The sequence below is a fragment of the Aeromicrobium changchenzhani genome (assembly GCF_057586615.1).
On the sequence record NZ_CM172480.1, the window covers coordinates 1 to 110977 of the forward strand.

General features: G+C 61.3%; 119 protein-coding genes, 3 tRNA genes and 3 pseudogenes (1 of these 125 cut by a window edge). 71 read left to right on the forward strand and 54 right to left on the reverse strand.

Annotated features, from left to right (window positions below; translation table 11 throughout):
* Window positions 1-100 precede the first annotated feature (100 nt).
* From dnaA to AC2YB9_RS00025, 5 genes are all read left to right on the forward strand, one after another.
* Complete coding sequence (gene dnaA / locus AC2YB9_RS00005; RefSeq protein ID WP_487266720.1) at window positions 101-1537, forward strand: chromosomal replication initiator protein DnaA; 1437 nt, start codon at window positions 101-103, stop codon at window positions 1535-1537.
* A 373-nt stretch (window positions 1538-1910) separates the two neighbouring features.
* The gene (gene dnaN / locus AC2YB9_RS00010; RefSeq protein ID WP_487266721.1) at window positions 1911-3053 is read left to right on the forward strand and encodes a DNA polymerase III subunit beta; all 1143 of its coding nucleotides are present in this window, start codon (window positions 1911-1913) and stop codon (window positions 3051-3053) included.
* 23 nt (window positions 3054-3076) lie between these two features.
* The gene (gene gnd / locus AC2YB9_RS00015; protein ID WP_487266722.1) at window positions 3077-3955 is read left to right on the forward strand and encodes a phosphogluconate dehydrogenase (NAD(+)-dependent, decarboxylating); all 879 of its coding nucleotides are present in this window, start codon (window positions 3077-3079) and stop codon (window positions 3953-3955) included.
* A 6-nt stretch (window positions 3956-3961) separates the two neighbouring features.
* Complete coding sequence (recF, locus tag AC2YB9_RS00020; RefSeq protein ID WP_487266723.1) at window positions 3962-5086, forward strand: DNA replication/repair protein RecF; 1125 nt, start codon at window positions 3962-3964, stop codon at window positions 5084-5086.
* Entirely contained in the window at window positions 5079-5597 is a 519-nt protein-coding gene (locus AC2YB9_RS00025) for a DciA family protein (protein WP_487266724.1), read from the forward strand. Before recF ends, AC2YB9_RS00025 begins: the two co-directional genes overlap by 8 nt.
* Here AC2YB9_RS00025 and AC2YB9_RS00030 read toward each other — a convergent pair.
* Window positions 5594-6397: a phosphatase PAP2 family protein gene (locus tag AC2YB9_RS00030; RefSeq protein WP_487266725.1), complete on the reverse strand. Its 804-nt coding sequence runs from the start codon at window positions 6395-6397 to the stop codon at window positions 5594-5596. The genes AC2YB9_RS00025 and AC2YB9_RS00030 overlap by 4 nt on opposite strands.
* A 226-nt stretch (window positions 6398-6623) precedes the next feature.
* Here AC2YB9_RS00030 and gyrB point away from each other — a divergent pair, with 226 nt between their 5' ends.
* From gyrB to AC2YB9_RS00060, 6 genes are all read left to right on the forward strand, one after another.
* Window positions 6624-8588 carry a DNA topoisomerase (ATP-hydrolyzing) subunit B gene (gene gyrB / locus AC2YB9_RS00035; protein ID WP_487266726.1) on the forward strand — a complete coding sequence of 655 codons (1965 nt, stop codon included), beginning with the start codon at window positions 6624-6626 and terminating at the stop codon, window positions 8586-8588.
* 123 nt (window positions 8589-8711) lie between these two features.
* On the forward strand, window positions 8712-11225 hold the full coding sequence (gene gyrA / locus AC2YB9_RS00040) for a DNA gyrase subunit A (RefSeq protein WP_487268644.1): 2514 nt from the start codon (window positions 8712-8714) through the stop codon (window positions 11223-11225).
* Entirely contained in the window at window positions 11222-11944 is a 723-nt protein-coding gene (locus tag AC2YB9_RS00045; protein ID WP_487266727.1) for a DUF3566 domain-containing protein, read from the forward strand. The genes gyrA and AC2YB9_RS00045 overlap by 4 nt, the downstream gene beginning before the upstream one ends.
* A gap of 8 nt (window positions 11945-11952) precedes the next feature.
* Window positions 11953-12729: an SGNH/GDSL hydrolase family protein gene (locus tag AC2YB9_RS00050; protein ID WP_487266728.1), complete on the forward strand. Its 777-nt coding sequence runs from the start codon at window positions 11953-11955 to the stop codon at window positions 12727-12729.
* Window positions 12730-12813: 84 nt separating this feature from the next.
* Window positions 12814-12888, forward strand: a tRNA-Ile gene (locus AC2YB9_RS00055).
* A 161-nt stretch (window positions 12889-13049) separates the two neighbouring features.
* A tRNA-Ala gene (locus AC2YB9_RS00060) sits at window positions 13050-13122 on the forward strand.
* Between the two features lie 246 nt (window positions 13123-13368).
* Here AC2YB9_RS00060 and AC2YB9_RS00065 read toward each other — a convergent pair.
* Window positions 13369-13566, reverse strand: a complete 198-nt coding sequence (locus AC2YB9_RS00065) for a hypothetical protein (protein WP_487266729.1) — start codon at window positions 13564-13566, stop codon at window positions 13369-13371.
* Window positions 13567-13802: 236 nt separating this feature from the next.
* On the opposite strand from AC2YB9_RS00065, the gene AC2YB9_RS00070 reads away from it, so the two are divergent.
* The 6 genes from AC2YB9_RS00070 (at window position 13803) to AC2YB9_RS00095 (ending at window position 19173) form a co-directional block, all read left to right on the forward strand.
* Entirely contained in the window at window positions 13803-15377 is a 1575-nt protein-coding gene (locus AC2YB9_RS00070; RefSeq protein WP_487266730.1) for a glutamate synthase-related protein, read from the forward strand.
* 671 nt (window positions 15378-16048) lie between these two features.
* Window positions 16049-16465 (forward strand): hypothetical protein, encoded by a 417-nt coding sequence (locus tag AC2YB9_RS00075; protein WP_487266731.1) that lies wholly within the window; start codon window positions 16049-16051, stop codon window positions 16463-16465.
* Window positions 16466-16530: 65 nt separating this feature from the next.
* Window positions 16531-16656: a hypothetical protein gene (locus AC2YB9_RS00080; RefSeq protein WP_487266732.1), complete on the forward strand. Its 126-nt coding sequence runs from the start codon at window positions 16531-16533 to the stop codon at window positions 16654-16656.
* A 99-nt stretch (window positions 16657-16755) separates the two neighbouring features.
* On the forward strand, window positions 16756-17550 hold the full coding sequence (locus tag AC2YB9_RS00085; protein WP_487266733.1) for a ceramidase domain-containing protein: 795 nt from the start codon (window positions 16756-16758) through the stop codon (window positions 17548-17550).
* Window positions 17551-17669: 119 nt separating this feature from the next.
* Window positions 17670-18680 carry a Rossmann-fold NAD(P)-binding domain-containing protein gene (locus AC2YB9_RS00090; RefSeq protein WP_487266734.1) on the forward strand — a complete coding sequence of 337 codons (1011 nt, stop codon included), beginning with the start codon at window positions 17670-17672 and terminating at the stop codon, window positions 18678-18680.
* Between the two features lie 73 nt (window positions 18681-18753).
* A complete protein-coding gene (locus tag AC2YB9_RS00095) occupies window positions 18754-19173 on the forward strand; it encodes a VOC family protein (RefSeq protein WP_487266735.1) in 420 nt (139 codons plus the stop codon).
* Between the two features lie 58 nt (window positions 19174-19231).
* Here the strand turns inward: AC2YB9_RS00095 and AC2YB9_RS00100 are convergent, their stop codons facing one another.
* A complete protein-coding gene (locus AC2YB9_RS00100) occupies window positions 19232-21580 on the reverse strand; it encodes a heavy metal translocating P-type ATPase (protein ID WP_487266736.1) in 2349 nt (782 codons plus the stop codon).
* A 284-nt stretch (window positions 21581-21864) separates the two neighbouring features.
* Between AC2YB9_RS00100 and AC2YB9_RS00105 the strand changes: the two genes are divergently transcribed.
* Window positions 21865-22110, forward strand: coding sequence for an SHOCT domain-containing protein (locus AC2YB9_RS00105; RefSeq protein ID WP_487268645.1), 246 nt, complete (start codon window positions 21865-21867; stop codon window positions 22108-22110).
* Between the two features lie 78 nt (window positions 22111-22188).
* Here the strand turns inward: AC2YB9_RS00105 and eno are convergent, their stop codons facing one another.
* Entirely contained in the window at window positions 22189-23484 is a 1296-nt protein-coding gene (gene eno / locus AC2YB9_RS00110; protein ID WP_487266737.1) for a phosphopyruvate hydratase, read from the reverse strand.
* A gap of 313 nt (window positions 23485-23797) precedes the next feature.
* On the opposite strand from eno, the gene AC2YB9_RS00115 reads away from it, so the two are divergent.
* Together AC2YB9_RS00115 and AC2YB9_RS00120 are read left to right on the forward strand one after the other, a co-directional pair.
* Window positions 23798-24301: a universal stress protein gene (locus AC2YB9_RS00115; RefSeq protein WP_487266738.1), complete on the forward strand. Its 504-nt coding sequence runs from the start codon at window positions 23798-23800 to the stop codon at window positions 24299-24301.
* A 65-nt stretch (window positions 24302-24366) separates the two neighbouring features.
* On the forward strand, window positions 24367-24591 hold the full coding sequence (locus AC2YB9_RS00120; RefSeq protein ID WP_487266739.1) for a hypothetical protein: 225 nt from the start codon (window positions 24367-24369) through the stop codon (window positions 24589-24591).
* Window positions 24592-24652: 61 nt separating this feature from the next.
* On the opposite strand, the gene AC2YB9_RS00125 is transcribed toward AC2YB9_RS00120, so the two are convergent.
* Entirely contained in the window at window positions 24653-25114 is a 462-nt protein-coding gene (locus AC2YB9_RS00125; RefSeq protein WP_487266740.1) for a hypothetical protein, read from the reverse strand.
* Between the two features lie 122 nt (window positions 25115-25236).
* On the reverse strand, window positions 25237-25779 hold the full coding sequence (locus AC2YB9_RS00130) for a GNAT family N-acetyltransferase (protein ID WP_487266741.1): 543 nt from the start codon (window positions 25777-25779) through the stop codon (window positions 25237-25239).
* A gap of 238 nt (window positions 25780-26017) precedes the next feature.
* Here AC2YB9_RS00130 and AC2YB9_RS00135 point away from each other — a divergent pair, with 238 nt between their 5' ends.
* Window positions 26018-26212, forward strand: coding sequence for a GNAT family N-acetyltransferase (locus AC2YB9_RS00135; protein ID WP_487268646.1), 195 nt, complete (start codon window positions 26018-26020; stop codon window positions 26210-26212).
* A 22-nt stretch (window positions 26213-26234) separates the two neighbouring features.
* Here AC2YB9_RS00135 and AC2YB9_RS00140 read toward each other — a convergent pair.
* Window positions 26235-26909: pseudogene (locus tag AC2YB9_RS00140) on the reverse strand (GyrI-like domain-containing protein); the annotation flags it as partial.
* Here AC2YB9_RS00140 and AC2YB9_RS00145 point away from each other — a divergent pair.
* Entirely contained in the window at window positions 26908-27450 is a 543-nt protein-coding gene (locus AC2YB9_RS00145) for a TIGR03086 family metal-binding protein (protein WP_487266742.1), read from the forward strand. The pseudogene AC2YB9_RS00140 and the gene AC2YB9_RS00145 sit on opposite strands and share 2 nt — an antisense overlap.
* 381 nt (window positions 27451-27831) lie before the next feature.
* Here the strand turns inward: AC2YB9_RS00145 and AC2YB9_RS00150 are convergent, their stop codons facing one another.
* Window positions 27832-28119 carry a hypothetical protein gene (locus tag AC2YB9_RS00150; RefSeq protein WP_487266743.1) on the reverse strand — a complete coding sequence of 96 codons (288 nt, stop codon included), beginning with the start codon at window positions 28117-28119 and terminating at the stop codon, window positions 27832-27834.
* A 140-nt stretch (window positions 28120-28259) separates the two neighbouring features.
* On the opposite strand from AC2YB9_RS00150, the gene AC2YB9_RS00155 reads away from it, so the two are divergent.
* Window positions 28260-29048: a hypothetical protein gene (locus AC2YB9_RS00155; protein WP_487266744.1), complete on the forward strand. Its 789-nt coding sequence runs from the start codon at window positions 28260-28262 to the stop codon at window positions 29046-29048.
* Window positions 29049-29088: 40 nt separating this feature from the next.
* Here the strand turns inward: AC2YB9_RS00155 and AC2YB9_RS00160 are convergent, their stop codons facing one another.
* Together AC2YB9_RS00160 and AC2YB9_RS00165 are read right to left on the reverse strand one after the other, a co-directional pair.
* The gene (locus AC2YB9_RS00160; protein WP_487266745.1) at window positions 29089-29523 is read right to left on the reverse strand and encodes a hypothetical protein; all 435 of its coding nucleotides are present in this window, start codon (window positions 29521-29523) and stop codon (window positions 29089-29091) included.
* Window positions 29524-29963: 440 nt separating this feature from the next.
* Complete coding sequence (locus tag AC2YB9_RS00165) at window positions 29964-30944, reverse strand: EamA family transporter (RefSeq protein WP_487266746.1); 981 nt, start codon at window positions 30942-30944, stop codon at window positions 29964-29966.
* 71 nt (window positions 30945-31015) lie between these two features.
* Here AC2YB9_RS00165 and AC2YB9_RS00170 point away from each other — a divergent pair, with 71 nt between their 5' ends.
* Window positions 31016-31921 carry a LysR family transcriptional regulator gene (locus AC2YB9_RS00170; RefSeq protein WP_487266747.1) on the forward strand — a complete coding sequence of 302 codons (906 nt, stop codon included), beginning with the start codon at window positions 31016-31018 and terminating at the stop codon, window positions 31919-31921.
* Between the two features lie 123 nt (window positions 31922-32044).
* Here AC2YB9_RS00170 and AC2YB9_RS00175 read toward each other — a convergent pair whose 3' ends face one another.
* The 4 genes from AC2YB9_RS00175 to AC2YB9_RS00190 form a co-directional block, all read right to left on the reverse strand.
* Window positions 32045-32533: a GNAT family N-acetyltransferase gene (locus AC2YB9_RS00175; RefSeq protein WP_487266748.1), complete on the reverse strand. Its 489-nt coding sequence runs from the start codon at window positions 32531-32533 to the stop codon at window positions 32045-32047.
* Window positions 32534-32682: 149 nt separating this feature from the next.
* Window positions 32683-33294 carry a hypothetical protein gene (locus AC2YB9_RS00180; RefSeq protein WP_487266749.1) on the reverse strand — a complete coding sequence of 204 codons (612 nt, stop codon included), beginning with the start codon at window positions 33292-33294 and terminating at the stop codon, window positions 32683-32685.
* Window positions 33295-33883: 589 nt separating this feature from the next.
* Window positions 33884-34438 carry a DUF7010 family protein gene (locus tag AC2YB9_RS00185; RefSeq protein WP_487266750.1) on the reverse strand — a complete coding sequence of 185 codons (555 nt, stop codon included), beginning with the start codon at window positions 34436-34438 and terminating at the stop codon, window positions 33884-33886.
* 262 nt (window positions 34439-34700) lie between these two features.
* Window positions 34701-34808 carry a ribbon-helix-helix protein, CopG family gene (locus tag AC2YB9_RS00190; RefSeq protein ID WP_487268647.1) on the reverse strand — a complete coding sequence of 36 codons (108 nt, stop codon included), beginning with the start codon at window positions 34806-34808 and terminating at the stop codon, window positions 34701-34703.
* A gap of 344 nt (window positions 34809-35152) precedes the next feature.
* On the opposite strand from AC2YB9_RS00190, the gene AC2YB9_RS00195 reads away from it, so the two are divergent.
* From AC2YB9_RS00195 to AC2YB9_RS00215, 5 genes are all read left to right on the forward strand, one after another.
* Window positions 35153-35527, forward strand: a complete 375-nt coding sequence (locus AC2YB9_RS00195) for a hypothetical protein (RefSeq protein ID WP_487266751.1) — start codon at window positions 35153-35155, stop codon at window positions 35525-35527.
* A 94-nt stretch (window positions 35528-35621) separates the two neighbouring features.
* Window positions 35622-36395, forward strand: a complete 774-nt coding sequence (locus tag AC2YB9_RS00200) for a class I SAM-dependent methyltransferase (protein WP_487266752.1) — start codon at window positions 35622-35624, stop codon at window positions 36393-36395.
* A 1462-nt stretch (window positions 36396-37857) separates the two neighbouring features.
* On the forward strand, window positions 37858-38175 hold the full coding sequence (locus AC2YB9_RS00205; RefSeq protein ID WP_487266753.1) for a hypothetical protein: 318 nt from the start codon (window positions 37858-37860) through the stop codon (window positions 38173-38175).
* A 900-nt stretch (window positions 38176-39075) separates the two neighbouring features.
* Window positions 39076-39537, forward strand: coding sequence for a hypothetical protein (locus AC2YB9_RS00210; protein ID WP_487266754.1), 462 nt, complete (start codon window positions 39076-39078; stop codon window positions 39535-39537).
* Window positions 39538-39574: 37 nt separating this feature from the next.
* A complete protein-coding gene (locus tag AC2YB9_RS00215; RefSeq protein WP_487266755.1) occupies window positions 39575-41446 on the forward strand; it encodes a hypothetical protein in 1872 nt (623 codons plus the stop codon).
* Between the two features lie 38 nt (window positions 41447-41484).
* Here the strand turns inward: AC2YB9_RS00215 and AC2YB9_RS00220 are convergent, their stop codons facing one another.
* Window positions 41485-42036: a methyltransferase family protein gene (locus tag AC2YB9_RS00220; protein WP_487266756.1), complete on the reverse strand. Its 552-nt coding sequence runs from the start codon at window positions 42034-42036 to the stop codon at window positions 41485-41487.
* Between the two features lie 84 nt (window positions 42037-42120).
* Here AC2YB9_RS00220 and AC2YB9_RS00225 point away from each other — a divergent pair, with 84 nt between their 5' ends.
* The 3 genes from AC2YB9_RS00225 to AC2YB9_RS00235 all read left to right on the forward strand — a co-directional run bounded on the left by AC2YB9_RS00225 (window position 42121) and on the right by AC2YB9_RS00235 (window position 43674).
* Entirely contained in the window at window positions 42121-42558 is a 438-nt protein-coding gene (locus tag AC2YB9_RS00225; RefSeq protein ID WP_487266757.1) for a hypothetical protein, read from the forward strand.
* Window positions 42551-42886, forward strand: a complete 336-nt coding sequence (locus tag AC2YB9_RS00230; RefSeq protein ID WP_487266758.1) for a helix-turn-helix transcriptional regulator — start codon at window positions 42551-42553, stop codon at window positions 42884-42886. The genes AC2YB9_RS00225 and AC2YB9_RS00230 overlap by 8 nt, the downstream gene beginning before the upstream one ends.
* A gap of 215 nt (window positions 42887-43101) precedes the next feature.
* The gene (locus AC2YB9_RS00235) at window positions 43102-43674 is read left to right on the forward strand and encodes a GNAT family N-acetyltransferase (RefSeq protein ID WP_487266759.1); all 573 of its coding nucleotides are present in this window, start codon (window positions 43102-43104) and stop codon (window positions 43672-43674) included.
* Here the strand turns inward: AC2YB9_RS00235 and AC2YB9_RS00240 are convergent.
* The 6 genes from AC2YB9_RS00240 to AC2YB9_RS00265 form a co-directional block, all read right to left on the reverse strand.
* Complete coding sequence (locus AC2YB9_RS00240; RefSeq protein ID WP_487266760.1) at window positions 43621-44196, reverse strand: hypothetical protein; 576 nt, start codon at window positions 44194-44196, stop codon at window positions 43621-43623. The genes AC2YB9_RS00235 and AC2YB9_RS00240 overlap by 54 nt on opposite strands.
* 271 nt (window positions 44197-44467) lie before the next feature.
* The gene (locus tag AC2YB9_RS00245) at window positions 44468-44773 is read right to left on the reverse strand and encodes a hypothetical protein (protein WP_487266761.1); all 306 of its coding nucleotides are present in this window, start codon (window positions 44771-44773) and stop codon (window positions 44468-44470) included.
* Window positions 44774-45106: 333 nt separating this feature from the next.
* Window positions 45107-46231, reverse strand: coding sequence for a hypothetical protein (locus AC2YB9_RS00250; protein WP_487266762.1), 1125 nt, complete (start codon window positions 46229-46231; stop codon window positions 45107-45109).
* Window positions 46228-46635, reverse strand: a complete 408-nt coding sequence (locus tag AC2YB9_RS00255; protein WP_487268649.1) for a PadR family transcriptional regulator — start codon at window positions 46633-46635, stop codon at window positions 46228-46230. Before AC2YB9_RS00255 ends, AC2YB9_RS00250 begins: the two co-directional genes overlap by 4 nt.
* Before the next feature lie 536 nt (window positions 46636-47171).
* Complete coding sequence (locus AC2YB9_RS00260; RefSeq protein ID WP_487266763.1) at window positions 47172-47549, reverse strand: transposase; 378 nt, start codon at window positions 47547-47549, stop codon at window positions 47172-47174.
* A 102-nt stretch (window positions 47550-47651) separates the two neighbouring features.
* Window positions 47652-48167, reverse strand: coding sequence for an IS110 family transposase (locus AC2YB9_RS00265; RefSeq protein WP_487266764.1), 516 nt, complete (start codon window positions 48165-48167; stop codon window positions 47652-47654).
* Here AC2YB9_RS00265 and AC2YB9_RS00270 point away from each other — a divergent pair.
* The 6 genes from AC2YB9_RS00270 (at window position 48089) to AC2YB9_RS00295 (ending at window position 53558) form a co-directional block, all read left to right on the forward strand.
* A complete protein-coding gene (locus AC2YB9_RS00270) occupies window positions 48089-48421 on the forward strand; it encodes a hypothetical protein (protein WP_487268665.1) in 333 nt (110 codons plus the stop codon). The two genes, AC2YB9_RS00265 and AC2YB9_RS00270, sit on opposite strands and share 79 nt — an antisense overlap.
* A gap of 308 nt (window positions 48422-48729) precedes the next feature.
* The gene (locus tag AC2YB9_RS00275; RefSeq protein WP_487266765.1) at window positions 48730-49002 is read left to right on the forward strand and encodes a hypothetical protein; all 273 of its coding nucleotides are present in this window, start codon (window positions 48730-48732) and stop codon (window positions 49000-49002) included.
* Between the two features lie 181 nt (window positions 49003-49183).
* Window positions 49184-49531 (forward strand): PadR family transcriptional regulator, encoded by a 348-nt coding sequence (locus AC2YB9_RS00280; RefSeq protein WP_487266766.1) that lies wholly within the window; start codon window positions 49184-49186, stop codon window positions 49529-49531.
* Window positions 49528-50589: a hypothetical protein gene (locus AC2YB9_RS00285; RefSeq protein WP_487266767.1), complete on the forward strand. Its 1062-nt coding sequence runs from the start codon at window positions 49528-49530 to the stop codon at window positions 50587-50589. Before AC2YB9_RS00280 ends, AC2YB9_RS00285 begins: the two co-directional genes overlap by 4 nt.
* 351 nt (window positions 50590-50940) lie before the next feature.
* Window positions 50941-53124 carry an alpha/beta hydrolase gene (locus tag AC2YB9_RS00290; RefSeq protein ID WP_487266768.1) on the forward strand — a complete coding sequence of 728 codons (2184 nt, stop codon included), beginning with the start codon at window positions 50941-50943 and terminating at the stop codon, window positions 53122-53124.
* Window positions 53121-53558 (forward strand): hypothetical protein, encoded by a 438-nt coding sequence (locus AC2YB9_RS00295; RefSeq protein WP_487266769.1) that lies wholly within the window; start codon window positions 53121-53123, stop codon window positions 53556-53558. The genes AC2YB9_RS00290 and AC2YB9_RS00295 overlap by 4 nt, the downstream gene beginning before the upstream one ends.
* A 258-nt stretch (window positions 53559-53816) precedes the next feature.
* Here the strand turns inward: AC2YB9_RS00295 and AC2YB9_RS00300 are convergent, their stop codons facing one another.
* The 4 genes and pseudogenes from AC2YB9_RS00300 to AC2YB9_RS00315 all read right to left on the reverse strand — a co-directional run bounded on the left by AC2YB9_RS00300 (window position 53817) and on the right by AC2YB9_RS00315 (window position 57021).
* Window positions 53817-53993: a hypothetical protein gene (locus AC2YB9_RS00300; RefSeq protein ID WP_487266770.1), complete on the reverse strand. Its 177-nt coding sequence runs from the start codon at window positions 53991-53993 to the stop codon at window positions 53817-53819.
* Window positions 53994-54153: 160 nt separating this feature from the next.
* Window positions 54154-54339 (reverse strand): hypothetical protein, encoded by a 186-nt coding sequence (locus tag AC2YB9_RS00305; RefSeq protein ID WP_487266771.1) that lies wholly within the window; start codon window positions 54337-54339, stop codon window positions 54154-54156.
* An 8-nt stretch (window positions 54340-54347) separates the two neighbouring features.
* Entirely contained in the window at window positions 54348-55295 is a 948-nt protein-coding gene (locus AC2YB9_RS00310) for a hypothetical protein (RefSeq protein WP_487266772.1), read from the reverse strand.
* Between the two features lie 437 nt (window positions 55296-55732).
* Window positions 55733-57021, reverse strand: a pseudogene (locus AC2YB9_RS00315) (IS110 family RNA-guided transposase).
* A 273-nt stretch (window positions 57022-57294) separates the two neighbouring features.
* Here AC2YB9_RS00315 and AC2YB9_RS00320 point away from each other — a divergent pair.
* Window positions 57295-57441 (forward strand): hypothetical protein, encoded by a 147-nt coding sequence (locus AC2YB9_RS00320; RefSeq protein WP_487268651.1) that lies wholly within the window; start codon window positions 57295-57297, stop codon window positions 57439-57441.
* 15 nt (window positions 57442-57456) lie between these two features.
* Here AC2YB9_RS00320 and AC2YB9_RS00325 read toward each other — a convergent pair whose 3' ends face one another.
* Window positions 57457-58128: a maleylpyruvate isomerase N-terminal domain-containing protein gene (locus AC2YB9_RS00325; protein WP_487266773.1), complete on the reverse strand. Its 672-nt coding sequence runs from the start codon at window positions 58126-58128 to the stop codon at window positions 57457-57459.
* Between the two features lie 211 nt (window positions 58129-58339).
* Here AC2YB9_RS00325 and AC2YB9_RS00330 point away from each other — a divergent pair, with 211 nt between their 5' ends.
* From AC2YB9_RS00330 to AC2YB9_RS00340, 3 genes are all read left to right on the forward strand, one after another.
* The gene (locus AC2YB9_RS00330) at window positions 58340-59365 is read left to right on the forward strand and encodes a low temperature requirement protein A (protein WP_487266774.1); all 1026 of its coding nucleotides are present in this window, start codon (window positions 58340-58342) and stop codon (window positions 59363-59365) included.
* 98 nt (window positions 59366-59463) lie between these two features.
* Window positions 59464-60279 (forward strand): GNAT family N-acetyltransferase, encoded by an 816-nt coding sequence (locus AC2YB9_RS00335; protein ID WP_487266775.1) that lies wholly within the window; start codon window positions 59464-59466, stop codon window positions 60277-60279.
* A 117-nt stretch (window positions 60280-60396) separates the two neighbouring features.
* Window positions 60397-61062, forward strand: a complete 666-nt coding sequence (locus AC2YB9_RS00340; protein WP_487266776.1) for a leucine-rich repeat protein — start codon at window positions 60397-60399, stop codon at window positions 61060-61062.
* 180 nt (window positions 61063-61242) lie between these two features.
* Here the strand turns inward: AC2YB9_RS00340 and AC2YB9_RS00345 are convergent, their stop codons facing one another.
* Together AC2YB9_RS00345 and AC2YB9_RS00350 are read right to left on the reverse strand one after the other, a co-directional pair.
* Complete coding sequence (locus tag AC2YB9_RS00345; protein ID WP_487266777.1) at window positions 61243-62193, reverse strand: carbon-nitrogen hydrolase family protein; 951 nt, start codon at window positions 62191-62193, stop codon at window positions 61243-61245.
* Window positions 62194-62271: 78 nt separating this feature from the next.
* Window positions 62272-63798, reverse strand: coding sequence for a PucR family transcriptional regulator (locus tag AC2YB9_RS00350; RefSeq protein WP_487266778.1), 1527 nt, complete (start codon window positions 63796-63798; stop codon window positions 62272-62274).
* A gap of 142 nt (window positions 63799-63940) precedes the next feature.
* On the opposite strand from AC2YB9_RS00350, the gene AC2YB9_RS00355 reads away from it, so the two are divergent.
* From AC2YB9_RS00355 to AC2YB9_RS00375, 5 genes are read left to right on the forward strand one after another with little or no spacing between them, the layout of a single operon-like run.
* Window positions 63941-65017 carry a BMP family protein gene (locus tag AC2YB9_RS00355; RefSeq protein WP_487266779.1) on the forward strand — a complete coding sequence of 359 codons (1077 nt, stop codon included), beginning with the start codon at window positions 63941-63943 and terminating at the stop codon, window positions 65015-65017.
* Window positions 65014-66579: an ABC transporter ATP-binding protein gene (locus AC2YB9_RS00360; RefSeq protein ID WP_487266780.1), complete on the forward strand. Its 1566-nt coding sequence runs from the start codon at window positions 65014-65016 to the stop codon at window positions 66577-66579. The genes AC2YB9_RS00355 and AC2YB9_RS00360 overlap by 4 nt, the downstream gene beginning before the upstream one ends.
* Complete coding sequence (locus tag AC2YB9_RS00365; RefSeq protein WP_487266781.1) at window positions 66576-67631, forward strand: ABC transporter permease; 1056 nt, start codon at window positions 66576-66578, stop codon at window positions 67629-67631. The genes AC2YB9_RS00360 and AC2YB9_RS00365 overlap by 4 nt, the downstream gene beginning before the upstream one ends.
* The gene (locus AC2YB9_RS00370; RefSeq protein ID WP_487266782.1) at window positions 67628-68527 is read left to right on the forward strand and encodes an ABC transporter permease; all 900 of its coding nucleotides are present in this window, start codon (window positions 67628-67630) and stop codon (window positions 68525-68527) included. The genes AC2YB9_RS00365 and AC2YB9_RS00370 overlap by 4 nt, the downstream gene beginning before the upstream one ends.
* A gap of 35 nt (window positions 68528-68562) precedes the next feature.
* A complete protein-coding gene (locus AC2YB9_RS00375; RefSeq protein WP_487266783.1) occupies window positions 68563-69009 on the forward strand; it encodes a nucleoside deaminase in 447 nt (148 codons plus the stop codon).
* A 60-nt stretch (window positions 69010-69069) separates the two neighbouring features.
* Here AC2YB9_RS00375 and AC2YB9_RS00380 read toward each other — a convergent pair whose 3' ends face one another.
* From AC2YB9_RS00380 to AC2YB9_RS00395, 4 genes are read right to left on the reverse strand one after another with little or no spacing between them, the layout of a single operon-like run.
* Window positions 69070-69864, reverse strand: coding sequence for an isocitrate lyase/PEP mutase family protein (locus AC2YB9_RS00380; protein WP_487266784.1), 795 nt, complete (start codon window positions 69862-69864; stop codon window positions 69070-69072).
* 32 nt (window positions 69865-69896) lie between these two features.
* Window positions 69897-70946 carry a lipoate-protein ligase LplAB gene (gene lplAB, locus AC2YB9_RS00385; protein ID WP_487266785.1) on the reverse strand — a complete coding sequence of 350 codons (1050 nt, stop codon included), beginning with the start codon at window positions 70944-70946 and terminating at the stop codon, window positions 69897-69899.
* A gap of 9 nt (window positions 70947-70955) precedes the next feature.
* Window positions 70956-73064 carry a chloride channel protein gene (locus tag AC2YB9_RS00390; RefSeq protein ID WP_487266786.1) on the reverse strand — a complete coding sequence of 703 codons (2109 nt, stop codon included), beginning with the start codon at window positions 73062-73064 and terminating at the stop codon, window positions 70956-70958.
* Entirely contained in the window at window positions 73052-73567 is a 516-nt protein-coding gene (locus AC2YB9_RS00395) for a MarR family winged helix-turn-helix transcriptional regulator (protein ID WP_487266787.1), read from the reverse strand. The genes AC2YB9_RS00390 and AC2YB9_RS00395 overlap by 13 nt, the downstream gene beginning before the upstream one ends.
* A gap of 186 nt (window positions 73568-73753) precedes the next feature.
* On the opposite strand from AC2YB9_RS00395, the gene AC2YB9_RS00400 reads away from it, so the two are divergent.
* Window positions 73754-74242, forward strand: a complete 489-nt coding sequence (locus AC2YB9_RS00400) for an OsmC family protein (protein WP_487266788.1) — start codon at window positions 73754-73756, stop codon at window positions 74240-74242.
* A gap of 14 nt (window positions 74243-74256) precedes the next feature.
* Here AC2YB9_RS00400 and AC2YB9_RS00405 read toward each other — a convergent pair whose 3' ends face one another.
* Both AC2YB9_RS00405 and AC2YB9_RS00410 read right to left on the reverse strand, forming a co-directional pair.
* Window positions 74257-75897, reverse strand: a complete 1641-nt coding sequence (locus tag AC2YB9_RS00405; protein ID WP_487266789.1) for a fatty acid--CoA ligase — start codon at window positions 75895-75897, stop codon at window positions 74257-74259.
* A gap of 302 nt (window positions 75898-76199) precedes the next feature.
* Entirely contained in the window at window positions 76200-77042 is an 843-nt protein-coding gene (locus AC2YB9_RS00410; protein WP_487266790.1) for an SDR family NAD(P)-dependent oxidoreductase, read from the reverse strand.
* 100 nt (window positions 77043-77142) lie between these two features.
* Here AC2YB9_RS00410 and AC2YB9_RS00415 point away from each other — a divergent pair, with 100 nt between their 5' ends.
* The 3 genes from AC2YB9_RS00415 (at window position 77143) to AC2YB9_RS00425 (ending at window position 79514) form a co-directional block, all read left to right on the forward strand.
* Window positions 77143-78042 (forward strand): SMP-30/gluconolactonase/LRE family protein, encoded by a 900-nt coding sequence (locus AC2YB9_RS00415; RefSeq protein WP_487266791.1) that lies wholly within the window; start codon window positions 77143-77145, stop codon window positions 78040-78042.
* Between the two features lie 25 nt (window positions 78043-78067).
* The gene (locus AC2YB9_RS00420; protein ID WP_487266792.1) at window positions 78068-78547 is read left to right on the forward strand and encodes an SRPBCC domain-containing protein; all 480 of its coding nucleotides are present in this window, start codon (window positions 78068-78070) and stop codon (window positions 78545-78547) included.
* A 508-nt stretch (window positions 78548-79055) separates the two neighbouring features.
* Window positions 79056-79514: a hypothetical protein gene (locus AC2YB9_RS00425; RefSeq protein ID WP_487266793.1), complete on the forward strand. Its 459-nt coding sequence runs from the start codon at window positions 79056-79058 to the stop codon at window positions 79512-79514.
* Between the two features lie 93 nt (window positions 79515-79607).
* Here AC2YB9_RS00425 and AC2YB9_RS00430 read toward each other — a convergent pair whose 3' ends face one another.
* On the reverse strand, window positions 79608-80468 hold the full coding sequence (locus AC2YB9_RS00430) for an alpha/beta fold hydrolase (RefSeq protein WP_487266794.1): 861 nt from the start codon (window positions 80466-80468) through the stop codon (window positions 79608-79610).
* Window positions 80469-80675: 207 nt separating this feature from the next.
* Between AC2YB9_RS00430 and AC2YB9_RS00435 the strand changes: the two genes are divergently transcribed.
* A complete protein-coding gene (locus AC2YB9_RS00435) occupies window positions 80676-81728 on the forward strand; it encodes a tocopherol cyclase family protein (RefSeq protein WP_487266795.1) in 1053 nt (350 codons plus the stop codon).
* 66 nt (window positions 81729-81794) lie between these two features.
* Here the strand turns inward: AC2YB9_RS00435 and AC2YB9_RS00440 are convergent, their stop codons facing one another.
* The 3 genes from AC2YB9_RS00440 to AC2YB9_RS00450 all read right to left on the reverse strand — a co-directional run bounded on the left by AC2YB9_RS00440 (window position 81795) and on the right by AC2YB9_RS00450 (window position 83898).
* On the reverse strand, window positions 81795-82061 hold the full coding sequence (locus AC2YB9_RS00440; protein WP_487266796.1) for a hypothetical protein: 267 nt from the start codon (window positions 82059-82061) through the stop codon (window positions 81795-81797).
* Between the two features lie 17 nt (window positions 82062-82078).
* Window positions 82079-82714 (reverse strand): oxidoreductase, encoded by a 636-nt coding sequence (locus AC2YB9_RS00445; RefSeq protein ID WP_487266797.1) that lies wholly within the window; start codon window positions 82712-82714, stop codon window positions 82079-82081.
* Window positions 82715-83574: 860 nt separating this feature from the next.
* Window positions 83575-83898 carry a putative quinol monooxygenase gene (locus AC2YB9_RS00450; RefSeq protein ID WP_487266798.1) on the reverse strand — a complete coding sequence of 108 codons (324 nt, stop codon included), beginning with the start codon at window positions 83896-83898 and terminating at the stop codon, window positions 83575-83577.
* 422 nt (window positions 83899-84320) lie between these two features.
* Here AC2YB9_RS00450 and AC2YB9_RS00455 point away from each other — a divergent pair, with 422 nt between their 5' ends.
* A complete protein-coding gene (locus AC2YB9_RS00455; RefSeq protein WP_487266799.1) occupies window positions 84321-84770 on the forward strand; it encodes a PaaI family thioesterase in 450 nt (149 codons plus the stop codon).
* A gap of 857 nt (window positions 84771-85627) precedes the next feature.
* On the opposite strand, the gene AC2YB9_RS00460 is transcribed toward AC2YB9_RS00455, so the two are convergent.
* Window positions 85628-86101, reverse strand: a complete 474-nt coding sequence (locus AC2YB9_RS00460; RefSeq protein WP_487266800.1) for an SAM-dependent methyltransferase — start codon at window positions 86099-86101, stop codon at window positions 85628-85630.
* A 1100-nt stretch (window positions 86102-87201) separates the two neighbouring features.
* On the opposite strand from AC2YB9_RS00460, the gene AC2YB9_RS00465 reads away from it, so the two are divergent.
* Complete coding sequence (locus AC2YB9_RS00465) at window positions 87202-87504, forward strand: hypothetical protein (RefSeq protein WP_487266801.1); 303 nt, start codon at window positions 87202-87204, stop codon at window positions 87502-87504.
* 530 nt (window positions 87505-88034) lie between these two features.
* On the opposite strand, the gene AC2YB9_RS00470 is transcribed toward AC2YB9_RS00465, so the two are convergent.
* Entirely contained in the window at window positions 88035-88565 is a 531-nt protein-coding gene (locus AC2YB9_RS00470; protein WP_487266802.1) for a hypothetical protein, read from the reverse strand.
* A gap of 167 nt (window positions 88566-88732) precedes the next feature.
* On the opposite strand from AC2YB9_RS00470, the gene AC2YB9_RS00475 reads away from it, so the two are divergent.
* The 4 genes and pseudogenes from AC2YB9_RS00475 (at window position 88733) to AC2YB9_RS00490 (ending at window position 90722) form a co-directional block, all read left to right on the forward strand.
* Window positions 88733-88906, forward strand: a complete 174-nt coding sequence (locus AC2YB9_RS00475) for a hypothetical protein (RefSeq protein WP_487266803.1) — start codon at window positions 88733-88735, stop codon at window positions 88904-88906.
* 371 nt (window positions 88907-89277) lie between these two features.
* Window positions 89278-89388, forward strand: a pseudogene (locus AC2YB9_RS00480) (helix-turn-helix domain-containing protein); the annotation flags it as partial.
* A gap of 399 nt (window positions 89389-89787) precedes the next feature.
* The gene (locus AC2YB9_RS00485; protein WP_487266804.1) at window positions 89788-90435 is read left to right on the forward strand and encodes a MerR family transcriptional regulator; all 648 of its coding nucleotides are present in this window, start codon (window positions 89788-89790) and stop codon (window positions 90433-90435) included.
* Between the two features lie 116 nt (window positions 90436-90551).
* Window positions 90552-90722: a hypothetical protein gene (locus AC2YB9_RS00490; RefSeq protein WP_487266805.1), complete on the forward strand. Its 171-nt coding sequence runs from the start codon at window positions 90552-90554 to the stop codon at window positions 90720-90722.
* An 821-nt stretch (window positions 90723-91543) separates the two neighbouring features.
* Here AC2YB9_RS00490 and ykgO read toward each other — a convergent pair.
* From ykgO to AC2YB9_RS00510, 4 genes are read right to left on the reverse strand one after another with little or no spacing between them, the layout of a single operon-like run.
* Window positions 91544-91666, reverse strand: coding sequence for a type B 50S ribosomal protein L36 (ykgO, locus tag AC2YB9_RS00495; protein WP_487266806.1), 123 nt, complete (start codon window positions 91664-91666; stop codon window positions 91544-91546).
* Complete coding sequence (gene rpmF / locus AC2YB9_RS00500) at window positions 91663-91848, reverse strand: 50S ribosomal protein L32 (RefSeq protein ID WP_487266807.1); 186 nt, start codon at window positions 91846-91848, stop codon at window positions 91663-91665. The genes ykgO and rpmF overlap by 4 nt, the downstream gene beginning before the upstream one ends.
* A 25-nt stretch (window positions 91849-91873) precedes the next feature.
* Complete coding sequence (locus AC2YB9_RS00505) at window positions 91874-92950, reverse strand: CobW family GTP-binding protein (RefSeq protein WP_487266808.1); 1077 nt, start codon at window positions 92948-92950, stop codon at window positions 91874-91876.
* On the reverse strand, window positions 92947-93192 hold the full coding sequence (locus AC2YB9_RS00510) for a type B 50S ribosomal protein L31 (RefSeq protein ID WP_487266809.1): 246 nt from the start codon (window positions 93190-93192) through the stop codon (window positions 92947-92949). Before AC2YB9_RS00510 ends, AC2YB9_RS00505 begins: the two co-directional genes overlap by 4 nt.
* Window positions 93193-93255: 63 nt before the next feature.
* Here AC2YB9_RS00510 and rpmB point away from each other — a divergent pair, with 63 nt between their 5' ends.
* The 4 genes from rpmB to AC2YB9_RS00530 all read left to right on the forward strand — a co-directional run bounded on the left by rpmB (window position 93256) and on the right by AC2YB9_RS00530 (window position 94653).
* Complete coding sequence (gene rpmB / locus AC2YB9_RS00515) at window positions 93256-93492, forward strand: 50S ribosomal protein L28 (protein WP_487266810.1); 237 nt, start codon at window positions 93256-93258, stop codon at window positions 93490-93492.
* The gene (rpmG, locus tag AC2YB9_RS00520; protein WP_487266811.1) at window positions 93492-93662 is read left to right on the forward strand and encodes a 50S ribosomal protein L33; all 171 of its coding nucleotides are present in this window, start codon (window positions 93492-93494) and stop codon (window positions 93660-93662) included. Before rpmB ends, rpmG begins: the two co-directional genes overlap by 1 nt.
* 1 nt (window position 93663) lies before the next feature.
* Window positions 93664-93969, forward strand: a complete 306-nt coding sequence (gene rpsN, locus AC2YB9_RS00525) for a 30S ribosomal protein S14 (protein WP_487266812.1) — start codon at window positions 93664-93666, stop codon at window positions 93967-93969.
* Between the two features lie 255 nt (window positions 93970-94224).
* A complete protein-coding gene (locus AC2YB9_RS00530) occupies window positions 94225-94653 on the forward strand; it encodes a Fur family transcriptional regulator (RefSeq protein WP_487266813.1) in 429 nt (142 codons plus the stop codon).
* A 221-nt stretch (window positions 94654-94874) separates the two neighbouring features.
* Here AC2YB9_RS00530 and AC2YB9_RS00535 read toward each other — a convergent pair whose 3' ends face one another.
* From AC2YB9_RS00535 to AC2YB9_RS00550, 4 genes are read right to left on the reverse strand one after another with little or no spacing between them, the layout of a single operon-like run.
* Window positions 94875-96110, reverse strand: coding sequence for an MFS transporter (locus AC2YB9_RS00535; RefSeq protein WP_487266814.1), 1236 nt, complete (start codon window positions 96108-96110; stop codon window positions 94875-94877).
* Window positions 96107-97108 (reverse strand): ABC transporter substrate-binding protein, encoded by a 1002-nt coding sequence (locus tag AC2YB9_RS00540; RefSeq protein WP_487266815.1) that lies wholly within the window; start codon window positions 97106-97108, stop codon window positions 96107-96109. Before AC2YB9_RS00540 ends, AC2YB9_RS00535 begins: the two co-directional genes overlap by 4 nt.
* Window positions 97105-97917, reverse strand: a complete 813-nt coding sequence (locus AC2YB9_RS00545) for an ABC transporter ATP-binding protein (RefSeq protein ID WP_487268652.1) — start codon at window positions 97915-97917, stop codon at window positions 97105-97107. Before AC2YB9_RS00545 ends, AC2YB9_RS00540 begins: the two co-directional genes overlap by 4 nt.
* Entirely contained in the window at window positions 97914-98990 is a 1077-nt protein-coding gene (locus AC2YB9_RS00550; RefSeq protein WP_487266816.1) for a FecCD family ABC transporter permease, read from the reverse strand. Before AC2YB9_RS00550 ends, AC2YB9_RS00545 begins: the two co-directional genes overlap by 4 nt.
* Before the next feature lie 144 nt (window positions 98991-99134).
* Here AC2YB9_RS00550 and AC2YB9_RS00555 point away from each other — a divergent pair, with 144 nt between their 5' ends.
* Window positions 99135-99563: a transposase gene (locus AC2YB9_RS00555; RefSeq protein ID WP_487266817.1), complete on the forward strand. Its 429-nt coding sequence runs from the start codon at window positions 99135-99137 to the stop codon at window positions 99561-99563.
* A 163-nt stretch (window positions 99564-99726) separates the two neighbouring features.
* Here AC2YB9_RS00555 and AC2YB9_RS00560 read toward each other — a convergent pair whose 3' ends face one another.
* A complete protein-coding gene (locus tag AC2YB9_RS00560) occupies window positions 99727-99933 on the reverse strand; it encodes a hypothetical protein (RefSeq protein ID WP_487266818.1) in 207 nt (68 codons plus the stop codon).
* Window positions 99934-100042: 109 nt separating this feature from the next.
* Window positions 100043-100261, reverse strand: coding sequence for a hypothetical protein (locus AC2YB9_RS00565; RefSeq protein WP_487266819.1), 219 nt, complete (start codon window positions 100259-100261; stop codon window positions 100043-100045).
* 759 nt (window positions 100262-101020) lie between these two features.
* Here AC2YB9_RS00565 and AC2YB9_RS00570 point away from each other — a divergent pair.
* The 3 genes from AC2YB9_RS00570 (at window position 101021) to AC2YB9_RS00580 (ending at window position 103334) form a co-directional block, all read left to right on the forward strand.
* Window positions 101021-101410, forward strand: a complete 390-nt coding sequence (locus AC2YB9_RS00570; protein ID WP_487266820.1) for a hypothetical protein — start codon at window positions 101021-101023, stop codon at window positions 101408-101410.
* 953 nt (window positions 101411-102363) lie between these two features.
* The gene (locus AC2YB9_RS00575) at window positions 102364-103104 is read left to right on the forward strand and encodes a DUF2975 domain-containing protein (RefSeq protein ID WP_487266821.1); all 741 of its coding nucleotides are present in this window, start codon (window positions 102364-102366) and stop codon (window positions 103102-103104) included.
* Complete coding sequence (locus AC2YB9_RS00580) at window positions 103104-103334, forward strand: helix-turn-helix domain-containing protein (RefSeq protein WP_487266822.1); 231 nt, start codon at window positions 103104-103106, stop codon at window positions 103332-103334. Before AC2YB9_RS00575 ends, AC2YB9_RS00580 begins: the two co-directional genes overlap by 1 nt.
* Before the next feature lie 671 nt (window positions 103335-104005).
* Here the strand turns inward: AC2YB9_RS00580 and AC2YB9_RS00585 are convergent.
* From AC2YB9_RS00585 to AC2YB9_RS00600, 4 genes are all read right to left on the reverse strand, one after another.
* Window positions 104006-104076: transfer RNA gene (locus AC2YB9_RS00585), tRNA-Gly, on the reverse strand.
* A 53-nt stretch (window positions 104077-104129) separates the two neighbouring features.
* Window positions 104130-104390, reverse strand: a complete 261-nt coding sequence (locus AC2YB9_RS00590; protein ID WP_487266823.1) for a hypothetical protein — start codon at window positions 104388-104390, stop codon at window positions 104130-104132.
* Window positions 104391-104550: 160 nt separating this feature from the next.
* On the reverse strand, window positions 104551-105219 hold the full coding sequence (locus AC2YB9_RS00595) for an ABC transporter ATP-binding protein (RefSeq protein WP_487266824.1): 669 nt from the start codon (window positions 105217-105219) through the stop codon (window positions 104551-104553).
* On the reverse strand, window positions 105216-106265 hold the full coding sequence (locus tag AC2YB9_RS00600) for an ABC transporter permease (RefSeq protein WP_487266825.1): 1050 nt from the start codon (window positions 106263-106265) through the stop codon (window positions 105216-105218). The genes AC2YB9_RS00595 and AC2YB9_RS00600 overlap by 4 nt, the downstream gene beginning before the upstream one ends.
* 161 nt (window positions 106266-106426) lie before the next feature.
* Here AC2YB9_RS00600 and AC2YB9_RS00605 point away from each other — a divergent pair, with 161 nt between their 5' ends.
* The 5 genes from AC2YB9_RS00605 to AC2YB9_RS00625 all read left to right on the forward strand — a co-directional run.
* On the forward strand, window positions 106427-107575 hold the full coding sequence (locus AC2YB9_RS00605; protein WP_487268654.1) for a sensor histidine kinase: 1149 nt from the start codon (window positions 106427-106429) through the stop codon (window positions 107573-107575).
* Window positions 107572-108198: a response regulator gene (locus AC2YB9_RS00610; protein WP_487266826.1), complete on the forward strand. Its 627-nt coding sequence runs from the start codon at window positions 107572-107574 to the stop codon at window positions 108196-108198. The genes AC2YB9_RS00605 and AC2YB9_RS00610 overlap by 4 nt, the downstream gene beginning before the upstream one ends.
* A gap of 55 nt (window positions 108199-108253) precedes the next feature.
* Complete coding sequence (locus AC2YB9_RS00615) at window positions 108254-109345, forward strand: DUF2855 family protein (RefSeq protein WP_487266827.1); 1092 nt, start codon at window positions 108254-108256, stop codon at window positions 109343-109345.
* A 102-nt stretch (window positions 109346-109447) separates the two neighbouring features.
* The gene (locus tag AC2YB9_RS00620; protein ID WP_487266828.1) at window positions 109448-110545 is read left to right on the forward strand and encodes an S-(hydroxymethyl)mycothiol dehydrogenase; all 1098 of its coding nucleotides are present in this window, start codon (window positions 109448-109450) and stop codon (window positions 110543-110545) included.
* Window positions 110542-110977, forward strand: partial view of an MBL fold metallo-hydrolase gene (locus tag AC2YB9_RS00625; protein WP_487266829.1) — the 5' portion only. 170 nt of this gene lie beyond the right edge of the window; 436 of the gene's 606 nt are visible here — the first part of the coding sequence; its start codon is at window positions 110542-110544; its stop codon lies beyond the right edge, outside the window. Before AC2YB9_RS00620 ends, AC2YB9_RS00625 begins: the two co-directional genes overlap by 4 nt.

Genomic DNA, 110977 nt, shown 5'->3' on the forward strand with positions numbered 1-110977 from the left:
GCGTCAGCGCCGTAATCGACTTTTCCACAAGCACTCCGCATTTTCAACGGAATGATTCACAGTATGTGGAAAACCATGTGGATGGCTTGGGAGGCTTTGGATGACTGACGGTGCGGATTCGGCCCAAGCGATCGATTTATCCACAGCTTGGAAGTCCTCGGTCGATTCATTGTCACCCGGTATGCGGGTCTGGACCCATTCGGCACATCCGCTGACCCTTCACGGCACAACCTTGATCGTTGCGGTACCCGATGACCTCACCCGCACCCAGCTTGAGTCACGCGTTCGGCCCCGACTTGAGGAAGCGCTGAGTGAGGCCTATGGCACCGAGATCCGCCTGGGCGTCACCGTTGACCCGACACTACCTACCGGAATAAATAAACAAGACGATTTGTCGACAATTGATGATGTTGATGAGGATGAAGACGACGACGACGAGTTCGTCCCCAGCTGGGCCGCTAAACGCAACACCGAAGCGCCCCGTCGCGGCAGCGTTGCCGAGGCCCGACTCAATCCGCGCTACCTGTTCGAAAACTTCGTCATCGGCCAATCAAACCGCTTCGCCCATGCCGCGTCGGTCGCGGTAGCCGAAGCGCCGGGCAAGGCCTACAACCCACTGGTGATTCACGGCGAGTCCGGCCTAGGCAAGACGCACCTGCTGCACGCTATCGGTCACTACGTCTTGAATCTATATCCCAGCTCACGCGTTCGCTACGTCAACAGCGAGGAATTCACCAACGACGTCATCAACTCGATTCGGGAGAATCGCACCGCAGCGCTCAAGCGCAAATATCGCGAGATTGATGTCCTGCTTGTCGACGATATTCAGTTCCTTGAGGGCAAGGAATCAACTCAAACTGAGTTCTTTCACACTTTTAATGCGCTACACAACGAGAACAAGCAGATCGTGATGACCTCCGATCGCTCACCGAAATTGCTCAAGACGCTGGAGGAACGACTACGCAACCGGTTCGAGTGGGGTCTGCAGACCGAAATGCTGCCCCCTGATCTTGAGACCCGCATTGCGATCCTGCGCCGGAAAGCCATGACCGAGAAACTCACCGCGCCAGCCGATGTTCTTGAGTTCATTGCCAGCAAGGTGCAGACCAACATCCGTGAACTCGAGGGCGCCCTCATCCGTGCCACCGCATTCGCCAATCTCAACAACCAGACCGTCGATCTCCAACTCGCACAGATTGTGTTGAAGGATCTAGTCGCCGAAGGTGGCGAGCCGGACATCTCGGTCGGCTTGATCATGGCGCAGACCGCGGCCTATTCCGAGCTCACTCTCGACGATCTGTGCAGTACCAACCGAAGCCGAAATCTGGTACTTGCCCGGCAGATCGCGATGTATCTGTGTCGCGAACTCACCGAAATGTCACTGCCAAAGATTGGTCAAGAGTTCGGCGGTCGCGACCATACGACCGTTATGCACGCTGATCGCAAGATCCGCAAACTCATGGCCGAAAGGCACTCGGTCTACAACCAAGTCACCGAACTCACCAACCGCATCAAGCAGCAGGCACGTCAGTCCTGACTGGGCAGTCATCGGTTGCACATCTGGGGATGAACCTGTGGGTAACAGCAAAATACTCGTGGACACATCGCCTTAAAATGTGAACAGCCTGTGGCCAACAGGAAGATACCCACAGGTTCCTGTAGTTTGACCGGCGTTCAACCCACAGGTTATGCACAGCACGAATTACGAGGAACTCAGTGGGAATTCAGGTTGTCCACGGTTTCCACAGTGGCTACTACGACTACTACAGGGATATACATACAAAGACTTCGAAGTAGTTACCGAGCACTCAAAGTGTGCATAACCGCACGCCAAATCACCTCACTACCGCTGACCTACTCAGCCGTGGCAGGATTACCGACACGTACAAAAGTCTATGGAGGACACCGACGTGAAGTTCCGCATCGAACGCGACACCTTGGCCGACGCTGTCGCGTGGACCGCACGCAGCCTCCCAAACCGTCCGAGCGTTCCGGTCCTGGCAGGGCTCCTCATCGAAGCCGGCGACGAGGGCCTCACACTTTCGGGCTTCGATTATGAAACGTCGACGCGCGCAACATTGCCTGCGGACGTGTCGAATGACGGTAGTGCTTTGGTATCAGGCCGGTTGCTAGCCGAGATCGTTAAGTCGCTGCCCAATAAGCCCGTCGACATTGAACTCGTCGGCAGCAAAGTTTCAGTCGTATGCGGCAGTGCGCGCTTCAGCCTGCAGACGATGCCGGTTGAGGAATATCCACAACTTCCACAGATGCCATCGGCTTCCGGTTCAATCAAAGCCGACGCATTCGCCGGCGCCGTCAGCCAGGCTGCAGCTGCTGCTGGCCGTGATGAAATGTTGCCACTGCTGACCGGCGTTCGTCTCGAAATGGACGGCTCGACCATCTCGCTGATGGCAACCGACCGCTTCCGTGCGAGTCTTCGCGACCTCGAATGGGTTCCCGAACAGTCCAACAACACCGCTCAAGCGTTGGTTCCAGCGCGGGTTCTATCTGAGACCGCACGTTCGCTGGTTTCAGGTGGCGACATCACGGTCGCAATCGCCAGCGGTGACAGCGGCGAGGGTCTCATCGGCTTCGAGGGGACAGTCGGCAGTGGAACGCGTCGCACGACAACCCGCTTACTCGAAGGCGATTTCCCCCGCGTACGCCAGTTGTTTCAAACCCAGGCCGAGACCGTTGCCTATGTCGACACCCATGCTTTCGTGGACTCGGTCAAGCGTGTCGCCTTAGTTGCCGAACGCAATACGCCAGTGCGCCTCACCTTCGCTGATGGCCAGCTTCTCCTCGAAGCTGGCAGCGGCGACGAAGCACAGGCATCCGAATCGATCGAAGCTGCCATCAATGGGCCGGACATCTCGATTGGCTTCAATCCGAGTTACCTACTTGAGGGTCTTGCAGTCATGACCGATCCGGTCGTGCACCTGTCATTCACCCAGCACACTAAGCCCGCGGCACTCGCCGGCGTCCAGGAAGTGGGCGCCGAACCTGACTTCGCGTTCCGCTACCTGATCATGCCGGTGAGGTTGCATAGTTAGAACAGAAGAAGGAGCGCAACACGATGCATATCGGACTCGTCGGCCTCGGTAAAATGGGTGGCAATATGCGCGAACGGATGCGCAATGCGGATATCACGGTTATTGGTTATGACCGCAACGCTGAGGTCAGCGACGTGGCCTCCCTCGAGGAACTTGTCGCTCAACTTCCCGCACCGAAGGTCGTCTGGGTCATGGTCCCCGCTGGTGATCCCACCACCTCGACCGTCACCGAACTCGGTGATTTGCTTGACGCTGGGGATGTCGTTGTTGACGGCGGCAATTCCCGCTGGACCGACGATCTCAAACACGCCGCACTGCTGGCGGAGAAGAGGGTTGGCTTTGTCGATGCGGGCGTCAGCGGCGGCGTCTGGGGACTAGAAAACGGCTACGCGCTCATGGTCGGCGGATCGACTGAGGATGTTGCCAAAGTTCAGCCTGCCTTTGATGCGCTCAAGCCCCCAGGACCATCGGGTTTCGTCCATGCCGGCAAGGTCAGCTCGGGCCATTTCTCCAAGATGGTGCACAACGGCATCGAATACGCCGTGATGCAGGCATACGCCGAAGGCTATGAACTGCTCGACAAAGTGGACATGGTGGAGAACGTCACCGAAGTGTTTGACTCTTGGCGTGAAGGCACCGTGATTCGGTCTTGGTTGCTAGACCTATTGGTCAAGGCGTTACAAGATGATCCAGGCTTGGCCAAAATTGCCGGCTACGCCGATGATTCGGGTGAGGGTCGCTGGACTGTTGAGGCAGCGATTGACAACGCGGTGCCAGTGCCAGCAATTGCGGCCTCCTTGTTCGCACGTTTCTCGTCCCGCCAGGATGACTCGCCGTCGATGAAGGCCATTGCCGCGATGCGCAATCAATTCGGCGGCCACGCGGTCAAGTCCGAAAAATAGGACGGTATGCACGTCGCGCACCTTTCGCTGCACAACTTCCGGTCGTACGAGACCGTCGAATTCGATCTTGAACCCGGATCGACAGCGTTTATCGGTGCTAACGGGCAGGGTAAGACTAATCTGATCGAGGCGATCGACTACATCGCTACCCTCGGCTCGCATCGGGTCGCTCAGGACGCGCCGCTCGTACGCGCTGGCACCGACCATGCGGTCGCCCGCGCCACCGTCGTGCGTGGCGATCGAACCGCGTTGCTCGAAGTCGAGATCACGCCGGGCAAAGCCAATCGTGCTCGCATCAACAAATCACCGTTGCCGCGTAATCGGGACATTGTCGGCATTCTGCGGACCGTGTTGTTCTCACCCGAAGACTTGAAATTGATCAAAGGGGATCCGAGCGATCGACGACATTTCCTTGATGCGCTGCTGAGTCTTCAGATTCCGCGACTGGCTGGCGTGAAGGCCGACTATGACCGCATTCTTCGCCAGCGCAACACCCTCCTGAAGACCGCGGGTCGGCGCCGCGATGTCGAACTTCCAACGCTCGACATTTGGGACGAAAATTTGGCGCGGGTTGGTGGCGAATTGATGGCCGCGCGTTATGCCCTACTCAATGCACTCGCACCACACTTGGCGGCCGCGTATGTCCAGGTCGCCGCCGACGCTGCCGAGAACCGGCGTAGCGCCACCGCGATCTACAAACCTTCGTTTCACGTGGAACCAGACGCGCACGACATCGAATCCCTGCGCCAAGCACTACTCGACGAAGTTGCCCGGCGCCGACGCGACGAACTCGATCGTGGCATCAGTCTGGTCGGCCCGCATCGCGATGAAGTGACGCTCACGCTCGGCGATCTGCCGGCCAAGGGTTATGCGAGCCATGGCGAATCTTGGTCATTTGCGCTCGCGCTCAAGCTTGCATCCTTCGAACTGCTACGCGAGGACGGCGACGACCCGGTGTTGATTCTCGACGATGTGTTTGCGGAGCTCGATGTTGGGCGGCGCGATCAATTGGCAGCGATGGTCGCTGGTGCGGAACAGGTTCTGGTCACGGCGGCCGTCGACACCGATGTGCCCGAGGGTCTCAACGGTCACCGGTTTCGCGTTAAGGACGGCATGGTGACCCGTGACTGAAACACCGAATGAACCGACTGATTCGCCGGTGCCCAAAGATGGCCTCGAACTCGCCCGTGACATCGCCGATGGTTATCGCGGCGGCGTACCATCGCGCAGACGTCCCACCCAACGCCGCGGGGAACAGGACATCACCACCAAGCGTGCGCATCGTGATGACGCGGAGCCGTTATCACGATTTGTTGGCAAACTGATCGAGCAGCAGGGCTGGGAGGACAGCCTTTCCGCGCAGCGGGTGTTCTCCGACTGGCCAGCAATCGTCGGCACGGAAGTTGCCCAACACTGTCACGTAGTTGGTCATGTTGATGGTCAGGTCGAGGTGGAGGCCGATTCAACGGCATGGGCAACTCAACTCCGGTTGCTGGCGCCACGCATTGTGGCCAAACTCAATGCCGAACTCGGCCAAGGATCGGTCGTGCGCTTGCAGATCCATGGACCACAGAAGCCGAGTTGGACAAAAGGCAAGCGGACGATTCGCGGCGCGCGCGGACCGCGCGATACCTACGGTTAGCGCGGGACCAAACGCGCAAAGACGCCAATCGTTAGTGCGGTCGCGACACCAACCAGACCGAGGATTCCAGCGGCCTCAAGCAACCCCGCAATGCCATTGGCTGGGCGTACGCCGATGGCAATCAAGAGGATTCCTGCCGCGGCGGCACCGAATAGTGCTAGCACGATTGATCGAATTAGTCCGTCGCTCTGGGGTCGGTGGATCGTGCCGACCACGATCGCAACGGCCGTTCCCCAGGCGAGTGCTACGGCAAGCGCACCAACAACATCACTGGGGCGATGCCAGCCGCCGACGATAGTTGACGTTCCGACGAGCGTTGCCGCGAACGAACCAAGAGCAACGACCAGCGGGCGAACCAACGGCGGGGCGACCAGCACGGCAGCAAGTACGGCCGAGATCGCCACCGTTGTGTGCCCACTGGGAAAACTGTTGATCGTTGCTAGGTCGAAGTCAGGTCGATCGAAATAGACTTTCTTTAGAAACTGGGTGGTGATGTTGGCGCCGGCAACGATGGCGATGGCCCCCGCCGCGATTGCGAAGCGCCGGCGCAACAGCGCGAAGACCACACAGGCCGCCAACACGACAGCCGTGGTCCCGACGGTGATGTTGCCCAGATAACTGTGCAGCTGTTGCAGCGCCACTGATCCGGCCGACACCGTATGCATTGCCGAGTCATCGACCCGCTGACCATATGCGGTCGCGACGAAGAACCGCTCGAGTACAAATACCGCGACCACCGCTAGGAAGAAGAGTGCGACAGCGGAGAGTAAACTTCCGCGGCGCTCGATGGTCTGATTCACGACTCAACGATGCCTGAACGCTCCAACTGGGCGCTGACCGACCCAATCGGAAACGCCGCTCAGAGCGGTTTTGAGCGCCTCAACCCATACTGGGCACCAAACACGTGCCTCTCAAGCGTTCCAAGAGTGTCTCCTGTGGCTCTCTGAGGTACTTCCTGAACGATTAAGCGCCCGATCAACAGTGGATATCTCGTGTAAGGCCCCTAACAGCCGCTATAATCGATTTGTGAGCCAAACTCCAGATTCTTCGCATACGTACGATGCAAGTGACATTCAAGTTCTCGAAGGACTGGAGGCAGTACGCAAACGCCCCGGTATGTATATCGGTTCGACCGGCGAACGTGGACTCCACCATTTGGTTTACGAAGTTGTCGACAACTCAGTCGATGAAGCGCTGGCCGGATACGCAAGCCACATCGATGTGACGATCCTCGCCGATGGTGGCGTTCGGGTGATTGACGACGGCCGCGGCATCCCAGTCGATGAGCATCCGATCGAGAAGGTCCCGGCCGTGACTCTCGTACTCACGTCGCTCCATGCGGGCGGCAAGTTTGGCGGTGGCGGCTACAAAGTTTCCGGCGGCTTGCACGGCGTCGGCGTTTCGGTGGTCAATGCGTTGTCGACCAAGTTGTATGTCGACGTCAAACGCGATGGCTATCGGTGGACGCAATCATTCACTTACGGTGATCCGGACGCTCCGCTCAAGCGTGAAGAGGAATCGGATGCGACCGGCACCACGACGACGTTCTATGCCAGCAAGGACATTTTCGAAACTACGGTCTACACCTACGACACGCTGCGCACTCGGTTCCGCGAGATGGCGTTCCTCAACAAGGGTCTTGAGATTCGGCTCCACGACGAGCGGGTGCTGGAAGGCGATGATGAGGAGACCAAACGTGAGGACACGTTCCGCTTCGACGGTGGTCTGATCGATTACGTCAACCACATCAACGTCGGTGGGAAGGCACCCATTCACCGCGACATCATCGCCTTCGACCGCGAGGACGAGAAAGCGGGCATGTCGCTCGAGCTCGCGATGCAGTGGAACACGAGCTACACCGAATCGGTTCACACCTTCGCCAACACGATCAACACTCATGAGGGTGGCACCCACGAAGAAGGCTTCCGCGCTGCGCTCACCAACACGGTTAAGCGCTTCGCCGAGGCGCAGAATCTGATGAAGGGCAAGGACGAACTCTCAGGGGATGACATCCGCGAGGGTTTGACCGCGATTATTTCGATCAAGCTCGAAGAGCCACAGTTCGAGGGTCAGACCAAAACCAAACTCGGCAACACTGAGGCTAAGGGCTTCGTCCAAAAAATTCTTAACGATGAACTCGGCGCCTGGTTCGAACAGAATCCAAGTGAGGGCAAGGTCATTGTCCGCAAGAGCATCGATGCCGCGACCGCCCGTATGGCGGCGCGCAAGGCGCGTGACCTCACCCGTCGCAAGGGTCTGCTTGGCGGCGGTGGGTTGCCCGGCAAGCTCTCGGATTGCCAGTCGACCAATCCTGAAGAATGTGAAGTTTTCATCGTCGAGGGCAACTCCGCCGGTGGCTCAGCAAAGGGCGGGCGCGATCCGCGCACCCAGGCGATCTTGCCGTTGCGCGGCAAGATCCTCAATGTCGAGAAGGCTCGGATCGACCGCATCCTGCAAAACACTGAAGTGCAGGCGATCATTTCGGCGCTCGGCACCGGCGTCCACGATGAGTTCAACATTGATAAGTTGCGCTATCACAAAGTCGTCCTGATGGCCGATGCTGACGTAGACGGTCAGCACATCTCGACCCTGCTGTTGACGTTGCTGTTCCGCTTTATGCGACCCCTGATTGATGCCGGCCACGTCTATCTCGCCCAGCCGCCGCTGTTCAAGATCAAGTGGACCAACGCTCCGCACGAGCTCGCCTACTCCGAACGTGAGCGCGATGTTCTGCTTGAAGCCGGTGCGGCCGCCGGCCGCCGACTTGCCAAGGATGCGCCGATCCAGCGCTACAAGGGTCTTGGCGAAATGAATGACAGCGAACTGTGGGACACGACGATGGATCCGGCGTCCAGAATCCTGCGCCAGGTGACGTTGGATGATGCCGCGAACGCCGATGAGATCTTCACGATTCTCATGGGTGAGGACGTCGAACAACGTCGCACCTTCATCCAGCAGAATGCCAAAGATGTCCGGTTCCTCGACATCTAGTCCGAGCCCGCCCCCGACCGTCTCGCCCACGTACCTATAGCCCCTGCACCTGAGGACAACACCGTGACTGAAATACAACCGCCGCAGCACGACCGGATCGAACACGTCGAGTTGCAGGACGAGATGAAACGCTCCTACATCGATTACGCGATGAGCGTCATCGTGTCGCGCGCGCTCCCCGACGTACGTGACGGGCTCAAGCCCGTACACCGTCGCGTTTTGTATGCGATGTATGACGGCGGCTACCGCCCGGACAAGGGTTTCTCCAAGTGCAGCCGCATCGTCGGTGACGTCATGGGTCAGTACCACCCACATGGCGACACCGCGATCTATGACACTTTGGTTCGACTGGCTCAGCCGTGGGTCATGCGCGCACCGATGGTCTCGGGGCAAGGCAACTTTGGCTCGCCGGGCAATGATGGCGCTGCTGCGATGCGTTATACCGAGTGCCGGCTCGCGCCGATCGCGATGGAAATGGTTCGTGACATCGATGAGGACACTGTCGACTTCCGGCCCAATTACGATGGTCGTTCGATGGAACCGACGGTCTTGCCGGCGCGTTTCCCCAATCTTTTAGTCAACGGTTCGGCCGGTATCGCGGTCGGCATGGCGACCAACATTCCGCCGCACAATCTGCGCGAAGTTGTCGCCGGCGTCCAGTGGGCGTTGGAAAATCCCGAAGCCAGCAAGGAAGAACTACTCGAAGCATTGATGCAGCGCATCAAGGGTCCCGACTTCCCGACCAATGGTCTGATCGTCGGCACCAAGGGCATCGAGGACATGTATCGCACCGGTCGCGGCTCGGTCCCGATGCGCGCGGTCGTCTCGATCGAAGAAGACAACAAGGGCCGTATGTGCTTGGTCGTCACCGAGTTGCCCTATCAGGTCAACCCGGATAACTTGGCGCAAAAGATTGCTGAGCTGCATAACTCCGGCAAGGTCCAAGGCATAGCTGATCTGCGCGATGACTCGTCATCGCGCACCGGCCGCCGCCTCGTCATCGTGCTCAAGCGCGATGCCGTCGCCCGGGTTGTGCTCAACAATCTCTACAAACACACTGAGCTCCAGTCGAACTTCTCCGCCAACATGTTGGCGTTGGTCGATGAGGTGCCGCGCACCCTTACCCTCGACGCCTTCATCTCCAACTGGGTCACCCATCAGATTGAAGTCATCCAGCGACGTACGGCATACCGGCTGCGTCGGGCTGAAGAACGCGCGCATATTCTGCGCGGTCTGTCCAAGGCTCTTGACGCGCTCGATGAAGTCATTGCACTGATCCGCCGGAGCCCATCGGCCGAAGAAGCGCGTGGCGGCCTGATCACGTTGCTCGGCATCGATGAGTTGCAGGCAAACGCGATCCTCGACATGCAGCTGCGCAAGCTGGCTGCGTTGGAGCGCCAGAAGATTCTTGACGATCTTGCTGAATTTGAACGGCTGATCGCCGACTACCAGGACATCCTCGCCCGACCCGAACGCCAGCGCTCGATCGTGTCCGAGGAAGTTGCTGCGATCGCAGAGAAGTTCGGCGATGATCGCCGCAGCCAGATTGTCGCCGCCGATGGCGACATTTCGATGGAGGATCTGATCCCCGACGAAGAAGTCGTCGTGACGATCACCCGCGGCGGTTATGCGAAGCGCACCAAGACTGACCTTTATCGTGTACAAAATCGCGGCGGCAAGGGCGTACGCGGTGCGCACCTCCGCATGGATGACGTCGTCGAGCACATGTTCCCGACTACGAGTCACCACTGGATTTTGTTCTTCACAACCGCCGGCCGCGTCTATCGGTCAAAGGCTTATCACCTGCCCGAGGCCGGGCGCGATGCTAAGGGCGGACATGTCGCCGGGCTGTTGTCATTCCAGCCCGATGAGGAAATCGCGCAGGTTTTGGCGATCCGCGACTATGACGAATACCCCTATCTGGTGCTTGCCACCAAGAAGGGCCTGATCAAGAAGACCAAGCTCGCCGACTACAACAGCCCACGTCAGTCCGGCATCATCGCCATCAACTTCCGCGATGAGGACGATGAGTTGATCGGCGCAAAGGCCATCACCTCCGACGATGACCTGATGTTGATTTCGCGCAAGGCTCAGGCGATCCGTTTCCGTGCCGATGACGAGCAGCTTCGACCAATGGGACGTGCCACTTCGGGCGTCACCGGCATGAAGTTCCGCGGTGATGACCAAGTGTTGTCGCTGTCGGTCATACGCGAGAGTGAACGTGGTGAAGGGGCGGGCCAGCAGTATGTCTTCACCGTCACTAACGGTGGTTTCGCCAAGAAGACTCGCGTCGAAGAATATCGACTTCAGGGACGTGGCGGTATCGGCATCAAGGCCATGCAGATCACTGATGCGCGCGGCGAACTTGTTGGCGGGTTGGTTTTGCACGACTCCGATGACGTCATCTCGGTCACCGCAAAAGGTCAGGTGACTCGCAGCCTCGTTTCTGGGGTCAATGCCACTGGTCGTGGCACGATGGGTGTGAGCTTTGTGAAGTTCAAAGGCAAGGACCACGTCGTGACGATTGCTCGTAATGCCGAACACCTCGATGACGAAGGCGTGACCGAGGACGAAGGCGTGACCGAGGACGCGACAGCCACAATTGACGGCCAGAACGACGAGAGTGGAGAGCAGTGACCGACAAGACTCCTGAGACGAAGGGTGCGGGACCGGCCAAACCCCCGGGCAAACCTTCGGGCAACCCTTCGAACAAGCCGCAAGGCAAGTCGCAGAGCAACCCTTCGAACAAGCCGAAATCCACGCCTGCCACCGCATCGAATGCTGGCCCGCCGGTCCAGCCACGCAAGCCGGTGGTCAAGACCGAACCGGTCAAACGGCCTGGTGGACCGAATGCCGCAGATGCGACCAAAGCTAAGTCGCCGGTGACCGCGGGCGACTATGCCCGTACGACCTCGAATTCGCCAGACAACACTGCGGTGATCCCGGTGGTCAGGGATGAGCCAGCGCAGAAGTCCAAATCAGGAACAACGACTCGGCAGGCAAGTCTCAAGGTCACTCACGTCGATCCTTGGTCGGTGTCCAAAGTCGTGTTCGCGCTGACCGTCGCGATGATGATCGTGGCCGTAGTTGCCGTGACGATTCTTTGGGTCGTGCTGTCCTTTGCCGGCGTCTGGGACCAGATCAACTCGAGTGTCACGACCGTGTTGAGCGATGATTCGAGCAGTTTCGACATCACTCATTATCTCGGCTTCGGGCGGGTCGTCGGACTGACGCTGATCCTGTCGGCGATCAATGTCGTCATCACCACGGCGGTCGCCACGATTGGCGCTTACCTCTACAATCTTGCAGCCCAGCTCGTCGGCGGACTCGACGTCACGTTGGCTGAGGAGGACTGACCCGGCGGATGCCTGTCTCGCGTTTCGTGGCCATCGGCGACAGCATGACCGAGGGCCTCAACGACGGGGACGACAGCGGCGGTTATCGCGGCTGGGCCGACCGCTTGGCGGTCGATCTCGCAGTAGCCAATCCCGAGGTTCGTTATGCCAACCTGGCGCTGCGTGGGTTGTGCGCCGGCGATATCCGTGCCGCCCAACTCGCCCGGGCCCTCGAGCTCAAGCCGGATCTGGTGACCGTCGTCGCCGGGGTCAACGATTTGATTCGGATCAAGTTCGACGCAGATATTGTCGGTCGTGAGATCGAGGCGATGTTCGAAGCACTCAATGCCAGTGGCGCTCATGTCGTGACGCTGTTGTTGCCCGATGTGAGTCGGCTGATTCCGCTTGCTCGGCCGTTGCGTAAGCGCATCATGAGCTTCAATCGCCGGATCGAACAGGCCGCTCTGCGTCATGACGTCACGATCGTGGACGGGTCGACATACCCCTTCATGTATGACCCGCAGACTTGGAGTGCGGATCGGTTGCACGCCACGCCGCTGGGCCACCGGCGTATCGCAGCTGCCGTTGCCGAGACGCTGGGCGTGGCGCATGTGGGCGATGAATTGTCGTCCCTGTTGCCCGCGCCACCGCATCAGGGTGTTCCGCGTCGGGCGGCTGTTGAGACTCGTTGGTTGGTGTCATTCTTCGTTCCGTGGTTGCGCCGTCGGTTCACCGGGCGTTCATCGGGCGACGGTAGAACCGCAAAACATTGGGACCTTGTGCCGGTTGAGGTGCGATCGGATTGAACTCCGCGACGTCGATCTACGGGGCTAGTACCTACCCGTTTTGGGGTCACACGGGTTGATGCGGTAATCTTCAACGCTGGTGAGGGGCGTATAGCTCAGCTTGGTTAGAGCGCTTCCCTGATAAGGAAGAGGTCCGAGGTTCAAGTCCTCGTACGCCCACTGAAATTACCCTTGGGAGGGTCGTATGAAGAAGCTCATCGCACTAGCCGTAGCCGCCGCAGTGGCAGTTTGGTCAGTGAAAAAGGCTGGTTCAAAACCTTCCACCGATGAATGGGCTGCAGGCACCGACAAGCTCTGATTCACAAGAGAAAATTTCATCTGGGGCCATGGCGCAATTGGTAGCGCACCTGCTTTGCAAGCAGGGGGTTCGGGGTTCGAGTCCCCGTGGCTCCACAAATGGGTTATCTACGAAACTGTGGGTACCTAGACTACGAAACTCCGCGAAGTGCTGTTCGCGTTGATGTTTCTGGTGGTTTGAGACGCGTGATCGGTGCGGCCGGTCTGTCGATCGGCCGTTCTGGGTGCGGTTTGATCGGTTGATCGTGTTTTGAGCTGTTTTTGGGCGCGACGATTCCTGGGGTCGTGCCTGTGCGGGTGTGGTGGCGCTGGCTACCTGGCCGGCCAATTCAAGGTATTGGGCTAAGTAGGCTTTTCCTCATAAAACCGTTCATGCTTGGTGCCGGCATATCGTTTGATTCGTTTGCGCTCTATTGCCGCTGACTCGGCGGGGGTTCGTTGCAGGAACGCTTTGATAGTGCGCAGGTTCGTCGAAACGATTTTCATAGCGACCGCGATATCATCGCCGTTGGCGTAGAACGCATCCTCGGCGGTCTTCAACTTCGTCTCGCGGAGTGGTGGAACACCATGGGTCGTATAACTCTGACTTTCGGTGTTCTCACGGTGGATGCTGTTGCCGGCGTGACCTGCCGCCGCCGGTTAGGCTGTGGCTACAGGTAACAGGCCCGCGGAGCGTAAGGGACAACAAAATGATCGATCAACCGGTTGCACAAGACGACGCGTGGAGTGCTGCGGGGGGCCTGTCTATATCCGGTGAGCCGTCGGGGTGGCAGGACGTGTGCCAGGTTGAGGACATCGTTGACGGGCGGGGGCGGGCGTTGATGCTCAAGGGCACACAGATCGCGTTGATGCGCAACGATCAAGACGTCTACGCTTTAGGCGGAGTCTGTCCGCACCTAGGCGGTCCGATCGCAGACGGGACAATCGTCGGGCACACAGCCGTATGTCCGCTGCACATGTGGGACTTCGACCTGCGCTCAGGGATCTCGCCGTTCAACCCAGCCGACTCACTGCCGACCTACCAGTCCCGAGTGGTCGACCAGATAGTCCAGATTGATGCAGACTCAGTACCTTGGGGACCCGGCCGGCCGGAGATGTATTTGGGTCCGTGGCTTCGCCTCGGCGCCACCGACCGGGGAATGGAACTGATCCAGCAGCTCTCCACCAGCGGAAAAGCGCCAGTTGAGGCCATGGGCTCGCAACGTTTAGAAGCCGACCAGGACCGCGGGCGCAGATACGCCTCGCTGGACGATCTGGTCTTCATTCCCGCCCAACTTGACCGCCTGCCGTTGCTCGGCGACAAACCAATAGATACCGGCGTTGTGCTGGGATCCCGGGTGGCTAGCCCACTTCGACTTGAGATTCCCTTGCTAGTCAGCCACATGAGTTTCGGTGCGTTGTCGGTTGAGGCGAAAGTGGCACTGGCTGCGGGGGCACGCCGGGCGGGAACGGCGATCGGCAGCGGCGAGGGCGGCATGCATCCGCGCGAACGTGCCGAGGCCGGTGCCTATATTTTGGAAATGGCGTCGGGATACTTCGGTTGGACCGAAGAAGCCATCGCGCAGGCTGATGCTGTCGAGGTTAAAATCAGCCAGGGCGCCAAGCCCGGGCAAGGCGGACTGCTGCCCGGGGCCAAAGTGACCGAAGACATCGCCGCCGTGCGAGGTATCGAAGCGGGCACAGCAGCGCACTCCCCTTCCCGGTTCCCTGACCTCAATTCAATCGGTGACCTAGCACGCAGGATCGACTGGATCCGCTCGATCAAGCCGGGCATCCCGATCGGAATCAAATTTGCCACTGGGAACGTTGAGGCCGATGTTGCTGCGGCCGTGGAGGCCGGGGCCGATTGGATCACGATCGACGGGTTTGGCGGCGGGACCGGTGCCGCTGCGGTACATGTCAAGGATCACGTGGGGTTGCCTGGATTTATCGGGTTGCGCCGCGCCCGAGTATGGCTGGACAACCATGGCATCCATGACATTCAGCTAGTCGCTACCGGCGGCTATCGCACTCCCGCCGAGATGGCCAAGGTTTTGGCGCTGGGTGCCGACGCGGTTGCCCTGGCCACCGCTTCAATGATTGCGATCGGCTGCCAGCAATATCGTGCCTGCCATCGCGGTACCTGCCCAGTCGGGATCGCGACCCAGAACGCAGAGCTGCGAGCACGACTCGATCCCGATGTCTCCGCGCAGCGGCTGTTTACCTTCTTGACCGCCGCCACGACCATGATCACTGACTACAGCCGGATCACCGGCCGGTCCCGGATCGCCGACATGTCAAGCGTCGACCTGGCTGCGCTTCACTCCGACACCGCCAGCTGTCTAGGCCTGCAAACCCAGTCATTTAGTTAGGTGCGATTGGAACACCGTCGGATCTTTATTAGTTGAGCACGCCTTGGGTAGCGGTATCGAACAATGATAGGGCCTGTTCAGGGGTCAACCCGTGCTCGGGCGCCACGGGGGTCACGAGTGCGAATGCTTCCTCGCAGCCGGTGGAGCGGGTCAGGCTATCCACTAAACCGTGCAGTACATCCGCGCAACATTGCTTTGCTTTCATGGCTTGGCTCCATCGTGGGGAGGTCAAGGGTGTCGATCGCCGGCCACGTTCGAGGTTAGCGAGCGCCCCAGGCATGGATTCAGTTCAGACCACGGGTCGCAGCGTGAGGCGGCATGAAATATGAAGATTTGCCCGGAACCGTATGAAAGCCTGAAGCTACATTGAAAGGAGGCCTCTAACGGCGGGCGAAATCGAGTTTCGTAGTCAACCCACAAATAATGTTGGCCCGGACCGTGCGTTGGTCCGGGCCAACAACATTTTTAAGACAAGGCATGAGAACTCCCTCGGGTCCCCTGCACGGTGCAGAACGGACCCGGCTACCTTTTCGATCAAAACGTGCAAAGCCGACTAGGGATACCCCGGTGGGCTTGGCGGCGCTGGGCGCGCGGTTGTGCATTGAGGGGAGGCCGACGAAATATCGGCGGGCCGCAGTCGAGCAGCATTCGAGTGGTGGCAACATCAGGTCATGCGCAGACGGCACGCACTCGGATCCCTACTTATCGTCAGTGTCACCGGCGTCCCTGCGTATTTCGTCGCTTTCCTGTTCGCGTACGGCTTCCAAGATTCGGTGGACGTCGCTGATCACGCCGTGTTCTTGATCCTGATCGGACTTTTCGCGTCGGTCGCTGGCTGCATGTCACTCGCAGTACCGCTCACGCACTCGCCCTATCCACCTCGCCGCCGTCGCCTCGCTTTCGGCGTCCTCGCGTCGCTATCGCTCAATGCCGCCGTTGTTGGAGTCGGGAGCATCGTGAGCGCGACCCACAAAGATGAGGGCTCGGTGTCACAAAACTTCTCGACACTGACTGACATCTTGGTTGCCGTGGGTTTGTTCGTCGTCGCTTCGGCATTAGCACTTGCGACTCGGCGCATTAAATTCTGAGATGGGCGGGCGAACGACCAAGTTGTTGACATTCAGTCGACAAGATGTATCGGGAATGTGCGGGCTTGGCAATAACAGAGGCCGGCCTAGCTTGGTTCCGTGGCATCGATGCGACTGCGGAAGACCTACGAAGTCTTGCGTACGAAGTGAACCTCTCCAACGATCTGATCCGCTGGCTCGCACCGACTTGAGATGTTGAAGAACAACGTCTGCTCGGTCGCTGCCCTGCAACTCGAGTTGATCAGCAACGAACCAAGAGTATGACCGCCGAACTCCGCTAGATTAACGACGTGCCCACTGTCCGCGACCTTCGTCCCGTCGTCGCGACGGTCGTGACGGCGACTGTGTCGATCGGCCTGCTGGCCTTGGCCGTGCGCTTCGGCTGGCTCGGCGCCGACACCGGCCGCGGGGCCAATTTTTGCGAGGCCGCTCGCGCCGGCTGGGTCAAGCAGCCGGCCAACGCGTTCTCCAACCTGGGGTTCGTCGTCGCCGGACTGACGATCGGTTGGCGGGCTCGCTTCCCGGAGCGCCTGGGCGACACGTTGCCGCGGTTCCCCGGACTCGCGACCGGCTACGCGTGCCTCGTGGTGATCCTGGGCCCGGCGAGTGCTGCCATGCACGCAACCCAGTCGTCGCTGGGCGGGCTGTTGGACCTGACCTCGATGTACCTCGTCGCAAGCTTCGCGGCGGCATACGCCGTGACCCGCTGGCGGCGTCGAAATTCGAGGTTCTTCTGGTCGGTGTTCTTGCTGCTCGTTGCCGCATGCGAGCTGATCGGTATCTGGGGGCCGGTCCTCCCGGTGGTGCACTTCGCCGGCAACGTGGCGTTCGCGTTTTTGCTCGTGGTCGCCGTGGTCGTGGAGACGATGCTGTGGCGGGGTGGTCGCGCGCGGGCCGATCTGAGGTACGGCGCCGCCGCACTGACGTCGATGCTCGTCGCATTCACGATCTGGAACCTGTCCCAGCACGGCTGGTGCGACCCGGACTCACTCATCCAGGGCCACGCGGCCTGGCATCTTTTGGGGGCCGTCGCGGCATACCTGTTGTTCCGTTTGTACGCGAGCGAGCGAACCGTCACCAGTTGAGGGATCAGGCCTTGGGAAATACGAGTTCAATCGGTTGTTGCAACGTCGCTGGGAGAGCTGCACCTACGCCGTGAGCGAAATCCCTTTCTTGTCGGCTGGGCGTCGTGATGTCATGCGGCATGGATCTTCTTGTTCTGGGCGGTACGGCATGGCTGGGTCGCGAAATAGCCGCGGTAGCGGTCGCGCGGGGTCACGCGGTGACGTGCCTGGCTCGCGGGCAGTCCGGGCAGTTCGCTGAAGGGTGCCGATCGGTGATCGGCAACCGCGACAACCCGGATGCCTATGACGCCGTAACCGGCCAATCGTGGGACGCTGTGGTTGATGTTGGGCGTCAGCCCGGCCACGTGCGTCGAGCGGTCACCGCATTGCAACCGATGGCCCGGCGGTTTCTGTTCGTCTCCAGCGGAAACGTCTACGCCAGCCAACGCGAGCTCGGTCAAGACGAGGATGCCCCATTGCTGCCGCCACTGTCCTCGGACGTGATGGAGTCGATGGAGTTCTACGGCGAGGCCAAGTCCGCTTGCGAGGAGGCTGTGCTCAACGGATTCGGGCCGGACCGCGCCTTGATTGCCCGGGCTGGGCTCATCGGTGGGCCCGGCGATGAATTCGGGCGGTCGAGCTACTGGCCGTGGCGCTTCGCCCACCCCTCGAATCACAATCAAGAGGTACTTGTGCCCGACGGTCCCGATCTACCGACCAGCGTGATCGACGCCCGTGATCTGGCGCTGTGGCTGGTGGCCTGTGCTGAGGCTGGCACATCGGGGACGTACAACGCAGCCGGGGAGCTGTGTCGATTGGCGGATCACCTGATCGTCGCCCGTACCGTCGCCGGTCACTCCGGCCCGCTGGTCGCAGCCACACCGGGCTGGCTCAGCGAGCACGAGGTCCAAATGTGGATGGGTCCGCGATCGCTGCCACTGTGGATCGATGACCCGGACTGGTACGGCTTCAACGCCCGAAGCACCGACCGCGCCCGGGCCGCCGGTTTGACGACTCGGCCGCTCGAGGACACGCTGGCCGACACCCTCGCCTGGGAAGAAAGCCGCCGGGACCAAGGGCCGCACGGTGCCGGCCTCACCGACAACGAAGAGAAGGAATTGCTGCGAATCCTCTCCGCGATCACCAGATAGAGGACCGTGTCCGGTGATCGATCGCGGGCCGAGACGGTGAACCGCGTCGTGACGGGGATGGAAGACTCATCGCATGAAAGTTCTTTTTGTCGCTGGGTTTGCCGTCATCAGCAGTAAACCGGTGCAGGACATCAGTCTCCTCGTCGACACGTTGGGCCTTGCGCTCCGGCCGCCAGCCAGTGTTCCAAATTCGGAGTATCGGTATTCCGAACACATCGAAGGCGTCAAGCACTTCGGGATTTGGCCGCTGTCGGAGGCGGCAAGCGCCTGTTTCGGTACGCCGGAGTGGCCCGCGACGCATCCAGTGCCGCAGGCCACGATCGAGTTCGAGGTGGACGACGTAGAGGCGGCGGCGGCAGAGTTGCGCGGCAAGGGCTACCGTCTCGTCCACCCGGTCCGCACTGAGCCGTGGGGGCAAGTCATCACGCGCTTTCAGTCACCCGACGGTGTCTTGCTGGGTGTCTGCTCCACGCCCCATCTGGCAGCTACCTGAGTTCTTCCCGCTCCCCAGTGCACATCGTGGTGATAGCCGACGCGCAGTCGCCGTATCGTCAGAGTTTTTGTGTGCGCAGTCTTAGGGCGTTGCCGATGACGCTGACCGAGGAAAAGGACATCGCGGCGGCCGCGATGATCGGGGAAAGCAGCAACCCGAAGAACGGATACAAGACGCCCGCGGCGATGGGAATTCCGGCGGTGTTGTAGGCGAAGGCGAAGACGAGGTTTTGCCGGATGTTGGACATCGTCGCTTCCGACAGTTTGCGGGCGCGGACGATGCCGGTGAGGTCGCCCTTGAGGAGGGTGATTCCGGCGCTCTCGATGGCCACGTCGGTGCCCGTTCCCATCGCGATACCGACGTCGGCCGCGGCGAGGGCGGGTGCGTCGTTAACGCCGTCGCCGGCCATGGCGATGATTCTTCCTTCACCGCGAAGCCGTTCTACCACCGCGCTTTTCTGGTCGGGAAGAACTTCGGCCTCGACCTCGTCAATGCCGAGCTGACGTGCGACGGCTTCTGCGGACGTGCGATTGTCACCGGTCAGCATGATGACGCGAATGCCATCCTCGTGCAGAGCAGCGATGGCGTCGGCGGTTGTCGGCTTAATCGGATCAGCGATGGCGAACACCGCGGCCAAGTGGCCGTCGATACCCGTGAAGATGGCGGTAGCACCTTCGCGGCGAAGTTCATCGGCTCGAGCTGCCAATTCGGTGGTGTCGACGCCAGCGTCGTTCAGGAAGTCGGCGTTGCCGATGACGATGTGTTCGCCTGCAACAGTTCCTATTACGCCCTTGCCGACGGGTGAGTCGAAATCGGTGACGTCAGCGATATCTAGGCCAGCTGTTTCTGCTGCTTCGACAATCGCTCGACCCAACGGATGTTCGGAGGCACGTTCGACGCTCGCTGCCACGGCGAGCACGTGATCGTTGTCGAAACCGCTCATTGTCTCAATGTGGGTGACCGAGGGGCGGCCTTCGGTTAGTGTTCCGGTCTTGTCGACCACGAGTGTGTCGACCTTTTCCATACGCTCCAGGGCTTCGGCGTTCTTGATTAGGACGCCGAGTCCTGCGCCGCGGCCGACGCCGACCATGATCGACATCGGTGTTGCCAGGCCGAGAGCACAGGGGCAGGCGATGATCAGGACAGCGACCGCCACGATCAGAGCGTGAGCGAGCCGCGGGTCGGGTCCGACCAGTGACCAGATGACAAAGGCAATGACGGCGATGCTGATGACGGTGGGGACGAACAGCGCCGCGACCCGGTCGGCAAGACCCTGGATGGGAGCCCGTGATCGCTGGGCGTCGGCCACCATGGACACGATCTGAGCCAGCATCGTCTCGCGGCCCACCTTCTGGGCAACGATGATCAGGCTGCCGGTCTGGTTCACCGTTCCCGCGATGACCGCGTCACCGCTGGTCCTGGTGACCGGCATCGACTCGCCAGTGACGAGCGACTCGTCGATCGAGGAACGGCCCTCTTCGACCTGGCCGTCGACGGGGATCTTTTCACCGGGTCGTACGCGGATCCGGTCGCCCAGCCGCACCTCATCCAGCGGCACTTCGTTCTCGCTGCCGTCAGCGTCGATCCTGCGAGCAGTCTTCGGCGTCAAATCCAGCAGCGCTTTGATCGCGCCAGAGGTTTGTTCGTGGGCACGCAACTCCAACACCTGGCCGAGCAGCACCAAGACGGTGATGACGGCTGCGGCCTCGAAGTAGACGTCGACCGTCCCATCCATCGACCTGAAGGAAGCGGGGAAGATGCCCGGCGCCAGCGTGGCGACCACGCTGAAAAGCCAGGCCACGCCAGTGCCCATCGCGATCAGCGTGAACATGTTGAGCTTCATCGTGCGTAGCGAGATCCAGCCGCGCACGAAGAACGGCCAGCCAGCCCACAGGACGACCGGAGTTGCCAACACGAACTGGATCCAAATGGACGTCTTCGGAGAAATCACATCATGCATTGCGGGGAACAGGTGGCCGCCCATCTCCAGCACGAACACCGGCAGTGCGAACACCAGCCCAATCCAGAAACGCCGGCTCATGTCCGCGAGCTCCGCATTGGGTCCGCTGTCGGCTGATACCTCCACAGGTTCCAACGCCATACCGCAGATCGGGCAAGCGCCGGGCCCTGACTGACGGATCTCAGGGTGCATCGGACAGGTGTACTCGGCCGTCTCGCTCGCAGCAGTCGCTGTAGGCGTCGAGGCGGCGGCAGCGCTGGTGTACTTTTCAGGGTTCGCGTCGAAACTCGCCTTGCAGTGCTCAGAGCAGAAGTAGTAGGGATGCTCGCCATGCTCGGAATGAAAAGCAGTATTGTGCGGATCGACGTCCATGCCGCAGACCGGATCCTTCACGGTGCCTACGGCACTGTCGGTCGTCTTCTGGCCGGTCCCTGCATTGTTTGTCATGGTTGAGCCTTCTTTGTTGTCCACATAGCCGGGCGTGTCCATCGGGTGTTCTCTGTCCGGATCATTTCCTGCGCCACCTACATTACCCCCTAGGGGTATACTCAACGCAAGGGCCAGCTGGCTTTTCCGGTCAGGACCTCGGCCCCGACAGGAGGGGCCCTTTGCTACTGAATCGGAGAAGCAACACCGGTGAGAATGATTGCTACCCCACATTCACGAGCTTTCCGCTCGCAACGGGTTGTTTGGTCAGAGATGTGGACGACAACAAAAGGAGTTGAGTGGCCATGATGTGGTGGCACGACGGGATGGGTTGGGGCGGCTGGGCCGCTATGGCTGTGATGATGGTGGCCTTCTGGGCGCTGGTGATCTTCGGACTGATCGCCGTCGTCGGCAGAACAGGTGAAGGCAAACAAGAGGCCAGAACTCCTCACCTAGATCCCCAGGACATTCTCCGTGAACGCTTCGCTCGCGGAGAAATCGACGCCGATGAGTATCACGCCCGCCAAGCGACACTCCGCATGAACGAATGACACCCACTTCCAACAGCTGAGCAGTCCGCCCTTTTCTGCCCACTAGGACGGACGCCTTCGACGACGCGCCGTTGGCGACTAGTGAGACGGGTCGGCGGGTCGGGTCGGCGCAGCTTTGATTGAGGCCATCGCCAAGTCCGGATGGGCATCGGCCACTTCGAGGATCCGGTTGTACTTTGCGATTCGCTCGCCGCGTGCGGGAGCGCCCGACTTGAGTTGGCCACAGCCCGACCCGATTGCGAGGTCAGCGATGAATGGGTCGTCGGTCTCGCCGGAGCGGTGGGAAATCATGGCAGCGTATCCGGCCTCTCGACACACCTGCAGTGCCTCGAGGGTCTCGGTGACCGTCCCGATCTGGTTGACCTTGATCAGCGCGGCGTTGCCGACCTTGCGTGTAATGGCATCGCGGATAATCGCGGGGTTCGTGACGAAGATGTCGTCCCCGACAACCTGCGTCGTCGCACCGATGCGCGCCGTGAGCTGCACCCAGCCGTCCCAGTCCGCCTCTGCCAGCCCGTCCTCGATACTCCAGATCGGAAAGCGGCCTAGGAGGTCCACGTAGTAGTCAATCAGCGCGGATGTGCTGAGCGTTTCCCCTGCCACGACGTAGTGGCCATCGTGATGAAACTCGTTAGCAGCGGGGTCCAACGCGATTGCTACTCCATCAGGTCCAGGGGTGTTCCCCGCATCCTTGATCGCTGCGACGATCGTCGCAAGCACGTTCTCGGGCTCGGCGATGTCTGGGGCGAATCCTCCCTCGTCGCCCAGGCCCGTCGCGAAACCTTCCGCTGTCAGGCGCGCCTTCAAGGCGGCATACACCTCGGCTCCAGCACGCACGGCCTCGGCAAAACTAGGCGCACCGACCGGCGCGATCATGAACTCTTGGAAGTCGAGCGAGTTCGGTGCGTGCGCGCCGCCGTTAAGAACGTTGAAGTGTGGCACTGGCAGCATTGCCTGAACGCCGGGAGGTGTGAGGTACTGCCATAACGCAAGGCCTTCGGAGTCTGCGAAGGCGCGCGCGGCAGCCATCGAGACCCCGACGAGCGCGTTAGCTCCAAGACGGTGTTTGTTCGCCGTCCCGTCCAGTTCGATCAGGTGACGATCCAGCGCGGCCAGGTCCGAAAAGTCGCGACCACTGAGCGCCGCGCTGATGTCGACGTTGACGTGGCCGACTGCCGTCAGGGTGCCTTTTCCCTTGAATCGCGCCAGGTCGTCGTCGCGTAGCTCGACTGCCTCGCCGCTCCCTGTGGATGCACCGGAAGGGACGCCGGCGCGGGTGATCCCGTTGGGAGTCTTGAGGCATACCGAGAGGGTTGGTCGACCTCGCGAGTCGAGGATCTCGACGGCGTGCACGGACTCGATGCGAATACTCATGGGACTCCAAGGACGGTTGGCGGGATACGTCCAGTCTGCCCCCGGTCGCATAAGACTAAGAAGGGACCTGAGTCCTCGTACCCCACCGGTGGAGTGGTTTCAGGAGCGGCGGGTCGGCGGCGCTACTCTGAAACAGACGGTGGTGGGGCTCGACGGCAACTGCAGTAATGACTGCCAACGGTTCCTATCTGATGCGAGATCGGAGCACGCCGTGACGTACGTGGTGCTGATCTTGGCCCGCGCCGGTTCGGCATCGTCGTCCACCTCGCCGGGTGACCGACGACCGAACCGCAACCTCTAGGAGGAACGAATCATGAACCACGCAGAGCCGCTTCATGTCACCGTCAGAGATGACACCTCAGCAACACCAGAATGTCGACTTGTGGTCGGCTACGACCGTCACGACGCGGCGCCGTCGGCGCTGGCTTTCGCCGCGGACCTTGCTGTACGTCTTGGCGGCGATCTTCACGTTGTCCATGCAATCAACCTCAGCGACTATCCGTTAGACCCGGACGCTGACAACTGGGAGGGGGAGGCGCGCGAGACTCTGCGTGGTGAGGAACGAGCCATCGGCGAACTGTTGGCCGGTTTCTCGGGGCACTGGTCGTTCCACGCGACCCACGGAGACCCGGTGCGTCTGTTGAGCGATGTCGCTGAGCAAACCGACGCGCTGATGGTCGTCATCGGGGCGCACGGCCACGGGTTCGGCGCCACCGTGGCCCGAATGCTCGGTGGCTCCACCGAATACCACCTCCTCGCGGGCAACACCACCCGACCCGTTGTGGTCGTGCCCGATGGGACAGCCGACTCCGCCTGACGGGACGGCTGCGGGACCGCGGTCTGGATGGGCGCTTGGAAATCGAGACGTGGCATGCTGAACCTATGGGAAATCGACCCAGCGGCTTTGCCTTCAAGAGGGTTGGCAATGATGTGGAGATCAGTCACAACGGTCGCCGTGCAACAACGCTCCGCGGCGCCGCTGCTGACTGGTTCTTGGCCGCCGTGGAGGTCGGCGATTCACAGGCGCTGATGGCTCGGGTGACGGGCAACTATAAGCGCGGGAACAAGCGCGTCGCCAAGAACCATCCGCGCAACCAAAGACCATGACCCGACAGGCCGGCTATCGGCATAGGGCCGTCGTATAACCGATTGGCAGATTGGTCGTGCGTCAGTCGATGCGATGGGCAGTTCGGTTGCATAGTGGAAGCCATTGTTGGCCGGGTTTCCATTCCCATGAAATGTCTTGGGTGCATCCGTCTTCGCTGAACGTGTGGGTGGCGCGCTCGTGCTCGCCGGTGAGCGTCCAGCTGCGGTCATCAACGGTCATCGTGTAGTCGCGGGCGAAGCCGTGGTTCTCGATCGTACGAGCGAAGTAACGCCCGGCTTCGGCGTCCCAACCCATCAGGCTCAGAGTGTCGAACGGGCCTTTTGCCCGCTCGTCTTGCACCACGAAGTAATTGCCCGAGTGCCAACGCGCCGAGTGGATGCTGCTCCAGGGTGTGGGATCGGCGTGCGGATTGTCTGGTGACTGGTGATCTCCACCGTACGAAGTCCCTTGTGCGTGCCAGTCGCCCAGAAATGCTGCCAACTTCTCATGGGGCGCGGGGTCGAACGCAGTCGCTTCGCTCATAGTCGCTCCTTCGTCAATGGATGACTCCTAGATGTAGACCGTGTCACGCCGCAGCCCCATCGACAACCGACGCTCGGCCGTGACCGTCCCGCAGCGGATGGTTACCCGGTCGTCGGCCAGCGTTACGCGCCGGTCTCGATCCAGTAGCGGCGCTTGGGCACCGACCCGTCAAGGCCCGCCGTGACGTTCTCGAAGACGCCACCGCAGTTCTCGATTACCTTGGCGGAGCCCATGTTGTCGGCATCGCAGGTCACCAGCACACGCTCAAGACCAATCGACGACGCGATCACAAGGGCCTGGCGCAGTATCGCGGTGGCATAACCCCGGCGACGAAAGCCGGGACGAACCCCGAAACCGATGTGACCCCCAACCTCGGCGAGATAGGTGTTGAGCGCGTGCCGGATCGAAACCCGGCCAATGATCTGCCCTTCAACCTCAGCCACAAGAAACGTCGCTGGCACCAGGCCATCAGGTAGGTCTACGTCGAAGCGTTGGTTCTCCAGCCGCGCACAGTACGTCGACCATGGTGCTTCCGGGTCCAGATCGAACAGGAACTCGAAGCCATCGTGGGCGAGTTCCTCATGTGCCTGCAAGGCCTGCTTCTCGTCCGCGAGCCCCAGGGGTCTCATCAGTATCGAGGGTCGTCCACTGGTCTTGTCGTCCACTCAGGCACCTTCCCTTGTCGCACGCCACGTCGCCCAGTCTGATGACGCAAGGTTATCGACGACGGCAATGAGATCACGTAAGTGCGCCGAGTATCAATGGTTGCGTAACGGCTGCCAGCGGTCCGGTGGCTGATTAGTGTCGAAGCGTTCCTGCATTGCCCCTTGGCATTTGGCTACAGTGGCGGCGCACCCTCGTGACTCCGACCAGCTAGTCGGCGATGTGGCCGTGCACACCTGGATGGACCAGCCCGACACTTACGAACTCGGCGTCACGATTGCTCCGGCTTGGCAGCGACAGGGAATCGGGCGGGAAGCCGTCGTCGGCGTTGTCGACTGGCTGTTCGGCGTCCACGGAGCGGATCAGTATCGGTTGAAGCAGACGCGTCAACATTTAGGAAACTGCGGTGACCGGTTGGCGAAGGATTGTTCGTAGCTTCGTAGCTTCGTAGCTTCGCAGGCTCGGTGCGGCGTGGATCGGACAGGTAAATCTCGTGGTGTTTACCGTTGAACCTGAGGCCGTTGTCGGGGAGGTACTCGTCGTGGAGCCGAGCGAGCACCGGCGCTTCGGAGTCATATGAGCCGACGTGCAGTATCTGGACACTGCTGCCTTCGGTGTACGGCTCAAAGCGCATCCGTTCCAGCGCCGAGAGTTGCTTCTTCTTCTGCTTCTTCTTCTGCGTCTTCGTGATCGCTTCGGCGACGATGCCCGGGGTGATCCAGGCCGGTTGGGAGATCATCATCGTCCAGTCCCACGCACTTTTGTCTCGAGCCACGAACACGGCGGGGTCGTCGGCGCTCCACAACCCCTCGAGTGGCCCGACGGTATGGACCCGTTCGAGATCGGTCTTCGCGATCGCACGAACGCCATATGAGAGGGAAAACAGCGCTTCGACTGCCGCGGCGTAGGCAGGTGAGTCGTTTGGGTCGCCGTGTCCATCAATCATCAGGAATGACAGCTGGGGAACCTCGACAACTTGGAAGTCTCCCGAGTTGGGGGCGTACAGCGCTGGGAACGCCTTCTTAATGCCGTAACTTTCCATGGTCTCCTCCACGGGAGTGCATGTGCTGCAGGTGACATCGATGAGGTATTCCAAGGATACGTGAATCGGGCGTGCGAGACTTGACGTCATGGATGTGACCGAGATGCATGAGCGTGCCCAAATTGTGTTCGCTGACGTATTACGACAGGTCAGCGACGAAGACCTCGACAAGACCACACCGTGCAGCGATTGGACCGTGGCTGACCTGATCGACCATGTCGTTCAGGGCAACCAGACCACCGCAGCACGAATCGGTAGGACGACACCCAAGTTCCCCAGCGGTGACCGCAACGCCGTTCACGCGGCCATGGCTGAGCAGGCGAATGCTGCGCTGCGTGAGCCAAGCTGGCGCGAACAACTGGTGGAACTTCCGTTCGGAACAGTGCCCGCCCCGGTGTTCGTGAGTATTCGCTCTGGCGACGTCTACACCCACGCCTGGGATCTGGCGAGAGCGATCGATGGTGACAGCGACCTCGATCACGAACTCGGCGAGGAGATCTTTGCCGCAACCGCTCCCGTGCTGACTCCGGCATTGCGTGGCGAAGGGCGCCCGTTCGGTCACGAGCAACCGTGTGATCCAACTCGTCCAGTCGCCGACCGGCTCGCGGCTTTTCTCGGTCGGCAGGTCTAAGAGCAACTCCGAGGCTGGAGCCCACCGACGCAGGACTTATTGTCACCGAGATCTTCGATTGCCCGCAGGACGTGAGGTCTGCGGGCAATCCCATAAGCCGAACCCCAGCTCCGGACGCCCCAACGGGTGAAACCAAATCGACTGCTTTATCGCTCATGTTCCTGCAAGTCGGGTCTTGACCGGAAGTTCCGTTAGGGGATCCACTTATCTCGACAGTGCGTCCGGCGAAGCCCCACTCGAGCCACCGCAGCTCGACGAAGGTGAGGTGCTTGATCAGTTCCAGCGGACGACCCGAACTCCGTGTAACTCGAGCGCGTGAAACCACAGAGAGTGCTGTTTGGGCGCAGCCTCAACAGTCAGCAGTCGAACTTCGTACGTTCCCTAGTCCAGCTCGAACGGCAACGTCGAGCGGTCGAAGTATTTGTCGATCGAGTACCCGTGCGGCCCTGGCGGGGTGATGCTCACGAACGCTGCAACCGATCCATCTCGCGTCGCGACGATGTATCGGTTTACGTCGTCAAGCCGATCGGTCAGTCGGCGTTCCACGTTCGGCTGATGCTGACCCAACTCCACCGCGTACACCCCGTGCCGGGCGCGGTAGATCTCCTCCCGCTGGTCCGCACTCGCCTCGGAGATCACGGTCGACAGCGGAAAGAGTCTGGAGGTCACGCGATCATCATGCCTCAAACGGCTGCCTAGGTTTGTGGCACGGACGGTTGCCTGCCGGGATGATCGCCGTGACCTGCGAAGCAACGGTAAGGCCGTGCGAGGGTTCGCGCGACACATCATCCCGCTCCTGCCGATATAGAATGCAGTCAAATTTCCTGGACGGAAAGAGCCCATACGCAATTAAAAGAATCGTCACCACTGCCGCCGTCATTTTATTCGGCGTCCTGCCTATTGTCGGCTGCGCGAGCAGCGGCACCTCATCAGAGCCCACCACGACCTCTGCGGCCGGGCCGCGTGATGATCTTGCGGACCTTAAGGCATTCATCGCGGACTATAAACCTTCTGGCGATGAGGAGTTGCGAGGCGACACTATCTCCGATGCGAAGGATTTCGCTACAGGGCTTAAGTCCCATGCCGCCGATTATCACGGGGATTACCCCACCGACCTAGACGGCGCGATCACCGCTGCGAGGGACAGTCTGGGCGTGCTGTCAAACAGCGTGAAGGTCGTCCAGTACACCCTGGCTAAGGACGGGAAGGGCAACCCGTCCTACACGTTCACCCTGACCAACACCAAGGCGATCCCCGGCAACAAGGTCACCTACGACAGCAAGACCGGCAAAACCGCCGCCGTCGGATTCGCTGTCCCTAACATTAAGGTAACGACCCACGACGCCCTCATCTACGAGTCCCAAGTCAAAGTCAACAAGACCCGTCGTGACGCGCTCCTTCAGGATTTCCTCTCGGAAACGAACGGCAAACCGATCACCCTTTCGCCTGCCGGGTTTGAGATCGTCAGCCTCATCGGGCGCGACGACGGCACCTATACGTTCACCCTCCGTGCCCCCGCAGTGAAAGACGACAGCGAATTCACCTTTGATTCCAAAACGGCACCCAGACTGATCTTCTTCGACGATGCAGATCAGTAATTCGGCAGAACCCGCCGAGCAGAAGGCTGTCTGCTCATCTTCACTCTGCGTACGAAAGCGACCAAGCGACTTTGGAACCTGCAGGCGCTGGCTTAAAACGGTCCTTGTCGTCCGCGTCAACTTTCGGTTGCAGGTCCAGTTGCTTACCGAGCATCGTTAGCGACATCTCTACGTGGCCCTTTTTGTCACCTGGAAGGTCGCTGCCGGGTTCCTCATTATCTTTGTTGTTCTGCTGGTCGATATTGATCTTGGTGGCGCCCTCGGCCCGACAGTTGATGCTCCACGAGGTGGAGTCGAAGCGGATATCCACCCACTTGACTCCGGCGGAAAGACAGTCGATACGAAGAACTCGTTTCGAGTCCTTCTTGAAGCCAAAGATGACCGTTTTGTCGGTGAAGTTTCCGGTTTCCTCGCGTACGACCAAGGTCTCGTTGATCGTTGTGCCGAACTCAGACGTCTTAGGAACGTGCTTCACGATGGACGCTGGTGGCGTTGGTTCGTCAGCTGACGAACACCCGACCAGAGACATACTGACTGCGATAGCGCCCGTCATGGCGAGAATAGCCGAAGAATTCTTCATACGATCGCTATGCGGCAGTGAACAGTTTGAACTGAAGCTCATGCTCGGAATTCTGCCAGAGAAGGAGCAGTTGGACGACGTACACCCTCGTTGCACAGCTGGCCTACACCCAATTTTGTCGTTACGTACGTAACCTACGGCCGGTACTCAGCCGGCTTTGGTTTGTAAGGGTTCTCCCGGGCGTGGGGCATCGAAAGATTTTCGCCACTCTGCTTAGTTACGCTGCACCGGTTGCAGCTCTTCGTGCTTGCACGCATGCAACGGTGGTCACCCGATGCCGTCGCCCAATCATCCGCCTTCTATCGAAGAACTACGACCGACGGGTCGCCATCGGCTTACCTGCCGACGGCCACGTCATCACTGCTGGCCGTGGTGTCGTGGTCGTTCTGATTCAGTGTCGGGACTGGTGTTGGAAAGACGTCCGGAGGGCCTGCCTGAGCAAAGGTTGTCGATCGTCGTTTGGAGCTGCCGAGGAGGACGCCGGCAACGACGATCCCGGCTCCGATGAGGTCATAGCTGGTGAGTTGTTCGTCGAGGAGTAGCCAGGAGGCTGACATACCTACTACTGGCACTAGGAGCGAGAACGGCGCGACGACTCCGGCGGGATGACGGGCCATCAGCCAGACCCAAATCCCGGAGCCGGCGACCGTGCCGATGAGGATCGTGTATGCCAGACCGAGCAGTGCCGGCAGAGCCTGGATCGTGAACGTGGTGGTGAGGCTATGACTAATACGTGCTGGACCTTCGATCGCCAAAGACAGTAGGAGCATGGGGATCGGCGGGACGACGGACATCCACAGCGTCAGGTGCAGCGGCCTGGCCGGCGCAGCCTGCCGGACGCACAGATTGCCGATTGCCCACCCCATTGCCCCGGCGAGGGTGAGCATGAACGGGACCACGCTGGCGACCTCCGCGCGGTGCACACCGACCAAAGACAGACCGCCGACGGCGAGAAGGATCCCGACGATCTGGGCGCCGGAGACGCGCTCGCGCAACAAGGTGGCACCGAGGATGAGAGTGAACGGGGCCGAAGACTGCAGTACCAGTGAAGCCAGCCCGGTGGGCATCCCCGCAGACATCCCCCAGTAGAGAAACAGAAACTGAAACGTCCCAAAGCCCAGTCCGTAGCCGATCAGCCATCGCAACGCCACGTCTGGGCGGGGTACGAGTGCGATGGTCGGGATGGCGATGAGCGCGAAACGGAGCGCAGCGAGGAAGAAGGGCGGATAGTGCTCCAGCGACAGGTGGATTGCCAAAAAGTTCAGCCCCCACATTACGGCAACACTCGCAGCAAGAAGGCGGTGTCTGATCGGCATAGGTTCAGCGTGCCCGATGGAACAGTGAAGGACTAGCGAAATTTAATGCAATGAGAATGTAGGGTGCCTACATGGATGTGCGTCACCTTGAGATTTTGCGTGAGTTCGCCGAACGGGGAAGCGTGAGTGCGGTCGCGACCGCCACGCACCGCACCCCGTCAGCGGTGTCCCAGCAACTCAAGACCGCAGCACGAGCGTTCGGGATCCCGTTGACCGAAGCCGACGGGCGAGGCTTGCGTCTGACGCCGGCCGGCCATCTGCTGGCGAATGGCGGCATTGAGGTGGCCGTGGCCATCGAGAAGGTCCAGGCAGGTCTGGACGCCTTCCGCTCAGCGCCCACCGGCACGGTCACCATCGCGGCGCTCCCTAGCGCTGCGGCCTACCTCCTGCCGCAGGCAATCACTGAACTTGCCCTGAGCTCCATCGACATCCACTGTGACGACGTCGACATTTCCGAGGATGAGTTCCCGGCACTGACCGCCGACTACGACATCGTCCTCGCCCACAGCCTCACCAAAACGGCACCGTCAACGGCATGGGGTTTGCGCACCGCACGGCTGGTACGCGAGCCACTCGATATCGCCTTGCCAGTTGGCCATCGGCTGGCTGCTCAGTCGACCCTGAACCCCGAACAACTCGTCGAGGAGAACTGGATAGGGGTACCACCGGGCTTCCCGTTCGACACCGTGCTCCGGGAGATCGAGCGCCACACCAATCACCCCCTGAACGTGGTCCAGCGCCTGCGCGACAACCGTCTCGTCGAGGCATTCGTCGCCGCCGGTCACGGGATCGCCGTCCTGCCTCGATTCACCACCGGGACGAACTCACAAATTCTTTTGCGACCACTCACACAGATCCCCACCGGTCGGTTCGTCTTCGCCACCATGCGACCAGATCGTGCCGAACGACTGGCCACACGCCGCGTGATCCAGGCCCTCAAACGAGCCGGCCAAGCAGTAGAAAACCAAACACCCTAAGGACGTTTCACGGTTGGCGCATGGTGGCTAGGGCGGTGATGTGCAGGAGTCGTGCGGCGGCACGCCAGCTACGAAAGTTCGACCCGCAAGTCCGTCGCCGGATACAGGCAGCGCTCGAACTGCTCAGCTCCAATCCGCGACCACCCGCCGCATGAGTTCCATGCGAAGGTCCGAACCGTCGCGCAACGGCTCCCACTCTCCGGTTGAGACGAAGCCGCTCGCTTCGTAGAGGCTGCGAGCAGCATTGTCTTCTGAGACGTGGAGGACCGCATCGCGCCGGAGTCCGTCTACGTACGCGACAAGTTCGCGAACTATCCGAGACCCGAGCCCCTTGCCACGCGATTCGGGTTCGACCCACATACCCCAAATGAAAGCGTCGGCAGTGTCGTCCGGCGCATAGACACCGCCCATTGCAATCGCTCGATCGCCGCTGAAGGCAAGGACTACGGGGTGCGGCCCGCTCGATCGTTCGCGCCAGAACGCTTCGGACTCCTGATCCGCCTCCGCCCTTGTGACGGCGAAAGCATCCGGTGAGTCGGCTAGCGCACGCAGCCTCAGCGACCGAAAGACTGCCCAGTCGTCCTCAGTAATGACACGCAATTGGACGCTCATGATCGAAGACTAGTGGTCAGCCGGTAGCCACGGTGTGGCGCATTGTGCAGCAAGTAGACGACACGCCGTTCGTGCGGCAGCAGACCAAGCAGGTAACGCCCGCTCCCCCGCATGTCCGGATGTTCCGTGCGATGTTGCGACTGTCAAGACTACTTTCCACCGGCGGATTCGCTAATTTTGAGCGTCTGGAGCACTTCGCGTATGTGCTCTGATCGGAACTCCTTCTTTAACGCACTCACCGTCACCTGCGTCTGTCCGCCGCCCGCCAGGTCCGCCACGATAACTTGGGAGGGGTGCGGGGCCGTTTTTTTATCTTTGTTCGGAGGGTAGGCCACATAACTCAGATACCAGGCGTCTTTGGCTCCGGGCCACACGATATGCGTTGTCTTGCTGTTCTTGGCACCGACGACCGCTCTGACCTGATTGGCGATCGTTTTGACTAATTCTTTGGCAGGCGTCTTGAGTTTCGGCAACACCGTCACCTGGGCGAATCCGCGAGTACCGAAATCGTTGACCGCCGTTTGGAATTGGTAACCGACAGCATCGTCAACCAGCGGCGATGGGCCTGTCGTCTCCCATTCCGACGGAACCGAAATCTTCACGCCATTCACGTCCGTGGTCTCCCAGGACTTGTTCCCCGAGGCAGGCTTGATTATTTGACCGTCGGGCACCGCATTCTCATTCGTACCCGATGATCCGCACGCCACGACGGTGAACAGGGCAAGAGCGACAATCACCGCCTTGAGGTTTGCTTTGAGCATATTTCTCACTTTCGCTTCCGAGGGACATGTTCACCATTGATGCGTGCGCCGCTCCGACGTACTGCCAACCCCAAGACGAACAAGAAAGGAATGGCAATCGGCAAAAAATATGCCACGCATCGGAACTGGACTCGAGATGTGGCTCGAGAGACAGCCAGCGTTTCAAGTCTAGAGTCAGTACATTTGGCGGACCACACACCGTCATCCATGGATGACGTCGAGTAGACGAAGATGCCGTGTTCATCGCTTGCCGTGGAAGGACTCGATTGTGCTTTCTCAACCATCACAAGTCGGACAGTTGCTGGGGTCGAAGAAGTTGCGTGGCACCGTCTCGCGCCGTGCGCTGGTCGAACGTAACCGTGTGGTCGCAGCCGGCAGCTCGGCCCAGTTCAGCGATGATCGCCTCCGCGAAGTCAAGGCCACTGCGGTTGGCGGTGAGCGCGCTCGTATGACGGCGTCTTGGTCCACTCGAAGTTCCCGCGAGTCTAGGAGGCCTTCCAACAGTTTGGCGCACCGGTCGACACCCACCTTGCAGGAGCGACGCAGAACCCAGTACAGCGTCGATGGGCGTTGCTCTCATCGATGGTGGCTAGATCGCCCAGGCGATGCCGGCGCTGAGGAGCATGATGACTCCGGTCGACAGGCACACACGGCCCGCACCTTCGGTCTCGCGAGCTGCGGTTGTGGTCGCTTCGCGAGGTGATGTGGCATGAGCGATGAGTGCAGCGATGGAAATTGCGCCTCCCGCTATGAAATACAACGGCGTCGCGTAGAGCCAGGAATAGGGGGCGAAGTGCACCACCACCAGCATGACCATGGCTAAGGGAACTTGGGTGAATTGGTGTCGCATCACGAGGTAGATGACGATGGGCAAGCCGAGGAGTTGGCCGAGAGACAATAAGACGGCCACGTTGTCCATGCCTGCCATCGTCGGTCGCTCGGGTCCAGGCGTAACGGCCGTGAATAGCAGCGCCAACGGCAACGCCACCATGCCTTGAAACAAGGTGCAGTATGCGCCCACTCTGGCAGACCAACGGCGCCAGATCCCGGCGCAGATGAGCCAAGTGAGCCCGTATGCCGCTAGGAAACCCCATCCGTGCCGGGTTGCCTCGGCCAACATTTGGCGGTACTCATCGATGCTCATCGGGTCACAGTCCCTAGAAATTGTCGGCAAGCCACGACGGCAAGGCTACGTGCCACAACGCCAAAACGATCGATCGAAAGTCCTGGGTCGATCGCGCCGACACTGCTGGTTTTCACTGTCGTCAATGACGATCGCGATTGATTGCAGGAGGTTGAGGTAATGCGGGCGGGCTTTCATAGCGTGGATGAGGAGTTGGTTGCCGCTGTCGAAGCGCAGGACGACGATTTCTAGGAGCCGTGTTTGAGTGCGGTTTTGTGGACTTTCACGCGACGTGCGACCAAGCACGTACGGCTTCTCGGATCGCCTCGGACCGGGAAACATGTGCTTCTTGGGCGCGGTTAGTCAATGCTGCCAGCAGTTCGGCGTCCATTCGCACGGGTATGACGGTGCTGGGTCCGTTGCCGATGGTGGGGCGCCCGCGGGTGCGTAGCTTTTCGACGTCACCGACACCGTGGCTGTGCCGGCAAGTGTTGTCGCGTTTGGCTCATTTGCATGGCGGTCCAGGTCAACAGGTCAACCGGACTTTCGATCCAGCTGCGCAGGATCGGTATGTCACTGACCGAAAACTCGCGAAGCACAATCATGACTCAGAGTAACCGCTGGTTGACGCCCACAGCGCCTCCAAATGAGCGACGAAAGAACGTGCAAGGCGATCGGCTCAACGGACGTGTTTTCGCCCCGGGTCTTTGTGCGGACGAGTGTTAACTTGGTGCCGTGCAGCAGCAGACGGCGGAAAGACATTCACTCGCGGATGTGATTACCGGCGTTGCGTGCGGGCAATATCCGCAGGTGGACGGAAGTTGGTCGCGGGCCGCGCCTTGGATCGCGGGCTTGGAAGCCGTCGTGGCGTTCGCCGGGATGGTTGAGGCCAGCTTCGAGCTGGAGCCTGAACGGCGCGGAATCGGATCCGGGAGGGCGCTGCTAGAAGCCGCGCTAACCGCTGTGCCCTCAGACCGGGTGCTACTGGCCGCGGTGGCACCTGGGAATGCCGCCAGTCTGCGACTGCTGCTGGCGGCAAGTTTCGTTCCACTCGGATCGGTCCAACTATTCCGCCGAGAACCCAAAACGACCTCACGTGCCCAGCATTAACCGGCCGAGGCAAACCGTCTCGGATCAGGGGTCACTTCCAGAGGCCCCGTGCGCTCCGGGACGGCGGCGCGTGCTCTTCGGATGCGGTGAAATTGTGAACGTAGACCCTCGTGCCGTACCCGGTTTCGCGGCGGTGGCCGATGTCTATCAGCGAGGTCGCCCGAGCTATCCAGCGGAGATGATCGATCAGATCATGACGTCGCTGAACCTTGATGACACCAGCAGCGTTCTGGACCTTGCTGCGGGAACCGGCCAGCTCTCGCGGCTTCTGCATCGGCGGGCCGGACAAATGATCGCGGTCGAACCGGTGGCAACAATGCGCGCGAAAATTGTCGCTGATCTCCCCAACGTGCAGGTGGTAGACGGCACGGCCGAAGCCATCCCCATTGAAGACGCTGCCGTTGATGCGGTCGTGGTTGGCGAGGCTTTTCATTGGTTCTCCACGGTCACGGCTGCTGCAGAGATCGCTCGTGTGTTGGCCCCCTTCGGCGGCGTGGCGTTGCTCTGGAACACGCCGACTTGGACTGCCGAAAAGACCCCGTGGCTCGATGAATTTCGCCGCATCGTCGCCCACCACAGAGCCGCCGCGGGCAGCTATCCAGCCGGCGAACGCTCATGGCAAGAACCGCTCGAAAAGACCGGACTATTCGAACGACCGACACACATCGAAGCGACCCACACCCAGACGCTGGACCGTGACGGTTTCCTAGCGCAGGTGGCGTCCTGGAGCTGGATCGCAAACCTCGACGACCGTCAACGCACGACCGTCCTCGATGAGGTCAGAGTGGCGGTACACAACGTGGACAACATTGTGATCCCATACCGCACCGACCTGTACCTCATGCGCCGGCGATCAACACCCTACTGATCCACGCGGGTCTATGCTCGTGCGCCGAACCCCAGCTACGGACGCACCAACGCGTGAAACCAAATCGACTGCATTGCCGCTCACATTCCGCTAAGTGGTGCGTTGACCGGGCGTTCCGTAAGCGGGGCGGTCACCGGAGCACGTTTGTTGGTACTGCGCGACCTGCAAGGCCGCGGGTGCCGACTCATCAAGTATGGGCAGGGAAGGCTTTGTCGATCGGCTGGTTAGTTGTCTTGCCAACGCACATACGTCCGTTGAGACTTGTCGGGTTGGCGAGCCTTTTTACGGGTGTGTCAAAGAAGCCCATGATCGCGTAGGCGGCCATATACCCGACGGTCCGAGAGCACCAATAGTGAGCGCCGCTCCCAGATGCTTGCCAAAATCGTCAACTGCCAGCTGCGTGAAGAGCACACCCATCCAGAAGGCGGTGAGAACTTGAACAAGCACGTGCGGTTTGGTCATCAGCATTTCACCGTCTTCCAATGAATAAATGCCATGACCGGGTTGGTCGAAAAATGCAACTCAACGCAGCTTCCATTCTTTGTCGCCGACATGAAACTCTTTCCAAGCGAATAGGCACAAGTTGCGACCAGTGCGGCACACACGGCCTTTCCAAAAGGACGAGCTTCTTCGACTTCTACTTCGCGGAGGGGTTATGCGGAGACCATAGGTTTCTTTTACGAGCCGCCGATCGCTTGTACAAAAACTCCGAAACGACGCCGCCGCCACCAACAATCGCGAATAGCGCTGAGTACAGCCCGAACCACGACCCTGTCTCGCTTCGTTGAATAACGCAGCCGATAGCGAAGCCAAGAGCGGCAAACAAGACAATCTTGAGCCAGATTGGAGTATTGGTTAGCACTTTTCTTCCTTCGTTGACACGAGTACCACGTATTCGACTATTTCATTTCTCTTTGCTGGCGGTTGGTTTTGTTAATGGGTCGCTTTTTGGTTGTGTTTGTATTGAACAAGAAAGGCGCCGCTCCACGCTCCGAACATGATGAGGAACGCCCAGTATCCCAGTCTGTCGGAGAGTAGTAGCCCGCCAAGCACAGCGGTTCCGCCAGCCAGTCCGGACATGGCGCTTGCCTGCCGGGAAGGTCGCGGTGGCCTGCGAAGTAACGGTAGGGCCGTGTGAGGGTTCGCGCGGCACAACATCACGGCACCGCGCGTTGCCGATGCGGCACACACCAAAAGCAGGACCACCCCGAATAACACCATGACCCTATTGTGGGCTTCCTGCTCAGCAACCGACAAGTGTCCGAAACTGGTTCCTCTGCCCGATACCGGGGAGCCGGCTTCCCGGGCGCCGCTGTCACGGCGACATGATTGACAGTCACGATCGGGACGGACTTGAACTTGCGAAATGACCGCGCGCGTTTGCGCGTGCCAACGAACTCAGAACAATATGACTCTCATGGGCAGGAACATGCGGAACTTGACGTGGCGCCGGATTGGATACGTGCTTTGGGCACTAGCGCTGGGCGTCGTGATGATCAGCGAGGTCGAGGATCTTATTGACGCGTCCGCTGAGGGCTTTTCCGCTTGGGACTGGGTGCTGACGTTGTGTGTCGCCGTGGTGTTGTTTTACATCGGTGGCTTGGCGGTCCACTGGGTCCGGGCACGGCGGGCAGTCGCGATCGAACGAGGTTCCGTCGATTTAAATCGAGTACGTGAGGTCCGTGAGCGCGACGGCCGGGTCGCAGCAGTGCGCGAACTTCGCCGTAAGGATCCAGCGTTGTCGCTGGTTGAGGCAACTCGCACGGTAGAAACGCTCTAACAGGTGCTGCATTAAAAAGGTCCACACGCGCAAGGCGTCGCAGATGATGCGCGAGGTCATCCAAAGCTTCGAGCCGGTTCGTCGCGCAAGCCGAACCGTGATCGGGCACCGGCTGGCGGGTGTCGGTGAGTTGGTTCGGTGGCGTTCTCGCTGAACCGTGCCTGAGTTTCGGGGACCGGTAAGACCGTAACGGCGGCCCTCAGTTGGCCGTGTTGGGTACTACTGTGCACGGTTGCACCGGGCTGGCAGTCACGTCGAAGTCCGTCCAGCCGCTGGCCCGAAAGAACACCTCAATCTGAGCTGGCATCGGAATCCTTTTGAACCTAGTTCAGCATGCAAACATCTTCGTTGTAGGCCTGCTCGTCCAGCCTGCACCAATTCACTCTTCCGCGCTGGCGTTCCTGCCTCAGGACCTTATAGTCTGCACATCGCCACATTTTCAGTCCGAATGTCACCAGCTAGCCGTCGTCGTAGGAGGAACCCCAGCTCCGGGCACATCAGCGCGTGAAACCAATTCGACGGCTTTACCGCTCATATCCCGCAGCCGGATCGTCTTGTGAAACCACATCGCTCGGCAGCCTGGTCCCGAGATCCACACCGCGGTCACAGTTTCGCGAAACGTCCCACGATGGCCTCAACGACATGCCCGCCGGCCGCTCGGACTAGGCGACACCGTCGGGCATCACCCTGAACCAGGTGAGCCGTCATATAGCGGCGACAGAAGACCGCCTCGTAGCCAAGCACTGCCACGGGCGACCCACGGCAGATAGGCGCGTAGGGATCTGGTGGGCCAGCCTTTGGCTGGGCTGTGGTTGCACCTTCGACGTCCTTGCCTAGCGCCATAGCGGGCAGGCTGCAAAGCAACCCCCGGCCCACACGGACACCGAGAAGGGCACGATCATGAGCCCGCAGCAGAACAACAGCCGACAGGCCGCGGTCTCGATTGCCCGGGCCGCAATCTTGCTCGCCGACCTCGCGCCGCGATCGGGATACAGCTACGCTCGCCGCCATTTTCCCGGCCGGGATCATGAGAACGCGATGACAGCGTTGATCGAACTCGTCGGCACACAAAGACTTTCGGTTTTGGATCTTCGTGCCGCTAGCGATTTTTGCGGGCAGGCGTCCTTCACGATGGGAAATCTTCGCATCACCGTGTGTGATCGTGACGCGGCCGAAGCGGTGGCCACAGCGCTCACCGAGGCCTATGGCGAGGTGCGCCGCGCGTTCCCCCGATCACGCCAGCCGGCAATGAATCCGACACGGCCGGAGGAAGCGAAAAGCCGAAGCGTTCTAGGCCTAACTGCCCAAGCATGTCGACGCACTCGCGGCAGTAGCGATGGTCTCGCCTTGAGATTCGAGTGACGTTCGAATCTCATCGCGCAACAGCAGCAAATGCCCTATGTTTGTCCTCACACGTTTCTACGACTGGAATAGGCCTGCCTTGTCACCTCATCCGCTACGAACACTCGCCGGCCTCACCGCCACCATTTCGATGATCACCGCGGGCATCGCCGTCACTGCGCTTCCAGTGTCTGCCGCACCCACATCTGTACAGAGCCCTGTCGACACGAACCTTTGCCCGGGAACCCCGGTCTGGACCGGTGGATTCACCTCCGCCGATGAGGGCAAGCAATTCCACGGGAAGACCACGGTCAAGGGCAGCACCATCGACGATTTCCAGGGCGCGTACGTCGACACGATCCGGGATAACTACGGGAACGACATCTACTTGTTCGACCTCAGTGGGAGCCGCATCACCAACGGCAGCGGCGGCCAAGGTCCAGCTGGCATCTGGGCGGGAATCTCGGGCTCGCCGGTGTATGACTCGGAAGACAACCTTGTCGGTTCGGTTTCTTACAGTTTCACTGGCAATGAGGGAAGCACGCTTGCGGGCATCACACCTGCCGAGAACGTCATCAACGCGGACCCGACCGCGGCGTCGCCGATCATCCGATTGAACAAGGCGGACCGGTTGTCGCTCAAGGCGGCCGGCGTTGAAGGAGCGGCCCGTCTGCAAACGGCCGAGCACCTGCGGCTGCCGCGCGTCGTCGTGGGCAGCGCGAAGGATGCCGCACGTGCCACCGCGGCGGCCAAGAAGTCGCGCCAACTTGCACGCAAGTCCGGCCATAAGAACGTGACTCTGGGGAGCGCCGGGCTGACCAACATCTCTGCGCCAATCGAAGCAGGCAGCAACATCGCTACGTCCTATTCCTGGGGCCAAATCACGATCGCCTCGGTGGGCACGGTGACTGCTGTCTGCGGCGACAAGGTCTACGCCTTTGGCCACCCGGATGATAACAACGGTCGTTCGACCAAGACGATTCTCAAAGCAGAGACAACCAGCATCGTCAGCGACGGTCCCGGCTCCTACAAGATGGTCAATCTCGATACCACCCCGGCGGGATCGCTGAAGTCAGACAACGCCAACGGAATCAGCGGCACGCTCGGCACAGTTCCGCAGTCGATCGAAGTGATTACCCACACAAAGGCCAATGGCGCCACCGCAGATCGTGTGTCGCACGTCAGCACACCTTATGCTCTGCCCATGGTTGCCTACTCTCAGCTTGGCAACGATGCTTACAATGCCTTCAAAAAGGACGGCGCTGGCGATGCGCTCGTCTCCTGGAAGATCAGTTTCACGCGCGAAAGCGGTCAGCAGGAGACGTTGAACCGGACCCAACGCTACTCGACGGACTCCTTCTTCCCTAACGAAGTTGGCGACGCAGTCGCGAGTGATGTCGAAAGGCTGCAGACCAACTCATTCGAGAACATCACAGTCCAGAAGGTTGACGTCACAGCGGTATTGCAGCCCGATTATCGGCTGTTCAAAATTGCCGGTGTGCAATACAAGTCGGGCAAGACCTACAAGAACGTGAAACACAGCGGCTCGATCAAAGTCAAGCCGGGCTCGACCGTCAAACTCCGGCTCAAGCTTACCGCCGCCGCGGGCAGCCATGTGAAACCGGCGACCATCGACGTGCCATGGAAGACATCCAAGTACGCCCGAGGCAGCGCCCGCTTGCGTTTCGATGGTCTCGCCTCAGTCTCCACTGACGATTTCTTCTTCGACGACGAGGGCACGTTCGAAGGGAACGAGCCGGAGTCGTTCGACGCACTGATTCAGGCCATCAAATCCGAACCTCGCGAAGACTACATGTACGGCCAACTGAGTTACCGAACCAAGAACCACAAACGGGTCACGTCCAAAAAGGTGAAGGCCACAGGTCTCGTCACCGACTCGTTCCCGGTAAAATTTTCGTTCAAGAAGTAGCTGCAACCGAGATCAAGCACCGCCACGTCACGCCGAAATTAGGCGTGGCGTGGCGGTGCTCGGGCGCGGTGAGGTTGGCGCGTTTTAGTGACGTGACTGTCACCGCCGTCTCGCGCACCGAAGAAAAACATCATTGAGTGTTGGTCCGACCAGCGCGGCGCTGACCTGCGGTAGCGCTCGATGTCATCTCCGAACATCGAACTCAACGCATCCTGGTTCACAGGGATCTGAGCGTCGTCGATCACCAGGACGAATGCGGTCACCGGCAGCAGTGCGACGGCAGAACGCCGCAGGATCGCATGCGCGATCAGCAATCCGGCCATCCGGACGTACATCGGATTCCTTGTCAGCGTGTTCGATCCCCGAATGTCGAGAGACTTGGCCGAATCGATAGGGAACACCCCGGTTGTGTTCCCGTCTTTTGCCGTGTTTGCTGCCTCTTCGGTGCTTTCGAGTTCATCGATGGTGCGGGCGACGGTTCGAGCTACCACGTCGAGAAGGTCGCGTTCGTGTAGCAACATCTCGTAGTGGTTACGTAGTGCTTGCACCCGGTCGCGCTGCTGATTCAAGATCTCGCCAATTTCGCTCAAGCCCAGATCCAGTTACCCCAACACGGCCAATCTCTATCGATTGGTGCTGTACCTTTGGTACACTGCCATCCAGAAGGGTTGATTATGTCTGAAATAGAGCTCAACAGCCGGCGGGTGATTCTGCCCTACCTCGCGACAATGGTGGTGTTGAACGTCATCCTTCAGATCGGGATCGCCTTCGCCGGAAACAAGATTGGCATCACCTCATACCTGCTCACTGCCGCTGTCGCCGTCGTCTACGCGGCGTACCACTGGACCCATCGGGCATCGTTGTCTCAGATCCGCTTCGGAAGTCTCGTGGCTCACCTGTGCGGTTTCATCACCGTCAACCTCGGGTTCCACCTCCATGCAGCGGTGCTTATCATCACTAACAATGGGGCCATCCGCGGCGATGCGAATTTCCCAATCGACGACCAGTGGTTCGGAGTCCTGTTTGGCATGTTCGTCATCTGGGGTTTGGGTCTGCTTATTCATCTCACGGCCAGCATCACCTTCCGCGGTTTCGAGGATCTGCATGCCTGACAGCGAAGAGGCCGAACTCCTCGACGAGCTCGTCCGCGCGTGGGTGGAGGTGTACAAGAAGAGCGCAACCACCCGGGTACTACTGCGCGCCATCGCCGATGCCGCCCCAGTCGCCACCTTGACCATTGCCGACACGCTTGCCCATCGCACCGGATGGGAACTCACCGAACGCGGGCTCTATCGCACCCTGCGACGCTTACGCGGGCTCGGACTCCTCACCGTCGACGAACAACCGGGACACCGTACCGGTGCACAACGTCACATATACGCGCTCACGGGCAGAGGCGCCGCATACCTCCAACGCATCGAGACAGCCCAGATCATCTGAACAGCCCGCCAACTAGACAGCAACAATTGTAAGATCCTGCTGAGCCCCCGAGGTCACTCTCGTTAACCGAACCCCAGCTCCGGACACCTCAATGCGTGAAGCCGTAATGACTGCTTTACCGCTTACCTTCCCGTTAGCCTTGACCGGGCGTTCCGTAAGGGGGTCGGTGATCGGATCGGGATCCGGTCGTGGGGCCCCGGGGAGACAATGGCGTGGTGACAACACCACACGAAGAAGAATCGTTCGCGCCCGATCTCGGGACGCCTGGCGGGCGCGTCGATTACCGCACTGGCGGTTTCGACGACGTCGAGGACATCGCACGCTTGGCGCAGGGTGTCTACGGCGGCAATGTGGGGGAGTGGCGCTGCGGGATCTCGCGGTCCCTATCGCGAGAGAACAGCTTGCTCGTGGTGGCCCGCTGCTGTGGGGTGGTGGTCGGTTACGGCAAGACCAGCAGTTGTGAACCCATCAATGCTGAAGACCAAGCGCCAGCGGGTTATTACCTGACTGGGCTGGTCGTGGATTCGGCGTGGCGCCGCTGCGGTATTGGTGCCGAGTTGACCCGCATACGTATGTCATGGATCTGGTCACACGGACAGCCGGCGTGGTTCTTCACCAACGCACACAATAAGGCTTCGATCGGCCTCCACGTCGCACTCGGTTTCATCGAGGTGTCTCGTGCAGCCAGCTATCTCGGCGAGCCCTTCGGCGGCGGGGCGGCTTACTGTGTTGCGTCATTCACCGGGCGGAGTTGCATGGTGTGGATCATTAGGTGTGAAGGACCGTAGCTGGCGAGAACCAACAGAAAAGAAGAACGCTATGCCGACGATGCAGCCGGCGATGATTCCCGAGAAGTCCCGCGCGATGTCGTTCATGCTGAAGCCGTCGCGCCCTAAGACTGGGAGGAGGCCCTGGAAAGATTCGGCAAAGAGGGGGACGAGGAACACGGCGAATACTGGCCAGAGGCGACGTGTGGCCAGGGCAAGGACCATGGCGGGTGCGCCGATCATGACTCCGGACCACAGATTCAGCCCATCGGAGGTGACCTCACTCCATTCGGAGAGGTGCGGTAGCGAGAATGCCAAGGAGCCGATGTGGGGGCTGTCCCACAGCCCGCCGCCATGGACAGGAGTGCAGGTGACACCAATAAAGAACGACAACGCCACCACGTTCGCCGCAACCATCCACGGGGACGTTCTCAGCCGTCGTCCGAGCGGACCGACGAAGCACAACCCGACCACGCTCAGTAGCCCTGCCGTGGGGAGCGCCCACGGCAGGGCCCGAAAGAACACCTCGATCTGAACTGGCATCAGAAACCTTTCAAAATCGCATCAGTATGCAAGTTCATTCACGCTTACGGACTGAAAACCTGTGCCAGCCTACGCTTTCTCGCCGGCTCTCCTGCCTTAAAACCCTCAGGCACTCGTAGTCTGCGCATGCGAACATTTTCGGTTCGGCTGTCACCATCTCAACGTCGTCGTTGACCGAATCCCAGCTCTGGACGCCCCAGCGCGTGAAACCGGATCAAACTTCTCGACAGCGTCAAATATGCCCCTAAGATGATCAGCCAACGGGGACTGTTTAGTTTCGTTGCAGGCTGACGGATCGGTTGTGACTGTATTGAATAACGAAGCCGGGCGCCCAGGCTATGAAGATCGTCGGGAATGCCCAGTATCCGAGTGCGTCGGACAGTGAAACCATGCCGAGCGCGCCAGTTGCGCCGGCCAGACCATACAGGGTTCTTACCCGCCACGGCCGCGAGACCCGCGCTGCTCTGCCAAACAACAACGGCATGGCAGTGTCCGGATTCGCCCGGCACTGCATCGCGACCGCGCAGGTCGCCGATAGACCAGAGACGACGAGCAGTAGCACCCCCACCAAGATCATGGTCTCAGTCTGTCTTGCTCACCTGCGAACGCACAAGCACCGTAGGCCGAAGGCGGGACACTCCACTTTCGTTAGTTTGCTTGAAAATTCCCAGTCTGGGCATACCGGTGATAGGGCCTTAGCACTTCAAGTGTCGGAGGGTGCATAGGTACTGGAGGAGATTGTACGGAAAAGAATTTGAGCTCATGGCCCTGTCTCTTGGTGGTGCAGGACTCCGGCCCAGCTCGTGAGCACGAACCACAAAGTCAAGGCATTCAAGATCGTTCGCTGGTAGGCCACTCATCGCCTACTGGGCAAGAAAGGAACAGGTGCCAACTGGCATCGATTGCACGACTATGCATTTGAGACAGCACTCCTTGTCCGGCGCACATACCTCACGACTTGGCATAGGCACAGAACCACGAGGACGAAGTATCCCGTCAGAGACCAGCCGGGAATCCATTGGTGGTCGGCCAGTGTCACCAGACCGACGATTAGCCACACCAAGGCCAGGACTGTGTACAAGAGCGCGAGGCGGCGTGGCTGTACCCGGGGATTCCCTGGCAAGGACTGCGCGTAACCCTCCGGTTTGCCAAACTCACTGACAAGGCTGCTTCCCTGCTCACTAGCATGCACGGAGATCTCGGCCATGACCTCTGAAATTCGGTGCTCCCCCAGATCCCCTCGACCGCGCAGGGCCGTCCGGGCCCGGGCAAGCCACTGGTCATCCGGGACGCCGTCGGCAGTAACGACTTCTTCGGCTGCTGTACCCAGGCTTGCCTGGGGCTCGCGCCACAACTTCGAGACGAAGAAGCACAACAGTGCGTACCCCGGAATAAGTGCCGCAGTCCAGAAGACGTTTCCTTCCGGGCCGTGTTGGCCCAGAGGCACAATGATGCCCGCGACCGCCGTCGCGCCGATGACGATCAGGCCCACCGAGATCAAAACAGCTTTTGCGAAGGAAAAGCGCTCCGAAGCAAGCGTATATACGTTGATCAGGACCATCGTGATCAGTGAAATCAGCCACGGCATAATGGCCAGCCCGATGGTGAAGTGAGGCGAATCGGCACCGCCATCGAGGTTCAACAGCAATGCGCCGCACAGAAGCACACTGACCACCGCGGCACTAAACAGTGAATAGACGAGCATCTCGCGCAAGCTCAGGCGCAGTGGCTTTTCCAGGGCATCGATTCCCTCCCGCTTGAGTTCGGCCACTTGGGTCTCGGCCCATTCACGCGCAGGTCCGAAAAGCTCTGCCGGGGATGCCCGCGACTCATCAACGACCGATGCGGCCTCGGTGAGCACGGATTCCACAACACCAACCTTCACATCAAGGAGAACCAATCGAACGAAGGCGTCCTCCGCCCATCCGGTGTCCGCCTCGACAGTGCGGGCGCCGCGAAATGCTTTCTTCACCCGGGTGAGCTCCACACCTGCGGAAGCTTCGGGCAACGATCGATTGGTGCTGTCCTCGTTCACGTAGGGTTCCTTTCGTCATTGTTGACGGTGCGGCCAGGTGGCTTGCTGATGGCGGCACCCAGCGCTTCAAGGCGTAGGCGATCGGCGCCAAGCCGGTCACTGCCACGCGTGGTGAGGGTGTATCGGCGCCGCGCGGGGCCCGAGGTTCCAGGAGTCCACCGTGCTTCCACCTCGCCGGCGTCCTCTAGGCGTGCAAGGACCGGGTACAGCGCGCCTCCCCTCGGTATGCCGAAGCCCAGTTCCCCCAGTGCCTGGGCGATGGCGTACCCGTGTAGAGGTTCCTGGTCCAGGCAAGCGAGGATCGCAGTTGGAAGAAGTGCCCTCACCCAACCGCCGGGCCAGCGGGCAGTTGTCGCGCTTGTGCCGTCAACGGCGGGTGCCTGGTCAACATTGCGAATTTGCATCACGTTTCTACTTATATCATGTTTCTATCTAGTGTCTTCTTGGCGTTCCTGTCATCGCGAGCGCATAAGGTTTCGACCCCACCGCCAGAGACGAACCCGAATGCCAAGGTCAGACGAAGTACAAGAACTTGAGCTGACCAAGTGCACCTGCTTGTCTTGCAACAGATGGGTATCGAGACGTTTTCGAGAGACGTACTAGTCCTGCAGTAATCGGCAGTTGTTGGTGTCATTTTCCGAAGGCGACTGCCATGGCTGATGCTCTTATCTTTGTCAATTGCCTTTTTGGGCCTGCGTTTCGATCCAGGTTCGGTATCGCATAATGGTCTCGACGTCTCGGGATTTTCCAAGCTCAATTCGCGAAATCGCCGTCGGCCAGACGCCCAGCGCTACTGCCGCCACCACCACCTAGGTAAGACCCAATGAGAGGCGTAGCGGACGTAGGTCGTTGGTTAGCGGGACAGACCTAGGGTTCTTCATGATCCGATAGATTTCCCGGGCAATATAGCGTTTCAGGCAGCGCACGACTTCCTTCTTGCTCAGGCCGTCTTCGGTGCGCTTGGCCACGCACACTCACGCGTCCTGGCATCCGTGGCCATGCGCACCATGACAATGCGGTAGAGCGATGAATTGGCCTGTCTGTCACCACCCTTGCTTAGTCGATGGCGGTTTGTTTTCCCGGAGGACGCGGGGACCGGCGCGACGCCGGCCAGGGCCGCGAAAGCTGCCTCACTCTCCAGCTGTTCCGGGTTGTCGCCGAAGGTCACCAGCAGCTGGGAGGCAACCACGGATCCCACGCCTTTGACGTCCAGCAGCTCAGGGGTGTGGGCGGAAACGATCAGTGACAGTTCGGCATCGGTCTCGTTGATTTCCTCGGTCAGGAACCGGTAACGGGAACTCAGCCGCTTGAGCGTCATGAGGGTCGCAACGACCGGATCAGACGGGTCCCCGGAGGGCCTGCTAGCGGCCATGGCTTGACCCGCGCTTCGCTTGTCATGCCTCGGTATTTGGCTCTGACCTCATCCGTAGCGGAGGTGAGGGCACCGCATACTTGGTTCAGCAAAGCCGTGCGGGCCTTGATCGCGCTGGTGCGGGCGGTGCGGCAGCACGCGCAACGCCTCGACGTATCCGTCGCGTGTTTTGGGGGTGGAGGTGCCACGGTCCGCCGGCACGGATTCAGCAGCCTGGTAGGCGTCAAGCGGGTCTGATTTCCCGCGCAAGCGGCGCTCGGCCCGGTTGGGCCTGTTTATCTCCCGGGCGGTGAATCCTTGGTCGACCAACACCCGGGCGAGTTCGGCTCCGTAGGAGCCCGTTCCCTCGATGCCAACTGCGGTGACGGGACCGAAGGTGGTCAGGTAGGCGGCGATCTCCCGGTACCCGGACCGACGGCCAAGAACTTGCGGTCCCCAAGCCGTTTCCCGTAGTCGGTGACCAATGCTACGTGGTGGGCGTCGGCGTGGGTGTCGATGCCGGCGATGACTTTGAATTGCTCGTTTGCCGTAATGGATGGAGTTCCTCTGAAACCGGTGAAGCAACAGTGTGGGCTCGTGTTGTCCAGTCGGGCAGACAGGACGGTGAGGGGGCCTCTGGAGCAGGCTCATATGAAGTCATGTCCGGCTGGACAACACGCTTGGTGCTGGCCGCCGGCTGGCGGACTGATCATTTTAAGAACAGCCTTTATGGGCGTCAGTCAAAAGTTGAGTCACACCGGCTGATGGCCTATTACGTCTATTATTTGACCCAAAAACTCCCGCCGTTGCAACGACCGCCTGAATTCGCGGTGCCTTGACCGGGCGTTCCGTAAGTGGCACCTTGGCTGGCGATACGCGAGGTCATCCAAAGCAGTGCTAAGAACGGGTTGCTCGCGGTCCATGTCTGTGGTGTCGGTCGTCCACGGCGAAGAGAGGATCACAACCGTAGGGTGGTCGAGGCCGGGCCGAGGGTTGCTCAGGATGTGCGGTCCGGCTAGGAAGATTCTTCTCTCTAGTTGATTGTGCAACGTTCATTGACCTCGGGCTTGCAGTAGGTCTAACAATTGGTTAGTTCGTCGGAATTGTTTTGTGGACGTTGAGAATAGATTTGACGCTGGGAGCAGTCATGAGCAGTATTTCGACCTCGAAACCACCCATCGCGTCCAGGCGGGAAGTGACGCTCTGGGCGGTCGGGGTGGTTGTCGCCGGGTTCTTGTTACCTGGTCTGGGGATTGTCTTGGCTCTGGTGTTGGCGTTCAGTCGGCTTCGGAACAGTCCGGCGCGGATTCGATGGGGTCTGGTCGGTCTCGGCGTCGCGGTCCTCGCGGTCCAGATCATCGGCCTTGCAGCGTGGGGAGGCACCACAGGCCATACTGGGCCTGCCCATATCGCGAGGTAGGACAAAAGAACTCCTCATACTCCGACTTCGCTGAGGACCGAATCTCAGCTTCGGGTGCTTTGCCATATGAAACCAGCTCGGGCTGCTCAACGGTGTCAAATATGTCATCTTCACCTTTGAGTGGAGCAGGAGTTGACCGACGGGGATGACATACTCTGTTTTACTGACTATGCTGCGTTGTATGACATCGAGATCGATGACGGAGCAGGCGTTCTTCGTGCTCACTGCGCTGCTTGATGGGCCGTTACATGGATACGCGATCATGCAGACGATGGTTGAACTTTCCGACGGGCGGCTCCACGCGCGGGTGGGAACGCTCTACGGAGTGCTCGACCGGTTGGCATCTGAAAAACTGATTGAACTGGACCAGGAGATCATCGTTCAAGGCAGGGCACGTAGGTACTATCGGCTCAGCGAGGACGGCCGCAACGCCTTGGCCCGTGACGCTGCGCGGCAGGCTGCCAACGCCCGCACCGCACTGAACCGACTCGAACCAAAACCCTTCGGCCAGTTTGGGGCTCCGGCATGAGCCCGCTCGAGTTGCGCTATCGACGGCTGCTGCGACTGCTCCCGCCCGCCTACCGTTCGCTGCGTGAGGAGGAGATGGTTGACACCTTCCTGCTCAGCATGCGACAGGAAGAAGCAGAGGCAGACGCGATCTTCCAATTGACTGCCTACCCCTCGTGGTCCGAGGGCCTCAGCGTTGCCGGCCTGACCTTGCGGCTGCGCTTCGGCGATTACCAAGGGCCGGTGCGCTACCAGATGCAAGGGGGAGCGGTCCGCTGGTTCGTTGCAGCCGTCCTGCTGATCCAGGCTGTCTGGGCGGCGTCATTTCTTTTGAGCCTGCTGTGGATATCGGGCATAGTGCCTGGTGTCGCTGCGTGGGACGCTGCATCGTTTGGGCCTGAGTCTTCCTGGTCCTGGTTGCAGGCCTATGCGGGGCTGCTGTGGATACCTGCGTTTGTCGCGCTCGTGCAAGGGCGCCGACAAGCCGCACAACTGCTTGGGGTGGTGGCAGCCGTTCCGTTGGCAGTCAGGATGATCTCCCAAACCGCTCAAACTGTGGGATTCGCCGATGCGGGTCAGATCTTCTCGGTTGCCTCAGGATGGATCTTGCTGATAATCGACGCGAGTGTTCTGCTCGGCTTGGCTGCGTTTCACCGTGAGGCGGCGCCATTGCGCCCTCGACCGTGGTTGATTTCGGCCGCGGTGGCTATCGGCGTCATCGGCACAGGTTTCATCGTGCCTGGCATCGGTGTCTGGTTGTTTGTGGACGACATCGGACTTTGGAGTGATGCCGCTGTTGTTGGTGCAGTCGTGGTTCTGGCGCTGAGGCGGAATTGGGATGACCACCAACGCGTACAGGCTTACCTCGGGCTGTGCCTGTTTTCCACAGCAGCATTCGTCCTGCGGGCCACAACCATCGCGGCACTGGCGATCCCCAATGGTCTGGATTTCCTTCCAAAATCGGCCCAGATTAGCCTGATCGTTCAGCTTGTCGTGGTGGCAGCGGTTGCCGGAATTTCCGGATGGTTAGGCGCAAGACGGCTTCGCCGGATGCCCGGTGTCACCTACGCGTCGACGTGACGTCTTGACTTGTCGAGACTTCGGTCATTGCCGGACCGATGGTCATCGGCACCAAGCCTGAGAACATGTCCGGCCGAGTCCCGCAAGCGGGGTGATCAGTGGGGATCCCGTAGGGGAACCCCAGCTGTGGATGCTCGTGAGTGTGAAACCAATTCGGCTGCTTTACCGCCCGCATTCCCGCAAGCCGGGCCTTGGCCGGGCGCCCGTAAGAGGATCCGTAACCGGGGCAGGATCCTTCATCGGTTGCGTTGTGGGTTTGGTGTTGTTGTCGCTGCATGTGGGCAGTGCGCACGGCGGCGTTAGTGTTGCGATGTCTGCCCGCATGGGTTGACGTTCTCGCCGAGGATTGTCTTGAATATTCCGGTACAAGAATCGCATCAGTGTCATGTCAATGCCGCGATGGGGATTGTTGGTAACGAGGCGAGGCTGTCCGGTCGCGGTGCCACGTTATGGTGGGCGCATCAAGCGCTGGGGGGTGTTGAGGTGGTGGCACGTACTGCGGGGCCGTTCGATTATTATCCGGTCACTGGCGACGCGATTCGTGCGTCAGCCGAAGCACCGGCCCACAATGCTGGTGTGATCCAATCCTTGGGCGGTGAGCTTGAGATCGATGAGAAGCGGATCGCTGGGGCGGTCGAGGGCGATATTATGTCCGGTGTGGTCGCGAATCCGCGAGCCGCCAGAGCCGCCGCGCGAACGCTTGCCGCGAATGGTTTGTATGCGGTCGCTTTGATCAATCGGTTCGGCGGCCATGTCGACACATTTGATGACAGTGTCAATCGGATCAACCTCGACTTTCACAGCAGGGTTAATGCGGCAGTGTTCTCCGAACCGCACGACCCGGATGTCAAGGCGGGCACCGTCACGATCGATCGTCCCGCGATCGGGTCGATGGTCAAGGCGCAACTCATGTCCCGTTATCTCAAGTCCGAGGCCGTCCTCGAGGAGGATGCCGACGCCGTCGCTACCGACTTCAGTCAGGGTCCGACCGACGAAAACGTCCGTGATCTCATCCGTGCCGGTCTGATCTCGTTGGCTGCGGCCTCGCTGTGGCCGACGCTCGTCCTGACCGGCGACGATAAACGCAAAGCCTTCGATGCTGCGGTCGCGGCCATGGTGATTCGTCTGATCGCGGCTGGAACGCTGCCGGCCGAAGTGGAGGGCATGAGTGCGCCTGAGTTCCGGGAGTATTTGATTGATCATCCCGATGTGGCGACCACGCTGATGAAGCACCAACCGTTGAGGGGTGGCGGTTGGCCCGAATCGGCGTTGGCTGGCCTGGTTGGCCCGTTCGTGACGGCGCCCGATGGTGCGGGTGAGGTGATGGAGCGGCGTCGCCACGATGCGCGGGCGCTGTTTGAGTCCCTTGGCCCTGGCAGCGCGTCGATGCTGGCGATGTTGTTCCCTGCCACGGTCGGCAACCTGTCTGGGGTGCCGTTCGCGAACCGTGCCGATGCGAACACCGTGGCGGTGATCGCGGCGCTCGATACCGAACACGGCAGCCTCACCGATCTGCAGTCACGTCACGAACACCACCAACACGACGGGGACTTCCTAGGACGCAACAACGACGATCTTGAGGGTCCGATCGGCGACGCACAAGATCGCATCAGATTGTATGAATCGATCCTGGCCAACGACCGCCACATTATTGTGTTTGACCCGGCCGGCGATGGGGCGATCGCCGAACTCCACGGCCCGATCAGCGCCACCACCAAGAATGTGGGCGTCCTCGTTCCGGGCACCGGCACCGATATGGCTAACTTCCAAGACACGGCGACGCGATCCAAGCTGTTCGTCGATGCCAGCAGCCCTGGTGAGTTGTCGATGATTTCGTGGTTGGGCGGCGATATGCCCGACAGTGTTGCCAAGGATGCACCGTTCGCGAGTTATTCGCGTGACCTCGGTCCGTTGTTGGCCAATTTCTCGAACGACGTGCGCCAAGAAATCGACCAGTCTCCCGGCGCCAGCAACACGATCCACACCACCTACGCCGGACACTCCTACGGCGGTGCGGTGGTGGGACGTTCGGAATTGGCTGGGCTGGACGCCGACCGGGTCATGCATGTTGAGTCCGCTGGTATGGGCCACGACATCGCTACCCTCGCCGATCTGCCCGCCTCGCAAGCCGGGGTGGATCGTTATTCGATGACCGCGCCGGGTGATCCGATCGGCTACAGCCAGGGCCGCGGCGAGGACGCGGCCGATATCGTCGAACAGTCGACCAAGGTTCCGGTTAGCGACGATGTCGGCCATGGCGCCGATCCCGACACGTTCCCTGGCACTCAACGGTTGGACACGGGCAACAAGGTCGGCTCTAACGAACCCAACATTGGTGCCGACGCACACGGCGGAGTGTTCCAACCGAAATCTGATGCGTGGGAGGACATGCGTCAAGTGTTCATCGGTGGTACGGCGACTGGTTATCGTGAACCGGCCTACGACTGGGAGGCCGGCCATCTGGGAACCTTGACCTTCCCACACCGGGTACAGACCGGGTGGGAAACACCAGGTGAAAAGATCGACATCCCATGAAACCTTCCACCGTCCTCGTCGCCCTTGTCATCGCATTCGCCCTCATCCTCGCCGGCTGTGGCAATACCAAGGAGAACCAGATGAAGAAGATCGACGAAGTCGCCGCGCACGCACGAACCGACATCGATGCCCTCGCCGCGCAGGTCGGCACCGACCCGGTAGTCAAAGACGACGTGATCACCAACTGTGTCCCGGGCCGTGATGACTCCGGCAAAGAATTCGTCTACCTCGTGCATGTGAAGGTCACACCGGGCACCCTCGCCCGACTCAGAGGAGAAATCGCCGACAACTTCGAAGCTAAAGGCTGGACTGCCAACCGCAAAATCGATCCCGAAGGGGTCAACTTCGCCAAAGGTGCCGCCACGATGGGCGCCACGGTGTGGGAAGACGATGGAATCGCGGCGGTCAGTGGCTCAGGTGGCTGCGTGAAATGAACACCCGCATCATCCTTCGCACTCACTCTGGTTCTCGTTCTCGAGAATTCAGCGTGTGAAACCAACTCGATTGCTTTACCGCTCACGTTGCCTTGAGCTGAGTCTTGGCCGGGCGTTCTGTCAGGGGAAACCAGCCCGGCGAAGGAACTGCGCGCGCACACGTTGGCGCTCAACACTGCTCGCGTCCCAATCGTCCCGTAAGCCGAACCCCAGCTATGGACACCTGTACCCGTGAAACTGAATCGACGGCTCTACCGCTCAGATTCCCCGTGCCTTGACCGGGCGTCCGTAAAAGGGTCGGGCTGCGGGACGGGCAGGTGCTTCCTCGTGCATCGTGATGAGTGTGCTGTCCACGAGAGTGGCGATAAGGTCGCCGAGATAGCGTGCGCGGGCATCGAACTCGCCAATGATGACGATCGTGAATCCTGGGGACACGCTGAAGTAGTGTTCTCGCGTTCTGGAGCAGTTCTGGATCTGGCGAAGCCGGGAGCCACCTTCGATCGGTACAACGGCTAGCTAGATGTCTACATGTCTTGGCCTTGACTCCCGATTGCGGCCAGCACCCGGGGCTGGGTGCCTAGGTGAACTGCAGGTCTCAGGTTTGTTTGCTTTTGTGGTGTCGGAACCGCTTGGTCACCGACCAATCGATGAGCATCACCAGCCCGTAGGCTGCTAGTGCGATTGCGCCGGCCTGCCAGTACCCCAGATCGTTAAAGTAGGCCACCAACCCACCGGTGAAACAAGCCACGAGCATGTAGAGTGTCGACTTCAGTGCCCCCATGTCGCTCCTCATCCCGGACAGTTCTTTTTGGAAACTTTTTTGAACTTATGGTTCTGCGGAATGATTTTGGTTTGGTAACAACTAGAGTTGCTGACCCTCGTGGTCTTTGCGATCTTGCTGATTCCCTTAACCATGGAAAGTACACTTGCGCCACCGAGGGTCATGCACAGCACTTTCACTATCATCCCTATGGCAGGCGTAAGTTTCGCAAAGTTGCACGTAACGATTGAGGCGACAGACGCCGCGGAGTATGTCGCCGCGCCGATCATTCTCACTTCCGTCCCTGTGAGGTTTAAGTAGACACCCCGCCCATACGTGATGCGAGGGTCAGCCACGATCCCATAGGCGTAGTCTCCGCCCTTGTGTTCTACGATCTGCGTCAGCGTGGTGCCGTTCACTTCGTAATGGGTCGGCACTGACGTGCCGTTGGCGTCGTAGGCCCAAGGGGTCGCGATCTCGCCGGTCGCGTCACCGGCGTCGTTGTTGATGGTGACACTTCCGTCCTCGTTGAGGGCCAATTCTGCGATGTCACCACCGAGGACGAAGTCATACGACTCAGGTGCGTAGGCTGATTGAATATCAATCACAGCGCGGACGCCGCTGTCAGTTGGCTGGACAGCAATCGCAGAATCATTCGCGCCGCCATCAAAAACGACCGTGCCATCCGCGGCTGCTGCACCGGGTCCGTTAGCAGGGATGCTGAGCGTTCCAGTCTCGTCGTCACCGGAGACGGTTACTTTCGAAGCGCCGCTGGCGGGGATGGCTACGTCTGGATTTGCGGCTGCCGCGGGTTCACCTGCGAGGGCCGCGGCATTGACAATCCGCCCCGAAATCTCCGTGGCGACACCGGTCTCATCGGCGGATGCGGGCACTTGAAGTGCTGTCAAGCAGAGAGCAACTGCAGCGACAACGCCAGCAGCCCTACCGGCTCGCGCTCGGCTACGTGAATGGTTCACATGGCCCCCTTGATAGCGCCTACTTGTGAATGGTTAACCGGCGCATGTCGATAAAGTGGTCACCGGTGGTCGTCACGCTAGCGGGTTAGGGGCTCAGCGCGCGGGTGACCTCAGCATGACACTCCGGTCAGCGCGAAACCGCCGCGCCGTCGACGATCGAATCCCGACGGTGGCCAGACTTTGGTCGGCATCTGGACCTCTGGCGCACGTCGGCCCATACCGGACAATTGTGCATCAGCGTGAAACTAGCAAGCCATCCTGTCAAGCGTCGCAATCCGGCTGCTATGCGGTAATCCTTTAAGCCGAACCTCCACCGGGACAAGGCCGACGTGTTTAGCAGCGATGGAAATTTGCCGAAATCCCCGGCATCGCGGAGTCCCGTGAGCCCCGCCCGGTGAAATGCCCGGTGAACGCGGGGGGTGCCCCTATGTGGTTTGTCAAGCGGCGAGTTGGTGTTCGGACTCGTAGAGGGTGCCGTCGCGGAGCATGGCGTAGAGGACGTCGCAGCGTCGTCTGGCGAGGGCGATGAGTGCTTGGTTGTGGCGTTTGCCTTGCGTGATTTTGCGGTCGTAGTAGGCGCGTGAGGTTGGGTCGCGCAGAGCTGCGAACGCGGAAAGGAACAGTGTCCGTTTCAAGATCTTGTTGCCGCGGCGCGAGGGATGCTCACCTCGTATTGAGGAGCCGGAGCGTCGGGTGACGGGTGCGAGCCCGGCATACGAGGCGAGGTGGCCTGCGGTGGCGAAGTCCTTGCCGGAGACCTCGGTGAGGAGTCTGGCTGCGGTCCTGACGCCGACTCCGGGCATGCTCATCAGGACGGGTTGAAGAGGGTGAGCCTCCACGAGACGCTCGACTTCAATGGCGATCTCTGCGCGTTGGCGGCGCAGTGCGGCCAGCTGTTCGGCCAGGCGCGGCAGCACCATCGATGCAGCATTGGTGCCCACCACGACGACAGTCTGCTCGCTCAAGGCATGGGTGATCGCTTCGGCGAGGCGACGGCCCATGCGGGGTGCAAGCTTGCTCAGACGGTTGCCAAGTCGGGTCGTGCCGGCTTGTTTCATCGCGGCGGGTGATGGGTATTTTTGCAGGAGATCCAGCACTGCTGGGTGATCGAGACGAGGCCCCAGAACTCTCTCCAATGCGGGGTGGATTTGGGTGAGGAGACCACGAATCCGGTTACTGGTGGCGGTGGTTTGGCCCACGAGATCATCGTCGAAACCGCAAAGCATGGAGAGCTCAGCCACCTGCTCGTCAGCGAGTTGAATTGACCGCAACGCATGTGGCAACGTTCGTGCTGCTTGGGCGATGGGGGCACCTCCCTGCACGCAGTGCTAGGGGGAATCGCGGCGTCCCGGGCGTCGGTCTTTGCTTCCCCCGCATGCAGGTCCGCGATGCGGCGCATCGCTAACCCGGGAAGATAACCGACCAGCACGCCTTCGGCCTGGGCGACGGCGATCGGGAGAGCCCCAATTGTGGCGGGTTGGTCCACGACGAAGAGCACTCGACCGTGCTGTTTGAGTTTCTCGATGACCTCACGCAGCTTCGCCTCATCATTGGGCAAAGCTTTGTCATAAAGCTGTTTCCCGGCCCGGTCTAGTGCGACCGCGTGATGCTCGCCCTTGCCAACATCGACCCCGATGAAGACGTCGACCTGATCATAATTTTCGATTGCCACCGTGTCCTCCGTTCGATTAAGTCGGCCCGGAACCACGGCGGTGAGTCTCGGCATCCACGTTACGAACGGCCTCGGCAGAATGCCGGGTCGAGCCCCTATCAGCGATCACTCACTGCCAACCAGGCCCGGTGACAACACCCCCCGGATCATGAACGACTGGGGGTAACAATCATGCCGAGCCTGGCAGGCCAACACCCTCAAAGAATCACACAATCAAGGGATACAAAGAAAGTAACGGGTTGAACGCTACACACGTTCGATGACGCGGAGGCTCATCGGATCTATGGCGATCACGGTCTGACCGGTACGAACCGAGAACGCTCGAGCCTGCGCGAAGCACTCGCGGCCTCCCGCGCGGGGGACCCCTTGGTTGTCGCCAAGCTCGATTGCTTGGGCAAGCCACTGCATGCCGCAGCCAACAACGTGGAAGATCTCACGCAACGCGAGGTCAAGGTCAGCTTCGCGGCTCGATGAACTGCAGGCTCATAGTTACCACGGGGCCAGCGTTGTCGACGCGTCCAACGGTCCACGGCCCGCAAGCCAGGCCATCAACGATCGCTGCTGACTGGGCGAAGAGAGCCGCTCGGGGACGGTGGCGAGCAGGACCGGTAGGTCCCACGCTATGTAGTCGTCGGACCACTCCGACGGGGTGTAGCCACGTCCGAGATCAACGTGGTGCATCTCTACTTCGCGTAGCCGGTGAGCTGGGCAGGCGGCCGCTCCGTAGTGGCCTCCGCCGAGGAAGTGGCCATTAGGCCAACCCGCCTGCCTACAGCGAGCGAAGACGTCCTCGAGATGTAGCTGGCTGGTTTCGAGGTCGGCAATAATCTCACCTGCCGTCCGTCCGGCGCCGTCCGCGATCTCGCTATGGCGTTGCTCGTCGCCGCTCGCGTACTTCGGAACATCGTGTCCGTCGAGCGCGCCCGAGAGGCGGGTTGCGTGGGCGTCAGCGTTGCGAGCCAAGTGAGTCAGGACATGGCCGACGGTCCAGTCGGGCAAACGGCTCTGTGATCTGACGTCGGTGGTCGTTAGCCGCCGTACGCGGTGCTGCAAGCGAGTCTGGGCTTCACCGCACAACTGCGACGCCCGCTCCGGATCCTGTTCCAGATCCACGACAACACCAACCCCTCGTAGCCATGCTTTCGCAAGCAATGCTCCCACAGGAACACCCGGCGTCACGGGTCACTCGTTGAGGTCCAGCCGATCTCGGCAATAGACCGGGGCCGTCATCAGTCCACCGAGACAGCGGCACCCTCTAACGCTCACCAATATCCCTACACCAGCGGGATCGGTGCGTATCGAACTCGGTTCACTCCACGAAATCGGACTCCGTATGCGCGACCAATCGGAATGACTAGATGGAGGGCGCCATATGTCGGCTCACGACGGCGCTGAATCGGACTCGGCAGGCGTCTCGACGGTCGAGCTCTTCTTCGATCTGGTCTTCGTCTTCACTATCACGCAGGTAACCCTGGTCATTGATCGTCGGTCCGATGCTGTCGGGATTGTGCAAGGGATCTTGATCCTGGCTGTTCTGTTTTGGATGTATGGGGGTTACACGTGGCTCACCAATGCCATGGGGGCTGATGGCACAGCGCAACGCGTGATCATATTGGCGGGCATGGCGGCGCTGTTTGTGTGCTCCCAAGCCGTGCCGCACGCATTCGGAGACGATGGCATCGTTCTGGGCGACGTCTTTTTGGCTCTGACCCTGCTGCACCTGGCGGGATTCTTGTGGCTGAGTCCTCAGCGAGGAGATGTGGCCATGCCGCTGTTCGCTTCGTCCCACCTGGACTCAGCCCACCACCGGTTAGAGATCCGTCCCGGACATTTCGCTGAGCGGCACGGTCTAATGATCAGTATCGTGCTTGGCGAGTCGATCATCAGCGTCGCGACTGCGGCGCAGGCCGAGAACCTTAGCCTCCACCTCATCGGCGGTAGTTTGCTGGGCGTGTTGGCCATCACCGCCATGTGGTGGGCATATTTCGTCGCGGACGACGAAATCGCCGCCGAGCACCTCGCGGCAGCTCAGGGCGCGCGTCAGTCGTGGATGGCACGCGTCGGCTACGACGTTTCGCATCTGGTGATGATCATCGGAATCATCGGAGTCGCTGCCGGGACCCGGCTCGGGCTGGTCGACCTGTTTGCGCCGGCGTCTCCAGTGGCCGCATGGTTGGTCGGTGGTGGCGCGGCTGTTTACCTGGCTGCGACTGGGCTGTTCCGGTGGGCGATGCAGGTCGGACCTACCTGGCCGCGTGCGGCCGCAGCGAGTGCAAATGTCGCCACGATCCTCGCGGGGCTGTATTGGGGAACCGCCCAACAACTTGCCACCGTTGCCGTAGTCGTCGCAGTGAGCATCGTCCTCGGACAACGGGCGGTCCGGGTGAATCAGGGATAACGGCTAGATCTCCGATGCTGGCTCGTCGACAAGTTCGTCCCATAGTGGATCTGCGACCGGCGGTTCGTGTACCGATTGGTGTCGTGCATTCTGGTGCTGTGGAGTTGACTTCCCTGGGGTATCGAACTGATCTGGCTCTTCTGCGGCTTGGCGGCACGCACGTCGAGGACAAAGGTGACTATCTCGTTGTTCGCAGTCCGCACAATCCGAGCCACTGGTGGGGTAACTTTTTGGTGTTGGCCGAGGTTCCTGCCGACGGTAAGGGCGGGTTGTGGCTGGATCGCTTCGCTGCGGAGTTCCCGGACGCAGAGCACGTCGCTTTCGGATTCGACGGCAGGGATGACAGCGCCAGCGACGTTGGCTGGTTCAACGAGCATGGCTTCGACGTAGAAGCTGACACCGTAATGACCGCCGCCGCTGTTCACGAACCCGCAAATGTGAACACCGAAGCGATCTACCGCCAACTTGCCTCGGACGAAGACTGGGCACAGAGTGTTGAGTTGAGAATGCGGTGCCAGGATCCAACGCTCGAACCCAACTCCTACCGTAGTTATGCAACGGTCAAGGCCCAGACGAATCGAGCTCTCCTAGAGTGCGGTCGTGGCGGGTGGTTCGGCGCGTTTCTCGATGACCAACTTGTCGCTCAGATGGGATTGATTCTCGCTGAACCTAGCATCGCCCGGTTCCAGTCGGTCGAGACAGATCCGAGCCATCGGCGTCGGGGGTTGGCCGGATCGCTTGTTTACCAGGTGAGTCAGTACGGATTCGACGAGCTCGGCGCGCACACCTTGGTCATGGTCGCCGACCCGAATTATTTCGCCATCGATCTCTACCGGGCCGCCGGGTTCGTTCCATCTGAAACCCAGCTCCAAGCCGAACTCCCACCACCGACATCTCGTCCTATTTCAATCTGACCGTTTGGCGGAACACGACGCTGAACATTCGGCCTAGCTGACTTCCTCAGTGTTCCTTCCTATTGGTTCGGGTTTGCCATTGACTTCGGGGCGTTCGCGTTGCACGTGTGAGCGTATTTGGATTGGGATGACATGATTCTGGCCTGCGGCCGCTACCTTGTGTGTGCTTTCTTTTTGATCATGGCCAGCGGAGTCTTCACCGCCTTACCTGCCTCAGCGGCATCGGTAAGCGTGGTAGACGCAGGAATCACCTACACGGCTGATGACACTGCCGTCGGCGATGGCGCAACGGTGACCAGCTTCACCGGTTCCGGTGCAGTGTCGATTCCCGACACAATCGAAATCAACGGCAATGATTACGCCGTCGTCGCGATCGGTGACCAGGCCTTCCAAAACAAGGGCGTCATGGCTGTCACGATCGGCAATAACGTCAAGACGATTGGCTTACAGGCTTTCTATGACAACCAGATTGCCAGTCTTAACATAGGTGCTTCGGTCACGTCGATCGACGCATCGACCTTTGTCGAGAACCCGGATCTGGTGTCGGTCATTTTCGCCGGACCTGCAACGACAGTGGTCCCAATGATTCCCAGTACTCGGTCGCTCCCGATTAACACCCCGGAAATTGAAATCAGTTACCCGTGGGCTCAAGTTGTGACCAACGGCGGTGGTTTCACCTCCCCGGAGTGGGCGGAATACCAGTCAACGGCCATCCGTGGTGAGGTTCGATTCAAATGGTCAGGGCTCCACCCCGCCTGCAGATCAAACTGTGTTGGAAGGTGAAAATGCTACCGAGTCGGTGACCGATCTGACGGACCCGCCGGCTACGGGAAGTGCCGTAGACGCATCAATGTTGCTGGCGGGTCTGCTGCTGACAATCGGCGGAATGTTCGCACTGACACAGGGTCGCCGTCGTCGAATGATTTGATCGGCTGATCGCGGGCGCTGTGCGGCCAACCGGGGTTAGTCAACCGGTTCCTGCACGTGCTCGCGATACCAGCGGCGACCGTGCCAACGCTGATAGTTCCAGGTCATCGTGGGCAGCGCTCCGCGCCGATGCAACCAGTAGCGATCAGGAATTGGTCGCACCGGATCGGTGCGGCCGATCGTGATCTCGGCGAGTACCACTCCGGGACCCTCGCTCGAGGAGCGTTCGGCCAGCACGGTGCCGTCGGCATCGGTGATCATCGACGACCCCTCCAGGTGCCCGCGATAGCGCATCGGTAGCCACGGCATCGCGCAATCAAGCGGACCGCAATGCGCAGCATGGACCATCGGTGCGCCGACGAAACTGGCGAATTCGGCCGCCGCCGCTCGTGCCGTGCGGCTGTTGTTCTTTTCCAACCGGTCAAAAAGTGGGCCGGGCAGCCAGCGCGGAATTGACCACCAGCCCGATCCGGTCATCATCAGATCGACCTTGCCGCGCAATCGGGTTGCCGTACCGGTGCGCATCAGCTCCCAGCAGACTGCGGCGCCGACCGTGAAAGCTGAACCGTCAATGGTATGCGCGTCGATGCGGCCATCGTCGGAACCGCCGATATAAAGCGCGTTCTCCCACATCGTCGGCAGATCCTTGTCGTGACGCCCGAGTAGACCATCAGGGCTGGCTAGGAAGTACGCGTTTCGTACCTCGCCGTCTGCGTCTCGACACAGGAAGGAACCGCCCACGATCGCTTGGTGGCGGCGGGCAACGCGAAGAAGGAGTTCGGTTGCGGCGCTGTTGGCTGGGAGCGAGGGCAGCGGCACCGCCGGATCAAATCCAACGCCTGTCGTGAAGAACTCCGGCAGCGCAATCAATCGTGCGCCAGCGGCTCCGGCTTGATCGGCGAGTTCTTCGCATTGCGTCAGGTTGTGCTCAACATCGCCCAGGCGTGCATCCAGTTGGATTGCCGCGGCAAGAACCTTTGGTGCCATATCGGTCATCTTAGGGGCGTGACGTGCTCTTGGTTTCGATACGTCCTCGTGCCTCGGACTACCCAACCGGCGGTGGGGTCAACGGGTTGCTGCTGAGGTGCGCATCCGCCACGCCGTCAGGGCAAGATCGAGAGCAGTCAACCGTTGCCGATCATTGAAGTCGAGCCCGCCGAGCAGTCGGGCGATCCGTTCCAGCCGGCCATACATAGTCTGCCGCCGGATGTGGAGTGAATCGGCGGCACGTGTCTTGGACAGGCCCGCCTCAAGATACATGTCGAGCGTTAAGACGAGATCCGATCCGGTACGTGCATCGTGTTCTAGTAGCGGACCCAACTGCTCCTCGACGAATCGTTCCAGAATCGCGTCGTCCGCGATGCCCGATAATAGATGGAAGACGCCGAGGTCGGCGGCAAGCATGATGCGCGAACCGAGCGTTAGTTTGCGTGCCAGCTGTGCGGCTTCGCGCGCGTTAGGAATGGAACGCGCCAGGCCAGCAACATCGTTGACCAACGGACCGGCGATCAGGCGCACCAGGCTGCCGCCGGACGTGGCTCGGAGCTCAGTGTCGACGGCGTCACCGAACTCGGCGAGCCGGGTACGCAACTCACCCGCATGTATTGACGCCGCAACGAGGACTTGATCGTCCACCTCGGCGACGAGGCATGGTCCAAAAGACTTGCGTGCGGCCTCTGCGGTCGCGATTAGTCCCGACGGTGTTGCCGTCAGAGTCGATGTCTCCACGGCAATACCTACCGCGCGGCTGCCCTCTCGTACCGCGAAGCCGACGGCGCCGGCTCGAGACGTAAGTTCGGCGCCTGAGACATAGCGGCCCTCGGCGATGTCGCGCAACAGATCGGCACCAGCCAGCCGGCGGGTAGGGCTCGCTTGGGCAGTCTGAGCGACATAGATTCCGAGCGAGGTGGCGCTCATCTCGACAAGCCGGCGGGTATGAGGATCATCTGCTGCCTGCACCGCGAGTATGGCCCACGGACCGGCACCGACTTCGATCTCGATGAGCTCGGTCGACGGATCCAGATGATCCTTGACCCCGTCGCCCGCCAATAGGTGGTTATCGGGTGAATAGAGCCCGGCCGGGGCTTCACATATTGCGCTGACCGTGGCAACCAGATGCTTGATGCCGCGGCCGGTGACCAGCGCACGATTGAGTTCGGTGGACGCGTAATCGAGCCTGCGTAGATGTTCAATCTCATTCTCGATCAACAGTGGATGCACGATTTCGGTGATTTCGATGAACGGGACGACACCGTGTAAGAGGATCAATGGCATCTCGTGTTGGATTGCAGCCGCACGGAGCTCGTCGGGTGCGCGGGTGAACGTACGGCCGAGCTCAAAAACGAGCGCAGCGACATTGCGACGGGCCAGCGAACGAACGTAGTCATTGATCGAGCCGGTGGGCATACCGACCAAACCAAGGCCTGTCGTCAGCAGCACCTCGCCGCCCTTCAACAGCGGCGAGATCTCGAAAATCTCCGAGGTGTGAACCCACCGGACGTCCCGCGACGCCAGATTCTGACTGGCCACCACCTCGGTCCGCGCGGGTTTCATCATCGGCAGATCAAGGAAATCCTGAACGCTGAAGGTCATGGCGACCAGCATGTACCAAAAATCATGGCGATGGGACGACTTGTCCAGAAACTAGTCCAAAGAAGTGACATTCTGTCCCTTGTGGCCCACGTCACCTCCCGATTGAATGCTCATACAGAAGCCACTGCCTCCGGAGGATGCCATGCACCGCCATCAGAACCGTCACAGTCATTTGCCGCGAGTCCTCGCGGTTTTCGCCAGCGCCGTCGTGCTGATGCTGGCCACCGCCTGCGGTGGAGCCACCGGCAATGAATCAAGCAGCAACAGCGGATCCAACGATTCGGCGAAGCCGCTGATCTACGGTGTGTTCGCGACCCCGCTCGAGGAGCCGTGGGACGGTGCTTTGCACAAGGCGCTGACTGAAGCGGCGGCCGATGGCAAGATTCAATACAAACACGTCGACAACTTGAACACGTCCGATGCCATGGAGCGTTCGCTGCGTGACATCGCGACAAATGAGAAGCCGGCCGCGATCGTCGGCGATGCCTTCGCCGCCGAAGAGGCTGTGCGCAAAGTCGCCGCCGAATTCCCCAAGATTCCGTTCGCCTTCGGCTCGGGCGAAAAACCAGTCGCCCCCAATATGAGCGTGTTCGATAACTGGCTGCAGGATCCCGCTTACCTAGCCGGGATGTTGGCCGGCGGTATGACCAAGACCAATGTGATCGGGATTGTTGGCGCCATGCCGATCCCCGAGGTCAACCGCATCGTCAACGCGTTCGTCGATGGCGCTAAGTCGGTCAACCCGGATGTGACAGTGAAGGTTTCGTTCATCAACAGTTTCTTCGATCCGGCAGCGGCCAAGCAGGCAGCGCAGGCTCAGGTTTCGGCCAAGGCCGATGTCCTCTTCGCCGAGCGTGATGGCGTGATCGCCGCGGCCAAAGAAGCCAAGATCCCGGTCATTGGCATGATGGTCGATCAGAAGTCCGAGGCGCCCGACTATGTGGCTACCTCGCTCATGTGGCACACCCGCCCGACGATCGACGCGGTCATCCAGCAGGCCATCAATGGCGCGCAGGGTGTCGACCTCGGGAAGTACTCCTTCATGAAGGACAACGGCAGCGAGCTTGCCCCACTCAATATGGACGTCGTCGGCGGAATTCCTGACGCGTTGGCCGCCAAGATCGAGGCCAAGAAGAAGGAAATCATGGCCGGTACGGTGACGACCAAAGTTGATGAGTCGGCGCCTGCCGGTTCGATCGACGCCTCGAAGAAGAAGTGACCGCTGATCAACCACTTCTCCAACTGGATTGCATCACCAAGAAATTTGGTGGGCTGACCGCCAACGACAACGTCACGATGGCTGTCAACGCCGGTGAGGTGGTGGCCATGCTGGGCGAAAACGGCGCCGGTAAGTCGACGCTGATGAAGATTGTGTACGGATTGGTGCGCGCCGATTCCGGATCGGTATGCATCGATGGGGAGCGGCTGGACATCCGCTCCCCCCGGGATGCGATGGCGGCCGGGATCGGCATGGTGACCCAGGAGTTCTCGTTGGTGGACACCATGACGGTGACCGAGAACGTTGCCCTCTCCGGTGTTGGCTTCGGTCCGATCGACGTACGCGCGGTTCGCCGCGAGGTGCTCGCCGCGATGGAACGAGTCGGAGTCAGCATCGACCCGGACCGGCTCATCTCGACATTGTCGATCGGTGAACGCCAGCGGGTCGAGATCGTCAAGGCGTTGTTCCACGATTGCCGAGTGCTGATACTGGACGAACCAACGGCGGTTTTGACCCCGCAGGACGTACGTGCTCTGTTCACAACAATCGAACGGTTGCGCGGCGGCGGCCTCGGCGTACTGTTCGTGTCGCACAAATTGCGCGAGGTCGCCGAGATCTCCCAACGCGTGGTGGTGCTGCGACGCGGCAAGCTTGTCGGCGATCGCAAGACTGCGGAGGTCAATGCCGGGGCGCTCGCGGGGCTCATGATGGGCACCGTGTCGGAGCACGACGTCATACCAAAGGACAGTATTGAAGCAGCTGCAACTGGTATGGCGGCGCCGATCGTGGGGAGTGAAGTCGTTGCGGTAGAGGCTGACCGTGCGACAGTTCTCCGTGTCACAGGTCTGACTGTCGTACGTGACGGGCGTACCGTCCTCGACTCAGTTGACCTTGATGTCGCGGCTGGAGAAATTGTCGGGGTCGCCGGTATCTCGGGCAACGGACAGACCGATCTGATGGATGCCCTGTCAGGGGTCGAACGGCCGCACGCCGGGTCAATCATCGTTGCGGGCCAGGATCTGACCGGCCGCGATGTGGCCGATCGGCTGAGCGCCGGACTTGGTCGCCTGACCGAGGACCGTCGCGGCAGCGTCATTCCGCAGATGAGCGTTGAACATAACCTCGTCATGGAGGATCTCAAATCTTTCACCCGTTATGGGCTGCTCAACCGGTCCGCCGTGCGCGCCCATGCGGAGGCGATGATCGAACGCTTCGCAATCCGTGCGCGGCCGTTCGATCCGATGGGGACGCTGTCGGGCGGCAATATCCAGAAAGTCCTGTTGGCTCGCTCATTGGCGCGCAATCCGAAGGCCCTGGTGGTTGCCCAGCCGACCCGCGGTCTTGATATCGGCGCGTACGGCTATGTCCACAGCCAACTTCAAGAACTACGTGATCACGGCGCCGGCGTACTTGTCATCTCCGAGGATCTCGACGAGCTGCGCGGATTGTGCAGCCGGATCGCGGTGCTGTTCCGCGGCCAGATCATGGGGACGCTGCCGGTGGCTGAAGCCAGCAATGAACGCCTCGGCGTCATGATGACCGGCGAAATGGCGGACGCATGAGACTCATACTGCGCGACAGCGAACCCCGCTGGGTGGCACCGGCCTCGATCGGTGTTGCCGTCATGCTGACAATTGCCCTGACGGCAATTCCGATCCGACTCGCTGGCGCCAATCCGACCGCGGCTTTCCAGCGCTATCTGATCACGCCGTTGTCCTCCACATCCGGTCTGTACGAAGTCATGCTGACCGCGACGCCGTTGTTGTTCACCGGCATTGCGGTGGCGATCGCCTTCCGCGCTGGCTATTGGAATATCGGCGCCGAGGGCCAATTCCTCGCGGGTGCAATCGGTACGACGGCAGTCGGCATCAGCTTCCCGGGCCTCCCCCCGGTCATCGCACTTCCGCTCGGCTTCCTTGCTGGTGCGGTCGGTGGCCTGATCTGGGCGACGTTGCCGGCCTGGCTCAAACGACACGGTGGCATCGACGAAGTCGTGACAACGCTGCTGCTCAACCCGGTTGCGCTGTTGCTCGTGCAAGGCATGTTGAACGGCCCGTGGCGCAACCCGAAGACCGGGTTCACCGATTCGCAACGCGTCGGTTCCGGCTATGACCTGCCGGCAATGATCCCGGGCACGCGAGTGCATTGGGGCTTCGGCGTCGCGGTTGTCGTGATCGCGCTGACCTGGGTCGTCTTTGCCCGTACCGGGCTGGGCGTCAAGATCAAGGCCTCAGGCCAGTCGCCCCAAGCTGCGGCATTCAGTGGCATCCGGGTACCCGTCCTGCAGTGGCGCTGCGCGCTTGTTTCGGGCGCGATCGCCGGACTTGGTGGCGCCTCCCAGGTGATGGGTGTTCAACACCAGCTCACCGCCGGGATCAGCAATAATTATGGCTACACCGGCGTCATCGTGGCAACCCTCGCCGGGCTCGGCGCGGTCGGTGTGTTCCTGGTGGCGGGGCTGCTCGGTGACATCTCGGTCGGTGCGCAGAACGTATCGCTGGTCCTGCAGGTGCCCGAACAATTGGGCGACATCTTCGGTGCGCTGCTGCTCTTGATGGTCTTGTCGATGATGACCTGGCGACGCTACCGAGTTCGATGGAGGTCCAGCCAATGAGCCTCAACCTTTTGGCCCTAATTGGTGCGACGCTGACGATCGCCACCCCGCTCGTGTGGGCTGGCATCGGCGAAGCGATCGTCGAGCGTACGGGCATCTTGAACCTCGGCATCGAAGGCACCATGTATGCCGGTGCGTTCGTCGGCTTCCTCACCGCCTACCGAACCGGATCACCATGGGTTGGACTCATCGCGGCAATCGTTGCAGGAATCATTGCCGGCTTCCTCATGGCCGTGCTGACCGTGACCTTGGGGCTCAATCAACATGTGTCGGGGCTCGGCCTCACGCTGTTCCTGATTGCGGCGTGCGAGTTCACCTTCCGGCTTATGTATGCCGGTCAGCGCCCGGTTCTTGAGCACAAATTCAACATCTTGTTTTCCGGAACCTCGGTCATCAATCAACACTGGCTGACCTATGTCGCCTTCTTGGTGTTGGCCCCGCTGGCCTGGTGGACGATGCATTCGACGGGTATCGGCTTCCGACTCCATGCCGTCGGTGAGAGTTTCGAAGCGGCCGAAGTCGCCGGCATTTCGGTGAACCGTACGCGTTATGGCGCGCTCATGGTCGGCAGTGCGCTGATGGCGATCGGCGGTGCGTTCCTGACCCTTGCCGTGCTCGGGACGTTCACCCTCGACATCATCAGTGGCCGCGGCTGGGTGGCTATCGCGCTGGTGATCTTTGCGCGTTGGCGGATCTGGCAGACCGTTGCCGGGGCGTTGATCTTCGCGGTCACGAATGCGCTCCAACTTCAGTTGGCGATCACCCCGACGTTCAGCTCAATTCCGCGCGAACTGATGCTCGCGCTCCCTTATCTGGCCGTCATCCTGGCATTGGCGATCTGGGGACGCAAGGTGCGCTACCCAACGTCATACCTCAAGGCCTATCGACGTGCATGAACGCGATGACATGAACCCAATGAATGGAGAAACCGATGAATGACGCTGAACTCTTGGCCGAAGCTGTCGTGCAGGCGCGTGCTGGTCTCGCTGAAGGCGGCATCCCGATCGGCGCGATTCTCGCGCAGGATGGTGTGATTCTGGGCGGCGGCCACAACCGTCGCGTGCAGGAAAACAGCGCCATCCGGCACGGCGAAACCGATTGTCTCGAACGCATCGGGCGGTTGCCAGCCGCGGTCTATGCCAACTCGACGATGGTGACGACGCTGTCGCCGTGTGACATGTGCACGGGTGCGATTCTGTTGTATGGGATCCCGCGCGTGATCATCGGTGAAAACCGGAACTTTGTCGGCGGTGAAGAGTTGTTGAAGTCGCGTGGCGTTGAGGTCGTCGTTCTTGATGACGCTGAGTGCATCGAGATGATGGCATCGTTTATCGCCGCGGAGCCGTTGCTCTGGAACGAAGACATCGGCGTCGCATAGCCCTCGCTGGTCTCGATACATTTGCTCGTGCCGCGCAAACACTCGACCGGCGTGTGGCTCTCAGTCCTCGCCAAAACTCCTGACCGCCGCCTCCTTGCCGAGTGCGGACTGCGACAGATATTCATACGTCCCCTGGGTGAGGAACTCCTGCGCGGCCGTGGCAACAGCGCCCAATCCGGCGAAGGCAAACGCGCCGCCGACCGAGATTCGGGCAACGCCGGCCTCGGCTAATTCTGCGACCGACGGGCATCCGGCCATCGCCAGAACGTTGACCGGCCGGTCGACCGCAGTCACCACTGCGCGGATATCGGCGATCGTCTTGAGACCTGGCGCGTACAGAACATCGGCGCCCGCCTCCTGATAGGACTGCAGGCGCGCGATCGTGTCGGCCAGATCGGGATGACCGTGCAGGAAGTTCTCAGCCCGACCGACCAACACTAGGTCTGCGGCGTGGGCGGCCTCAGCGGCGGCGCGGAGGCGTTCGGTCGCCAACTCGAACTCAAAGATCGGGGCGTCGTGGTTGCCGGTGAAGTCCTCGATCGACAACCCCGCGATGCCGGTCGCCGCCGCCAGCGTTACGGATTCGGCCACGCCAGCCGGCTCATCGGCGAAGCCGCGTTCAAAGTCTGCGTTGACGGGCAGCGACGTCGCTGCCGCCAACATTTCGAGGTGCTCGAGCGCTTCGCTGCGACTGATGTTGCCGTCGAGGCGTCCGATCGATGCGGCAAAGCCACTGCTCGTCGAGGCGATCGCGGCATAGCCCATCGACTCCATTAACCGGGCCGAGCCGATATCCCAGGCATTGGGCAGGAGCAGTGGCGCCGGACCATGGTGCAACTCAAGGAAAGCGTTCATGGTTTGAGTTTAGGCTCGCTGTGCTGCACCGATCAGGGGACGCGATAAGTCCATTCGGGCGTCGAAAATTTCGTGCGTACGAGCTCGGCGGCCTGCGCCAACTCGGACTCGGTATAGGTGCTGTCGTGTGTGTCATAGCGACTGCGGAAATAGTTCAGGAATGACGTCATGATCGCCTCGCGCGTCATACCCGTCTGCGAACGCATCGGATCGACCCGCTTCTGTGCGCTCTTGGTGCCTTTGGCGGACAGTTTTTCGCGGCCAATCCGCAGCACCTCAAGCATCTTGTCGGCGTCGATGTTGTAGGCCATCGTCACATGGTGCAGCACGGCGCCGGCAGCGAATCGCTTCTGTGCGGCGCCGCCGATCTTCCCCTTATCCGAGGCGATGTCGTTCAGCGGCACGTAGCGCGCATTGATCCCCACTTCGGCTAATGCACCGAGTACCCAATCGTCGAGGAAGGCATAGGACTGTTCGAAACTCAGACCCTCGACCAACGACGGTGGAACGACCAACGAATAGGTGATGCAGTTGCCCGGCTCCATAAACATTGCGCCGCCACCGGAGACCCGCCGTACGACCTGGATGCCCTGCCGCGCAGCACCGTCGGGGTCAATCTCATTGCGGATGGATTGGAATGATCCGATGACCACCAGCGGGGTATCCCAGTCCCAGAGCCGGAAGGTCGGGGGACGCTGCCCCGCGGCAACCTCGGCCGCGATGACCTCATCCAAGGCAACATGCAGGGCCGGGTCGAGAGCGACGGCGGGGATCACATCGAAGGTGTGATCCGCCCAACCGGTCGCCTTGCCGAGCGCCCGGCGTACGGCGATCGCGACGGCTTCGGCATCGAATCCGATCATTGATGCCGAGTCGCCGAGGCGGGTCTCGATCGCGGCGGCGAGTTGCGACGCCGAGGCGCTGATCGGCATATCGGTCAGTGCGGCGTTGATATCGGCCAAGGCCGAGTCTGGTTCGAGGAAGAAGTCGCCGGACACCTGCACTTGGTCGAGTCGATCGGCCTTGATTTCGAGTTCGACTACGACTAACTTGCCACCGGAAACTTTGTATTCACCACGCACATCTGCACCCTAGCCGCGAGGGGAAATTTCGCTGTCGGCCGTCCCAGGATGATCAGTCGCCAGACACATTGTCGTGATCTGCTCAACGTCCTCCGATTGGGCGAGGATCCCGAGTTGGTCGCCGGTTTGCAGGATCGTGTCCGGGCCGCACGGGATCAGGTCCCCATCGCGTTGGAGGACCATCACGATCGTGCCAGCGGGAAATCCAGACCCACGGATCGACCTGCCGACCAGCGGTGAGCCATCGGCGATCCGGGCATCAATCGATTCCGTGTTCGGCGCTATCTGCGAGACCTGACGCAGATGGGAATGCAGGCTGCCACGGTAGGCACGCACGACGTCGGCGATGCTCAGAATTCCAGTAACGCGTCGGCCGTCATCAAGAACTGGAATCCAGTTGGTCCGGCTGAGGATCAACGCTTCCAGAGCCGAATCGAGTTGATCGGCTTGATTGGTGGTCAGCGCGGTGAGGTCGGCGAATCGGCCGATCGTGGCTCCTTCTTCGATGTCCGGTGGAAGCAGTTTGCGTCGCACCACCCCAATCAACGCGCCGCGCTCATCGACGACGGGGGCACCGGGCAGATTCAGCGCGGCCAACTGCTCGATAGCGCTTGCGACGGTATCCGTGCCCGGCAATACAAGGCGCGGCGGGGAACTGAATTGTGTTACGTCCAAGGACCCCAACAAGGGCATGCTGCGTTGCAGACGGTGGGCGGGAGAATCCGCACGATTCTTCAATTGGCTGCGATAAATAGTGGCGTCGAAGCGCCGCACGATCAAGGTCGCGATACCGACCGCGATCATGGCGGGCGCTAAAGCCGACAACGATCCGGTCATCTCCGCAACCATCAGCATTACGGATAACGGCGAACGGCAAATTGCCCCGAATGTGGCCATCATGCCGACAATGACGAATGGTGCTGGGCCGCCGGGAATAGCCGGTGCGATGGGTTCCAGCAGGCGCCACATCGCGGCCCCGGTGAATGCGCCGATGACCATACCGGGCCCGAAGATCCCGCCCGAACCACCTGATCCGATCGACAACGAGGTCGCCAAAATCTTGGCGAAGGGAAGGGCCAGCACCACCCACAACGGCAGGCCGAGTAGCCGGTCGCCAAGTCCAATCTGAACCCAGCCATAGCCGGTGCCGAGGACCTGCGGCAGGACGAGCGCGATCAGGCCAACGAGAAGACCGCCGACGGCCGGGCGCAGGTAACGGGGAATCGGCATCTGCTCGAAGAACCCGGCGATGCCGTAGAAACCCTTTGCATAGGCGAGTCCCATGAATCCGCTGACCACCCCGAGCAGCGCGAACCAGCCGAGCGTTCTTGGGTCGAAGAATGGGAAGCCGTCCGAAGCGAAGCCGAACAATGGTTGGAAACCCAAGAACGCGGCCGAGACGGTATATCCGATGATGGAGGAAATCATCGCCGGGATGATCGCCTCTACCTCGATGTCGTCGCGGTAGATGATCTCCGCGGACAGCAACGCGCCGCCAAGCGGTGCGCCAAAAATCGACCCGATCCCCGCTCCGATGCCAGCGGCGACTGCGATGCGTCCATCCGACGGCGACAGGTCAAATGCGCGCGCAAGGTAGGACCCAAAACCAGAGCTGATTTGCGCGGTTGGGCCTTCGCGTCCGCCCGAACCACCCGAGCCGATGGTGATCGCCGATGCGATGATTTTGACCCATACCGCCATCATCCGAACGCCGCGCGGATTGTGGTGTACGGCGTCAATCGCGGCATCCGTGCCATGCCCTTCGGCTTCTGGGGCCAGCAGATAGACGATTCCGCCCGAAAGTAAGCCGCCCAACGCCACAATCAACGGGATCGACCAAGGGCGAGCAAAACTTGACGATCCCGCGTGGAAGCCTTCGCTGGCAACCGTTGGGATCTGATAGCCGGCGAGTTCACCCAAGAACAGATGGGTCGCCAGCGTGAGGCACTCATAGAACAAGACCGCACCCAAGCCCGCCACCACACCCAGAAGGCAACCGAGGATCAGCCATTTGCGCAGGTACGAGCCGGTACGAATGTGCCGGCCGGCCCAGGCCGTCCACGCGCGTCCGCGGGACCGCCACGGTGCTGTCGCACCAATCGCGCTCACAGCTCCCATCCGACCGTCCAATCCTGGTCGGACAACTCGCCGGCGGAATCGGCGAACGTCTCCAGCGCGTCAACGAGCTGACTGCTTTGGGCCGCTGAGAGTGATTGCACGATCCGGGCGATCTCGGTACGCCGATGGTCAGTCACCTGCTGGACCACCTCGCGTCCTTCCGCGGTGAGCCCCAATTGCACCTGCCGCCGATCGGTTGGTGAGACTCGCCGGCGTACTAACCCTTTGCCAACCAACCGGTCACACATACGGGTCACGGTCGACGGGCTCACGTCGATCGAGGCGGCCAGCGCTGCGACTCCTTGCGGACTGTAACCGGCGAGCAGCACCAGCAGCCGATATTGCGGCAACGTGACACCCTCGGCGGCCGACGCGATGGAGCGTGCAGCAACCGCAACCAGTGCGCGGCTTGCATGCAGAACCGCGTCGATCACCGGATCGATTAAGGGACCTGTGTCCAACCCGTCGTCGTCGGACGGTTGGGGTTGGCGAGATACAGGCATACAGCAACTATTGCATAGGGCAATGAAAACGCGGCCCGCTGGGATCGGCCGCGCAGCATACGCCGTCGTGATCGCTTTGCGGCGTCATCTCAGTGGCCGAAAGTGGTGCGGCGACAACTGTCAGCACCGGCAAGATTGCTGCCCAGCGGACCGGCTGGTCCACGACACAGAATTGATGAAGAGGAAATGATGACTATCACTCAGAACGAAACTGTTCCCGCGACTGAGCCGCAACTGATTCGGCCCGAGGTCCGCACGTCCTTGGTGTCGGGGACGGCCACTCAGGTGCGGGTGCAGGCCCGCGATCATGACTGGACGATCGATGAACCCGAATCATTGGGTGGCACGGACACGGGACCCAACCCAGTCGAGATACTCCTGTCCGCGTTGGGCGCCTGCCAGGTCATCACTTTTCAGGTCTGGGCAGAAAAACTCGGCGTCTCGATCGACACGCTCGACATCACCCTGGCCGGCGACCTCGACCTGCGCGGATTCTTCGGCCTCGATGACACCGTACGACCGGGATTTGCGTCGATCGATGTCAATGTCAGCCTTACCGGTCCTGAATCGGCCGATCGGTATGCCGACCTCGTCGCAGCGGTCGAAAAGCACTGCCCAGTGCTGGACAACCTAGGCAATGCGGTGCCGGTCAAGGCAACGTTTTCGGCGAACTGAGCGTTGCCCGGTGGTTAGAGCGTCGTCATCTCGACAGTGAGTTCGCCCTCGCCGTAAGACTTCCGCAATTCCTTCTTGTTGAATTTGCCGACCGAGGTACGCGGCACGGCTTCAATGAAGGCCCAGGCATCAGGCAGTTGCCATTTTGCGACGGAATGCGCCAAGAACTCGCGGAGGTCGTCCGGAGTCACCGTTGAGCCTTCGCGTAGGACGACCGAGGCCAACGGTCGTTCCTGCCATTTTTCGTCGGGGATGCCGACGACGGCGGCCTCAAAGACATCGGGATGCGCCATCAGGGCGTTCTCAAGCGCGACCGATGAGATCCATTCGCCGCCGGATTTGATGACGTCCTTGGCGCGGTCGGTCAAGGTGATGAAGCCAAGCGCATCGAGTGTGCCGACGTCGCCGGTGCGCAACCAGCCATTGTCAAACTTTTCGGGATCATCGTCCTTGTAATAGGAGGCGGTGACCCAGTTGCCGCGAACCTCAAGCTCGCCGACCGACTCGCCATCACACGGCAGCGGGTCGCCGGTCTCGCCGACGATGCGGCCCTCGATGCCGGGAACGAGCCGGCCTTGGCTGCCTCGGTAGTGCCAGATGTCCTCGCCTTCAACGCCGATGGGCGGTCGCGCGGTCGACGCGATGGGAGAGGTTTCAGTCATTCCCCAGGCTTGGATGATGTTGATGCCGTGATTGTTGGCTGCTGCTTGTTGCAGGGATAACGGAACGGCCGAGCCGCCACAAAGCACCAGACGAAGTGACGACAGGTCGTGCTCATGCTCATCGAGTTGACGAAGTACGTCGTTCCAGATCGTCGGCACCGCGCCCGAGACGGTCGGTCGGGTCTCCTCCATGAATCGGATAAGTGGCTTGGCCTGCAGCCAGCGGTCCGGCATCAGCAGCGATGAACCAACCATGAACGCCGAGTAGGCCAATCCCCAGGCGTTGGCGTGGAACATCGGTACGACCGGAAGGACGCGGTCGAGTGGGGTGAGGCCGGCGTTGGTGCCCATCGCGACGGCCATTGAATGCAGATAGACCGATCGGTGGCTGTAGACAACGCCTTTCGGATTGCCGGTCGTTCCGCTGGTGTAACACATCGCGGCAGCATCGCGCTCGTCCACGGCCGGCCACTCATAGGACTCGGGTTGTCCGGCAAGCACGTTTTCATACAGGAGGATTTGTTTGCCACTGCTGCGCAGCGAGTCGAGGTCCGCGGTTGCCGCGTCTGGGCCGGCGACTAACACGTGGGTCACGGTGTCGAAAGTCGGCAGTAGCGGTGCGAAGAGGTCGACGAGCGAATCATCGACGATGACGATCTTGTCCTCGGCGTGATTGGCGATGTAGGTGACCTGTTCGGGGAACAGGCGAAGGTTCAACGTATGCAAAATGGCGCCCATCGACGGAATCGCGAGGTAGGCCTCCAGATGCTCCTGGTTGTTCCACTGAAAGGTGGCGACGCGATCATCGATCGAGATGCCCAAATCGTGCAGCCCATGGGCCAACTGTGCGCTGCGTTTGCCGATGTCGGCGAAGCTGGCCCGACGTGTCCCGTCTGCAGTGGCCGTGACGACTTCGGCGTCGGCGTGAATCGTCGAGCCGTGCACCAGAATGCTGCTGATGGCCAACGGAATGTCTTGCATGGTGCTGCGCATCGGTGCCTCCGCAAAGTGTGACGTGGATGACACTGACGCTACACCGGGCGATGAAGAGGCGCAGCCGGTCGTACGTAAGTAACTCGGACCGCGTCTATGCGCAGCGGTTGCCGTTCACGCGTAGGCCCTGACTTCACTTCATCAGCGCAGCAGGAGAGATGACTCGTACGCTGCCAACACCACGGCGGGTACCTCGGCCAGAACTACGAGGCCGACCATGAGCACGAAGAATAGCGCCACAGTGCCGAGCGCCAGCGATTTTCCGCCGCTGTTATTGGAAGGCGCGTGGTTCGCTCGTCAACCTAGGACAGTCCGACCAGCGTTTCTGAGCGCTCCCACAGGCCGTCGATGATTGATTGGTCGTGAGCCTGTTTGTTCTCGCGGCCGTCGATCGTGAACCGGCTGAAGTAATGTCCGTTGATCTCTGGGTCGGGGCCGCGCTCGGCCAGAGCGATCAGCGGCGCCGCGCCGTCGGCGACGCTGATGGTGGCGAGACGCTTGAGCGGTGACCGGTAGATGAGCCCGACAAACCACGAGTCGCGGCCGAACGAGCTGCCGACCGGTCCCGGGTGGACCGCAGCAGCGACGATTCCGTCGTCAGACCAGCGCTGGCTGATGCCACGAGTGAAGATGATGTTCATCAGCTTGCCGGTGCCGTAAGCCCGGAGCTCGGTCGCCCGCCGGTGCTCGTAGTCGAGGTCGTCGAGCACGATTTTGCCCGCTAGGTTGCCGACGCTGGAGGTGTTGACGACTAGTGACGTTCCGGCGGCGGCGAGCTTGGGGCGGAGCAGGTTGGTAAGCAGGAACGGCGCCAAGTGATTGATCTGGAAGTTCGGCTCGTGGCCATCGTGAGTCTTCTTCGAGGGAGCGAACGTGCCGCCGGCGTTATTCATCAGGAGGTCGAGTGTGTCAACGCGCTCGCCAACCTTCTCGGCGAGTCGGCGGACGTCGTCGAGCCTGGAGAAGTCGGCGATGAGCGGTTCAGTGCCGGCTGCCTCGGCGATGGGACGGAGTTTGTCGGCTGAACGTCCGGTTACCAGTACCGTTGCGCCCTTCGCGGCCAAAGCCTTGGCGCTCTCGGCCCCGATTCCGTCGCTTGCTCCGGTCACCAAGACCGTACGGCCTGCCATCGTCTGATCACTCATGTCAAAAGCGTAGGACAGGGTCCAAGGATGACTTTCATCTGATGGTGCTGGGCGACTCCGACGAAGTGTTGCAGGTCACACTGACTGTTAGGGTCGGGACATGGTTGAGCGAGCGGTTCACAGCGTGATGTCTGGCATGTCCTACACCGAATGCCCACGATGGCATGAGGGTCGCCTGTGGTTCGCTGATTTCTATACGTACGCGATCTATTCGATGACCGAGTCGGGTGAGGATTTGCGGACTGAGCTTGACGTTCCCGCCCAGCCATCTGGCCTGGGCTGGCTGCCCGATGGCCGACTGGTGTTCGTGTCGATGAAAGATCGCAAGGTGATGCGCCGCGAGTCCGACGGCAGCATTGTGGTCCATGCCGACGTCACCGATGCGGTTACCGGGCATCCGAACGACATGGTGGTGGACGCTGAGGGCCGTTGTTGGTTGGGCAACTTCGGCTTCGACCTCATGGGCGGGGCAGATTTGGAGACTGCAAATCTGCTGCGGATCGATCTCGATGGCTCGGTTACCGAAGTGGCGCAGGATCTGTGGTTTCCCAATGGCAGCGTGATCACCCCCGACGGTGGCACCCTCATCGTCGATGAGACGTTCGGCAACCGCATTAGCGCGTTTGCGATCCAGCCGGATGGCAGTCTCGGCGAACGTCGCGACTGGGCCCGTTTCGGTGACCTCCCGACCAGTCGCGTAGTCGCCGAGGTGGTGCCGCAATCCGTCCTCGCTGCCGATGGCTGTTGCCTCGACGCTGAAGGCTCCCTCTGGGTTGCCGATGCGGTCGGCGGCCGCGTCTGCCGGATCGCTGAAGGCGGCGAGATTCTTGAAGAGATCGCGCCGGGCGGCGGCGTGTTTGCCTGCATGCTTGGTGGCAGTGATGGGCGCATCCTCTTCCTCAGTTGCGCCCCCGATTTCGACGAACACGCACGCAGCGCGGTTCGCGAGGCAGAGATCCGCACCGTGCGGGTCGATGTCCCGCATGCCGGTCTGCCGTGAGTGGACTGGGAGGGAAGCGCCGGTTATGGTCTCCGTTGTCCACGACACTTTGACGTTTACGCAGTCGATCAATGCTCCGTTGTCCGCGGTATGGGCGGCCTATGCGGACTCGACTCAGCGCCTCGTATGGGGCGTTCCAGCCGGTGATGCGCAGATATTCGACGAGTCCAACTTTCAGGTCGGGGGTCAAGACAGGTACCGCTGCGGACCACCACAAACGCTTGAGTTCCACGGCGCGGTGGACTACGTCCAGATCGTTCCGGAATCGCTCATCGTGCACACGGACACCGTACGAGTCGAAGATCAGCTACTTGCCGTTGCGCTCCTGACGTGGCAGTTCCACACCCACGAGGATGCAACTCTCATTCGACTCACAGATCAGGTGACCTCGTTCGTTGGTGCCGGCATGATCGACGGGCACCGTAACGGCCATACCAAGGCGCTTGAACAGCTTCGAGCCTTCGTCGAAAACCGCGAAGAGAGGGCGACAAACGGGACGCCGTAGTGTTCAACCAGACCGGTGATGTTCAGCCCCACGTCGAGCAAGGCCGAAACGATCTCGCCGAGTCCGTGATTCCGCTCGTGGGTGACGGTGTGCTGAAATTCCGCAGCGGTATCGACGTACGTTCCTCCTTCGTCCCAGATAGAGGGTTCTTCGCGCTCGAAGTACGGATATTCGATGGCGATAATCCCGTCGGGTCGAGGAGACCCGCCACCACAGCCGCCCATCGCCGGATGTCGGGCAGCCAGCCGAGTGCGCCGGCGAGTTGTCGTGCCGCGGCTATTGCGGCAGGGCTGAAGTCGAGTCCGGTCATTCGGGCGCCAAGCCTCACCAGCGACAGGGTGTCGGTGCCGATGGGGACTGCAGGTGCACACCACGCAGTCCGGTGGCATCGCCAAGCAGGGGCATACGTCGCACTCGAAACGGTGAGCGGTGATCATCAGGACGTTTGGATTCATCGGCAGGTCTTCGGTCCCTGTCCAGACGCCGACGGGTGTATCAGTCTGAAATCATGGCCATTAACCCCGAAGCAAGGATGTCCACACGCAGCGCGCGGCGGCCTTGGGTCCTCGTGATCGTGGTCGTGCTGGTGGCGGCTACCGCGTTCGGGGCCGGGTATGCACTGCGCAATCACGAGGACGCCACGCCCACGCGAAGCTCGATGGCCGAGCTGGCGTCGGTGAGGGGTGGGTGCGACGACTGGGCCGCATCAGCCGCGCCGAACGGTCCGTCGGATGCCTGGTGTTCGGGGATGGCCGACTGGATGGGCGGCCGCATGGGTCACACGATGATGGGTTCGGGCATGATGGCCGGACCGGACCAGATGCGCGCAGCGTGTCGGCAATGGGCCGACGACAACCCCGCCCAGTCCGGCGACCGGGCCGCGTCGACCTGTGACGACATGGTGACGTGGATGGACGGGCATTCTGGCGCGGACGGATGGGGAATGTGGATGATGCACAACCGCTGACCTCCTGCACGGCTACGCTCTACCGGCCGTTGTGCACGCGAGGGAGCCGGACATCCGCGGAGGGGGCCAGGACTCGGCTGCGGTCGGGTGCTTCTACGTCGCGTCGGCGGCGATGAACTCGCGGAGCAGTCGCGCGAAGCGGTCCGGGTCGTCAAGGTGCGGGAAGTGGCCCGCGCCCTCGAACAGTTCGACGCGGCAGTCGGGGAGCTCAGCCTCCACGCTGAGCGCGTGCGATGCCGGGATCATCCGATCCTTCGTGCCCCACACGATCAGGGTCGGGACTGGTTGCACGCCCCCCAGGTAGTCGTGGGCGCTGATGCTCTGCCCGCCGATGTCGATGACGGCACGGGTGGTGGCGAGGAAGGCGTGCCTGCTCTCACGGTCCCCGAGTGAACTGAACCCCCGCCAGATCGCGCTGATGTCTGAGCCAGGCCGCCAGCCAACCTTCGACGCGCCACGACCCAGTGCCTCCACCCGCGCGAGGACAGGTGCGGAGGCGAGGACGCTGAGCACCTGCGCGGCGCCGGGCAGGGTCGCAGAGCGTAAGACCAAATTCACCTCACGGCCCAGGCCGCCACTGGCAACCAGTACGAGGCGATCGACCCGTTCGGGGAAGAGGTAGAAAAACTGCATTGCAATGCCGCCACCGAGCGAGTGCCCGACGAGCGTGACCCGCTCGATCCCGAGGTGGTCAAGGAGATCGCGCATGGTCGCGGCGTGCGAGCTGAGCGAGTAATCTCCCAGGGGCTTTGCCGATTCGCCGTGACCGAAGAGGTCGGGCACGATCACCCGGTGGTTGTCATCCATCTTGTCGACGAGGTGGGCCCACTGCCGTCGGGACCCGAGGATCCCGTGGATGAAAAGCACGACGGGGCCAGAGCCACTGTCGATATAGGAGAGGTCGTGACTGTGGAGCACGACCTTGCTTGGTGCGATGCGCGCCATGGTGGTCATCCTCGAAATGGTCGTTGGACCGGGCAAGTTCATGTTATCCGGCTCAGGCTCAGAGCCCAACCGCGATCCAGGAGTCACTGGTCACGCCCCGACGCCTCGCAACGCGCAGTGAATTCCATTACGGTGTTGGACCTAGCCGGCCAGCAGCCGCTGCCAGTGGTCGCGACCGTACGCCAGGTGTCCGACCCCGCCTGTCATAGTGTCGGGATGACTTCCTTGGGGCGCAGAGCCGCTGCAGCGGTAGGACGGGCATACCGCGCGAGCGGTGCGGACCGACCATTTGGCAACCCTCTTCCTGCACACGGCGTGGCGATGGAGGGCTATTTTTGGCGGCTCACTGACCCAGCGACCGGACGCGTCGTGATTGCTCTCAACGGAGTGAACCGCGCGGACGACGGGACCTGGTCGACCCTCGGCCTTGCGGCGCATCCCCATGGCTTCTTGCACACCTCGGCCAGCCCGACGGGCTCTGCTTCCATAGACGGACTAGGCGCATTTGCCGGAGATGCCTTCCACGGCACCGCCGATCGCCTGCGAGTCGATCTCGCGCCGGACGCACGACTCGATGTCACCATCACCAATCCGGTTCCGTGGGCGCGTAAGGGCTTCGGCGGTTCGAGCGTCTTTCAGGCGATTCCTGGCCTGAATCAGTACTGGCACCCGTGGCTCCTGGGTGGATCGGCACACGGTCATGCTGTCGTCGGAGATGAGACCTGGGACATCAATGGATGGTCGGTTTACGCTGAAAAGAATTGGGGCAAGGGTGGCTTCCCCGAATCGTGGTGGTGGGGGCAAGCACAAGGCTTCGCCGACCCGTCGGTGTGTGTCGCGTTCGCAGGCGGCGAGGTCAGCGCTGGGCCGATCCGCACCACGGTGACTGCCGTCGTCGTGCTGCTGCCCGACGGCAAACTCATCCGCCTGGGCGACCCGTTGGTATCAGCGGTCCATGCCGAGGTCAGCGACGAGCGTTGGTCTCTGCACGGCCGCAGCGCCCAATGGAGTGTCGAGATCGAGGGATCGGGGAGTTTGGCCACGGCCCATGTGCTGCCGGTCCCTCTGCCTGCGGAGCGACGTAACGTTCCCGGCGCAATCGAGCACCTCGGTGCGACCATGCGGGTCACGGTCCGTCGCTGGGGCCGGGTCGTCTGGGAAGGTGAGTCGAACCTTGCCGCCCTCGAACACGGCGGTATCGACCGCGCCCGGGCCGAGGTCGAGCGCCGGGGACACGGAACGGACGCGGTCGACGCTTCGCCGATGTGATGGCCACGGCGGTGTGTGGCCACCAAGCAACGTTCTGGTGGCAGCGTCCGTATTGACTGATTCCCGCTAGGGCTGCAGGCTCTTCACCAAGCGTGTGCGCCGGCGCCGAGCGCTGAGCCTGCGGCCCAGCTCTCCGGCGACGAATCCAGTCGCGGCAACCGCGGCGTTAAGGCTCGGCTTGACGTCAAGTCCCGCGCCCATCCGACCGATCTGGGAATCGTACCATTCCGACTCTCCTGCGAACCCGATCGCCGTGGGCAGCGTGTAGCGGGGGAGGGCGCTGCCGGCAGCACCAGCCAGCAGTTTTGCTGGGAGATCTGGATCGGTGGCCATTGGACGGCCCAGGCCGATCAGGTCGACCCCCCGTCGATGAGCAAGGACTCCATCACCGAGCGCGTCCGGATCCCGCCGGTGAGCATGATCGGGACTCCGGCAGCCGCGGTGCGCGCACGTCGGACGGACGCTGCGAAGTAGGCCTCCTTGGCGTTCAAACCTCCGCCGAGTTCGGCCACCTCGCCGAACAATGCCGGATTCTCATAGGTTCCACCGGAGATCTCGGTGAAACCGCCGTGCCTGAAGTCCGAAGAGTTCAGCTTCACCCCAACAGTGAAGCCAGACCCGGTGCTTGTCCGTGCTGCCCGCACCGCCTCGAGCAGGGCACGCGAGCGACCGGCGACCTCGCCGCCCCAGGCATCGGTGCGCTGGTTCACGTGATGTGAGAGGGACTGCGCCAACAGGTACCCGTGGGCCGCGTGCACTTGTACGCCGTCGAGACCGGCGTGCTGACAAAGCGCAGCGGCAGTGCCGAACGCGGCGACGATTGCTTCGATCTCGGCTGAGCCCAAAGCGCGCGGTCGCGCGAACATGCCCATCATCGGCACAGCCGCGCTGGTGCTGGGTGCCACCGGTGTCGCGGAGAGGAATCGGTTGGTCTGCCGGCCCGGGTGGTTCAGTTGAGCGATGACCGGAGATGAGTTTGCTGCCATTCGGAGCCTGCGCCCAACGACGGTAGAGCGTCTCGTGGCGGGACGTCGGCTGGTTGTCGGCGTCAGAGAAGTTCTCGGTCATCGCCGCCTTCACGATCCGATGCGGCAGGACCAGTCCGCTGGGCAGGGTCAGCGGGGTATCGAGCTGGGCCACAAGAACTCCTCGGGTTGTCCCGCCGATGCTTCCACACGCGCGGGGCAGGCTTCAGGGGGCGCAGTTCGAGCGCTCGAAGAAATCGGGTGCAACGTTGCTCTTCGCCACGACGATGTTTCTCGATCCGGACAACCACTTCGCCAATGGATCCGGTGAGCATCCCGAGGCTACCGACCACAAAGAACCAGATGGCAACCGTCTCCGTATTCGCCCAGAAGCGGTTGGAGCGCCGTTAGGAGTTTTTGACATGTGGATTCTCCATCCGTGCGGTATGCGCAAATCAGCCTACTTTGCCCCGATTGCAATTCAACTGCCCAAGACTCGGGTCACCTTGAGGGGCATCACGCCTCAAGGTGACCGGGCGTCTCTACGTGGCACGATGACGCGGGTGCGGTGGTGGGCTAAAGGCATTCATCGTCGAGAAAGACGCACTCAGTGCTGGTCCGCACCAGGTTGGGGTGGACAAGACGTCCCAGGTCGGTAGCTTCGCTGGGTCCGTGCCAAGTCACAGGCGGAGTGCTTGATGTTCACGTGAACACTGTTGTTCGGTTGTTCGGTTGTACGAGAACGACAGCACTTTCGCGCATTCTGTCGATAGATGTGTGACGGCCAGCGATGCGATTCCAGCGCAGCCGTGACCAGCATCAAGGAGGGGTACGACGAGCAGATCTCGCGCGTATGCTGCCCTTCCTGCCTGATGAGTCATTCAGAATTCAGCCATTTTATCCCAGCCCTCTTGCTCCGGGAGGTCGACGTAGATGATGTCTGGAACCTCGGTGACGAACGGCTTGGTCTCTTGGGTGGCGAGAAACTGCTGAAAGTGGTCTGACCTGACGTGAGCCTCGCCAGCCGCTGCGTCGTCGAATGCCTCAAGGGTGAGGATGGTGTCGGGGTCGTCGACGCTGCGAAATTGCTCGTACCACTTGTTTCCCGGCTCTTGGCGCGTTGCCTCGAGGAAGGGGCGGTTTGCCGCGAGGTAGGCCTCAGCGCTGCCCGGCTTCAACTTCGTCTTGACGGTGATGAGAATCAATTCGTCTCCTAAGTAGTGATGGTGAGTTGGCGCCACGCCCGCTCCGGTTCTTTTGACCACGTGCTTACGAGCGCGTTAGCGAGCCTGCTCGCATCGACGTCGCCAATAGTCTTCCCTGAAGGTAGTCGCTGTCGGCTGGTGCCGCGGAGGGCCCGCGTACAAGTTGGCGGTGCCGATTAGAGTCCCATAGCGAAGGTGGCATCTGCCACTGCAACCATCAACTTCACGCTCAGAAGGTTTCCAGCGGCCCCAAACGGCGCACTTTTCCAATACTGTCCCCGCTACCAGTTCAAGGCCCTCACAGGAAACTGCGACAGTCATCCTCAATTCTGCGCCCGCCGGACGGTTCGTGTGGTGGCCAGGTTGGGATTTGGCTGGGGCCCTTCGCGGTTCTCCGCTAGCTCAAAGGCTAGATTTCGACCATGACCGAACCAACTCCCCTTCCTCAGCTGACTGCCGATGCCCGTGCAATGATCCCAATTTTGGGCGCTATGGGCCTTGAGGTGCTCGAGGTAACTCCGCATAGTGCGGCTGCGCGGATCCCCGCCGAGCCGAACGGCAATCACTTCGGCGCGATGTATGCGGGCTGCCTGTTCACGGTGGCGGAGGTGCTCGGCGGGCTGATGGCTGGGTTTATGGACGTGCCTGGCGGTGTGCCGCTGGTCAGGCGGCTCGAGATCGACTTCACCCGACCGGCAATGACCGCAGTCACGGCGAGGACCACGCTGTCGGAAGAGGAGGTTGTCCGGGTTCAGGCAGAGGCCATTGCCAATGGCAAGTCGAACTATGAGCTGACCAGCGAGGTCGTCGACGAATCCGGGACGGTCGTGGCCCGCACGCACGGCTACTACCAAATGCGAGTAATGGGCTGACTGTGGTCAGGTGTCTACGGCCCGGCTTCGCCGCGAGTAAGAGGCCCACTCGATCCCCGTCATCGGTTCTCGCTGCCCTCGGAGGGTGGTTAAAGAAGTTCGGGTTTCGTTGCGGTTCCGGGGTTATTTGAGGCCTGTCCTGTAGCTGCTACAGACTTGTTTGCAATGTTCCACAGACTTCACCGGCTCCACGAAGTTTTTGTAGTGTGTGTTCAGCGGGTTGTCGGTGGCCGCTGACGACCGGCGAATCTCATACTGTCCGGCTGGGTACGGATCGGTTTGAGGATTCCGGGAGTTGGGTCTGCACTGCATCCAGCTCTCCGTGGCGCCGTACAATCCAGCAGGAATCCGCGCCTACGAAAAGGCCGGGTTCGTGGAGGAGGGCCGCCGCCGCGAGGCGGTCTGGCACGACGGCAGATGGTACGACGAGGTGATGATGTCGATCATCGGTAGCGAGTGGTCGGCACGCCGCTCCCCAAGCTGACCCGGAGGGACCTCCAGGATCGACGAACGCACCAGCCCCGTCCTCGGATAGGGCGCAGTGCTTTGCCAAGGGCTCGGAGGGACAGATCAAGCACGGCAGATCGGCTTCAAGCTGCCTTGAAACCCATGGATATGAGGCGTCTCACCGGGGGCGATAGAAACTATCTCATCGGTTGATTTCATGCGCCAGAATCACAAATCTCGCGTTGCAGCGCCCGGGTCAAATCGAGCTGCATGTACCCACTCATTGGCGCAACGAATACTGGCGCAATGAGTCTGCTCGCACGCGGTATTCCGCTGGTTTCCAGTTTAGAACCGGGGCCACGTGGGCGGTGCTGGCTTGGGCTAGTCGGCTTACGCTCAGGGCCGTCGACCTATCTGTCGCTCCAGTATGAAGCCATAAGCTCGTGCGTCCAGTCGGGCTGCCTGACTTCGCCGCGGGCTGCGAACTCAGACATGTACGGCTTGATGTCCAGGACCGGGCTGCCGTCGATGGCGTCGAGCCCATTGACGGTCAAGGTGAGACCGTAGACCCCGAGAAGTCGACACACGGTGACCCCGAGGCGGTTGGGACGGGCCTTTGCGCGCTGCGCGAAGATGCCGACCTCGGGCCATTCGCTGTTCCCTCTGGGGTGACGAGCGCCGGTCTGCACCTTGTCAGCGTCAACCTGGTCGAAGAAGTAAACGACTTCGATGTGGGAGAAGTCTTGGAGTCCTCGAAGCACCTCCTCGCCAAACTGCCCGGCATCAAGAGTGATCGTCGACGTAATGCTGTCCCAATCGTCGTCTAAGGCTTCGATCCTTGGCGACGACACGGACCCGATTGGCAACAGAACTATTTCGGCCATAAACAAAATGTAGTGGCTCGTCCAGACAGACTCCACGAGCGCTGGACAAGTGAAGCGTCTCAGGCCTGATGATGCATGGATTCGGATCAGATGATGAATCCACCCTCGGTTCGGACTGTCTCGCAACCCTAGGCATCCGAAGTGTCTGATCGCGACCGTATGTGCCGGGCAATGACCCGATATCGTTCGACCGCGACGTTTTGGCGTCTAGCTGCGTCGGAACCTATGGGATTTGAGGCACATAGGTTATGCGACACCGAGCGGCCGCGATTGTCGATTCACGTGCCCATTAGAAAATCGGCGAATTCAGGCGGACGACTGTCTTCGTGAACTGATTGACGAGGTAATCCCCTCATCGTGCGGGATCTTCTGCTGGTCGGCCACCCTTAACAGGGATGCTGAGGTCAGGTTCGTGGCCATTTCATTTCGTCGGTGCTCGGCGAAAATATGTTTGCTCGTCAGTCGTTGGCTAACGATCGTGATCGTGTCAACGACGGCAATCTTGACATTCGCAGGCCTGCCAGCGATGGCTCAGGAACCTGCCAACAATTCTGTCCATGGGTCTGTCATGCAAACCATGCAACAAGCAGTCGACGAGCAAGGTGTCGCGCCGTCTGTCGAGAACCCAGATCTGGTCATACCAGAAGACGTTCGATCTCAAACTTTCTGGAGATGTCGCTGATCTTGAGTTGGACGATGACGGGGGGTCAGCGCCTACACCTCTAGATGGTGAACTCCTAGCAATGGGTGATGATGCCCCGTGGGCGCGAGACGCCAACGGATTAAAAGTTCCCACTCACTACGAAATCAGCGGCACCACACTCACCTAAGTCGTCGACCACCACGGCGGGAAATGGGCCTACGGAATCACCGCCGACCCGAGTTTTTGGTGGTGGACCGCGAATATCGCAAAATGCACAGCCGGCCTCGCTTCGTTCGCCGGCCCGTTTGCCGTCAGCAAGATTGCTAAAATTAGATCTTTCATTTCTAAGAGCGCAAAGGATCGTAAAGTCATCAAGGATCTCATGAAGTACGGCGGAGCAGGATGGTTCGGCCTTGTCTCGGGCAGTTGTTGGAATATTGTGAAGGAGGTCTTCTAGATGCCAGCGCTGATTGTTCTGTTGGTGTTGGTCACGGTTGTCGCCGCGGTCGCGGTCATGCTCTTGTTCCAGGACCTTTGGGCGGGGTCGGACCACGAGGCGAGAAGTTACAACACAATTTGGCTTCGCCTCGGTCTGTTCGCGTTGATGATTGTGGCCGGTGTCTCGGCCGGGAAGCTGGACGGTGGTACTCATCCGCGGCTGTTTTCCTACTGGGTGTTGGTTTTCATTCCGATGATGTTGGTCGCGACAGTGGCGTTGGCTAGGAACTTGGTTCGACGTCGGGGCGGTTCCGAATCGTGATGTAGCGATCATCGTGTGAGGATTACACCTATCGAGTCAGGGCCAACCCGAACGTGTTCCGTTGCGATTTCTATGGCTCGACCTGCGTAAAGTTTGTCGAGGAAGCAGACGTCGGTGACTAAAGCCGCCATCGTCCGGCTGACGGCCGCCTGCGGGATCATGGGTTCATGTGACCCACGTACGAAGGCCCACCAGTCCGACAAGCCTTAACTGACCTGTTTGCGGTCGCACGATGTCTAACCACCGATCGACGAAGCGCCGCCTGCTCACTCTTGATGCGTCGGCACACAGCGCTTTGTCGACCGCGTGCCACCAACAGAGCGCGTTCCGACGCCCGATCCTCATACGGTCACAGTGCACTCGTCCGTCGATGGCAGTTTCTAGTGGTCGTCGCAACCAATGAACTGTATCCGGGGCGCCTTGCCCACGAGCTCGAGAATGCTGCATCGGTGTCTCGCAACCCTAGGAATACGAGACTGTGGACAGGTCGGGGGATCCAGTCTTGACGTTTTCCGCTGCGGGGGTCGTGTTCACTGCAGTTCTGCGGCGCGCGCGGCAATCTCCGCAAGGATCTGATCACGCTTGTTGCGCTCGGCCGATGAGTAGAGCCTCGAGCGCAACTTCTCCTTCTGGTCGCGGAAGTTGTCCGTGACGGCGTAGGAACCGATCGGCCGGACGGCACAGGTCATGCCGCTCGCGCCATCCCAGTCCAAGGTGCCCGGCAGACCTGCTCGCACGGCTGCGGGATGCCAGGTGACGTCGACGAGGAGGGGCCCGGCCCATGGCGTCGCGACAGTCAGGCACTCGTGGACCTCCAACAGGTCGCCACCGGCTTCGCGCAGATCGGGCCACAAACTCGGAACCAACAGTCCCACGACCATAAGCCGTTCGCACCCTAGACCGACGACCTCGATGTCCTCGCGCAGCAGAGCGTGCTTTGCTGCGCACGTTCCGCGCCCAGTCGTCCTGGCACTCAATGCGGTCGGCGGGCCAGGCCATGCGTACGGCATCCGTTGAACCTTGGCCACCATGTCCGCCAAACGTTGAGGGTCCACCGTCATGTAAGCGACCATATACCGCGCGCACATCCCACTTATCCGGGCCAGGTTGGCCTCTCCAGCGCGCTGGTAGTCAGTCGTACTGTGTCGCCGTGGCTGCTCCGCAACGCTGTGGGCTATCGTCTGCCCTGTCGGCAAACGAACGATCAATACGGGCGGGATGGCGGACCATGGAGAACATCGACAGTGGCGAGGTCGACGAACTGATCGTGAAGACATTCGGCGAGCTGAAGAGTGCAGTCGATACCTACAGCAAGGGCAGCGTTGAGCTGTACAGCTCGGCGCTGAGTTCGCTGGTGCTGCTACGACAGCAGGTCGTGGCTGACGAGCGAGGCGACTCCTGACTTCTGCGTCCTGGCCAAAACCGCCGGACGCAAACCGCACCCGACCACGTCTGACTGATTGAGCCCGCCGATCTTCTAACGGGTACGTGAAGCGACGATCGCAGCAGTTCGGTGTCTCGCAACCTATGGGTGGCGAGTTCAGGTGGTGAGCGCAACACCTTGAGTTCTGTGGGGTGTTGTCGATGGGTCGACCATGGTCGCCATTGAGTGTTCGTCTAGCGTTCTGGGAAGGGTTGGACGCGGGGTTATCGGTGGCCGTCGCGGCGCAGGCGGCGGCGGTGTCGCGTCCGACCGCGTACCGGTGGTTGAGCGACCATCGGAAGGTGTTGTCACCACCGGTTCAGGATTTCAGTGTGCCCCGCGCGGGGCTTTTGTCGTTGCATGAGCGAGAGGAGATCGGCTTCCAGCTCGCGCAGGGTCAGAGGGTGCGTCGCATCGCTGCTGCGCTGGGTCGGGCGCCGTCGACGATCAGCCGGGAGGTCGCGACACCGCCGACCCCGGAAACGCCACGGCTACCGCACCCCCGCAGAAGTCCTCGCCACGCTAATGTCAAACCCAACAAATCAAACCGGTGTTGCAGACATCACCTGAATCCGCCGGTTACGAGGCAGATTAGTTACGAGACACATGCGCCGATTGTTTCGACCAACGTCCCCATGTGGCCCTTTGGCGGCGGAACGACGTGCCGCGGTCGCGTGACTGACCCGCCGGCAGGCGGTGATTGACTGCCGCATTTTCAACGTTTAAAGTTTCCTTGATGGACGACTATGTCCTGAACAGCCCGAGGCCGATCAACGGCTCGGGTTTTTACTGCCCTGACGGTAGTGGCCTCTGCATCTGCACACCCACACGTTGCACTGTTACGGAGATAACCTCTGTTCGTGCGCCTATACCAACCCGCCAGAGAGCGGCAGATCCCCTCACTGCTCTTGATGCGCTCCTCTGGTCTGGGGTCGCATTTGTCGACGCTTGCCCCCAACGTCGAAGCTGACCTTCGGGCGCAACACCCTGCGTCGGACAGGCCGTCCCTCCCGCGCTGGGGGACGATGAAGCGGCGTCCTGGCCCGAAACCGCTCTCGTTCAGTCCTGACTTCGACGACGACTATTACGACACGTACCGCGACTTTGAATACGCACGCGAATGGTCCACCCGTGACGTGGCGTTCTACTTCAGCATCAGCACCGCAGCTGTCCGCCAGTGGGTGAAGCGCGGTTACCTCATGCCGGTTCGCACACAAGAACGCACCCACATCTTCTCCTCAGCCGACGCCATAAGTGCGGGCCGTACCATCAGCCGGCGGACAAACGCGCCACTGGGAATGCGCGCGAACATCCTGCCCAGACATCACGTCCGATACGTCTCCTGCCAACTGGCGGCAGCCGCGGTCGGTGTCGCGCCATCCACCATCCGTTCCTGGGTCCACCGGGGATGCCTTGGCGCCCAGACATCGTCTGCCGGGCGCGTGGCAGTACGCGTCGGCGACGTCTTTGCCCTCGCCGGGACCAGCCGCCACCGACGCCGGACGTAGGTCAACCCTCACCCCAGGGAGGTCAACCATGAGCCCTCCCTAGCCACAGCCCTGCCCTCAACCGACCACCCAGGCCCGCTCCAACAAGCGGGCCTTTGTCATGCCCGGAGGCATCCATGCTGACTGTCGCTTTCCAAACCGCTTGCGCGTTGTGGCCCAACCGGCCAACACTCGTCCTGATCATTGCGATCGCGACTTGCGGCTACGGCCTGCGAAGCTTCGTGCGTCTCGAACCCGCGCAGCGGAACGACGTCATCCGCCTGTTCAAGGCAGCCCGGCACAAGTGAGGCCACAGATGAACGTACGCTCGCGAGGACCCCCTCCCTCTCGCACGATCTCAAGAAGCGCCTCGGCGCACAGCAGCCCTCGGGCTCCGAGACACTGCACCTGCCAAAAAAGACCGTGCTCGTCAGAGGACCCGCGTCATCGTGGGTGGAATGCCGTGTCACGCCAGTTGCGTCCGGTCAGCTCGCTGAGCGGACGTTGCCGATCTGCCAGATCTGGTAGATGTGTTTGCCCGCGGGCCTGTAAGAGAACTTGCCGACGCTGACACGGCTGTTGCGGCCCAGACCGTTCGGATGCGGTCCTCGGCGTCCATGTCGGGCGGGAACATGATTGCCTCGTTGGTTTACTCGTGGTTGCTGACCAGCAGCCCGCGGGTGCCGCTGCGGTTGGGCTCGATGATGTCGAGGTAGTCATTGTTGTAGCCGAACTGCCCCCGCCTGGGCACGGGCCGACTGTGCATCCGGATCGAGGGCCGGCGCACCCTTCAGGATGGGGTCCCCCCAACGGATGACGGGCGAGTTCTCCCATCCGACGGGGACGCCGAACTCGCGGACGCGCCGGAGGCCACATCGCGGAAGTGGCTGGTGTCCGTCGTGTTCGGAACGACCTGCGCGCAGGCGTCGCCGCATCGAAGGTGGCAGGTCACGGCGCTGCGGCTACCGCAGGTCAGACCTGCCGTGGGCAGGTTGCGGCGGTGGTCGGCTTCAACGGTCATTGCAGTTCTCCCCAGGGCTGTTGGACGGACGTCTCTGACGCTAGGCGGCCTCGTCGGCGCGCTGGGGTACTGCGGGTGACCATCCGGTCAACGGTGTCCGGTGGACGATCAACCCTGTCGGCCCTTGTACCGGGGGTTCTGTTTGTTGATCACGAAGGTGCGTCCCCGGCGGCGGACTACCTGTGCGCCTGGCTTGTCCTTGAGCGAGCGAAGTGAATTGCGGACCTTCATGGGGTGGGCCTTCCTGTGGTGGGGTCGACGAGTCCCGCGTGTACGGCGCGCACGAGGCGGCGGGGGACGCGGTACTCGACGCCGGCAACGGTGATGGGCACGAGCTGGGTAGGTGTGACTTTCCAGGAGGAGCGTCTGTGCCTGGTATTGCTCCGGGACATCTTGCGTTTCGGTACAGCCATGGTTGGCCTCTCTCTTCGTGTGGAGTCAGGCGGCGTGTCTGACCGGGCCGAGCCAGTCCTCGAATCCATCGGTGCTGGCTTCCCAGTACGGGCCCCGCTCAGCGAGCTCCTCATCGGTGAGGAGGCAGTGCTTGAACAGTGCAGCGATCTGGCGACGACCAGTGCCGATGCCGGTCACGAGGATCCGGGTGTGGGGCCGGTTGGTCAGGCCGTGCTGGCAGATGCCGACACTGAGCTGGCCGCCCGCGCCGTCCCACTCGCACATCGAATCGGGTCGGGTGGGTAGCCAGAAGCATCCCCGGGAGCGGCGCTGGCCTCCGCCGATGCCTTCGATGTTCTCGCGAAGGCGGTCCGGGTGGAACGGGCGGTCTGACCTGAGTTCCACGGTCCACACGTTGCCGATCCTGCTGCGCTCGATGCGACGTGAGTTCTGCGGGTCGACCCAGTCCTCGCCCGCCTCCTGGTCTCGTCGACCGGCCGCGAGCGCGCCGGCATCAACGGTCAGGTGGTCGGTGTGCACGGGCGCATCTGGGCGGGTCAGCATGGTCAACAGGTCACAGTCGGTGCTGCTGATGTCGCCCACCACGACCACGGCGTCGGCGTATTCGATCATCGCCGCGTTAGTCTCTGCGATCCCGCGACGATCACCCTCGGACGTCTCCAGACCCCGGTTGCACAGCAACTCATCGCCCAGCAAGTCCTGCCTGGCGTTCGGTCCATCGACGACGGCGAGCACTGCGGCGACGTGCATCTTGGAGCCCAAGTGGTTGTCGTAGGACAGGATGCGGCAGACCTGGGTGGCGTCGGCTGCGACAGGTAGATGGACGATGATCGAGGCCCACCGCCCGTCGTCGGCCAATCGCTCGAGGGTCGGCATGACGTCCTCACGGAGCGCGCAACTGACGCACGCGTGATCGAGGTTGATCTCCTCGCGTTCGACAACGCCGGTGATGTCACTGACGACGCGGGTGAGCACTTGCGCCTGCACGTCGATCGCGTGCCGGACGGCCACGGCGTGACGGACGTCCCACTGCATGCTCATCATGGCGTCAGCCATGGAGTCCTTCTCGATGCCGGTCAGCAGCAGCAGCGGCGTGCTCATGCGGTCGACCCGTAGCGACGCTCGAACCTCTGGACACGGCCCTCCGCGTCGAGGACTCGCCCCTTGCCGGTCCAGAACGGGTGGCTCGCAGTCGACACGTCGACGTCGATGACCGGGTAGATCACGCCGTCCACTTCGACGGTGTCGACGCTCGTTGCGGTGGACTTGGTGACGACCAGCAGTCCTCCCGATCGGTCGCGAAATACGACGGGCGCGTAGGTGGGGTGAATGCCCTTCTTCACGAAGTAGCTCCTCATGGGGTAGTCTTAATAAGAACGATAATCATTATACATAAGGAGCGGACGATGTCACGCGTGTGTCAGGTTACTGGGGCGGAAGTGGGGTTCGGCCATCACGTTTCGCACTCCCACCGAAGGACGAACCGGCGTTTCGACGCCAACATTCAGCGGAGGAGCTACTGGGTACCGAGCTTTGGACGAAAAGTGACGCTGCGGGTAAGTGCCCGCGGGATCAAGACCATCGACGTTCGCGGCATTGACGCTGTCGTGGCCGGCATCGCACGGCGCGGAGGGAAGGTCTGATGGCCGGTAAGTCCAGTAACATCAGGCCAGTAGTGAAGCTGCGGTCCACGGCGGGAACTGGGTCTACCTACGTCACGCGCAAGAACCGTCGCAACGATCCTGATCGTCTCTCGATGCGCAAATACGACCGAGTGGTCCGCCGGCACGTCGAGTTCCGCGAGGAGCGCTGATATGGCGAGGAAGAGCAAGATCGTCGCGAACGAGCGGCGCAAGGTGATTGTCGAACGGCATGCCGAGCGGCGCGACAAATTGCGCAGGGCGTCCAAGCACGAGTCCCTCACTCTCGAGGAGCGCCTGGCTGCCGGCCGGGCGCTGGCGAAGCTGCCGCGGGACTCCGCAGCTGTCCGAGTGCGCAACCGTGACCAGGTCGACGGGAGGCCGCGCGGCTACCTTCGCCAAGCTGGGCTGTCGCGAATCAGGTTCCGTCAGGCTGCCCACGACGGGCACCTGCCGGGAGTCACGAAGTCGAGCTGGTGAGGAGGGCATTGGCGGAGCGCCCGGGCTGCCGAGTGAGCGCCTGGTCGCGCCGCCACTGCTCTACCCGGCAGGTCAGGTAGATCAGGAACGAAGCGGTCGTGACCTAGGAGCTGGGCGGGGTCGTCGCGCCGAGGGCGAGGAAGGTGCCGCCAACCATCGAGACCAAGGTAAGCGTCATTGCCAGCAGCCGGACCGGGACACCGCTGGTACTGGCGACGCCTAGGTCGACGCTGGCAAGTCACATACACTTGACCCATGGAGTCTGACACCGCGCCTAGTGCCACCAGCGCACCGCGGTCCACCCGCCAGCGTCGTGCCGTGGCTCGCGCCATTGACGGGTTGGACCGTTTTTCCAGCACCCAAGCTGTGCACGATCGGATGAAGGCCCAAGGCGAGTCGGTCGGACTGGCCACCGTCTACCGCAACCTGCAGGTGATGGCCGACGCCGGCGAGGTCGACTTCATCCGCAACCAAGACGGCGAGATGCTGTACCGACAGTGTGGCCGACTGCACCATCATCACTTGGTCTGCCGGCGATGCGGCCGGGCCGAGGAGCTTGCTGGGGATGCGGTCGAGCAGTGGGTCGCTCAGACCGCAACCGACCACGGGTACACCCAGGTCAGCCACGAGGTTGAGATCTTCGGCCTGTGCCAGGCCTGCTCCCTCGCCGACCGTCAGGACTGAACGGCGTCGTTGAACGCAGCTGCCTGTGTGAATGCGAATGTCCGTGACGCAGCGGGCTCGACGCCCGACAACCATTGTCGCGTTGACAGTCGCAGACCTCGTCTGCATCTCCGAAACGGCTAGCATCCTGGGCGCGGGGTCGCGACTGCCGGCCCAGCAAACCAACGACGGAGCCGGATCGCGAATTGACCACGCGGAGAGCTCATCAGTCCACGAAGGCGTCAGCCGGGCATGACGGCGTCTCCGAAGTCACGTCGAGACATGCCGGCGGCCGCTCCGTAGGCCAGGCCCGCAAGCAGCACCATCGCGGAGGCGGCGACCCCGATGCTGACCCCGGCGGACTGGGCAAGGGCGCCGCACCCGACCGCACCGATTGGTGTGCCGCCCCAGGCGACCATGCGGCCGGTGGTGTTGACCCTGGCCTGCAGAGTGTCGGGCGTCAACTGTTGGCGAAGATTGATTCCGTTGAGGACTACGATGGTGTTGCCGGCGCTCCAGACCAGCAGGCATGCCCCAGACGCAACGAGCGACGTTGAAGCGGCCAGCAGCAGCACCGCAGGGATGCCAGCGCCGAGACCTCCCAAGGTGATCCAGCCGAGCGGGACGCGGCGGGTCAGGTGGGGAAGCGTGCCGGCCGCGACGAACCCACCGGCCGCGACGACGGCGAGGAGACCTCCAAGGGCGCCACCGTCGGATGACACGCCTAGTTGCTCGACCGCGAGCACCAGGAGGAGCCCGGTAACGCCACCGGCAGCAACAGAATTAGCAACCCCTAAGAGGGTGAGCGGACGGATGACGTCATGCTGCCACAAGAACGCAACCCCCTCGGCGATGTCGGACCCCACGCTGGGCCGCATAGCAGGAGTGCCGGCGGCGAACGGGCCCATAGGTCTGACGACGGCCAGGAGGCAGCCACCTGCGAGGAAATAGCACACGGCGTCGATCGCGAGCACGTCTTGCGCACTAAAGGCTGCAACCAGCAGGCCACCAAGGGCTGGACCTCCGATGCCGACCAGGGTTGATGCGGTCCATAGCGCGCTGTTCGCGCGTGAGATGTCCGCCCGACCAACGATTGCCGGTAGGGCGCCGAACGCCGCAGCATCGAACCACACAAAGGCGGACGACACGACAACTGTCACGACAAGGATGTGGAAGACATGGAGGAATCCGAGCTGGTGCGCGGCCGGCACGCTGAGCAACGCCACCGCCGCCAGCGCCTGGGCGCCAAGCATCACTCGACGTCGAGGCACCCGGTCGGCCGTTGCCCCGGCCAGCAGGCCGAACACGAGGTAGGGGGCAACCTGTAGCGCCGTGACCGCCGACGTGAGGGAGGCAGACCTTGTCAGGTCGTAGACGATGACCGGGAGTGCGACGGCCGTGAGTCCCGAGCCTATGACGGCCACCATCCGAGCGGCCCAGAACCAACGAAAGTCAGGCCCCAGGCCGCCAGAGCTCACCCGTGCAGGCCTTCGGCGACGATGCGCGCGCCTTCGATCGCCGACAGCGTGCCGGGCTGGACGTACGTGTTGTCGACTGCGACGAGCCGGCCCGTCTTCACCGCAGGAGTGCCGGCCAGGTTCGTGGCCAGATAGGCGCGGGTCTCCGCCTCGTGCTTCTCGTCGTTGACCGAGAAGACAATCGCGTCCGGCGCCTTGCCGAGCACGACCTCGGGGTTGACTTCGGCGGTGAAGAAGTCGGCGAAGCGCCCGTCGCCTGCGAAGAGGTTCTCGCCACCACCGAGCCGCAACACGTCGATCTCGACGGCGCCGCCGATCGCGTACAGCTTGCCACCCTCGACGTAGACCTGCGCGGCCCGCACAGGTGCATCATCACCGATGATGTCTGCAACCTCGGCGAGCTCGGTTCGCGCCTCCTTCTCGACGACAGCTGCGCGGTCCTGGACACCGAAGACCCTTCCGAGGAACGCTAGATCACTGAACGTGTCCTCGACGGTGCCAGCCGCTCTGCGGTCCTTGCACCCCGCCGTGGCAACGTAGGACTGCGCTCCGGCATCCTCGAGGTTGGCGTAGCTCGCAAATCCCATCTCGCTCGAGAACTCGTACTCAGTGCCGCTCAGCACGAGGTCGGGCGTCTTTGTCAGCAGCACTTCGCGAGTCGGCGGGGTATCCGAGCTCAGCGACGGAATCGCCTCGACCTGCGCGGCCATGGCTGGCGAGGGCTCACCCAAGGCGTCCTGTGCCTGGGCCACGACCTTGTCGCCGAGACCAAGCTGGATGAGCAGCTCGGTGATGCTGGGGTGCATGCTCACGACGCGCTCAGGTCGGGCGGAGATCGTGACCTCACGACCGCAGTTCGTGACGGTCACCGGTCCTGCGTCGCCTGACGCGGTCGACTCCGTGTTTTCGTCAGCAGTGACAGTGCCGCAGGCGGTGAGGGTGGCGAGGAGCACGGTGGCGCCGAGAGCACGCCATCGGGTGGGGGCGGGGGTCTTCATAGTTCTCCTGTGCTTCGAGGGGTCGTGACGCGGGCAGTGTGCCCGCGTCTGTGGGTAAGGGCGACCACGGGCCGCCCCGTCCGGGGGTGGGCGAGCAGATCACAGTCGACGTCGTAGACGTCTTCGATCCGCTCAGTCGTCAGTACCTCGCCGGGGGTCCCGATGGCCTCGAGACGCCCGCCGCGCAGCAGAGCGACGCGGTCGCAGTACGCGCCTGCAAGGGTCAGGTCGTGCAAGGCAACGACGCACGTGATGCCCAGGGAGGAGACGAGCTCGAGGAGTCCGAGCTGGTGCGAGACGTCAAGGTGGTTAGTGGGCTCGTCGAGGAGCAGTACCTGAGGCTGCTGGCACAGTGCTCTGGCCAGCAGGACGCGCTGGCGCTCGCCCCCAGACAGCGTCGGGAACGATCGACCGGACAAGTGCTCAGCATCCGCCCGGCGCAGGCTCTGTGTGGCGAGGTCGAGGTCGGATATACCCCCGGACGTACGCCGGTGAGGGATCCGTCCCAGCAGCACGACGTCCAGTACCAACAACTCAATGTCCGTCGCATGGTCCTGCGACAGCACGGCGCAGCGTCGCGCAATGGTGGCCCGACTGGCGGACGCGACGTCGAGGTCGTCGAGAGTGATGTGCCCTCGGGCGGCGGGGAGGATGCCGCAGATTGTGCGCAGCAGTGTCGATTTGCCGCTGCCGTTGGGACCGAGCAGGCCGAGCACCTCACCGCGTCGAGCCGTGAGGCTGACGTCGGTCAAGATGGGTGTGCCGTTGATGACAACTGATACTTCCTCGACGATGAGGTCGTCGATCATCGTTCGTGTCCCATCGGTCGGCGGTGCATCAGCCACAGGAAGAAGGGTGCACCGACCAAGGCCGTCACCACACCGAGCGGAATCTCGCGGGGCGACGCAGCGGTGCGAGCGATTGTGTCGACGACCACGAGCAGCACGGCGCCTGTGACCGCAGACAACGGGATGAGCGCGCGATGCCCAGCACCGATCATGAGGCGGCACACGTGCGGCACGACCATCCCGACGAATCCGATGCCCCCTGCGACCGCCACGACGGCTCCGGTCAGCAGCGACGTGACCACGAGGGTCTCGAGTCGCAATCGGGTCATGTCGACTCCGAGTGAGGTCGCGGTCTCCTCGCCTGTCATGGCCGCGTCGAGGTGGTCGGCCCTCCACACGGCGTAGGCGACGCCGAGCACGAGCGCCGCCGCGGGGATTACCAGCAGACTCCATGACGCAGAGCTGATACTGCCGAGCAGGAAGAACAGCAGGCTCGGCAGCTTGCCATGATCGGCGGTCACGGTGATCCAACCCGTCACGGCGCTGAACAGGTAAGACAGTGCGACCCCGGCGAGGACCAAGCGCAGCGGCTCGAGACGTTGTCCGCGCACCGTCAGCAGGTAGACCGCAACACCTGCCGCCGCCGCTCCGCTGAACGCCGAGCCGGTAACCAACAGACTCGGCACGGAGGCACCGAGCGCCAGAGCGCCGACTGCCCCAAGAGCGGCACCCGATGAAGCCCCGAGGACATACGGGTCGGCGAGAGGATTGCGGATGATGGCCTGCAGGATCGCTCCTACGACTGCGAGCGCAGCTCCAACGAGCGCTGCAAGAAGTACGCGTGGTACCCGGAACGCCCACACGATCTGATCCTCGACCTGCGGCCATGTGGCAGTCGTGGAACCGGGCGCGACATGCGCCCAGAGGATCCGCAGCGTCGTGCCCGGGCTGACGCCGACCGGACCGATGCCGATGCTGACGACGGAGACGACCATCAGTGCGATCAGCATCGCGCTCACTGCAAGTCTTCTGCGGCGCACTCCGGCGCGATGGACGCGCGCAGCCGAAGCGGGCGAGGCGAGGGGATCTGTCATCACTCGAGAATGATAACCATTCTCGAGTATGGAACTTCGATGTGGGTCGGCGCCGCCCATCGATGGATGGTTTCCGCGCCTTTCCAACCGCGTTGAACGCGTAGAGAAAAGGCACACCCGTCAGCCCGGTCAGATCTCGGTTGCGTGCGGCCCATCAGGTCGGCTAGTGGTTCAAGTCGCCGTAAACTCATCGTCAGGTCTTGGCGGCCCGACCTGCTCGAGGAGTTCGGTGTCGGTGCGATCGTGGCCGCCGCGGTGCTGTGTGCCTGGTCCCATCCCGGCCGGATCCACTCCGAGGCCGCGTTCGCGATGCTCGCTGGCGTCGCGCCGATCCCTGCTAGCAGCGGCCAGGTGACCAACCGCTACCGGCTCAACCGCTACGGCGACCGCCAACTCAACCGAGCCCTGCACATCATCGTCCAATCCCGGATCCGCTACGACGGGCCGGCCCAGGACTACGTGGCCCGCCTCACCACCGAGGGCAAGACCGGCCGCAAGATCAAACGATGCCTCTCGCGCTACATCGCCTGCGACCTCTATCGCCTACTCGAAAACGGTCCGACCAGTGCTTGACGAACCATAGGAGCGTCGCATCGCCTTACGTGCCCCGCACTGTGTCGCTGGTCAGTGGGGCCGGCGGCTGCGGCCTCTTAGCCCTCCCCCGCAATCGACCGGCCAGATTTAGCGCGCGCAGGCCTTGATGGGACGTCAGTCGCCGCGAGTCGCCACGAAGATGTCATGCTCTGCGCACTTCGCTGGCACAGTCACGCCCGCCACCGAGTGCGCCATCGCCGCCGGCCGAACGCTCGCCGACCAGCACGGTCGAGCTGCCGGCCTCGATGGGCTTGCCGCCACACCCCGCAATCGCTCCACCGAGCACAAAAACGGCCATGACCCCGGTGGTGACCCGTCGTAGCTCGTCCGACATGCGCCAGTAGTTCATGAGGCTCCGTTCGGATCTTGTGGCTGATGACGGAGGGCAGTATGAGCCTTCCTGTGGTGACGGCGTCAATCGTGCCCAATCGGTCTTCATGAGTTGCGCCTAATTTCTGTCAATTGCTGATCTGCCGGAGCCGTCGGTTGAACTGTACGATCCAGATCGCCTTGACGACCCAAATCCGGCTCAACAGGCCCGGTCGGTCGTAATACCGATGCAGCTCGCCGCAGGCAACGCTGGCATGAAAGCGATGCGCTGCCTGAAACGACGGATCTCCAATGCCGACCACCGCCCACGCATCGCTGACACGATTGCTCGGCCGCCGGGTCGACAAACTCTGCAGTTTGAGGTGCTTGCGTCATTGTGGGCTACTAGAATGCAGCGCTCGCTAGGCCGACGTCTTGTTTTGGATCCTCTGGGGCAGTCGGGCAAGACAGTCTCGCAACCCTAGTGATGCGAGTCGTCTCATCGCGGCAGTGCTTCTGGCGGGGGCTCGGCAGCACGGATCGATGGCAGCACGTCGGCTTCAAGCTGCCTCGTATCCCATGGGTTACGAGACACCGAGGTTTCGAGACACCGAGGTTTCGTAATTGCCGTTTCATCTGCTCCGCTGGGGGATCGGCGTGCGGGGATCCTCTATCGCACGCGTCGCGGCATGATGGCAGCGCGCCGTGTTTCGTTCTGCTGCTCCGAATGGACGCTCTATAGTGTCTGGCACCTGCTGTACAAATGGTTGCCGCAAGCGCAGAGCGGATCACTATGGAGAGCCCCGCTCCACCGAGGGTCGACTCTCCTGAACGCGGCAGTACTTACGATCGAGGGGTGCAAATTGTGGACGATGATCTCTCAATCAACAGGGCGACCGTAAAGATTGACGACCATCTTCAGCGTCCAGGGTGGAGAGAAATTGCGCCTGTCTGAAACCTACCCATCGCGCGCCACCGCCCGGCAACGTAGTGCCCTCCGATCGAGCAGAACGTTCCTGATTGCAGTTTTGTTGGTCATGTCGACATGCGTAGCGTGCGGTCATCAACTCGACCGAAGCCAGTTCACCCAACGTCAAGACAGGCTCGATGATTTGGTGCAGCGCACGATGTCGTCCATCACGGTTTCCCTCGATGCCGAGGTCCCTGTTGACAATGTGTGGGGCCGGGGGCATACCGGGGTATGCAAATTTGAGTCGGGCAAAGTCGGCTACGTGGTTGACGGCATGGTGAGTTACTACGGGATCGACAATGAGCGCGCGGCGACCTTGATTAAGGCAAGCATGCAGAAGGTCGGAATCACTGTCAGCCGCGACACCGAAGGCGGCGTGATTCGTGGCGAGAAGGACTCATTTGCCATCGATGCGACCCCCACCGGAACCGTCACCGATCCCGCCGGAATGAGTATTTCGTTCTCCACAGATTGTCTCAATGTAGGTCAGAATCTCGCCGGGGAACTGGCCGGAGAATCTCTTCGCGAGGTGCCGGTCGCTCCCTGAGTCCAGGCGTTTTGATATCGGCAACTACGTTTTTCCAACGGCGTCAGAGTGAAGCATTGAAGCGTCCCCGCCGGTCGAAGCCTTGCGTTTGAAGTGAAGTTGTAGTTGTTCGCCAGACCCCAGCGCCTGACTCGCTGCAAATCCTTGCGAACGATGTCGCGGTCCTGTCGCCCCGTGCGACGGCAGTGCTTCACGGTCCGATCGCGCAGAACGACCAACCTCGCGACCCGCGACAGCCTCCAACCGGCAAACTTTCTCCAATCTCTTTGCAAACCTGCGGCGCTCGCTTGTAGTCCAAATGGAAGCTGACTTTGGTGCCATCCTCACGCACCAAAGAGCCCACCAAATGGGTATGGTCACCGCCATGTGGTCACAAATGACCGGATCGTTCAGCGGTCTCGTCCGCCCGTAAGACGAACCACATCCGGCGACAGCGCAGTTGAGGTTATGCGGCGATGATTACGCGTCCCGTTGGATCCGTCCGGAGGGGTATTCCGGGACAGGGGCGTCATACGAAGCCGCTCACTACTGTCCCGTCTCCCTAGGAATGCGAGGCGCCTCATCGTGGCGGTGATTTGTCGGGCGCTCGTTAGAAGAGATCAGACACCGCAAATCGGCTTCAGGCTGCCTTGAAACCTATGGGTTTCGAGACACATAGGTTGCGAGGCAGATCTGCTGGTACCTCCGGACCAAGATGTCGGCGTGACTAAGTGGCGGCAGTATGACTCGGTCCGATCTCGTCTTGATCGTGTGACTCGTAGTCGCCAGTAGGCATCGGCTGCCTTGGCCGCTTGTGGCGTCGCATGCCACGCCTCCCTGTTCTCGGTGGGTGACGTCTTCTGGTTGCTGTATCTCTAAGGGGCACACAGTCATTGACATATTGATATTCGATGCGCAATCATTGTTTATCGATGCGGATGCTTGGTGTTGCCCAGTGAAAAGGATGTTGCCTGATGACTCGAAGGGCCTTTTGGATCGGCGGCTGGGCCGCCCTGATGGCCGGCGCTGTTGCTGCGGCAGCCGTGGCGGTCATCGGGATCCTCGCCTTGTTCGGAAGTGTGACGTACCCCGTAGATATCGCTCTGGGGCCGTTCTCGATGAACAACGTGGTCTCGATGCCGGTGGCACTGGGGGAAGACGTGTGCCAATCGGCCAGCGTTCGTGATCCGGAGGCCTCGGGTGACTGCCTGAGGTTCTTCGTGCACGACTCGAACTGGTCGGGAGGCAAGGGGCCGAGCCGTGTCCAAGACGCAGATGTCCGACCCACATCGGCGGAGTTGACGGGGACGGTTGAGCTCGCCACGACGGGAGGGTGGAGTGGCTTTGTCGCAGCATCGGTAGCCCGCGAAGCCATCGATTTGACGGTGATCAGCGGCGTGCTGCTGTTGATCTCGCGACTGCTCGCTTCCTCAGCGACAGGAGCTGTTTTCAGCGCTCGCTCCGTCAAGCAGGTGCGAGCCATTGGTTGGTTGCTCATTGTCGGCGGTGTGGTCGAGCCACTGCTGGGCGTCTTCACGAGTGCTATTCAGCTCGGGTACTCATTCGAGTCCTTTGGCGGCGGGCCCGACCTCACGCCGATGAGCAACGGTGGCATCGAGTTCGTTTCCGTTGCTTTGGGCGGGTTGATACTTCTGCTCGCCGAAGTGTTCCGCCATGGCGCAGCGGTAGAAGCCGAGCAGGAACTGACAGTCTGATGCCCATCGTGATCAGGCTCGACCGGGAGCTGGTCGAGCGCAAGATGACTCTGACAGAGCTCGCCGAACGCGTCCAAATCACCGTGGCGAACCTCTCCATTCTTAAGACTGGCAAGGCCAAGGCAGTCAGGCTCTCCACTCTTGAATCCATCTGCCGTGAACTCGGCTGTCAGCCTGGCGACATCCTCCAGTACGTCCCGGGATCCGGAGAGGATGTACAGCGCAACTAGGGTCCTCGATCGCGTCTCGACCCGGGCAAGGCGCTGCTTTGGCTGCTGCAGCGCCATGGTCGAATCGGTCGCCTACCGCTACTGGACCGAGATTGAGTGGCGTGATCTCCCACGGTCGGCGGCCCGGGACAAATCATCTGGATTTGACGTGTCGTACTCATGTGCGTGGGAACACCTGCATCGTAGTCTCGTAACCCTAGAGATAGGAGACTGCCTCCGGGATAAACGAGGCTCATCACGCGAACCGCTGGATTGTCAAGGGTCGACGATTCTCATAACTATGTGTCATAACCATGTGGCCGGATCTTGGTACTCACCGTTAGTTACGAGACACCTGAAACATGGTGCGAAGTTGATCGGGTGCACAGGTCTGCCGGCTGTCGGTGATGCGGATGGGGCTGAATTGCGACAGCGCGGACCGGCGGTCCCAACTCGCTGGCGCAGGTGTCCCATTCTGGGCTACTAGACATTTGTTGAAGGATCGGGCATCCGCTAGTCCTGAAGCGACACAGAACTCGTGCCCAATAAACCCGATTAGCAGGGCGGATGCCGTCAATTTCTCCATTCACGTGGACCGACCTGCATGTACCACCAAAGTACGCATACATGCAGCTCAGCGCATTAACAGGCTTAATTTCCACTTGCCCGTTAATTACGGTAACCACCCTCGGAGCCGATGACGGGAATCGAACCCGCATATCTTGCTTGGGAAGCAAGCGCTCTACCACTGAGCTACATCGGCCGGTCTGCTGACCACTGCCACCCTATCGAATGCTGCAGGCGTTAGGCCCGTGGCTAAGCGCTGATCTTGGCGGGCGGCTTCGCCCCGGCTGCATCTTCAACGACGGGCCCGTCGTGCATGGATACTTCCGCCGATTCGACGATGCACAGGATGAATCCGCCCAGACCGCCCGTTGCGCCGACACCGAGACCGATTGTCTGCCAAGGCCTAGCGTCCAGGCTGCCGTAGCGGACCAGCATGAGACAGGTGATTCCGAAGATCACGGCAGATGCCACGATGGCAATGCCGATGGTCCATCTAATAGTTTGGGACATGGGATCCCCTTTCTGCGAAGCGGGTCAAGGCAGGTTTGATCGCATCAAACTATTGGGTGGCTGCACTTCGCGATGGTGCATATATTTCGAGTTTATACCTCCGCTGGAATATATGGTCGGGGAATAATCGCTCCGCCCCTTGCTGAAAGTCGTTGACCGATCAGCTCAACGTCCCGTCGACCATCGTCCGGACCGCATCCATCCGCGGCAAATGGGACTGATCGTGGGTGACGAGGAGCGTCGCGGTTTCCCGTTCGACGGTCAGCTTGAGGATCAGATCGATGATCTCGGCGCCACGTTCCTGATCGAGCGCGCTGGTCGGCTCGTCGACGATCAAAACGCTGGGATCGTTCATGAGCGCCCGAGCAATGTTGACGCGCTGACGTTCACCGCCGGACAACTGGTGCGGCCGTTTGTGCATGTCGTTGCCAAGGCCGACCGAGACCAGTAGCGCCTCGGCACGAACCGTCGTCTCCTGGCGGTCGCCATGGCCCTGCCCAAGTTCCTTCATCACCAGAAGCTGTTCGAGCGAGGTCAGAGATGGCAGCAAGTTCGACTGCTGGAACACGATGCCGATTTTCGTCCGGCGCAGTTCGGCAGTTTCGGTGGGATTCATCGCCGTCACGTCGACGTCGTTGATCCATACTGTGCCGGAGTCGGGCGTGATCAGCGTCGAAGCGACCGCCAGCAGACTAGATTTTCCCGAACCCGACGGTCCGGTGATTGCCGTGACGGTTCCGCCTTCGACGCGCAGCGAGGCGTGGTCAACCGCGGTGATGCGGCGATCGCCGTCAGGGAAGGTGAGGGTGACATCGTGCAGTTCGATCATCGGTTGCTCCCAAGGGCAGCGAGGGGGTCGGCTTTGGTGACAGTTCGCAGGGCGAAGGCGGCGCCAGCCAGGCCGAGCACGATCAGAATCGTGGCGGGTAGCGCCGTGGTGAGCGGACTGAGTACGAATGGCAGCGCTTGCCCGGCGAGGGCCCCGAGCGCGGCGGTCACGGCGAAGCCGATCAGCACCCCGGTGGTCAGAATGAATAGCGCCTGTCCGAGGGCATCTCGGATCAGCATCCGGTTCGAGGCACCGAGTGCTTTGAGTACGGCGATGTCGCCCTTGCGTTGGATCGTCCACACCGTGAAGAAGGCGCCGATCACCAGCGCCGAGATGCCGAACAACATGGCGACCATCGTCAGCAGTGAACCGATCTCGGAACGGAACGCACCGATCGCGGTCAGCGAGCCGAAAACGCTCGAAGAAACGGTGCCGGTGACGTCACCCTGGGGTGAACCCTGGATCAGCAACACGCTCGCGAAGGCATCAGCCTGGCCAGTTGCTGCGGCCTGCGCCTGCCAATCGTTCAGATTCATCCAGACGACCGCAGTGTGGCTGTACCAGTCGTTGCCTTCAACCGCAGAAACTCGGATCGACTTACCGCCGATGGTGATCTGTTGACCAGTTTCGGCCGCGAGCGCTTTGGCTGCCGGTGTCGACAACACCGCGGTGCCTGGTTTGAGATTGAGGTTCCGGTAGTTGGCCTTGGCTCCGAAGAACGCAACGCTTGCGGAGGTCGAACCAGTGGCCTTGCCTTGCGAAATGCCGAGCGGTTGCACGCCCGTTACACCGGTCTGCTTTGACCAAGCGGTGGCATCGGCAGAGGTCACGGCCGAATCGCCATACGATTTCGGAGCTCCGGCGGCAGGCGTGGAGAACACGACCCGGTCGGCGTCAAAGCCGTTGACGGCAGAAATATTCTGTTGCGCGAGGCCGCCGGTCAATCCGCTGAGGAAGCCGACCAAAATGGTGATGAGAGTGACGACTGCTCCGATCAGGAGGAAGCGGCCGCGGGCGAAGCGAATGTCGCGCCAAGCAACAAACATGGGGATCCTTTGGTGGTGGATTTCTTAGATATCCACTGTCGTCGACTTGGGCGTCGAATCCATCGTGCACGAGACCGATCCCCGTAGCGGTCCGATGGATGCCCGGCTCCACCTTTCGATGGATGCTGACGCTCTCGGTAGCGGGCTAGAGTTGCGGGGTGATGCCCGCCTCGCTGCCGTCTGCCACATTCGTGGGATTGCGCACCGGGCTTCATCTGCTGCTGGTCGGATTGACCGCGTTGGCGATCGTTCGGGTCTTCGTCGTGGACGAACCCGATGCGGTTGTCGTTCTCGTCCTCGCGATCATCTTCCTGGCGACATATGCATTGGGCCCCCTGTTGTTGCGGCGCTCATTGGCCGAGGTCTGGCCGCTGCTTCTGACCCTCGAGTGGTTCGGTCTGGTTTGGCTCACCCCCGAGGCTGGCTATCTCGTCTTCCCGCTCTTCTTCCTCTATCTGCACGTATTGCCGCGCCGGATTGGTCCGCTCGCAGTCATCGCCTCGGCAATCCTCGCGGTCGTCGCGATCGGCGCACATGACGGCTTCACCGTCGGCGGGGTTGTCGGACCGATCGTCGCGGCGTTGGTCGCGATCGCCCTTGGGCTCGGCTATCGCGCGCTCTATCTGGAATCCAGTGAACGTCAGCGGCTGATCGACGAGCTCCTCGACGCACAACGCAAACTTGCCAGCAGTGAGCACGACAAAGGGGTGCTCAACGAGCGGACCCGGTTGGCTGGCGAGATCCACGACACCGTTGCACAAGGCCTTTCCAGCATCCAGATGTTGCTGCATGCCGCTGAGCGTGCCAATCCCGACGGTCCGGGCATCGAGCACATACGGCTCGCCCGCGAGACCGCCGCCGACAATCTGGCCGAAGCCCGTCGATTCGTCCGCGAACTCACCCCGCCAACGCTCGCCGATTCAGGCTTGCCCGGTGCGTTGCGCCGATTGGGCAGTACCGGTGTCGTGCGCGCAACCGTCACGATCAATGGACCGGTACGGACATTGCCGATGCCGGTCGAGACTGCGCTGTTACGGATCGCCCAGGGCGCACTCGGCAATGTTGACAAGCATGCCGAGACTGACGCCGCGACGATCACGCTCGAGTTCGTCGGCGCTGGCGCTCGGATGGAGATCGCCGACAAAGGATGTGGCTTTGATCCGACGGCAATCGGCGACCAAGCGGCCGAGGACTCCTTCGGCTTTGCCGTCATGCGCCGACGGATGGGTGATTTGGGTGGTGCTCTGACGGTTGAGTCCGCTGTCGGCAGAGGGACAAGAGTCATTGCAAGGATCGAGGACATTGCATGATTCGGCTGATTCTCTGTGACGATCACCCCGTCGTACGAGCGGGGCTCAAGGCGCTGCTGACCACTGAGCCGGACATCGAAGTAGTCGCCGAGGCCACCTCAGCTGAAGACGCCATCCGAGTTGTCGCGGCAACGCCAGCCGACTTGGTGTTGATGGATCTACAGTTTGGCGGCGCACTCGACGGCGCTGATGCGACCCGCGCGATCCGCACCGCCGCGGACGCACCATATGTCTTGATCCTGACCAATTACGACACCGACGCGGACATCCTCGGCGCGGTCGAGGCCGGTGCCTCCGGCTATCTGCTCAAGGACGCCCCACCCGATGAGTTGCTTGCCGCCGTACGCGCTGCCGCCGCCGGCCAAAGCGCGCTCGCACCAGCAGTCACGTCGCGGCTACTGGAACGCGTACGCAAGCCAGCCACCAGCCTGAGTCCGCGCGAACTCGATGTCCTGAGCTTGGTCGCCGACGGCAAATCCAATGCCGAGGTTGCGGCCGAACTGTTCGTCGGCGAGACCACCGTTAAAACCCATCTGGTCCATATTTTCGAGAAATTGGGCGTTGGTTCGCGCACCGCCGCGGTCAATGCGGCGAGGCAGACCGGGTTGTTGCGCGGCAGCTGACGACGGCCGCTGATCTGGGTCGCTGCTGCGGGATTGAGTTCCGTTACGGTGAGGCATGACCGATGCTGGCTACACCGCGACGTCCTGGACGCTCGAGATCGATAAGAGCGATATCTCGCAGACCTTTCTGGTTGAGGCTCCGCTCGCGGATCTGCAGGCTGGCGAAGCTCGACTGCGGGTCGACCGGATCGGCGTCACCGCCAACAACGTGACGTATGCGGTCCTCGGCGCGGTCGATCCGTTCCGTTACTGGGAGTTCTTTCCGGCCTCATCGGGCCGGGGCATCGTGCCGCTGTGGGGCTTCGCCGATGTTGTCGAGTCGCGTGCCGATGGGGTATCGGTGGGCGATCGGGTCTACGGCTATTTCCCGTCCGCCAGCCATCTGACGGTGCGACCCGATCGGATCGGCGCGCAGGGCTTCCGAGACAGCAGTCCACACCGGTCGACGTTGCCCTCGCCATACAACGCGTATGCGTTGACGACCGGCGATACCGCCTACGAGGCGAAACGTGAAGACCTGTTGGCGCTCTACCGCCCACTTTTTTGGACGTCGTATGTGCTTGCCGATTGGCTCGACGACAACGGCTACTTCGGCGCCGGCACCGCGGTATTTTCCTCCGCATCGAGCAAGACCGCCTACGGCACGGCCTTCGAATTGCAGAGGTTGGGCCGTCCCGTTATCGGCCTGACCTCGGCTCGAAACCTCGAATTCACTCGAAGTCTTGGCTGCTACTCGGCCGTCCTGACCTATGACTCGATCGGCGAGCTTGAACAGTCGCCGACTCTGTACGCCGACTTCTTGGGCAATGCCGAGCTCTCCGCCGCACTGCGTGCCCACCTCAAGGACTCGCTTGCGTATCAGGTGATCATCGGTGTGACCGGCCAGAAGCCGGCTCGAGCCGGTAAGAGCGGGCAGCCGGGTCCGGTGGCCTTTTTCGCCCCCGACCAGATGGTCAAGCGCGTCGCCGACTGGGGCAAGGACGGATTCGAGGCACGGTTGGCCGAGGCGTGGCAGGCGTTCGCCTCAGCGGTCGAGGATTGGGTCGATGTTGTCGTCAGCGATGGACCGGAATCACTTCAGCGCGTGTGGCACGAGGTCCAGTCAGGCACTTCAGATCCGGGCACTGGCAACATCTTGACCCTCTGAGCCAGCCGCCTTGATGGTGGGGAAGCATGGTCTTGCGAGGCAGCGAATTGACGCCTAGCCTCGAACTCAACGCCAGACTCTCAAGCCCATGAGGAGCAGTTCATGCCGCAGATCGTACGAGGCGTCATCGCGCGCGCCAAGGGAGCACCCGTCACCGTCGAGAACATCGTGATTCCCGATCCCGGGCCGGGCGAAGTCGTCGTCGACATCGAGGCCTGCGGCGTCTGCCATACCGACCTGCATTACCGCGAGGGTGGCATCAACGACGAATTCCCATTCCTGCTCGGGCATGAGGCCGCTGGCAAAGTGGAGTCCATTGGCGCCGGCGTCACCGAGGTCGCGGTCGGTGACTTCGTCATCCTCAACTGGCGTGCTGTATGCGGGCAGTGCCGCGCCTGTTTGCGCGGCCGGCCCTGGTATTGCTTCAACACCCACAACGCCACACAGAAGATGACCCTCGAGGATGGCACGGAGCTGTCCCCCGCACTGGGCATCGGCGCATTCTCCGACAAGACCCTCGTGGCAGCGGGACAGTGCACCAAGGTCGACCCAACTGCTTCGGCTGCTGCTGTAGGCCTGCTGGGTTGTGGTGTGATGGCTGGCCTCGGTGCGGCGATCAACACCGGCAATGTGGCCCGCGGCGACAGCGTTGCCGTGATTGGTTGTGGCGGAGTCGGAAGCGCCGCAATCGCGGGTGCGAAGCTCGCGAATGCGGCCAAGATCATCGCGGTCGACCTCGATCCACGCAAACTTGAATGGGCCCGCGGTATGGGTGCCACTGACACGATTGATGCCTCGAGCGGAGACGTTGTCGAGGCAATCAAGGCGCTGACTGGCGGTTTTGGTGCCGATGTTGTGATCGACGCGGTCGGTCGTCCCGAAACGTGGAAACAGGCGTTCTATGCCCGCGACCTAGCTGGCACCGTCGTCCTCGTTGGCGTACCCACTCCGGACATGCAACTCGAGATGCCGTTGCTTGACGTCTTCGGGCACGGTGGTTCGCTCAAGTCCAGTTGGTATGGCGACTGCTTGCCCAGTCGTGACTTCCCGATGCTGGTCGATCTCTATCAGCAGGGCCGGCTGGATCTGGACGCTTTCATCACTGAACGCATCACGATCGACGATGTCGAGGCGGCGTTCGACAAGATGCACAAGGGCGAGGTGCTGCGCTCGGTCGTCGAACTCGGGGCGTCGTCATGACCGCGCGGATCGACAACGTAGTCACGTCAGGGCAGTTCTGCCTCGACGGCGGCTGCTGGGATGTCGACAACAATGTCTGGCTCGTCGGCGATGCGGCCGAGGTGCTCGTGATCGATGCGCCGCATCATGCGGCGCCGATTGTCGAGGCGATTGACGGCCGTACGGTCAAGGCAATCGTGCTGACCCACGGCCACAACGACCACATCAATGCGGCGGTCGAACTCGCCGAGCTGACCGGTGCGCCGCTATGGTTCCCGCCGGCTGATCGGATGCTGTGGGACGAGGTGCACTCCGTCGCGCCGCAGCATGATCTGATCGACGGCACCGAGTTTGAGATTGCCGGCGCGACGCTGCGCGCGATCGCGACGCCGGGCCATTCGCCCGGATCGACCTGCCTGTATGCCGAGAGCCTCGGCACCGTGTTCACCGGTG

Bases quoted from the DNA above. Each gene is read 5' to 3' on its own strand.
- dnaA (WP_487266720.1), top strand. From the start codon at position 101: ATGACTGACGGTGCGGATTCGGCCCAAGCGATCGATTTATCCACAGCT.
- gnd (WP_487266722.1), top strand. From the start codon at position 3,077: ATGCATATCGGACTCGTCGGCCTCGGTAAAATGGGTGGCAATATGCGC.
- recF (WP_487266723.1), top strand. From the start codon at position 3,962: ATGCACGTCGCGCACCTTTCGCTGCACAACTTCCGGTCGTACGAGACC.
- gyrA (WP_487268644.1), top strand. From the start codon at position 8,712: ATGAAACGCTCCTACATCGATTACGCGATGAGCGTCATCGTGTCGCGC.
- AC2YB9_RS00050 (WP_487266728.1), top strand. From the start codon at position 11,953: ATGCCTGTCTCGCGTTTCGTGGCCATCGGCGACAGCATGACCGAGGGC.
- AC2YB9_RS00075 (WP_487266731.1), top strand. From the start codon at position 16,049: ATGCGCAGACGGCACGCACTCGGATCCCTACTTATCGTCAGTGTCACC.
- AC2YB9_RS00090 (WP_487266734.1), top strand. From the start codon at position 17,670: ATGGATCTTCTTGTTCTGGGCGGTACGGCATGGCTGGGTCGCGAAATA.
- AC2YB9_RS00095 (WP_487266735.1), top strand. From the start codon at position 18,754: ATGAAAGTTCTTTTTGTCGCTGGGTTTGCCGTCATCAGCAGTAAACCG.
- AC2YB9_RS00100 (WP_487266736.1), bottom strand. From the start codon at position 21,580: ATGACAAACAATGCAGGGACCGGCCAGAAGACGACCGACAGTGCCGTA.
- AC2YB9_RS00105 (WP_487268645.1), top strand. From the start codon at position 21,865: ATGATGTGGTGGCACGACGGGATGGGTTGGGGCGGCTGGGCCGCTATG.
- eno (WP_487266737.1), bottom strand. From the start codon at position 23,484: ATGAGTATTCGCATCGAGTCCGTGCACGCCGTCGAGATCCTCGACTCG.
- AC2YB9_RS00115 (WP_487266738.1), top strand. From the start codon at position 23,798: ATGAACCACGCAGAGCCGCTTCATGTCACCGTCAGAGATGACACCTCA.
- AC2YB9_RS00120 (WP_487266739.1), top strand. From the start codon at position 24,367: ATGGGAAATCGACCCAGCGGCTTTGCCTTCAAGAGGGTTGGCAATGAT.
- AC2YB9_RS00125 (WP_487266740.1), bottom strand. From the start codon at position 25,114: ATGAGCGAAGCGACTGCGTTCGACCCCGCGCCCCATGAGAAGTTGGCA.
- AC2YB9_RS00135 (WP_487268646.1), top strand. From the start codon at position 26,018: ATGGACCAGCCCGACACTTACGAACTCGGCGTCACGATTGCTCCGGCT.
- AC2YB9_RS00145 (WP_487266742.1), top strand. From the start codon at position 26,908: ATGGATGTGACCGAGATGCATGAGCGTGCCCAAATTGTGTTCGCTGAC.
- AC2YB9_RS00155 (WP_487266744.1), top strand. From the start codon at position 28,260: ATGCAGTCAAATTTCCTGGACGGAAAGAGCCCATACGCAATTAAAAGA.
- AC2YB9_RS00165 (WP_487266746.1), bottom strand. From the start codon at position 30,944: ATGCCGATCAGACACCGCCTTCTTGCTGCGAGTGTTGCCGTAATGTGG.
- AC2YB9_RS00170 (WP_487266747.1), top strand. From the start codon at position 31,016: ATGGATGTGCGTCACCTTGAGATTTTGCGTGAGTTCGCCGAACGGGGA.
- AC2YB9_RS00175 (WP_487266748.1), bottom strand. From the start codon at position 32,533: ATGAGCGTCCAATTGCGTGTCATTACTGAGGACGACTGGGCAGTCTTT.
- AC2YB9_RS00180 (WP_487266749.1), bottom strand. From the start codon at position 33,294: ATGCTCAAAGCAAACCTCAAGGCGGTGATTGTCGCTCTTGCCCTGTTC.
- AC2YB9_RS00185 (WP_487266750.1), bottom strand. From the start codon at position 34,438: ATGAGCATCGATGAGTACCGCCAAATGTTGGCCGAGGCAACCCGGCAC.
- AC2YB9_RS00190 (WP_487268647.1), bottom strand. From the start codon at position 34,808: ATGGACGCCGAACTGCTGGCAGCATTGACTAACCGCGCCCAAGAAGCA.
- AC2YB9_RS00210 (WP_487266754.1), top strand. From the start codon at position 39,076: ATGAGCCCGCAGCAGAACAACAGCCGACAGGCCGCGGTCTCGATTGCC.
- AC2YB9_RS00215 (WP_487266755.1), top strand. From the start codon at position 39,575: ATGTTTGTCCTCACACGTTTCTACGACTGGAATAGGCCTGCCTTGTCA.
- AC2YB9_RS00225 (WP_487266757.1), top strand. From the start codon at position 42,121: ATGTCTGAAATAGAGCTCAACAGCCGGCGGGTGATTCTGCCCTACCTC.
- AC2YB9_RS00230 (WP_487266758.1), top strand. From the start codon at position 42,551: ATGCCTGACAGCGAAGAGGCCGAACTCCTCGACGAGCTCGTCCGCGCG.
- AC2YB9_RS00240 (WP_487266760.1), bottom strand. From the start codon at position 44,196: ATGCCAGTTCAGATCGAGGTGTTCTTTCGGGCCCTGCCGTGGGCGCTC.
- AC2YB9_RS00245 (WP_487266761.1), bottom strand. From the start codon at position 44,773: ATGATCTTGGTGGGGGTGCTACTGCTCGTCGTCTCTGGTCTATCGGCG.
- AC2YB9_RS00255 (WP_487268649.1), bottom strand. From the start codon at position 46,635: ATGCAAATTCGCAATGTTGACCAGGCACCCGCCGTTGACGGCACAAGC.
- AC2YB9_RS00260 (WP_487266763.1), bottom strand. From the start codon at position 47,549: ATGACGCTCAAGCGGCTGAGTTCCCGTTACCGGTTCCTGACCGAGGAA.
- AC2YB9_RS00275 (WP_487266765.1), top strand. From the start codon at position 48,730: ATGAGCAGTATTTCGACCTCGAAACCACCCATCGCGTCCAGGCGGGAA.
- AC2YB9_RS00280 (WP_487266766.1), top strand. From the start codon at position 49,184: ATGACATCGAGATCGATGACGGAGCAGGCGTTCTTCGTGCTCACTGCG.
- AC2YB9_RS00285 (WP_487266767.1), top strand. From the start codon at position 49,528: ATGAGCCCGCTCGAGTTGCGCTATCGACGGCTGCTGCGACTGCTCCCG.
- AC2YB9_RS00295 (WP_487266769.1), top strand. From the start codon at position 53,121: ATGAAACCTTCCACCGTCCTCGTCGCCCTTGTCATCGCATTCGCCCTC.
- AC2YB9_RS00305 (WP_487266771.1), bottom strand. From the start codon at position 54,339: ATGGGGGCACTGAAGTCGACACTCTACATGCTCGTGGCTTGTTTCACC.
- AC2YB9_RS00330 (WP_487266774.1), top strand. From the start codon at position 58,340: ATGTCGGCTCACGACGGCGCTGAATCGGACTCGGCAGGCGTCTCGACG.
- AC2YB9_RS00345 (WP_487266777.1), bottom strand. From the start codon at position 62,193: ATGGCACCAAAGGTTCTTGCCGCGGCAATCCAACTGGATGCACGCCTG.
- AC2YB9_RS00350 (WP_487266778.1), bottom strand. From the start codon at position 63,798: ATGACCTTCAGCGTTCAGGATTTCCTTGATCTGCCGATGATGAAACCC.
- AC2YB9_RS00355 (WP_487266779.1), top strand. From the start codon at position 63,941: ATGCACCGCCATCAGAACCGTCACAGTCATTTGCCGCGAGTCCTCGCG.
- AC2YB9_RS00365 (WP_487266781.1), top strand. From the start codon at position 66,576: ATGAGACTCATACTGCGCGACAGCGAACCCCGCTGGGTGGCACCGGCC.
- AC2YB9_RS00370 (WP_487266782.1), top strand. From the start codon at position 67,628: ATGAGCCTCAACCTTTTGGCCCTAATTGGTGCGACGCTGACGATCGCC.
- AC2YB9_RS00375 (WP_487266783.1), top strand. From the start codon at position 68,563: ATGAATGACGCTGAACTCTTGGCCGAAGCTGTCGTGCAGGCGCGTGCT.
- AC2YB9_RS00380 (WP_487266784.1), bottom strand. From the start codon at position 69,864: ATGAACGCTTTCCTTGAGTTGCACCATGGTCCGGCGCCACTGCTCCTG.
- AC2YB9_RS00390 (WP_487266786.1), bottom strand. From the start codon at position 73,064: ATGGGAGCTGTGAGCGCGATTGGTGCGACAGCACCGTGGCGGTCCCGC.
- AC2YB9_RS00395 (WP_487266787.1), bottom strand. From the start codon at position 73,567: ATGCCTGTATCTCGCCAACCCCAACCGTCCGACGACGACGGGTTGGAC.
- AC2YB9_RS00400 (WP_487266788.1), top strand. From the start codon at position 73,754: ATGATGACTATCACTCAGAACGAAACTGTTCCCGCGACTGAGCCGCAA.
- AC2YB9_RS00405 (WP_487266789.1), bottom strand. From the start codon at position 75,897: ATGCGCAGCACCATGCAAGACATTCCGTTGGCCATCAGCAGCATTCTG.
- AC2YB9_RS00410 (WP_487266790.1), bottom strand. From the start codon at position 77,042: ATGAGTGATCAGACGATGGCAGGCCGTACGGTCTTGGTGACCGGAGCA.
- AC2YB9_RS00415 (WP_487266791.1), top strand. From the start codon at position 77,143: ATGGTTGAGCGAGCGGTTCACAGCGTGATGTCTGGCATGTCCTACACC.
- AC2YB9_RS00420 (WP_487266792.1), top strand. From the start codon at position 78,068: ATGGTCTCCGTTGTCCACGACACTTTGACGTTTACGCAGTCGATCAAT.
- AC2YB9_RS00425 (WP_487266793.1), top strand. From the start codon at position 79,056: ATGGCCATTAACCCCGAAGCAAGGATGTCCACACGCAGCGCGCGGCGG.
- AC2YB9_RS00430 (WP_487266794.1), bottom strand. From the start codon at position 80,468: ATGACCACCATGGCGCGCATCGCACCAAGCAAGGTCGTGCTCCACAGT.
- AC2YB9_RS00435 (WP_487266795.1), top strand. From the start codon at position 80,676: ATGACTTCCTTGGGGCGCAGAGCCGCTGCAGCGGTAGGACGGGCATAC.
- AC2YB9_RS00440 (WP_487266796.1), bottom strand. From the start codon at position 82,061: ATGGCCACCGATCCAGATCTCCCAGCAAAACTGCTGGCTGGTGCTGCC.
- AC2YB9_RS00445 (WP_487266797.1), bottom strand. From the start codon at position 82,714: ATGGCAGCAAACTCATCTCCGGTCATCGCTCAACTGAACCACCCGGGC.
- AC2YB9_RS00455 (WP_487266799.1), top strand. From the start codon at position 84,321: ATGACCGAACCAACTCCCCTTCCTCAGCTGACTGCCGATGCCCGTGCA.
- AC2YB9_RS00460 (WP_487266800.1), bottom strand. From the start codon at position 86,101: ATGGCCGAAATAGTTCTGTTGCCAATCGGGTCCGTGTCGTCGCCAAGG.
- AC2YB9_RS00465 (WP_487266801.1), top strand. From the start codon at position 87,202: ATGCCAGCGCTGATTGTTCTGTTGGTGTTGGTCACGGTTGTCGCCGCG.
- AC2YB9_RS00470 (WP_487266802.1), bottom strand. From the start codon at position 88,565: ATGACGGTGGACCCTCAACGTTTGGCGGACATGGTGGCCAAGGTTCAA.
- AC2YB9_RS00475 (WP_487266803.1), top strand. From the start codon at position 88,733: ATGGAGAACATCGACAGTGGCGAGGTCGACGAACTGATCGTGAAGACA.
- AC2YB9_RS00490 (WP_487266805.1), top strand. From the start codon at position 90,552: ATGCTGACTGTCGCTTTCCAAACCGCTTGCGCGTTGTGGCCCAACCGG.
- ykgO (WP_487266806.1), bottom strand. From the start codon at position 91,666: ATGAAGGTCCGCAATTCACTTCGCTCGCTCAAGGACAAGCCAGGCGCA.
- rpmF (WP_487266807.1), bottom strand. From the start codon at position 91,848: ATGGCTGTACCGAAACGCAAGATGTCCCGGAGCAATACCAGGCACAGA.
- AC2YB9_RS00505 (WP_487266808.1), bottom strand. From the start codon at position 92,950: ATGAGCACGCCGCTGCTGCTGCTGACCGGCATCGAGAAGGACTCCATG.
- rpmB (WP_487266810.1), top strand. From the start codon at position 93,256: ATGTCACGCGTGTGTCAGGTTACTGGGGCGGAAGTGGGGTTCGGCCAT.
- rpmG (WP_487266811.1), top strand. From the start codon at position 93,492: ATGGCCGGTAAGTCCAGTAACATCAGGCCAGTAGTGAAGCTGCGGTCC.
- rpsN (WP_487266812.1), top strand. From the start codon at position 93,664: ATGGCGAGGAAGAGCAAGATCGTCGCGAACGAGCGGCGCAAGGTGATT.
- AC2YB9_RS00530 (WP_487266813.1), top strand. From the start codon at position 94,225: ATGGAGTCTGACACCGCGCCTAGTGCCACCAGCGCACCGCGGTCCACC.
- AC2YB9_RS00540 (WP_487266815.1), bottom strand. From the start codon at position 97,108: ATGAAGACCCCCGCCCCCACCCGATGGCGTGCTCTCGGCGCCACCGTG.
- AC2YB9_RS00545 (WP_487268652.1), bottom strand. From the start codon at position 97,917: ATGATCGACGACCTCATCGTCGAGGAAGTATCAGTTGTCATCAACGGC.
- AC2YB9_RS00550 (WP_487266816.1), bottom strand. From the start codon at position 98,990: ATGACAGATCCCCTCGCCTCGCCCGCTTCGGCTGCGCGCGTCCATCGC.
- AC2YB9_RS00560 (WP_487266818.1), bottom strand. From the start codon at position 99,933: ATGAACTACTGGCGCATGTCGGACGAGCTACGACGGGTCACCACCGGG.
- AC2YB9_RS00570 (WP_487266820.1), top strand. From the start codon at position 101,021: ATGTCGTCCATCACGGTTTCCCTCGATGCCGAGGTCCCTGTTGACAAT.
- AC2YB9_RS00575 (WP_487266821.1), top strand. From the start codon at position 102,364: ATGACTCGAAGGGCCTTTTGGATCGGCGGCTGGGCCGCCCTGATGGCC.
- AC2YB9_RS00580 (WP_487266822.1), top strand. From the start codon at position 103,104: ATGCCCATCGTGATCAGGCTCGACCGGGAGCTGGTCGAGCGCAAGATG.
- AC2YB9_RS00590 (WP_487266823.1), bottom strand. From the start codon at position 104,390: ATGTCCCAAACTATTAGATGGACCATCGGCATTGCCATCGTGGCATCT.
- AC2YB9_RS00595 (WP_487266824.1), bottom strand. From the start codon at position 105,219: ATGATCGAACTGCACGATGTCACCCTCACCTTCCCTGACGGCGATCGC.
- AC2YB9_RS00600 (WP_487266825.1), bottom strand. From the start codon at position 106,265: ATGTTTGTTGCTTGGCGCGACATTCGCTTCGCCCGCGGCCGCTTCCTC.
- AC2YB9_RS00605 (WP_487268654.1), top strand. From the start codon at position 106,427: ATGCCCGCCTCGCTGCCGTCTGCCACATTCGTGGGATTGCGCACCGGG.
- AC2YB9_RS00610 (WP_487266826.1), top strand. From the start codon at position 107,572: ATGATTCGGCTGATTCTCTGTGACGATCACCCCGTCGTACGAGCGGGG.
- AC2YB9_RS00615 (WP_487266827.1), top strand. From the start codon at position 108,254: ATGACCGATGCTGGCTACACCGCGACGTCCTGGACGCTCGAGATCGAT.
- AC2YB9_RS00620 (WP_487266828.1), top strand. From the start codon at position 109,448: ATGCCGCAGATCGTACGAGGCGTCATCGCGCGCGCCAAGGGAGCACCC.